Raw genomic sequence first — 115,343 nt, 5'->3', positions numbered from 1 at the left:
CTCTTATGAGGACACCACCGGGGCGACCGGTTTACTGCTCGCGGGTGGTGTTGAGTGGATGCAGGCCGGCAATGGGGTGTGGCACGACGCTACGCTAGCAAGTGAGTCCGCAATACAGGGATTCCAGCTCTGGGTGGCATTGCCGCCGCCGCTTGAAAACGCTCCCCCGATGAGTACCTACCTTGATCCGTCGCAAGTTCCACAAGTGGGCCCCGCGCGTTTGCTATTGGGACGTTACGGGGCAGCCCAAAGCCTGATTGAAGTGCCGAGTGAAATGAACTATCTCGCCGTGAGTTTAAAAGACGGTGAGCACTGGCATTACACCCCTCCATCCGGTCACAACATTGCTTGGCTCGCTGTGAGTTCTGGAAGTCTGGACGCAGGTGGGTTGATCAATGCCGGCGAATTAGCCGTGTTCGAAGAGTCAGAGCACCGCATCAACTTCATCGCGAAAGGCGATTGCTCTTTCGTGATGGGCTCGGCGGTAAAGCATCCGTACGACCTGGTAACAGGTAACTACTCGGTTCACACGAGCAAGGCAGCTCTGTCACAGGGCGAAACGGAAATACAGCGGATTGGCACACGGCTGCGGCAGCAAGGACGGCTCAACTAGCGCTGCTCAACCCGGCGTGAAAATCATCTCGACGACAACTATCCAACACCCCAAATCATACTGAGGCACGTCATGACAGCGAGCAATCTCAACCTTCTTTTGTCCCCCGCTCAAATCGCCAACCTACCCTTGAAAAATCATATGGTGATGGCGCCTCTGACGCGAAGCCGGGCGGGCCAAGGCGATGTTCCAACTTCCACAGTGGTCGAGTATTACCGTCAACGTGCAAGCGCCGGCCTCATCATTACTGAGGGTTCTCAGGTCTCGGCTCAAGGCAAAGGCTATATGAGAACACCGGGCATTTTCACCAACGAGCAAATCGCCGGCTGGAAACACGTGACCGACGCCGTGCATGCAGAAGGCGGACGGATATTTCTCCAGCTCTGGCACGTTGGGCGCCTGTCACACTCTCTAGTACAGATCGATAATCAGCTGCCGGTAGCCCCCTCAGCGATCAAGGCTGATGGCGAGATCTACACGCCTGAAGGATTGAAGCCTTACGAATCACCACGGGCTCTGAGTCTGCATGAAATTCCTGGCGTGATCGCGGATTTTCGCCAAGGTGCTGAAAACGCGAAGCGTGCAGGTTTTGACGGTGTGGAAATACATGGTGCGAACGGTTACTTGATCGATCAGTTCCTGCGCGATGGCACCAACACCCGAACCGATTCATACGGCGGCTCTGCAGAAAATCGCGCTCGGTTTCTTAAGGAGGTTGTGGAGTCGGTCATCGAAGTATTCGGTGCTAGCCGCGTGGGCGTTCGCCTGTCGCCGATTTTTAATTACTTCTCCATGAGCGACAGCGATCCCCAAGCGACATTCAACTATGCAGCAAAAATGCTCAGTCGCTACGGGCTAGCCTACATTCACGTAGTAGAAGTCGGTGCGGGTTCATTCGACTTCAGAGAACTAAAGCGTCGTTTCGCAGGCACCTACATCGCCAATGGCGGCTATGACGCGGAACGCGCAGAAACGTCGCTCAGAGAAGGAAATGCTGATCTGGTGTCCTTTGGCACTGCGTTCCTAGCCAACCCGGATCTGGTAGAGCGATTCGAACAGGGTGTCGCATTGAATGACGCAGACCCGACCACCTTCTATCAGGGTGAGGAGCGAGGTTATACGGATTACCCGACCATGGCCCAGATTCGATAACGATGAAGTGCTGCGGGAAGCGCAGTCGCTGCCAGCTGCCTCTCGCAGATCAATCGGGCCGGCAGGTAGCAATGCTGAGCCGGAGTAGGAGTCTGCGCCCTCTCCGGTAATCACCTGCAAATCTGCGGCAAGCCTGTCTTGACAAACAAACTGTGATCACATATCACTTAATGAGGTTTTCTTGTCTACGCACTCCGTAGCCACGAAAGAACTCATGAACAAAAATAAGACAGGACGCATTAGCTATGAACGTGATGAAGCGGCTGACACCCTATACCGGATTGAGAGTTTTGATTTCCGGTGGGGCAGCAGGCATTGGCGAATCGATCGCGGCTGCATATCTCGAAATTGGGGCAAGAGTCCATGTATGCGATGTAAGTGAGCAGGCGATCGCACAATTTCGTGAGCGCTATCCAGAGGCTTTGGCCACATTAGCTGACGTCTCCGACTCTGCTCAAATTAAGCGAGTCTTCGAGATACAACAGGATTGGGTGGATGGGCTGGATGTACTTATCAACAATGCAGGCATAGCAGGGCCGACCGGCGGAATCGACAAAATTAGCGATGCAGAATGGGAACAGACAATAGACATCAATCTCAATGCGCAGTATCGCTTCGCTCATCATGCTGTCCCCCTCCTAACGAAGTCAGAACACGCACACATCATTCATATTTCATCGGTCGCGGGGCGCTTAGGCTACGCTTGGCGGACTCCATACGCCGCGACCAAGTGGGCCATCGTTGGTCTTATGAAGTCATTGGCAGCCGAGTTGGGCGAAAAAGACATTCGAGTCAACGCACTGCTGCCAGGCATCGTCGAGGGGCCGCGCCAGGATCGCGTCATCAGTGATCGCGCCAAACAATTAGGCATTTCAGAGCCGGAGATGCGCCAACAAACATTGAAGAAAATCTCATTGCGCCGGATGACTCCACCCGAAGACGTGGCAGCAATGGCCTTATTTCTATGCTCTCCTGCTGCTAACAATGTGACAGGACAAGCGATCAGCATCGATGGCAATGTCGAGTATCTTTGATTAGTCAGACCTACACGTCTCGCCACCGACCTTGGTAGCGAGACGCTTGTTGTGCGTGTGCTAGAGAACTCATTTCTCCCCAATTCCGTCACTTTCAATACCGGCACATCCGTGATCACAGATGTCTCATTTTCCTATCCCGGCTGATCGAACCTGCCTATAATTCTCGCCATGAACCTATCCACACTCGTAACCCCCATGATCCGCCAGACTCTCAGTGCGGACGTTTATGCCCAGCTGCGTGATCTGCTGATAAGCGGACGCGTTATGCCTGGGGAAAAGCTCTCGCTCAGATCTATAGCGGACGCTCTTGGTGTTAGCGTCATGCCAGTGCGAGAGGCTGTTCACAGGTTGGTCGCTGAGCAAGCGCTTGAAATGGCGGCTAATCGATATATTCGCGTTCCTGTACTGACAGTCAGCCAATTCCGGGAAATCACCAGTATCCGGTTGAATCTGGAGGGGCAAGCGGCAGCTCGTGCTGCGGAGCTTGTTGATTCGCAGGCGCTGGCTGAGATTGAAAAGATACACGAGGCATTTTGCGCAGAGTTTGCAAAAGGCGCTCCCGATGAGTCACGGCTGATTACGCTGAACAAAGAATTGCATTTCGCAATTTATAATCAGGCGGACATGCCCATCCTGCTCCAGATAGTTGAGTCCCTGTGGCTGAGAATAGGGCCTATCATCAACTATGACCTACGATCTGGCACTGAGCGTGTGGTTCAGCGAGTGCAAGCCAGTCATCACGCAGCGATGGTTGATGCTTTAAAGAAGGGTGACTCGGTTGCCGCCTGTGAATCACTGCAAGATGACATCAAAAGTGCTGCCGAGTTTATCCTGAATACAGGGGCGCTGATCGTTGCCGATGCGCACAAGCCTGTCGAAGCTGATTAATTCCACCAACATGTTTTAAAAAGAGGCGCCTGGTATCAGGGCGCCTCTTTTTTTCGCTCGCTTGTTACATTTGAGCGCCGATCATCCAAGGTACTGTTTCTTCATTGCCGACGCCCAACGCCTCGCTTTTAGATTTTTCTCCAGAAGCCACTCGTATGAGCATGTCGAAAATCTCTTTACCCTTCGATTCAAGGGTGGCATCGCCATCCATGACATCCCCGCAGTTGATGTCCATATCATCCTTCATGCGAGTGTACATTTTGGTATTCGTCGCAAGCTTGATCGAAGGAGCAGGTTTGGCGCCAAAGCACGAGCCGCGTCCGGTGGTGAACGCAACGAGGTTTGCGCCGCTGGCGATTTGGCCAGTGGCTCCCATCGGGTCGTAGCCAGGCGCATCCATGAACACCAAGCCTCGGACTGTAATGGGCTCGGCGTAACGATAAACGCCCATGAGTGCTGAGGAGCCACTTTTGGCAACTGCGCCTAGAGACTTTTCGAGAATGGTCGTCAGGCCGCCGGCCTTGTTACCAGGCGTGGGGTTGTTATCAATACTGCCTTTTTCGCGGTCTGCGTAGCTCTCCCACCATTTGATAAGGTCGACGATACCCTGGCCGACTTCACGGGTTGCAGCGCGACGAGTCAGCAGGTGTTCAGCGCCGTAGATCTCCGGCGTTTCGCTAAGGATGGCAGTTCCACCTTGCGCTACGAGCATATCGACAGCCACACCGAGGGCGGGGTTGGCCGTGATGCCCGAGTATCCGTCTGAACCGCCGCACTGGAGCGCCACGGTCAGGTGCCGCGCCGAGACCGGCTCGCGTCGACACTCGTTGGCAACCGGCAGCATCGATTCCACGGCGGCAATGGCGGCATCCGCTGCGTTGCGGGTTCCGCCAACGTCTTGGATGACAACGGGAGCGATAAGCTTGCCGGTCTCGATACCCTGGGCCATGAACAGAGCGCCCATCTGATTGGCTTCACAGCCTAGGCCGATGACAACCACGCCAGCGAAGTTGGCGTGCTTGATGAACCCGCCTAGCGTGCGCCGCAGTTGGTTCACCCCCTCGCCATTGTGCTCTATGCAGCAACCGAAGCTGTGAGTGATCGGCACCACACCGTCCACGTTTGGGTAAGCATCCAGCACACCGTTTCGCGAGAAGTGTTCAACCACCATTTTGGTAACAGTGGAGGAGCAGTTCACAGTGCTCACTACACCAATGTAGTTTCGAGTTGCTACTCGCCCGTCAGCGCGGACGAAACCTTGGAATGTCACCGGAGAGGCAGCAGGCGACGCGACTTTGGCATCCTCGCCGAACGCGTAGTCTCGCTCGAACGTCGCCATCTCCAGATTGTGCGTATGCACGTAATCGCCTGGCTCAATGGGTTTAGTAGCAAAGCCAATGATCTGGCCATAACGCAGAACAGGATCACCTGGGTTTACGTGTGCAAGGGCGATTTTGTGCGCTGCGGGCACATCGGCGAGCACCACAATATTACCGAACTCCGTAACCACGGTTCCTTGAGGTATCGAAGCGCGTGCGATTGCAACATTATCGTCGGGATGTAGTTTAAGTGCCAGGGATGTACTCTTCATTTTGTCCTCGCATTATCAGTAATACACGGCGCTGCCTGGGGCAATACAATGTTGTCCCGCGTTTTTGTAGTAATCGTTTCTTGTGCCTGACGTAGCTTCAGACTCAGGAATGCCGCGAGCGTTAAAAGAGCCGCTACAATAATGAGCCCATTCTTCGTGCTCCCAGTAGTTTGTTCAACGAAGCCCAGAAGTGAAGGGCCGAAGAAACCACCAGTAATACCAAAGGTATTCACTAACGCCAGACCCGCCGCCATACCTGCTCCCGCCAGTCTTGAACTGGCAAAGAGGAATATCACAGGCTGAACAACGAAAAACATCGATGCCGTAAGAGTGAATCCTATTAGAGCTATCAATGGAGTGGTAAAGGCCGCGAGGGTCAATCCAGCGGACATCAGAAGCAGCCCACCGAACATTATTTTGCGTGAAATTTTCGGAGTAGTTGCATACTTTGGAAGAAACGCTGCCCCGAGTGCTGCTGCGATCCATGGGATTGAGTTTAACAATCCTATTTGTAACGATGACAAGCCTCCATACGTTCCAATGATGCCCGGCAAGAAGAAAATCACCGAATAGACACTAACTTGGTGGAGGAAGTAAACCGCGATCGCAAGCCAAATCTGAGGAATTTTAAGAACGCCCTTAAAAGAATGACCTACATTGCCGGAGGCGATTTCTTCATCATGTTCTTTCTTCAGAACTTGCTCTACTTCAGTGACTTGTTCCTTTGATAGCCAACTTGCCGTAGATGGGCCGTCCGGAAGCTTGCGCCAAATCACGACGGAAAATAGAACAGCTGGAATTCCCTCCAAGAAGAACAGCCACTGCCAGCCGTGCCAACCCCAGATTCCATCCATCTCTAACAGCAGCCCGCCAACCGGCCCGCTGATGATATTCGCGAGACAGACCCCGATTAGAAAATAGCCACTGGCTCGTGCCCTTTGCTCACGACCAAACCAATAGGTTAAATAGAGCATTACACCTGGGAACAATCCGGCTTCAGCTGCGCCCAGTAGCGCGCGGGCAATGTAAAACGTAGTCTCATCGGTAATGAAGGCCATACCGGCAGACAACAACCCCCAGGTGATCATGATCCTGGTGATCCAGAGTCGGGCCCCTACCCGGTGCATGATCAAGTTACTGGGTACCTCCATGAGTGCATAGGTAAGGAAGAAGAGCCCTGCACCAAAACCGTATGCGGCAGCGGAAATACCCAAGTCTACTGCCATGTGTGTTTTGGCAAGTGAAATGTTAGTTCTGTCTAGAAAGCTTATAACGTAAGCAAAGATTAACATCGGCATTAGTTTGCGAAACATTAAAGCGTTCAGCGACTGTCCCTTTTGTGTTTTTGTATGGGTCGTAGCTAACATGATTCATGTTCTCCTCACGAGGATAAATTGCTAAGGCGCGAGTGTTGTGACGCGACCATTAGTTATCAAAATATCCTCTAGATAGGCTTTACGGGGATGAATACCCGCGCTTAGAAATTGACGTTATCGCCACCTTTGAGCTTCAGGATTTCCCTGGCGTCAGCAGGTGTCGCCACTTCAAGTGAAAGCCCTTCGAGAATTTTGCGCATGCGCAATACTTGATCGGCGTTGCTTTTTGCCAGTTGACCTGGCCCGTCCCAAAGCGAGTCTTCAAGACCTACACGCACATGTCCTCCAAGCGTGGCTGATTGAGCACCAATGCTCATCTGCTGCTTTCCTGCAGGAAGAACCGACCACTGATAGTCATCTCCGAAGAGACGATCAGCTGTGCGCCGCATATGCAGGACGTCTTCGGGGTGACCGCCGATTCCGCCCAAAATGCCGAAAACCGATTGGATCAAAAACGGGGGTTTGATGAGGCCGCGATCAATGAAATGTGCAGCGGTGTAGAGATGCCCAATGTCATAGCATTCGATTTCAAAACGGGTACCGTTCTCACTGCATGACTCGAGGATGTGGGCTATGTCGGTAAATGTATTTTTGAAAATGCGGTCATGGCTGCCGGCGAGGTATGGTTCCTCCCAGGCGTGTTTGAACTCCTTAAACCGATTGAGCATTGGGTAAAGTCCCATGTTCATCGTGCCCATGTTCAGTGAGGCCACTTCCGGTTTGAACTGATGTGCTGGACGAAGTCGATCTTCAAGCGACATTGTCGGTGCGCCACCTGTAGTCAGGTTGATCACCACATCGCTAGCCTCTTTGATAGCCGGCAGAAACTGCTTAAACAGTTCCGGATCCTGAGAGGGGCTGCCATCAATTGGGTTACGAGCATGTAGGTGAACAATTGAGGCGCCAGCCTCAGCGGCACCAATCGCCGCTTCGGCAATTTGACCTGGTGTTACCGGCAGGTAACGGGACATGGAAGGTGTATGAATTGCGCCGGTGACCGCGCAAGTGATGATGACTTTACGAGCCATGGTGACCTCCTGGTTACTTTTATTTTGGTGTTCAGGATGAAGTGATGCCGTCAGGAATTTGGTGCTTGACGCTTGTGCGCAGCGAGAGCCATAAGGCGGCGGTCACGCCAGGCGGATCGCAACGCAATTCCTTCGAGTTCAAGTTTTTGGCGGCGCTCGTCATGTACTCGGGCGACTGCTGATTCCGACCAGTCAAAAGCATTTTCGGAATTGATCGTTTCGCGATTTTGCTGACCGTAGCGTTTGGCATAGTCAGATACGCCGGCAGGGGCGTTGAGATCGATAGTTTCGAAGGGGCCCATAAATGACCAGCGGAGGGCGAGTCCATCTTTGAGCACCCGATCAATATCCTCAGAGCTGGCAAAGCCTTCCTCATGCAATTTGAAGCATTCGTTGAGGACTGCTGCTTGGACTCGGTTCAACAAGAAGCCGTGGATCTCTCGGGATAGGACGACAGGGCTCTGCCCTGCTGCGGTGTAGATCTCATGCGCTCGAATCATCACTTCAGATTCTGTCCACGGCGCAGGGCAAAGCTCCACAAGAGGAACTAAATAAGGTGGGTTGGTAGGGTGTGCAACTACGCAGCGCCCCCGACCTGGTAGATCTTTAGTGAACTCGGAGGCCGGTAACCATGAAGTTGAACTAGCGAGAATCGCGGCCTTGGGCGCCAACGCATCCATTTGACTGAAGATATCGATTTTCGCCTCCACCGTTTCCCGAACGTTTTCCTGTACGAGCACCACGTCACGTAGCGCATCAGCCAAGTCGGGAACGCAAGTAATGCGTGCCAGCACGGTGAGGGGCGCGTCATTGAGAAGATCAAATTCTGCGAGCTCGTTAAGTCTCGCTTCGATGTAGGCATGGCTGTTCTGCATTGTCTGCAGATCCATGTCGTGTAGGCGTACCGAATGTCCTGCTCGAGCAAAAACAATCGCCCAAGCTCTCCCGATCAAGCCTGCGCCAACGATTGCAATGGGGCCACGGTCGGTCGCAGATGGAGTTGTACTTCGCATGATGTTCTCCAAATTTTGTATTTATGTTTAGGAGTAATCGTTTGAGCGGTTGGTGAACCATGCTGACGCTCAGATGTTCGCTCTGAGACAGATGCTATCCACTGTGATCACAGATCACAAGAAAATAATTTTGATTGTCTGACGATCGGCTATGGAAGGGATTCGAGGGTCGAGATAGCTCCCGCAACGGCCTGAGCCTCAGTGGGTCGGCGCGCTTCAGGTTTTTTGTGCGGGAATAGAAAAGGCTTCTTCGGGATTGAGCCTTCGCATTAAATAAACGCAGAAAAGCCCGCCTGCCGAGCGGGCTCCTCAATCACATCTTTCAGCCTGCGTGACCGTGACCCGCGTCACGAAGGAACGCGCGTACCGTGTCACAGAACTCCAATGGGTTTTCAGTCATTGGATAGTGGCCAGTACCTGCGAGCACGGCGATCTTACTGCCAGGAATTCGAGATGCTGTCTCCTCAACCTTCTCTTGGTACACCAACCAATCCGCGTCACCGCGCAGAAGTAAAACAGGCGCTTTGATCTTTCCAACTTGTTGCCGCTGATCAAAGTTCGCATAGCCTGTGAGGTCACCTTTCATCACCTGCGGCGTGGTGCGCGAGATCTGCCACACAACCTCCCTCGCACGATCTGGTGGAGTGCGATTGCCCGTCATCGAACGAGACCAGGCACCGATGATCTCTGGCCCATTCATGAGCAACATATCGAGGAAGAACTCGGAAACCGTCGGGGTAAAATCTGCCCCTTCAGCTGAAATGATCGCGCTGTACGCATCGGGCCGACGTGCCCCCAATTCCAACACCAGATTGCCACCCATCGAGCATCCCATGATGGCGGGTTTCTCAAGTCCCAAAGCCTCCATAAGGTGCTCATTGAACTCCGCATGGCGAGTGAGGCTGTGGAATGGGCCTGATTCGGGTAGCTCTGATTTGCTATGCCCGGGGGCGTCAATTGCAATGACGCGGAACTCATCTGAGAGGCCGTCCAATACGTGCCTGTACATCAGAGAATCTTGTGATGCTGCGTGGAAGCAAACGAGTGGACGCCCCTCCCCTGCTTCTTCGTAGTAAACGCGAATTCCATCCACGGTGATGTACCGTCCTACCGTCTCTTTCCCCGACGGCTTAGGCCCGGGAGAGTACGAGACTGGTGGGTTATTATTAGCTTTCCCTACACGCTTCATTGCGTCGAACGCGCGGGCCATCACATCTACGTACTGCCATGCAGCAACCACGTTGCCCTCAAGCTCAAGTTTTCCCAATCCAGGGGACAACGCTTCAAACCAGTCGATCTTTCCGTCAAGAACGCGCTGCCACTCATCATCAGCACCAGACACGATGATGTCAGCGCCCAACGGGCTTCCTTCCGGGTAAACCGCAACGACTTTACCGGCGAGAACCGCAAGCGTTGAAAAACCTGTGCTGTGCTTGAATTGAATGCGCCCATCAAAATAGCGAGCAGCGGCAGTCCAATCAGCATCACCGTTTAACTCGTCGGCGAATTGGCTCAACCATTTGGCATCTTTAATAAGGGTCATGACTTTCTCCTAGCTTTAGCAATCCCCAAGGGGATTTTCTTGTAAGTGCAGGTACGATCGGTTCGTTACAAACCCATGTTGCAAGAGGACTTCGATACCAGCGCCTTGTCGTACTTAAGGAACCAGCCGGTAGTTTCTCGGGTGAAGAAAATGGTGATGATGGCCGCCAGTACCATGAGACCGGAGATAAAGTAGAGCGCGTAGTTGTAGCCCGCAGCCTGCTCAAAGCCACCACCTGCGCCGATGAACATCCCGATCACGAATGGCCCAAAGCCACCGGCGTAAATACCGACGTTGACGATTGAGCCCGCCAGGCCAGTCGTGCCTTGCTTCGCAGAGTCAAACGCAATGGCATACAGCAACGTGTAGGGCGCGTTCATCGCGAACCCAGCAAACAACTGAATCGCGATAAGCCAAGTCAGGCTGACGGATGAGTATTTGAAGAGATACATGCCCACCGCAAGCCACGCGAAAACAAGCACTAGGCAAAGTTTTCGGCCTGCACGATCTGAAATCCATCCCCAAACGATCTGGCCGATACCACCGGTGATCGTGAAGAGCACCGAGTAAGCAGCTGCCTCTGCGAAGTTGTAATGGGCAACAAAGGCCAGGTACTGAGGTAGCCAGAAGCTGATGCCGAAGTAGCCAACGATTGCAAACATCGAGATAAGAGCGATAGCGGAGATGTTCGGATTTTTCATTGCCGACTTGAACGCGCCTTTGGGCACCTCCACCACACCTTGTACCGCTTCCATTGATGGAGGGGTCTCACCCACGGCTTGAGCGTGTTCAACAAAGGACTCGTAACGCTTCTTCGTACTGAACCACCAGTAGACCGAAAAGATGATGATCATCGGTACAGGGAAAAGCAGGAATGCCAAGCGCCAATTTTCCGGGCCGTAAGCGTGGAGTAGAGCACTGATCGCCAAGCCACCGATCAATGTGCCCCAAGGGTATCCGGTGTGATGAAGTCCTAGGGCGAAACCACGGCGTTCCTTCGACCACCACTCAGACAAGGAGGTGACTTCGATGGCTTCGCCAGCACCGCCAAATGCGTGAGACATCACTTGCAGCGCGACAAGCACTCCAAGCGAGCCAGTCAAGAAATTGAGGCCGGTCAGAAAGGTGAATAGCGTGTAAGCAATCACGATTGGCAGGTGGCGGTATTTTCGCATCCATCCCTGACCGCCTTTATCAGCCCAAATCATGCAAGGCACGGCTATCAAAGATGTAGCGATCGTGATGAACGCGGCAAGCAGCCCAGTCAGCTCAGCGCTTGTCTTGAACTCGCTGGTGATGGAGGGCAATACCATAAAGAACATCTGGCGGGAGTTGGCATCCATGGCATACACGAGCCACAAAAGAGCCATCGCACCCCAGGAGGCTGCACCTGCACCTTTTGGCACACGATTGACCGCAGGTAATGCTTCGATTTTGTCTTGAGCAAATCCCATGGGGATATCTCCGGGTATTTATTTTTATTCTCCGGCTGAGGATCGGTGTTTTGCACACATACGCCTCAACATCCGAGGTGATCCAGCACTTGTCGTACTGCTCACCATGGACAGAGGTTATGGCTCAATTTCAGGGCTGAATATAGCTGGCAAAGCACACCTGCTGTGACCGCCAGGAACAGGTCAGTGGCACAAAATGAGAGAGGTGCCAGCGAAGCATTTGGCTAAGTAATTACTGGGGAACAGGTCTCAAATTTTTGAGATCTCTGTTGGGCACAGAGCAAGAGGGAAAATTTTCAGAGTGGTGGAGTATTGGCTCCCTTGTGCTGGAGCCAAAGTTGCACGCTTGCGCGGAGGTAGAGTGAAAGTAAGCGCCGAGCCGTAGTGGCTATCAAACCGCTCCGGGCAGTCCTCTCACGATTTTCCATGGATGAGCAATCCATTTTTCCTGAAAAAACTCGATGAACACCCGGATGCGAGGACTCAAATGCTTACGGTCTGAATAAAGCAGGTAAATAGGCTCCAGGATCTCCGCTTTGTACTCGTCAAGCAGGAGCACCAGCGATCCGTCCTGAATGTCTTTTCCAATGTGGAAATCCGCAAGGCGGACTATACCCGCACCTGATTTGGCCATATCTCTCAGCAGCTCACCCTGGGTAAACGATCCTCGAGGTTTCACAGGGGTCGTCACACCCAGACCGTCCTGGATAAAGGCCCATTTGTTCCAAGGGCTGGCAAAACTGAAATTAAAGCATCGATGATTCATCAGGTCTTGTGGCTGCTGCGGTGTTCCATACTTTTCCAGGTAGTCAGGTGAGGCACACAGCAACCATTCACATTCGCCTATCTTCTTTGCGATTCTGGAAGAGCTCGGAAGAATCCCGCTATGGATGGCTATGTCCAATCCCTGCTCGAACTGGTCAACGAACTGAGCGCCTAACTGAATCTCGACATCAAGACCGGGATATGTGTCGAGGAATTCCGGCAACCAAGGCACGATCTGCTGCTTCGCAAAAGAGGTCATCGTGTGTATGCGAAGCGTGCCACTGACCCTTGAAGGAAGCCCTTCTGCCAGAGAATCAGCTTCACTCATCGCCTCAACCACAGCTTTCGCACTGCGCAGATAAGCAGCCCCCTCCTCCGTCAGAGTGAGGACTCGGGAACCCCTCTGGAAAAGTCGAACCCGAAGCCGATCCTCTAGCCGCGCTATCAATTTACTGATGGCCGACGGAGTCATCTCATGCGCCCTGGCGGCAGCAGAAAAACTTCCGCACTCTGTTGACCAGATGAAGGCTAGCATTTGGGAGTATTGATCCATTTCGGTACGCTCCTTACGCGACTGAATCTACCTGTTTATCTACACAAAAAAACGCGCCGTAGCGCGTTCTTTTTTGAACCCAAATCAGCGAATGAACTGCTCGATATAATCGTCCGGCAAGCCCAAATTTTTGTAATGGCTGCGGGCAGCTTCCAGTTTGGTGAAAACGTCTTCATAGCCAACCGCGACACCCTGTGGGTCGACGTAAGTGTAGCCACCCTGAACGTGGAACCAAGTAATCATTTCTTCGACATCTTCAGGGACGAACAGAGTGTGAGTCTCCCCTGGCGGCTCGAATGCAAAGGAGCCTTCATCAGCAACCCAATCGTGTTCGAGGTAGTACCAACGCCCCTTCAACACGATCGCATGCACTGCACCTGAGTGGCGGTGACGAGACAAAACCCCGCTCTGCCGCACTCGGAGCAAGTTGATGTAGTACCCACCGCTAACGCTCAGCAGCAGTGGTTTGAAAGATACTGACTTGGTGACAGGCACCCAGAGATTATCGTCTTCAAGCCAAGTGGTCATAACGCCTGGATGCACCATGTCTGGAGACATGAAAGGCACCTGCGGCAAAGCATAAGGAATGGCAAGTTCATCAGGTTTAACGGGCGTATTCATTATAATTTCTCTCAACGTGTGACTGGCGAGCGAGCCAGGATTTCAATCGCTGAGTGAGAGTAGGTGATGCTCTCGCACAGGAGAATACTCAGAAATTCACACCATCTGTGACCACTCGTCACAGCGCGTAAGACTCATCCCGTTGACGGCCGCGACTCATCTAAGCGCCTACTGCGGACGAGTTCAAGCGATTGACCCAGCAAATTTTTCATTGAGTGGATAGCGGCCACCAGTGGATCGCGCCCCATCAGAGGGGACACATTTTCCCCAATACCTTCACTACCATGCAGACCTGTTCATCTGAAAGCCGCTTACACAGTAGTAATCGGCTTGAAATAATGAGGTTTAGCAATGACTTCTCTCAGCCCTTCCCTTGAGCTCAGTCCCGAGCTTGCAGCTCATCCGGCCTATTCGCGAGTGTTTCAGCCCGAAGGCCTCACCTTCGGATACATCATGCCCTTGGAGGGCTATCCGAATTCACCGTTTCCCACGCTGCAGGATCATCAACGCCTTGCTCGCATCGCGGACGAGGCTGGATTCGCAAGTCTGTGGATGAGAGATGTGCCCTTCTATGACCCGAGCTTTGGTGATACTGGTCAAATGATCGACCCCTTCGTCTACCTTGGTTATTTGGCAGCCGTAACTAAAAAAATTGCTTTGGGAACGACAGGAATCGTTCTTCCACTGCGCGAGCCGTTGATCGTTGCTAAACAATCTGTGTCGGTTGACCAGCTCACCGGTGGACGATTCTTGTTAGGGCTCTCCAGCGGAGATCGCCCGATTGAATATCCAGCATTCGGGATTGATTTCGAAGCGAGAGAAGAACGATACCGGGAAGGCTTCGAGCTGATTAAGACAGTCACTGAAAACAGCTTCCCAAGCGTCTCAACCAAACTTTTCGGCCAGCTGGAAGGCTTGCTAGACATGGTACCCAAGCCAGTTGGCCCTCGACTCCCCATGATTGTCGTGGGCCGGGCCCGTCAGACGCTTGAGTGGATAGCCAATAATGCCGATGCATGGATTTGGCATCTGAGCGACTTCAATCGTTTGCCCGGCCTCATCCGCGAGTTCCGTTCTGCCAGTCAGACCGGCAATGCAAAACCATACGGCTACGCGACATTTTTCGATCTGGCGAAGGATCCGAACACACCGCTGGAACGCGGCTACAACGGAATAAGGATCGGGCGTAATGCTCTCGTGGAGCTCTGGAAACGGCAACAGGATGAAGGGGTTTCACACGTCGCACTGAATATCAAACCTCTGCAGCGACCAGCCGCTGATGTCCTGGAGGAGATGGCTGAGTATGTCCTGCCACACTTTCCCATAGGCCAACCTGCCTCGCAGGTGACCCAGTGACCGGCTCAAGTGATCGCACCGACATTAAGGGCGTTATAGCCACCTTTCTAGAAGCCTGGGAGAGCGGTAATTGGGAATCTGCTGGGGATATATTCACTGACAATTGCCAGTTGGTGACAAGCCACATGTCCGCTCATGAGGGTGGACGCAAGATTGTCAGAGCTTTCCAGCAAGACCGTGCCAAGGCTGATGGCTTTTCAGTGAAGGCAACCAATCACTATGTGGGAGGTGGAGAAACCGACGCCAATTTCAGTTTCTACGCCTATGGCCATATCAGCAAAGCCACAAAGTCGGCCAAGCTCGGATTTGGAATGACAGTCACGGGCTCTCTGAAAAAGACAGCAGGCACCTGGCACCTCGACAGCGTGCTGATTGCCTTGAATTGGGTAACCGGGGACTACTCGCTTGCAACTCACTGGCAGCTTCCACCAGGTGACGACGGATGGAGGATTGGCGATCCCGCTCCGACCATCGTGAGCGAACTGAACGCGCCATGGCTTGCTTTCCCAAGCTCAACGCCTTCGGTACCCAGCGAGGAGTGTATTGCTGAAACCTACGCTCGTTACTCATGGGCGCTGGATCAGGCTGACATGCAGCTACTTGCCCATTGCTTTGCCAACGACGCCGCTGGTGATTTCCAACCGATGGGCCTTATTGAAGGGCGCCACGCGATCATCGGCTCCTTCAAAGAATTTCGCAGGCCCTGGCCGTGGATGCAGCATTTCGCGGACGTGCTGGAGATCAAGTCCGACGAGGAAAAGGGTGTAGCGGAAATGATTGTCGGCAGAGTCATTCCTGGAAACTCACACACGCAAGATGGCACGCCTCTCTATGGCGCGCATTACCGAATGCGGCTTCGTCGCAAGCATGAGGGCTTCTGGCAACTGACCTGGAGCGAGTACCGCCCAGGCTGGTTCAATGCCAATGAAGCACCAAGAGTTTAGTCCCTTCCTGGAACCGCTCTAGGGCCGTGGCGCCGTACTATCTCGGACGACGAGTTCGATTTGTATGCGCTCGCGGCGTGCAAGTGGGCGCCCTTCGATCAGCGCAACGATGTTGTTGGCGCTGCTGATACCAATTTTCGAAGTCGGCACCCTGACGGTCGTCAGGGCTGGCACGCAGGCAGCCGCGAACTCGATATCATCGAACCCGCTGACTGATAGTTCTTTGGGGACGTCGATCCCATTGGAGCGCGCTTCCGCCAACGCTCCGATACAGGTAAGGTCAGTGCTGCAGACAATGGCCGTAGGCTTGGGGTTAAGCTCCATAGCAATCCGCAGCCCGGCGCGCCCTCCCTCAATCGTGAATGGCTGCTCAATAATCCGTTCACTTGAAAGCTCTATCCCTGACTCGAGTAGCTGAGCGGTGATTCCTTTCAGACGGTATTTTGCCCGTTCGTTGTTAGAAACAACTCCACTGATCATGGCGATACTTTGATGACCAAGGCTAAGCAGATGCTTGGCTATCAATCGACCACCCTCCTCATTGCTGAATCCCACGCAGTGATGGTCGTGAGCACCATCTAGTGACCACATGAGAATGAATGGGCATTGGGCGGCAGTTAGTGCTTCATAAATTTCAGGACTATGTTCAGTACCCACTAACAGTAGGCCTTCGACGCCCCGCTCAATCATGTTCCTTACGTTTACCAGTTCCTGCGCCTGGTCGTATTCATGGGAAGAAATGATTAGGTGATACCCAAGCTCCGTTAGCCTTAACTGGAGGGCCTGGACAGCTTCAGCGAACGCAGGGTTGTTAAACGTAGGAAAAACGGCTCCGATGCTGTGCGTGCGCCTGGATGCCAAAGCACGCGCGGCCCCGTCTCGCACGTACCCGAGCTCTTGAACAGCTGCTTGTACTTTGGCCAGCGTGGCAGGTTTCACTAAGTGCGGGACAGCCAATGCTCTTGAAGCACTCCCCATCGAGACGCCCGCCAATTCAGCCACATCCTTGAGCTTCGGTTTCTCGATTTTTTTCATTGGAGATTCAGCATCCTTGATCGTAGCGCGGAGACAGGACGATCAGAAGAACGCCCTCGATTTGCGCAGAGGATGATAAGCCAACAGCCTGCCGTTCGGGAGCCGTTAATTGGAGGGAAAAACCTGAGAACAGCGTTTCTGCTGCCCCCAGGCAAAGACACTTATTTAATGACGATCGGATTCACAGGAGCTCCGGTTCCGCCAACGACCTTTAGAGGGGCTGCGGTGTAGAGGAACGTCCACTGACCGTCCTCAGCGCAGTCCTCAGCGAGAGGATCAAGCTGAGCGATCTCAGTGAGAGTGATGCCCAAGTTCCTCATGAGTGCGTTGTGCAACGGCAACGCAACCCCTGACACGGGATCGACGGTAACTTCGTTAGCAATGGTGTCAGTGACAATGTTCGGAATTTCCATCTCCTGAAACCACTTCACCAGCTCAGGGCTGTAGGTCAGGCCTGGCTCGATAAAGTCCTTGTAGAACTCTTCCGGGTCGCGTTTATAAAACGAGCCGATCCATCCAGTGCGGATGATGAGAATGTCGCGCTTGTTGATAGAGACGCCTTGAGCCCGGGCCGCAGCCATTAAATCCTCATGGTTGAACGTTTCACCTGCATCCAGCACGTCTTTACCACGATGGCGCGCTATGTCGATCAGAATGCCTCGGCCAACAATGCCTTTTTCACCCAATGGAGCAACGCTCGCCTTGGCCAGGGAACCGATAGTGGTATCAGCGCTGTAGCCATTCCAAATCTGATCGTCGTACCAGACATGCCCAAGTGCGTCGTACTGAGTTGACCCTTGAAGATGAAAAAACATCACGTCGTCGGCGAACTCGTAAGAGCCCGGAAAATGTGGGCCTTTGCCACAGTTGTAGTGACCACGATCCATGATATTCATGCGTTTTGACTGGGAGCGACCAGGCCAGACCGGGTCACCAGCAGGATCTGCCATCCGCACCTGCAAAGTAAATGTCTTGCCTTGTTTGACCTCTTTGACCCCTTGGAGCACTTCGATACCTGTAAGGTAGTTGAGTGAGCCTACCTCATCATCCGGGCCCCACTTACCCCAGTTTTTAGGGGAGTCTTTGAGCAAGTCATGAATGTGCGGAACGATCTTGTCTGTCATTTTCTGAGCCTCTTTTATTCTTGGATTAGCTGTGCTGCATTTAGCGGTTAGTTGAAACGTTCAAATCGTTGTCCCAGCTCGTCGGCACGAGCTAGTCCTCGGATGAGTCGTTCAGCTGTAAGGGCTGGCGCCATATTTTTAGCGTACACCGCACCCAGTGTTGCCTGGACGACAATGTCCAATTCCTCAGACGTAAACGCAGAGGTCTGGCCAAGGCCGTCGAGGGTGACGGGAAGATTCACATCATTCAGAAGCTGAGCGACCTCTAGGATCTCTGAGTCTGGGCGCTCTTCGACGGACATCTGCACCAGCGTCCCGAATGCGACAAGCTCACCATGCAGCATGGAAGTAATCGCAGGAATTGCCGTAAGACCTCGCACAAGCGCATGAGCTAGCGACAAGCCGCCACTCTCGAACCCAACGCCACTGATAAGCACGGTTCCTTCAACAACCCGCTCGACATCATCATTAACCTCGTGCCGGCCTACTGCTTGGTAAGCGCTATACCCGTAGGTCATAAGCGTCTTAAACACTGCCTCTGTTAGCAGCAATGCAGTGTTCAACGCTGGAGTACCAAATGAGTTATTGCCTCCGGCAGACTGACATTGTTGCGCCTCAAACTTTTTACTGATGGCGTCGCCGATGCCTGCGGCGAAAAACCTTGCAGGCGCACGGACAATCACTTCGGTGTCCACGACGACTGCGGAGGGGTTCATGTTCAGGTACTCGACGCCAACGACCTTGTGCGCTTCGTCGTAAAGCACAATCAAACGGCTGGTTGGGGCGTCGCTGGAAGCAATGGTCGGGCATACGACGATGGGGACGTTAAGCTGAGCAGCCATCCCTTTAGCCGTGTCAATTGTCTTACCCCCGCCCAAAGCGATGATGGTGTCTGGCCTGTAATCTGCTGATCGCTCACAGAGAGACGCAATTGCAGCTTTAGTGCATTCACCAGGAAAAACGATACTGTTCGCCTCGAAGCCATGCTCTGACAATGCGTTCCCTACCTCAGGCCACAGATGCTTCGAGACGAACTCGTCGCACAAGACCAAAGGGCGCGATTGCCCCATATCGGAAAGGATTCTGCCAAGCTGCTTTAGTGCGCCTGGCCCTTGCTCGTATCGGCCAGGAAAACCCATTGTTCGAACCATGCCATCACCCGCTGCTGAAAAACTGTGAGATAAATCGTTACGCTGAATACGAGCCCGGATGGATCAGCGCATCAACCAGCCACCCGCCACATCCAAAACTTGGCCCGTGATGAAGTCGCTGTCGTTTGAAGTCAAAAAGCATGCTGCTTTAGCTACCTCAAGTGGCGTTCCAAGACGGCCCAACGGAGTCTCATCAACGACTGCCTGGTTCGCCTGCGCAGAAACGGTTTTAAGAAGCGGCGTTTCGATGCGTCCCGGAGCCAGTGCGTTTACAGTAATGCCATAGGGCCCGAGCTCGCCTGCCAGGTGACGGGTAAAACCGATAATCGCGGCTTTAGTAGCGCTGTAATGCGCCGCGACAATAGGCAAATAGGCGCTGCCGGCGACGGAAGACATGTTCACGATTCTTCCAAAGCCGCGCTCAACCATTCCCGGCGCGATTGCCCTAACCAGGTTGAACGAGCCAGTGAGGTTGATGCCGACGACCCTTTCCCATTCCAGAGGATCCATTTCCCAAATCGGTGCGGGTGCGCCCTGATGTTTGGGTGACACGCCTGCATTGTTGATCAAGGTGTCGATCGGGCCGAGCTGCTCACTAAGCTCAAGACAGGCTCGACTGCATTGAGCGAAATCTGATACGTCAGCTTTAGCCCAAGCCACCAAATGTCCGGCAGCACTGAGTTGCCGGGAAAGCTCGGAAACTGACTGTTCGTCGAAATCTACCAAGGCAACCCGCGCGCCCTCCTCGCAATACAGCCAGGCAAGTGAGGCACCGATGCCCCCTCCTGCCCCAGTAATGAGAACTGTGCGTCCTGAATGTCGAAGATTCGTCATGCCAAATTCCCCGCGCTGAAAAAACAGAAACAAGACGCGGTGATGCTCACACGCGTCCAATGCCGCACTGGCTGATCGAAAATTTCGGACTCATGTAGGCGGGTTCTTTTAGGAGATTTGCGTGGCGAAGCCAGTGCCCCCGTGCCGGAGCGGTCGGTGACTTTAGATAAGAGAGTGGCGAGGGCAGCCGGCGTGGTTGACCGAGCGAGGGCTAATGATGCAGTGATCATTATGATCTCCAGACTTGCCTAGGAAAACGGCAAATATGAATCGTTTCATTCACGCAGACTGTGGGCCTAAGCCAACAAAATCCGAGTTATTTTCACGACTCTATTTTTTGTATTTATTCTCGAAAGAGATATTTATGAAGCGCTTCATTTTTATTCGGATATTTCACCGCTGTCAAGCGGTCTGCATGGTCACTTCCACAGCGAGGAGCGCCAGTAGTTCCTACGAAACGCAGTCATGAGCATCTGCGCCAATCATATTGAGGATGTGGAAAACACCGGCGCACTAAGCCTCTGAGGCACTGGCTCCTTTGGCAAATGCATGGAATACAGGCGCAGTGCCCACGCCTGGAAATCGATGCTCAAGTGAAATGAATACGCGATGCATATGATAGGCATCGACTAGCCGCGCGGGCTTCGCTCACGGGTCAGGCAGAGTGAATGCCTTCCGCAGAATGCTGCTCCCACGGTGGGCATGGTGACCAAGCCTCCACGAGCTTATCGATGAAGAGTCGAATTTTTGGGGAGAGGTGCCGCTTGCTAGGGTAGATCACCCGAATAGGCTCTGCGGCCTCTGCATACCCAGCGAGCAATTGAACAAGCTTGCCGCTCCTCAAATCGTCGTTCACCACGTAGGAAGGAAGAGTCGCGATGCCCAGGCCAGCTACAGCTGACTGGTGTAATGACTCAGCACTGTCCATCTGTAGCCTTCCACCATGAGTAACGGACACAGAACTACCATTCACGCGAAAATTCCAAGGAAGCAATCTCCCACCGCTCACGAAATGCAGGCACTGGTGCTCGGATAAATCCTCCGGCGTTTTAGGCTCGGCATGCTCAGCCAAATATTTGGGGGAAGCGCAGGTAATCATTTGCTGATAGGCCACAGTGCGCGTTAACAACCGAGAATCTTCCTTCGGTGGGCCGATGCGCATGGCCAAATCAAATCCCTCATCGATCAGATCGACCAGCCTGTCAGAAAAGGTGATATCCACGCTCAGGGAGGGCCAATCCTTAAGGCAGCACTCAATGTGCTGAAGGACATGAAGTCTGCCCAGTGCAACCGGCAGACTCATCCGCAGTCGCCCACTGGGTGTCGAACGACGAAACGCAAGGGCATCCTCCACGTCGTCCAGATCCTGAAGAACGCTCACACAGCGCTCATACAGAACCTGGCCGTCATCCGTCATGCTTAAACTGCGCGTAGTGCGATTCAGTAAACGTACCTGTAAACGAGCCTCGAGCCTGACTATCGACTTCCCCACTGCAGAGCGCGTAAGGCCAAGCTGTTTTGCCGCCGCAGTGAAGCTTCCAGCGTTTACCGAGCTCACAAACGCGGCAATATCATTCAGGTTATGGAGTTCCATACGGCCTCGGTGGTCTCAACGTTCGGGCGGCTTAGCACCTGTTATGGGGAACCCTATTCCCCAATAGTAAGCATAGTATCTCAATTAGCTAATCCACTCCCAACGATCAATTGAGGTCATTATGAACACTAAAGTCCAAGCAGCCGTCCAAACCTGGGCCAATAGCCTTAGCGATCTGGTACCCGTTCTTAAGGGAATCGATACCACCACAAAAATGAGCGACATCCGCGACTCTTATGCAAAAATGCTCGCGCAAAATCCAGCGCCAGCTGGCGTTAAATTCGAAGCAGTCGACATGGGTGGCGTACCCGGCACACTGGTTACTCCGGACGAGATCAAAACCGACGCGGTCGTGATGTACATCCACGGCGGCGCCTACATTGTAGGACGTCCAGACGGCTACCACGGTATCGGCGGCAACTACGCGAAAATGCTCGGTGCTCGTGTATACATGCCGGACTACCGCCTCGCTCCTGAGCACAAGTTTCCAGCATCTATTGACGACACATTGCGCGCTTACGAATGGTTGCTTGAGCAGAAAATTCCGGCTAACAAAATCGCGTTCTCTGGCGAGTCGGCTGGGGGCGCAATGGTTGTCAGCGTCATGGTCGCGGCTAAATCGAAAGGGCTTCCATTGCCTGCGGTTGGCTCCTCCATCTCACCATGGGCGAACCTTGAACACACCGGTGCTTCCATGAGCAACCGTGAAGGTCTGGATCCTCTGAACTCCAAGCCTGTCTTGGACATCCTCGCCAGAGCATTCCTAGGCGACACATTGGCCAATCATCCTCTGGCCTCACCTGTGTTCGCGGACGTCACCGGTCTTCCACCAATCTTGGTGCAGATCGGCGAGAACGAGCTGATGTTGAGTGATGCAATGCGCCTTGCAACTCACCTGGCTGATAACCGAGTTCGCGTGAACCTGGAAGTATGGCCTGCGATGTTCCACGCCTGGCACTTCTACGCCACCATGCTGCCAGAAGGTCAGCAGGCTATGGAGAGTTCCGTTCGCTTCATCGAGGCTGGCTTGGCCGACGCTAACCGCTAAAACGCAGGACAACCGCGATAGCTTTGTGGCTGTCGCGGTTTTGCTCATTCCTGTTTCTATAAAAGCTTCATCAGGCTATTCAGAGAGCCTGAGCAAGCGCCCTGCCCAACCCCATAAATTTCACCAAACGCCCCTTCTTGGCAGGCCGTGTCCACTGAACTCAGAAGATGGTTTTTCCGATGACACCAGACCGCAGCACGATCAACCCAAGGGTCTATGCGCTGACCTTCACTGCATTTGTAATGCTCTCCTCTGAATTTATCGTCGCAGGTTTACTACCTGAAATTGCAACATCGCTGGCCATCACTATTGGCGCGGCGAGTGGGCTGGTGACAGCTTTTGCTTTAGGCATGGGCATCAGCGCGCCCATCATTGGTGTGCTAGCACACCGAGCCTCGAAACGATCCCTGCTCATCGCCGCGTGCGTGGCACTTGTTCTCGGGAATGGGATTTCCGCAGTCTTTAGCGACTACTACATCATCCTCATTGGTCGCGTACTAGGAGGAATCGGTGTTGCTGTTTTCTGGACAAACGCCGCTTTGGCCGCGAAGTCACTGTCGCAAGGCCGCAATGAAAGCATGGCGATTGGTAGAGTCTTGGTAGGAATCTCGATCGCATCGGTCGTAGGCGTCCCAGTCGGCAAACTCATCGCTGACGCCACCAATTGGCGGATGGCAATGTGGATGATGACAGCGCTGAGCAGTGTGGCTTTGCTAACCGTGTGGATTTGGGTGAGGCCTACAGAAGAGTCGCGGCAGAAAGAAAATCTGCGCGACACCCTCCGTGTAGCCTTCAAGCCTGACGTCTCAATGACCTTGGTCAGTTCATGCTTAATGTTTGCTGGCGTTGCTTCGGTATTCAACTTCTTGGCTACCTTCCTGGAAAAGGAGACCGGCTTCGTTGAGATGAACGTCACACTGATCCTATGTCTCTACGGAGTCGCAGACATTGCGAGCAATTTGATCCTATCCAAACGCGTGAAAGATGATCTTGAGCCACTGTTCAGACGGGTCTTGGTGACCATGGCCGTGGGCATGTGCGCCCTGTCAGTGTTTGGCAATCTCACATGGGCTGTCCCACTCGCCGTCATCATCGTTGCCAGCAGCCACGCTGGTGTCAGCCTGCTTATCGGAATAGACGTGCTAAAAAGGGCTGGGAACGCTGGTCAGTTGATCAACGCCATAAACGTATCAATGATAAATCTAGGCATCGGCATTGGTGCAGTCATCACTGGGTTGCTGGTAGATCGCGTGGGCGTTAGCTGCATAGGCTGGGTTGGCGCATGCTTCATTGCTCTGGCGCTGTGTACCCGATGGAAAATCGAACGCAGCCACCAACAGCATAGTGGCTGAGCCGTAAACGGATGCTTGAAAGTGCCTGAGCTTTAAGGAAGCGCCGGCCAATGCGGGACATGGCGCGTCGATACACAAGCTTCACGGGTTCAGCGGGCTGACTGCTGGAACTAACGCTCTGCTATCGCACTAATGAAAAGACACCCTGGGCCCTTTTGTACTCAAATCAAAATCACTCGGTCAGCCAGGACTCAACGATGGCGGATCCATGTTCTCTGCTCTAAGTTTTATACGCCCCACTCAATACGCGAATTCATGCCCCAGCTCACTTTCCATCCACTCTAAAAATCGTCTGACGCGCGGAAAGCTGGAGTGCGCTTTTGGGAACACAAGATGATGAGCGGCTACCGGCGCGCTGAGTGATTCGGGCGCGACCTCGACCAACGCGCCCGAGGCCAGGTACTTCTGTGCGAGCAGCGTACTTTCAAGTGCGAATCCAAGCCCGTGGCTGGCGGCTTCCAGTGACATGTAAGATCGATCAAAGCTCAACGCGTAAGGTCTTTCCGGTCGAGCCAAACCATGTTGGGCAAACCATTGGGGCCACTTGAGTAGCGTGGCTTCAGACAACACCAAATCACAATCCAGTAAATCCGAAGCAACCTGGATGGGTCGTTGCGCAAGCAATTTCGGTGAGGTCAGGACGGCGAATTTTTCATTTTGTACTGTACGAACCTCATAGCTTGGCCAGTTGGGCATGCCATGACGGATATCCACATCAATCTTGTCGCGGCTGAAGTGCAAAGACTCGTATGAGCATGACAGGTTGAGCTGAATATCGGGATTACTCGCGCGAAACGCCTCCAATCGCGGCATCAGCCAGAGCAGGCCGAAGCTAGGCGACGAATGCAGCCGAAGACAGTCGAGACTGACATCGCTGGCAGCACGCTCGGTCGCCACTGCAAGGCTGTGGAGGATCCCGGAGACTTCTTTCAGGTACTGCTCCCCCACCGGAGTCAGGGAGACACCACGTGCCGCTCGCACGAATAATTGCCTGCCAATCATCCCCTCAAGCTTGGCCAACTGATGACTAACTGTTGGCGCTGCCTCTGGATTGACCCAGTTGCCGACGCAAGACTGCCCCATCTCCAAACCTGCAAAAATCCAGCATAGACAATGATTCAGGAGGAGTCAGAATGGGGCAGTGAAATCTCGGCAACTGGGTCACCTCGGCATCGGCTCCGACAGGTTGCGGACTCGGACAAACGGCACAGTTCAGTTTCGGATGATTAGAGGCGACCATGGCGCAACGACAGATCTTGAGGGGCGGCACCTTGGACGAGGCTATCGACGCCCTCCTCGCTCAAATGATTAGCTTAGGACTGGAGCTCGCGCCTAAGGACGGCGGAGAAAACTAGGTCTATGAACATCAATCGATGAACAGCCGCATTCATTTCTGGAGCATTAAGCCAGCGTTGTTCGACCCATAAGCGATTCATGAACATCTGACATCGCCCACTTGTTAAATCATGTGCTAGGTTGTATGAGCTCGTAACTCACTGATTCGACGGCGTGCATCTATAGGACTCTATAGATCGCGGAAATCACCTGCATCGTTGCGTCTTCGATCGTTCCTTCATTACGGCATAACACCCAACCGTGATCTGCAATTGCTCGCTCGAATGCCTTGGTGCAAGCGACATGTTCTTCCAGCTTATGGATCACGGTACTGCTCAGCCCGCGCCGTCGTGCCGCGGCCCTCGCCCATGAAATATCAGGCTCGGTGACAATCCCGACATGCAGGTCTGGGACTCGCACGTTTCGATCAATGTTCAACTGCAGGATCTCTGCAAACGGAATTATCCGGCGAAACGCGGCATCAGACGGGTACCAGCGATCGATCAGGATGATGCTGTCTGGTGGTTGTTTAGCCAGCACATGCTGGGAAATCCAGGTACGGCTATCCGCAAAGCGTTCACAGACCCGCAGCTCCAACTCCCGGGAGGGACTTCTGACGAGCGTGTTAACCAGGGCCATTGTTCCCTCCCGGTAGGGATCGCTTTTTTTCTCGCAAAGTCGGATCACCTTTTTGTTGTCTGCCCTCAGTACTTTCGTAACGGCTTCCAACAGCGTGGTTTTACCGGTCCCCTTGGGTCCATCTAGAGAAACAAATAGCGGACGATTCATTATGTTGATACCGAAGTTGGCTTCTTCCCGCAGCACCGCTTCAAGCCCCTTATTGGCGCTCGTTATACAGGCAAATGACGGAAGGCAAGAAATAGAAAGCAGCTAGGGGTACACGCCAAGGTTACCCGGCCAATTATGACATCGCCCTTTGGTAAGTCGACGACGGGATTCACCTGAATCGGGAAATGGTTGCCGCAGCGAAGAACGACACCCACTTCGTCAATATGGGGATAGGACCTGACGGATTGTCCGCCGACAGCGCCTTGTCCCCTGTTTTTGCCCTATCTGATCTAAATCAATCCGACGCGGGGTCTTCACGCAGACATTAAACGCAGCAGTCGCCCCCTCACGTTCGAAGGGTGCAGAAACGCTCGTTTCGTGGAGATTCCCCATGGCTACGCATTTGCAAGGCACCCAACCGGTTGTCCCGCCTGTTGCCCAGTCGTCTGCGGGCAGCGTGCGAAAGGTAGAGCCCAAACGTTTGTCACTTAGCCTGCTGATTGCCCTGGTGGTCGGCTCGATGATCGGCAGCGGCATTTTCAGTCTGCCGCAAAACATGGCCGCCAGCGCAGGCGCAGGCGCCATTCTGATTGGTTGGTTGATCACCGGTGTCGGCATGCTGTCGTTGGCCCTGGTCTATCAGACCCTGTCCGACCGCCAGCCTGCCCTGGACAACGGCGTGTTTGCCTACGCCCGTGCACTCGGCGGTGACTACCTGAGTTTCAATTCCGCCTGGGGTTACTGGATCAGTGCGTGGATCGGCAACGTCAGTTACCTGGTGATCCTGTTTGCGGCACTGAGTTACTTCTTTCCGCTGTTTGGCGAAGGCAACAACAAAGCGGCCATCGCTGGTGCGTCCGTGGTGTTGTGGTCGCTGCACTGGATGATCCTCAGGGGCATGCGCACCGCTGCGCGGGCCAATGCGCTGACGACGGTGGCCAAGATCGTACCGTTGCTGCTGTTTATCGGCCTGGTGATCGCGGCGTTCCAGCGTGAGACGTTCAGTGTCGATTTCTGGGGCGCGTCCACCTTGGGCAGCACTCTCGATCAAGTCAAAAGCACCATGCTGGTCACCGTCTGGGTGTTCATCGGTATCGAGGGCGCCAACGTGTTTTCTGCTCGTGCGGCGGAGCGTGCCAACGTCGGGCGCGCCACGGTGATCGGTTTTGTCATCACCCTGGTGTTGCTGATAGCCGTGTCGTTGTTGTCCCTGGGCGTGCTCAAACAACCGGAACTCGCCGCCCTGAAAAATCCGTCGATGGCTGGCGTGCTGCAGGTCGTCGCGGGGCCTTGGGGCGCGGTGTTGATCAGCATCGGCCTGATTGTTTCAGTCGGCGGCGCCCTGCTCGCCTGGACCCTTCTGGCGGCCGAGTCAGTGTTCACGCCAGCCAAGGAAAAGGTCATGCCGGGGGCGCTTGCCGTGGAGAACACCCAAGGCGTGCCCGCCAACGCGCTGTGGCTCACCAACGGCTGCATTCAAGTGTTCCTGCTGTTGACGCTGTATTCGAGCGCCAGCTATCTCGCGCTGATCTCCCTGGCCACCTCGATGATCCTGCTGCCATACCTGTTCAGCGGCCTGTATGCATTGAAATTGACCTGGCAGGGTGAAACCTACGCCGGCCACCGCGCCGTGCAAATACGCGACATGGCCATTGCGACGGTCGCCACGGCGTATTGCCTGTGGTTGCTCTACGCCGCCGGGCCGAAATACATGTTGCTCAGCGCCCTCCTCTACGCGCCCGGTTCGTTGATCTACCTGGGCAGCATGAAGGCCCGCCAGGGCCAACCGTTGAGCGGTCCTGAAACGGGCTTGTTGATCATCATCTGGGCGGCCGCGGCCTATGCCGGCTGGATGCTGTGGACCGGAACGCTGACCTTGTAGGGCAGGCAGCCTTTCGTACCTTTGTTCTGTCTTGGCGGCCCGTGGACCATAGGCTCACGGCCCGTCGTCAACCTGAGAAGGAGTACCGAGAGATGAGCAATTCCGTTAAAAAAATGCCGGTCACGACCGAGCATAAATCCGACCAGCCTCCAGTGACATCAGACTTCTGGCGGCCGCTGGAGAAACTGCGGCAACAGGTTGACCACCTGTTCGACGACTTCAATCGCGGCTCTAGCCTGTCGCCCTTCGGCCGGGGACTGTTCGATGTAGAACCGTTCTGGCGTCGGGAACTGATCGGTCATGGCGCGCCCGCCGTGGACATCACCGAGAAAGACAAGAGCTACGAAATCACCGCTGAAGTCCCTGGCATGGATCAGAAAAATATCCAGGTCAAACTGTCCAACGGCAGCCTGATCATCAAGGGCGAGAAGCAGGAGGACAAGGAAGAAAAACGTAAGGGTTACCACCTTAGCGAGCGTCACTACGGATCCTTCGAGCGGGTGTTCAACCTGCCTAAAGGTATTGATGCCGATAAGATCGAGGCGAGTTTCAGTAAGGGTGTACTGAGCATCTCGTTGCCGAAAAAGCCCGAGGCCATGAAAGCGGATAAAGTCGTACCGATCAAAGGCGAGTAAATCCCAGGCAGCACTGCCCCTTGCCGGGACACTGGCAAGGGGTTTTTTTTGTCCGCCTGAAGCCTGCCATGCTGGTCACGCGCGGCCCCGGCGAACACCGCAGCAAGCCCGGCAATGTGCCGGGTGCTGCACCCCTTCCCTACTTGCGGCTTGCCTTTTCAAGCATACGGCTGGCGCGATCGTTGGCTTGATCCGCCGTGCTTTGCGCCTGACTGGCCGCGATCGCTGCCTGTTCCGCTTTCGAATACGCCTCATCAGCCCTGGCCTTTGCCGACAAGGCATTGCTTTGGGCGGAGTCCAGGCGCGCGTCCACTTCTTTTGTGTGCTTGTTGCTGCAACCGGCCGACACCGCCAGAAGGATGCTGAGCAATACAACGGATAAGCGCTTATTCATGGGGATACTCCTTGAGATTAACGGCAGGAAAGAGCCTGCTGCGGCTCAAAGTATCCGGCGCCCAAAGGACAAGGCTCTGACTTTTATCAAGAACCGCCTACTCAACGGCTCACCTCATCAGATCGCTAGAATGCTGCACGGTACCTGGTACAAGACGTGCTCGGTCGTGCTGCCCAACAGCTTCTCCAGGCCTTGATACTGGACCCTGCCCATCACGATCACATCCACTTGATGTCGGGTGGCGAACTCACTTAACACCGAGACGGGATTGCCCAGGATGAAGTGGTAACGATCCGCGGGAACGCCATAGCGTTGCGCCAGTTCCAGAAACCTGACTTTCTCGGTGCTCTGCAGATCCTCCATCAGGTCGGATAGTGCCAGGCCGCCCATGTCGGTCATGTAGAGCGCGGAGATATCGCAGGCATACAGCAAGTGCAGTTCGGCATCGCATTGCAACGCCAGGTTGGTGGCCTGCTCGACGATGCGATCATTCAGCTCGCTGTTGATCGATTGAACATCCGAGGCATCAACCGCCGCCACGACCAGGCGTGGCAAGGCATGGCCACCCCCGCCTACCAGGTACACCGGAACCGGGCACTCACGCAGCAACTGCCAGTCCAGAGGGGTGAAGAACGCGCGTTTCAAGGCGGATTCGCGCTGCACTTGTTTGATCAAAAGATCGGGCTTCATTTCCGTGACGTAATCGAGGATGTCTTGCTTGATGTCATCGGCCCAAGTCGCCTGCGCCGTTACATCAATCTCGAGCGCACGAAGATTGCCGGCCTGGCGGTTCAGCCAGTCGCGATGATCCTGAAGGTAGGCGGCATGGGCATTTTCCCGCACGTCGTCGTCAAGCAACGACAGGATGTCCAAAGGCTTTGTCAGCGCGACAATGTGCAGGCTAGCACCACTGGCCTTGGCCAGGGCGGCTGCATGGCTGATCGCCGGGGAGTCGCGCAGGGCAGGATTGATGATCAGTAATAAGCATGTGTATTGGCTCATGATTCGACTCCAGAGGGATTGAAAATCTGATCCACGTCAGGAAACCCACAGACAATTGTCCTCGGTTCAGCCTATCCAGTGGATCTCAGGTGCCTTGCGTGCGACGGGCACGGGCGCAGACAGTGGATGGCCCACGATAATCGGCGCCACCGGCGTCCATTCCACGGGCAAGCCCAGCATGTGCTTGCCCTCGGGTGTATTCAGAAAGCCCTGGGCGAAGCCGATCCAGCATGTGCCCAACCCCTCGGCGTAGGCCGCCAGCATCAGGTTTTGCGCGGCCAGGGCGCAGTCTTCGACCACCCATTGATCGGGGGCGTTACCCGAGATCAGCACCAGCGACGGCGCGTGGTAGAAGATCTGAAAGCTGTCATCGCTAAGCAACGATTGGAAGTGACTGGAGTGCGACCCCACGGGCGTCGTGGCAAGCAAGCGAGCCTTGGCTTCACGGGAAATCCGATCCAGCAGCGCCTGGTCACGAATCACGGTGAACGTCCAGGGTTGCTGGTTCATCGCGCTCGGCGCCTGCATGGCGGCGTCGATCAAACGGCAGAGGACTTTTTCATCGACCGCTGCCGGCGTGTAGTCACGTGTCGAGCGCCGGCCGGAAATGGCTTTGTTCACATTCATGGGGGTATGCCTTGATAGGAATACGTTCAGCTTCTCCGATGTGGCAGTGGCAACCTTGACTTTTATCAACTAAGTCCCAGCCATACAGATCAGTGGGCCATGGCACTGTTTGACATTAATCAACACGCCCGTCTCGCCCAGCACGCAGTGTGATCAAGCGGGTACTTGCCGCGCCTGACCCGACCGCCTGCACTGCGCTGGAGATTCCCATGTTCGCTAATCCACACACTGCCGCCCTGATCGCCGAGATGGATAAAGCGCCGCCTTCGGAGCATTGGCTGGAGAAATTGCGCGACGGCACGCCTGTGCTTATTCGCCCGCTGTCGGTGGAAGACCGCATGCGTCTGTTGGTGTTTTTTCGGCGCTTATCGCCCCTGTCGCTGCGATTTCGCTTTTTGGGGGCGGTCACTCGTGTCGACGAGCGCATCATCGATGCGCTGCTGAGCCTCTCCGCGGAGGTCAGCCGTGGCTATGTGGCACTGATCCACCATGAAGGCGAGTTGCAGGTCATCGGCGTCAGCCGCTATAAGCGTTTCGCGGATGAGCGCTGCGAGTGCGCGGTTGCCGTTGCCGAAGGCTGGCAACGCAAGGGGTTGGGGCGTTTATTGCTGGGGCATCTGATCGACACCGCAAGACGTGAGGGCTTGCGCACATTGTGTTCGACGAACCTGTCGACCGATTACCCGATCCATGGTTTGTACAAGCAACTGGGTTTCACATCGGTGTATCTGGGGCAGGATTTCGAACGCCTGGTTCATGAGCTGACACTCTGAACGGGGTCGCCAACATGCGGGGGCCTCGTCCAGGGTCAAGCCAGGACAGCCTGGTGGTTGCGTTTTGCACTGCCAAGGCTAAGAAGTGCAGGCGGCCTCCTTGTACAAGTATTGTTCAAACCAGTTGCCCGTGAGCCGCGCCACGTCCGCCAGGGCACCGGGTTCCTTGAAGAGGTGTGTTGCGCCCTTGACCACTTCCAGGCGTTGTGTGCAGTGCAATGTCTGGCTGGTCTGCGCATTCAGGCGCAGTATCATCGGGTCGTCTGCGCCCACCACTTGCAAGGTCGGGGCGTTGACCAGGGGCAATGCCTGGGCCGCCAGATCGGTGCGCCCTCCTCGACTGACGACTGCCCGCACAGTGGACGAGCGGGCGGCGGCAACCATTGCCGCCGCAGCGCCCGTACTGGCGCCGAACAGACCCACACGCAGCTTGCGTAATTCAGCGTCGCGGGCAGTGGCGTTTATGACCAGGGTCAGTCGATCGGCGAGCAGTGGGATATCGAAGCGCAGCACACCGGTCAGGTTATCCCAGCGTTGTTCTGTTCTCGTCAGCAGGTCCACCACCAACGTGCCCATGCCATGGCGCGCCAAATACTCGGCGATATAGTGGTTACGCGGGTTTGAATGCCCGCCGCCACTGGCGTGAACCAGGATGACCAGGCATTCGGTCCCTTGTGGCAATCGCAAATCCCCCGCCAGCTCGAAGCCGGCAAAGTTGAACTTTCTGTATTGCAGCTCGGAGCCTGACGCGCCAACAGGAGAAGCCATGAGGTGAATACCTTCGTCTAGCTGAAGTCTCTGCGGGCTACATTGCCTTTTTGCGACAGGGGGCCCTTGATAAAAATCAAGCCCTCGCCGATCCGCGCTCAAATCAGTCGTAGAGCCGACGGAGCACGCCAGGCAGCCACTGCGGCACATCGGTTGGGCCTAAACCGGCACCCAACTCGGCAGCGGCGACACCGTTCAACCACACCCCCGCCGCTGCCGCCGAAAACCCCGGCATGCCCTGGGCCAGCAACCGTTGGATAATTGCCTTCAATACCCCATCGGCGCCCTTCCCCGTCAAGGTCGACGGCCCAGGACAGTGGAGAATGGCCCGGCCATCAGGCGCGGCGATAACCGTGTCGCGGCCTTGTATCACCACTACGGCTGAGCGACGCCGGGCATCTGCGCGCATGCGGGTAAGCGTGTCGCCCATGCCCCCAGACTCGCGTGGCAACGAGGCCTCGTGAACGATCAGCACGCCGTGGCCCTGCAGTGCCCGCTCCTCAGTTCCGGCGCGCGGCAGCTCGGCCATCCACAACGCCGGATGGTTCTCGAATGCCTGGGGGGCGATGGCATCAAGTACTGCATCGGGGGTGCCAATGTCGGCGACGATGACCTCGCCGCACAGTGTCCGACCCGGAGACAGCAGATGCCCTGGCTTTTTACGAAAAAACGTCACCGTCACAGCCGCCGCTACGGCACCCAGGGCTTCACCGGTATCTCCCATCACGCCGCTGGGTGTATCGATCGCGATAATCGGCGCGTGGCCACGGCCGGCTGCGGCCAGGGTGTCGAGCACCGGCCCCTCCAGTGCGCGGCTCAGACCTGCGCCGAACAGCGCATCGACGATCAGGTGCGCCCCTTCCAGCACCGACGGGCTCAGGGCCTTGACCTCGCCCTGCCAGCGTTGTGCATGTTGCCTCGCTTCGCCTTTCAGAGCGGCGGGATCGCCCCACATGGCCAGGGTCACCGGCCAGCCAGCCTCGGCCAGCCGTTGGGCGGTGACAAAGCCGTCACCGCCGTTGTTTCCCGGCCCGCTGAGCACCACCAGCGGCCTGGGTGTCCAGCGGCGCGCGATTTCGCCTGCGACCGCCGCACCGGCATTGCTCATCAACGCGAATGACGACACACCGGCAACGACCGACAGCCGGTCAGCCTCCGCCATCTCGCGCACCGTCAACAAGACGTTCTGCCGCCAGCCCATCGCAACCGTACTCATGGGTATTCCTGTCCTCAATCGGCACTGAAATCAATCACCACCCGAGAGGGTACATCACCGTGTTCAAGGCGCTCGAACACTTGGTTGATCGCCGACAGTGGTTGCAACTCAATATCGGCCTTAACCTTGCCCTCAGCGGCAAATGCCAGCGCTTCGGCCATGTCCTGGCGATTGCCCACGAACGAGCCTCGCACGGTGATGCAGTTGGCAACCACGTCGAACAACGCCATAGGGAATTCGCCAGGTGGCAGGCCCACCAGTACGCAGGTGCCCAGTTTGCGCGTCATCGCCACCCCCTGCTTGAACGCGCCAAGCGAGGGCGCGGTAATCAGCACGCCATGGCCGCCCCCCTGGGTCGCGGCAATCACAGCGGCCACCGGGTCGGCGCTTTTGGCGTTCACAACGGCGTCTGCGCCCAGTTGAGTCGCATGGGCCAGCTTCCGGTCGTCGATGTCCACGGCGCACACCCGCAACCCCATGGCCTTGGCATACTGCACCGCCAGATGGCCCAAGCCGCCAACCCCGGAAATGACAATCCACTGGCCGGGCCGCACATCCGCTTCCTTGATGCCTTTGTAGGTCGTCACCCCCGCGCAAATAATCGGTGCCGCCTCGCACGGCGCCAGCCCGGCGGGGATGTGCGCGACATATTCAGGGTCGGCCAGGATGTACTCGGCAAAGCCGCCGTTGCGTGTGTAGCCACCAAACTCCGCCTTGGCGCAGACGGTCTCCCAGGCTTGCAGGCAGTATTCGCAATGACCGCAGGCCGAATAAAGCCACGGCACGCCGACGCGTTCGCCCTTCTGTACGGCAGTGACGCCTTCGCCCAATGCCACGACGATGCCGATGCCCTCGTGCCCAGGGGTAAACGGCAGCGCGGGCTTGAGCGGCCAATCGCCCTTCGCCGCATGCAGGTCGGTGTGGCACACCCCGCAGGCTTCCACTTTAATCAGGATCATCCCTGGCCCCGGTACCGGGATGTCTAGGTGACGCATCACCAAGGGTTGTCCAAACGCCTCGACCACGGCGGCCAACATTTTGTTGTTCATCACGCGTCCCTCTTGCAGATGGTGCTCGCTGGCCTGGCGAATGCCGGGTCAGTCCCGAAAAATCGTTAACCCAGCCCTCTGACGGCCTCGATCATTTTGACCAGGACAGCCTGCGCATCGCCGTACACCATGTTGCAGTTCTCTGCGTAAAACAGCGGGTTCTGGATACCGGCATAACCCTTGCCCTCCCCGCGCTTGACCACGTACACATGATGCGCCTTGTCGACATCCAGGATTGGCATGCCATAGATCGGTGAGGCTTTGTCCGTGCGCGCCGCCGGGTTGACCACGTCGTTGGCGCCGATCACCAGCACCATATCCGTGCTGGGGAAGTCGGTATTGATGTCGTCCAGCTGGAAAATCAGGTCGTAGGGCACGCCAGCCTCTGCCAGTAACACGTCCATCTGCCCCGGCATGCGCCCCGCCACCGGGTGCACCGCAAAGCGCACCAGCACGCCGTGCGCCTGCAATAACTTGACGAGTTCATAGAGCTTTTGCTGGCCCTGTGCGACGGCCAGGCCATAGCCCGGCACGATGATGACGGTATTGGCGTAACGCATGGCCACACCCGCATCGCTTGCGGCCGTCGGCTTGAGCTCACCGACGATCGCTGCACCTTTGCGTGTGGGCTGGTCGCCGAAACGCGCGAACAGCACGTGGGCCACCGAGCGGTTCATGGCTTTGGCCATCAGCAGGGTCAGCAGCACGCCAGCGGCGCCCACCAGCATGCCGGCAATCATCATGGCCGGGACCTGCAACACAAAACCTTCAAGGCCGACGGCCAGGCCGGTAAAGGCGTTATAGATGGAGATCACTACGGGCATATCGGCGCCGCCGATGGGCAACGTCATCAATACGCCGAACAGCAACGCACAGCCGAAGAACACCGCGATCAACCCCAGCAGTTGGCCTGATGCGCCGTCAGCAGCCTGCAGGGCGATCATCAACCAGGCCCCGGCACCGAGGGTCACCAGCATCAGCAGCGCGTTAATCAGTTGCAGGCCCTTCAGACGCAAGGGTTTGTTGAGGCGCCCGTCCAACTTGGCCCAGGCAATCAAGGAGCCCGATAACGACACCGCCCCGATCAACGCGCCCAACAAGGTGCCGGCCAATGCCGCCAGGTCGACGACCCGCCCGCCGAACAGCTCCATGGCGGCAATCGCGGCAGCAGCACCACCGCCCATGCCGTTGTACAACGCGACCATCTGCGGCATGGCGGTCATGGCCGCTTTACGCCCGCTCCACCAGGCGGCGCCACCGCCCAGCAACAAGGCCAACAGCGCCAGGCTGACGTTGACCGGCAGGTGCGGCCTTGCCGCCTCGCTCACGGTCAACACGTACAGAAAGCTGACGATGACCGCAGCGCCCATCCCCCAGCCGGCGACATGAATGCCCCCGGACGCGGTGACGGGCGAAGACATCCGCCACAACCCGAAAATCAACAAAAAAGCCGCGAGCACATACACCAGCCCTATCAGCCATTGCGACGTCATGATCAGCATGATCGAACCTCAGGCCTTCTCAGGCTTTCTGGTGGTGGAGTGATGGGCTTTACGCCGTTTGGGTTCTGGCGCGCTGGGCTGGAACATCGCGAGCATCCGGCCCGTCACGGCATACCCGCCCGCCGCATTCCCCGCGCCGAGCAGCACCGCGACAAACCCCGCCACCTGCTCGGGCACCGTTGCCGCATCGAGCAGCCCGATCAGGCCGCCGATCACCACGATGCCGTGGATGAAATTCGAGCCTGACATCAACGGCGTGTGCAGAATGGCCGGGACCCGGCCGATGATGACCCAGCCGGCAAACGCGGCGAGCATGAAGATATAAAGTCCGAGCAAACCGACGCTGTTCATGAAGTCGCCTCCAAGGCAGGCACAAGCTTGCCGGCGTGGGTGAGTGCCGTTTGCGCGAGGATCTGATCGTCCCAATCGATGCTGATGACATTGTTTTTCAAGATCAGCGCCAACAGGTTGAACTGGTTTTTCGCATACAACAGGCTGGCGTCCTGGCTCAAGGATGAGGGCAGGTTCAACGGCGCCAACAGCGTGACCTGGCCGATCATGACCGTCTGCCCAGGGACGCAGCCTTCGCAATTACCACCGCCTTCGGCGCCCAGGTCGACAATCACCGCGCCAGGTTTCATCCCCGCAAGCTGTGCGGCGCTGACCAGGCGCGGTGACGGCCGGCCTGGCACCGCCGCCGTCGTGATGACCAGGTCGGCCTGTTGAAGGTGCTCGGTGAGTACCTTCGCCACCCGATCTTTCTCTGCGTCGTTCAACTCCCGCGCATACCCGCCTTTGCCACGCGCATCGACCCCCACATCGACAAAAGTCGCGCCCAGGGACCTGGCCTGTTCGGCGGTTTCCGGGCGCACATCGTAGCCCTCGACCACCGCGCCCAGACGGTGCGCGGTGGCGATGGCTTCCAGCCCCGCCACCCCCAACCCCATGACCAACACCCGCGCAGGCCCGACAATGCCTGCGGCGGTGGTGACCTTCGGCAGGATACGAGACATGTGCACCGAGCCCAGTTGCACCGCGTAGTAACCGGACAAGGCCGATTGACTGGAGAGCGCATCCATCGACTGGGCCCGCGTGGTACGCGGCAGGCGTTCCATCGCAAAACACGTGACCTGGCGCTCCAGCAAACGTTGCACCAGGGCCGGGTTCTTCTGTGCATACACAAAACACAGGAGCACCGAGCCCGGTTTCATCTTGCCGACCACCTCCAGGGACGGCGGCTGCACGGCCAGTACCACATCGGCTTCGTGCAGCCAGTGTCCGTTACCAGACACAAACACCGTGTCCGGGTAAGCAGCGTCCGGCAAAAAACTGGCCTCGCCCGCCCCCGCTTGCATGTGCAGTTTTGCGCCCAAGGCACACAACTTCGCACACAGGGCCGGCACCAGCGCCACTCGCCGCTCGTGCGCGTGGGTTTCCTTCATCACAGCCACATTGACGTACATCGCGCGCTCCTTGGAAGGTGCCCGCGTCTGCACGGGCACTCGGGATGTGTACGGGATCAGGTGTCAGAGCGGCGCCTGAGCCTTCACGTAACGCACGAGTTTCTTGTTGACGAACTGCTGGATGCCCATGTCGCCCAGCTCGCGGCCGTAGCCGGAATCCTTGATGCCGCCGAAGGGCAGCTCGGCGTCGCTCCAACTGATGTTGTTGATAAACATCATGCCGGTCTCGATGCGACTTGCCACACGCCGCCCCCGCTCGACATCGCGGGTAAACACCGAGCCACCCAGGCCAAAATCGGAATCGTTGGCCAACGCGATTGCGGCCTCTTCGTCCTTGACCCGGAAAAACAGCGCCACTGGGCCGAAGAACTCGTCGCGGAAAGCCGGGTTCTCGGGGGCAATATCGGTCAGGATCGTCGGCGTCATGAACGCACCGGCGCGATCAATGCGCCCGCCCCCCCAGCACCACGCTGGCGCCGTGAGCCGTTGCCGTCTGGACCTGACCGAGCAATTGCAATAAGGCGGCCTCCGAGGACAGCGGGCCCAGGGTGGTGGTTTCCTCCATAGGGTCACCCGGCTTCAAGGCCGCAAGCCCAGCCTTGAATCCGTCCAGGAAGGCATCGGCCAATGACTCGACGACGATAAAGCGTTTGGCCGCGCAGCACGTCTGCCCGCAGTTATACATGCGCCCCCAAATCGCCCATTTGATCGCCAGGTCCAGGTCAGCGTCTTCCAGCACGATGAATGCATCGCTGCCCCCCAGCTCCATCGAGGAAGGTTTCAGGTTCTGCCCCGCCCACGCGGCCAGGCTGCGGCCAGCGGCAACGCTGCCGGTCAGGGCCACCCCACGCACACGTGGGTCATCCACCACCTGCCGGGATTGTTCATGGGAAATCAGCAGGTTGGTATAGAGCCCAGCGGGCGCACCCGCCTCGAGCAGGACCTGCTCGAAGGCGATTGCGCATTGAGGCACACAACCGGCATGTTTGATCACCAGCACGTTGCCTGCCATCAAGTGCGGACCTGCAACGCGAGCCAACTGATAGAACGGAAAGTTCCACGGTTCGACGCCAAACACCACGCCGATGGGGCTGCTCTCCATATGCGCTTCGCCCTGCGTCGGCTCAAGGGATTGCGGGGCCAGGAAGCGCTCGGCGTTATTGGCGTAATACGCCATGATATCGGCGCTGAACTTGACTTCACCCCTGGCCTCGTTAATGCGTTTACCCATTTCCAGGGTGATCTTACGGGCCAGTGCATCGCAGCGCTGATGCATCAATTCGCCGGCCTTCGCGATGATCGTCGCACGCTGGGCATACGTCTTGGTCTTCCACGTCGCGTAGCACTGCGCCGCCGTGGCCAATTTGTGCTCCAGCTGCTCCGTCGTAAGGGTATCGAATTGTGCGAGCAACTCGCCGTTGTATGGATTGATCGTCGTATAAGCCATAACGGTTGCCTTCCAATGAGAGTGAGTCATTCAACGCAATCGGACTGTATTCAGCCGCAGCGCCACTTCAAAACCAGGATTACGTTGGGCTTAATTCGGGCAGGTGACTAGCGTCGGAATCTACGCATGCCTCAGCGCTTCATGGCGTGCCGCCAGGTGCCCTGAAATTCGGAAAATACTTACATAGATCAATTAATACGCCTGGCAAACCGCCTAGGATTGCGCCGCTGGCCCTGGGAAATCACGTCTTGTCGGGAGGGAGAATCATGCAAGTGAACCAATCCATGTCGCATGGCGATGAGCGATTGCACAGAATTGATCAGATGAGCGACTCGGTCGTTCATGTAGTGGACGAGGATGCGGTGTTGCGCCGCCACCTGTGTGCGGCATTAACCTGCGAAGGTTATGGAGTACGGCAGTACGCAAGCGCTGACGAGTTTCTCGACAGCTACACCGGCGAGCCGCAGGGCTGCCTGATCATTGACACCTGCCTTCCTGGCACCCGCGCAATTGAGGTGGTTGGCTGTCTCAGGGCGCAGGGTGACGATCTGCCGATTCTCATGATCAGTGGCAACAGCCGGGTGGCCGATGTCGTTGCGGCGATGAAGGCCGGAGTGTGCGACTTCATTGAAAAGCCATTCGCTTATCGGCAACTGATGGCCAGCGTGGCAACAGCCTTGGCCGGTCAAACCGAAAACGAGGGCAACAAGGCGCTGCGCAGGGCCGCCATCGACCATATCAGTCACCTGACAGCGCGCCAGCGCCAGATCCTGGGGATGGTTCTGGATGGCCACCCCAGCAAAAATATCGCGGTGGACTTGGGCATCAGCCAGCGCACGGTGGAAAAGCACAGGGCGTCGATCATGAGCAGGACTCACGCCAGGTCGATTCCCGAACTGGCGCGCATTGCCCTGGCAGCCCGCGACGTCAGGCCGAATCGCTGCGCGTTTGGCTAGCGGGGGCAACCACCAGATTATCGACCACCTTGAGCACGCCGGCAGTGCCGGCGGCCGTCAAGCGCGCCATCTCGCGTTCAGGCAGCGAGCCGACAACGCCGTTCAACGTGACGTCCCCGCCCTCCACTCGCACATCGATACCATGGGCATCGATGATGGCCTTGCGTCGAAACGCGGACTCGATGTCGGTCTTGATGGTGTCTGCAGAGGCATGGGACTTGACGACGATGTCGTTACTGACCCCCTTGATGCCCTGCAAATACCGCATGGCATAGCCGGCTGTCTGGCGCTGATGGTCGGAGTCAACTTCGCCACTGAGTTCCAGCCAACCGTCCTTCACACTGACTTTGACACGGTGGTCTGCCAGTGAGGTGTTCGATTGCAACGCCGCAATCGCAGCCGACATAAGATCACTGTCGGTGCGCATATGGCTGGAGGGCAGCACGACATTGATGTCGTTGATCAGGTCCACCACGCCGGCGACATGGGCCACCGCCTGCTCGGTGTGCCAGCGCTCGGCATGACTGGCCACGTTACCGGAGAGCGTCACGATGCCGTCGGACACTTGAACCAGAATCTGGTCGGCTTTCAATGCCAGGTCCCAGTTCAGTTCTTCCATCACCCGCTGTCTAAGCGTTTCATCGGTATTCATAAAAACTCCATTTGAATTCCAAACGTCTCGATCGGCCAAAGCGTATCTGGTTGTGACACGCTCCAGCAGGTCGGAAAATACTTATCCTGAGGTCAATGGCCGCATGGCCTGCTTCAGCCCACCCAATCCGCCGGCTTGACGATCATCAAACTGCACGCGGTGTGGTTCAGCACGCTCTCGGCGGTGCTGCCGATCATCCGGTCGAGCCGCCGGTGATAGGTCGTACCCAGCACCACCATATCGAAGGCGTTACGCTGTGCGAACAGACTGACCACCTTATGCGGAATACCGGCCAGCACATGCTGGTGTGCCTTCTCGATGTCATAGCGTTCGGCGAGCGCCTCGAAGGCTTCCACCTGAGCATCGTTGACTGCTTCGCCCAAATGGCTGTCCAGGCTCTGGATAGGCACACTTGTCAGGGTATCCCCCACCACCGACCAGTTGCTCACATTCAGCAGGTGCAACTGGGCATCGCAGGCCCGCGCCAAGGTCGACGCCAGTTCGAGGATTCGCTCGTTGAGCCCATAGGTCAGGTCTTCAAGATGCGACAAGTCGATGGCCGCCAGCACCTTCAACGGCTTTGGGTGCCGGGCGTCGGTCACCAGGTGCAGGCAAGCCGGACACTCGCGTAACAACAGCCAATCCAACGGCCGATGGAAGGTACGTTCAAGGGCCGAAATATGCTGCACATCCTTGATCACCAAGTCGGGGTGGAAGTCGTTCACATACGCCAGCACCTGCGCCAGGCTCTGCTTGGCCCAGACCACCTCACTGGTTACCTGCAACCCCGCGCGCCGTTGAAAGCGTATTTGCTGCTCCAGCCAGTGGCGGTGAATCTGCAGGTAGCCCTCCCGGGCCTGTGAGATGGCGTCGTGGTCAAGCAGGCCAGCCAGCTCCAGGGGGGTTACATAATCAAATGCCACGATTTGCAACAACGCACCGGAGGCGAGGGCCAGTGCATGAGCCCGGTCAAAGGCCGGCGTGCGGGTCATCTCGGAGGGTGCAATCAATAGAATCCGTTTGAGTTCGAGCATCACGTACCTCGGCCTGGAATCGCTTAAGCGCATGACCGCTACCCGCTGTCTGTCAAGTGCGATGCCCCTTTTCAGCTAATCCAACTGATAAATCGTCGTGACAGTATCTGGCGCCATGCACGGCGAAGTCTGACTTTTGTCAACTTAAGACAGGTTTTCACGCAATCAGCGAATCGAACTCGGATCCCTCGACCCTTGTTGATGTAGCTCAATGAGCTTTAGTGGTGCGGGCGTAGGACCCACTGACCGGCCATTCGTGGCCGGTCATCCGAAATCGTTCACGGCCGTGCCAAGCCAGCCACAAAGGGTCATTCGTCGATTCTGGAAGCCTTAGCCGCCCAAGATTTGATGTACGTCAAGTCTTCGCGCCAGCGCTGAAGTTCAATAGAACTCGGAATCGGGGATGTCCAGAAAAGGCGCACGCGACGCAGTTTCCCGTTCGTTCATTGCTCAGGCGCAAGCCTGGATGGAGCGCACACATGACGGCCCAACTTCTGTATCCGGTCAGTAACTCGACGCTGCCTCATCTCATGCCTGAACCACGCGCTCAGCCTGGGGGCCCGGTCAAGACCAAGTGTTCCAACTGCAGTGTGTCGGCGCTGTGCCTGGCGATCGGCCTCGATGATCGCGAGATGGCCCACTTCGATAAGCTGGTCACTCAACGGCTCAAAGTCAAAAAAGGCGCGGCGCTGTACCGTGCCGGAGAGCCGCTGCGCTCGCTCTACGCGGTAAGAATCGGCTCATTCAAGACCGGTCTGGTGTCTGTCGATGGCCGCGAACAAGTCACCGGCTTTCAAATACCCGGAGATATGCTCGGTCTGGATGCCATCAGCGCCGACGTGCATGCCTGCACGGCGATTGCACTGGAGGACAGCGAGGTGTGCCCTATCCACTTCGCTCATTTGGAGAACCTGGCCCGGAACCTGCCGTCGCTGCAGCACAACTTAAGTCGCCTGCTGAGCCGTGAAATCGTACGGGATCACACTTTACTGATGCTGATGGGCAACATGAATTCGGATGAGCGCCTGATGGCCTTTCTGATGAACCTGTCGCAGCGTTTCAGCAACCGTGGGTATTCGGCCAGGCACTTTGTGTTGAAAATGCGTCGCGAGGAAATCGGTTCCTATCTGGGCTTGCGCCTGGAAACCATCTGCCGTGGCATTGCCCACCTGCGCGACCAGAAACTGGCGCACATCGTCGGCCGCAACGTCACGATCCAGGACCTGGACCGCCTCGAGCGGCTGGTCGCAGGGTGTGATCGTCCCCTCTAGCCTCGCCGTGTTATTCACCGACTTACCTACTCGTTGCGGCCGCTCGTGCTGACTCCCCGAGCGGCCGCAAGCGCAGCCCTTGTTCCATAAGGGCTGCGCCGGTTATTTTCTGCTCGCTTTGGTGAGCATGCGAATCGCCCGCTCATTGGCTTCGTCAGCCGTGCGTTGCGCCTGTGCGGCCAGCGCCGCCGCTTGATCGGCCTTCAGATAGGCTTCATCAGCGCGCAGACGCGCCGTGGAGGCGGTGTTTTCTGCCGCATCCAGACGCGCATCAAACTCCTTGGCGGCTTGATGACTGCAACCGGCAGACGTTGCCAGCGCGAGCGCCAGCAGTGAAACGGACAGGTAGTTGTTCATGGTTTTTCCCTCAAGTATTGGTTGTAAACAATAAGAAAAAATACGCGTCCAGTATCTGACGCCGGGCCTCTGTGCTGCTGACCTTTGTCAACAAATACGCAGGCGTGCGGCCCCTTCAGCTGTTGAGGCTGCTGCGCGGTTGCCGGATGGCCAAAATGCTGCCCGCTACCGAATACAGGGCCCGTTCGGTGTTGCTGCCGATCAGCCGTTCAAGCCCGACCCGATGCGCTGTGCCCATGACCACCACATCGGCCAGGAACTCTTCGACAAACGCCTGGATCACCGGCACCGGTTGCCCCATCACAAAGTGCCGCCGCTCCGGCGGAACGCCATAACGGTCGGCCAAGATGACGAATGACTGATGCAGGGACTCGTGCAGTTCTTCGGAAAAATCCAGGTTCCAACCGCCCATGCCCCTCGGTGCGTCGCCATTGAACGCCGGGGACAGGTCGTAGGCATGCAGCAGATGCAACGGCGCGTCGCATTGCAAGGCCAGGGCCAAGGCGTGCTGGATGATGGCGTCGTTCAGGCCGCTGATCTGTGTGTCGGGATCGAACGGGTCAACAGCGGCCACCACGCGATGGGGCAAGCCGTAACGGGCCTGGCTCACCAGGTGCAACGGTGTTGTGCACTCACGCAACAGCTGGCAGTCGAGCGGCGTGATGAACACGCGCTTGAGCATGGGTTCGGCGTTGACGTCCTTGATCACCAGGTCCGGATTCAAGTCGGCGATGGTGCGCAGGATGTCCAGCATGGGGTGGGTGGTGAATATCAGTTCAACCGTCACCCGCAGCCCGTTCCCGCCGTGGCGCTGAAGTTCTTCGGCCAGCCAATGGCGATATCGGCGCAGGTAGTCCTGGTAGGCCGCCTCGTCGACGCGCTGCTCCCACAAATGAATAATCGGTGCGGGCTCGATAAACGCCCGCACATGGAGGCTCGCGTCACACGCCTTGGCCAGCGCCACCGCGCGTAACAGCGCCGGGGAGTGATACAGCGTGCGGTCGGCAATCAACAGCAGACGTTGGTATTGACTCATTTCACACCTCTTCAAGGCCCGCTCGGGGCTACCGGCCGGCGTCAACCACGCGCAGGTTTGATTGCCCACATACTGCAAGGCGCATTGTGCAGCAGGCTTTCGGCGGTGGTGCCCAGCAGTTTGTTCAACCCGGCGTGCTGCACGGTGCCCATGACGATGACGTCGATCTGATGGTCATGCGCAAAGTTGCAGATATTCCACAGCGGCACCCCTTCGATAAAATGCCGTTGTTCGACGGCAATCCCCTGGCGTTCGGCCAAACTGGCGAATGCCTCATGCTGCGCTTCGTTCAGCGCCTCATAGAGCCCGGAAACCAGAGGTACAGCGCCATAGCCCATGTCTTTGGCATACACCGCCGCCCAGTCGTACACGTGCAGCAGATCCAGCTGTGCATTGCACTGGGAGGCCAGCTTGGCTGCCGCCTCGACAATCTGGTCATTGAACACCAGGTCCTGCTCCTCGCTGCGCAACACATCGACGATCGCCAACACCTTGCGGGGCAGCGGATGCCGTGCATCGGTGACCAAGTGCACCGGCACAGGGCAGTCGCGCAGCAGTTGCCAATCCAGGGGCGTGAAGAACACCCGTTTCAACGCCGGTACGTCCTCGGCATCCTTGATAATCAGGGCCAGCGACATCTCGTTGACGAAATGCAGGATTTCCTCATAGGGGTGATGCACCCACACCACCTCGCTGGTGACCTCCAGCCCGTGCTTGTTCATCGAGTCGGCCTGTGCGGTGAGCCAGTGTCGATGGGTGTCCAGGTACCCTTCCCGCGCACGGTCAATCTGGTCCGGCGCGAACAGGCCGGCGATGGCCAGGGCCTGCAAATAATTGAACGCCACGATGTGCAGCGGCAGTTGCATCGCATGTGCCAACGCAGCGGCACGCTCGAACGCCGGCGTACGGGTCATGGTGGGAGGGGCAATCAACAGTAAACGCGGAGTCTGCAACATGGGGCACCTCGGCACGTGGCCATCTCAATCCGTGAATTGGCCTTCAGATTGAGCCGTGCGCAGCGGCGGCCAGTTGATCTTTGTCAGCTTGAGCCGGCAAAAAGTTGACTTTCGTCAACAGGCCACCGGTGCCTTGCACCTAGCCTGAATCAAGGCCTGCAGCCTCACCTGCGCCGTCGGAGGGAACATGATCGAAGATGAGCAGCAACTGTTGATGCGGGCACTGGACGCGGCAACGAACCCGGTACTGATCACCGAGAGGACTGGTTGCATCGTGTGGATCAACAAAGCGTTTTGCCTGCTCAGCGGCTACTCCAAGCCGGAACTGGTCGGCAAGACCCCTCATTTGATGTCTTCGGGTCGCCAGACGACCACGTTTTACCGGGAATTATGGATGACCATCATGGCAGGCCTGACGTGGCAGGGCGAGATGGTCGAACGCCGCAAGGACGGCTCCAACTGCACGATCAACCAGGTCATCACGCCAGTGTTAGACCCCGAGGGGGTGGTGACGCATTTCATCGCCATCCTGCACAATTTTCAGGTGATGGATGAGGAGCGCGCGCGCATGCAGCAACTGGCGTTCCATGATGGGCTGACGGGATTGCCTAACCGCTGCCTGTTCCTGAGTTTGTTCAATCAGGCGATCAATCACGCCACCCGCCAGCAAAAGCCGCTGGCGTTGATGTTTATCGATCTGGATCGTTTCAAGGCGGTGAACGACACCCACGGCCATGCGTGCGGCGATAAATTGCTGGTGGCGGTGGCTGAACGCCTCAGCCAGTCGGTGCGCCGCTCCGACGTGGTCTGCCGCTTGAGCGGCGATGAGTTCGCGATTCTAGTGATCGGCATGGAGCAGGCGGCACAGGTTGAGGCGTTGGCCGAGAAGCTGATCGGGGCCGTCGACCAGCCCTTCATGATTGACGCCCAGCGCCTGCGCACGCACATCAGCGTCGGCATCAGCCGATTTCCCGGGGATGGCCAGAACGTCGAGCAACTGCTGGAGCAGGCGGACAATGCGATGTACCAGGCCAAACGACTCGGGGGCGGCACCTGCCGTTTCAGCTTGCTTAACCGGCCTGCCGATTGAATAACGGTCACCTCGTACCATGGCCCAGGGTATGTGTTACGCGCATACCTCATGCTCAAACGTCATAATCCTCTGTTTTGCGGCGTGTTAATCTGCTGCGACTATGAATAGGCATTGATCGTCAGTCGACAATGGCCCCAACCAGGAAAGATCATGCCAAAAAAGTCCCACTCAGCGCTTCGTCGCAATTTTCGTGAGCTGTTTGCAACGCCAACCTGCGTTGAAACCGCGTCGGTGTTCGACCCTATGTCGGCACGTATCGCCGCCGACCTGGGCTTCGAAGTCGGTATCCTGGGCGGCTCCGTGGCCTCGTTGCAGGTACTGGCAGCGCCCGACTTTGCGTTGATCACGCTGAGTGAGTTCGTTGAGCAGGCCACCCGCATTGGCCGCGTCGCCCAGTTGCCGTTCATTGCCGACGCCGACCACGGCTACGGCAACGCCCTGAACGTGATGCGTACCGTCGAAGAACTGGAGCGCGCCGGTGTGGCCGCGCTCACGATTGAAGACACGCTGCTGCCGGCGCAATTCGGGCGTAAGTCCACCGACCTGATTTCCATCGAGGAAGGCATCGGCAAGGTCCGCGCCGCCTTGGAGGCTCGAGTCGATCCTGAACTGTCGATCATCGCCCGCACCAACGCCGGTGTGTTGCCGACCGAAGCGGTTATCGAGCGCACCCTGGCCTATCAGAAGGCCGGTGCCGATGGGATTTGCATGGTCGGCGTCAGTGATTTCGAGCACCTGGAAAAAATCGCCGAACACCTCACGGTGCCGCTGATGCTGGTCACCTACGGCAACCCCAAGCTCCATGACGCTCAACGCCTGGCCAGCCTGGGCGTGCGCGTGGTGGTGGCCGGCCATGGCGCGTATTTTGCGGCGATCAAGGCCACCTACGACAGCCTGCGTGCCCAGCGCCAGTTGACCCACAGCACATCGAACCTCAGTGCTACCGAGCTGACCCATACCTACACGTTGCCAGAGAGTTACGTGGCGTGGGCTGAAGAGTTCATGGATGTAAAAGAGTAGCGTCATCAGCGGTGAACCCCGTCCTCCCCTCCCCTAAATACGTTCAACTACGCCGCCGACTGAAACACCGCCCACGAAAAAATCCGCCGCACTATCTGCGGCGGCAACCAAAGGATGGTGTCGAAGCAGAGCGGCTAAGACAGGCCCCACGCTACTCCCCTGCGCGATTAAAAATCGTGAAGCTTTATTAATCGAGTTTCATCCCCAGCAGGGCTGCAGGCCGCGCAAACTCTGACTGGAATCAACCTCGACAAACCCGTCGAAGACAATAAAAAACCGTAACGCCTCACTTTAAAACTCTGCCCATACAAGCGTGTACGCCTATCAAACAGTGCGGCGTTTCTGTGCGCGTTCATTATTCCGGGGAAGTTAATAACATGATTAAACAGTGGAGCCTGTTGGCGTTGGCGGTGTGCGCCAGTATCAGCCCCGTGGCGTTTGCCGAGTCCGTCACGGACCAGGCCGACTCCAAGGGCTTTATCGACGGCAGCAGCGTTACCGGCTTGTTGCGTAACTACTACATGGACCGCAATCGCGAGAGCGGCAAGGCCGACAACCGCGACTGGACGCAAGGGGCGATGCTCAACTATGCCTCTGGCTTCACCCAGGGCACCTTCGGTTTCGGCGTGGATGCCTATGCTTACGGCGGGCTGAAGCTGGACGCCACGCACCAGGACGCCGGCACCGGCAACCTGCCCACCGATCGCCATGGCGATCCCGAGAATGCCTATGGCTCCGTGGGCGCGGCGGTGAAAATCAAACTATCCAAGACCCAGTTGAAGTTCGGTGACATGCAGCCCACCGCGCCGGTCTTCGCTACCGGCGGCACCCGACTGCTGCCGCAGACCGCCACCGGTTTTGATCTCACCAGCAGTGAAATCGCGGGCCTGGACCTGGAAGCCGGCCACTTCACCAGCACCAACAGTGGCATGACCAGCAACCATGACCATGACATCTATGCCACCTACGCCAATGTGGCGGCCAACAGTGCGAGCTTTATCGGCGGCAAATACACCTTTACCCCGTCACTGAGCGCGACGCTGTATGCCGGCGAACTGGAAGACATCTGGCGCCAGTACTACACCAACCTGAACTACGTCATCGCCCTGCCCCATGAGCAATCGCTGGCCCTGGACGGCAACCTGTACCGCACCCTCGACACCGGCAGCGCCAAGGCCGGTGCGATCAACAACACCACCTACTCGGTGGCGGCGGCCTATTCGTTCTTGCAGGCGCACACGCTGACGCTGTCGTTCCAGAAGGTCCACGGCGATACGCCCTTTGACTACATCGGCACGGGCAACAACGGCGCAGGTGAAGGCGGCGATTCGGTGTTCCTGGCCAACTCGGTGCAGTGGGGTGACTTCAACGGCCCGGGCGAGCAGTCGTGGGGGATTCGTTATGACTTGAACATGGCCAGCTATGGCGTACCGGGGTTGAGTTTCATGACCCGTTACATCAACGGTTCGGACATCGACGGCACCCACACGCCGGTCAACAGCGCTTATGCCGGCGATTACGGTGCCGACGGCGCCCACCACGAGACGGACGTGGAGGCCAAATACGTGATCCAGAGCGGCCCGGCGAAAAACCTGTCATTGCGCGTGCGTGATGCCATCGTGTCGTCCAATGCTGACCAGCGCGATGGCGACTTGAATGAGCTGCGGGTGATCGTCGACTACCCGTTCACCTTGCTGTAAGGAGGCCGTGTGGAGAGGGAGCGGCTCCCTCTCCACGACTAAAACGCGATCAGCCAACCCAGCCGACGGCGGTTTTGGGGATGACTTCCGACTCGTCCAGTTTCGACGCAAACATACTCACGGCCTGCACCGCGTCACTGGTGCTGGTACGAATCTGCAGGATCACCGAACCCGCCTGGTCGGCCAGGTTCACGCCGCGTTGCGCGCCCTCCTGGGTGGAGCTCATGCTGGCCACCGCGTCGCGGGTTTCCGACAGGATCATGCCAATCATCTCGGCGATTTCCGCGGTAGAGCGGCTGGTACGTCCCGCCAACTGCCTGACCTCATCGGCTACCACGGCAAAACCACGCCCTTGGTCGCCCGCACGGGCAGCCTCGATGGCCGCGTTGAGGGCCAACAGGTTGGTCTGGTCGGCGATGCCTCGAATGGTATTGACGATGGCGGTAATTTGCTCGGAGCGCTCTCCCAATTGTCCGACCAGACGCGCCGATGCGCCGATGTTCTCGGCAATCCGGCGCATTTCAGCGGCAGTTTCATGAATCACCTGGGTGCCATGTTCGGCAAACCGCTCGGTTTCGGACGAGATATGGTAGGCCCGAGAGGCGCCGCGTGAATCTTCCTCGAACTTCTCCACGCGCTCAGTGATGTCGCTGGCAAACTTGACGATCTTGATCAGCGTGCCGTCGCCGTCGTAGACCGGGTTGTAACTGGCCTCCAGCCACGCGACGCGGCCATGCTTGCCAATACGTTTGAATTGCCCGGTGAAGAATTCACCGTTATTCAGGCGCCGCCAGAAGTCGGTGTACTCGCTGCTGTTGATCAGGCTGGGCTCGCAAAACAGGCGGTGATGTTTGCCTTTGATTTCGGCCAGCGTATAACCCATGACGTGCAGAAAGTTCTCGTTGGCGTCCAGTACCTGACCGGTCAAGTCGAACTCGATCACCGCCATTGCCCGGTCCACTGCGGCCAGTTTGCTGCGGGTGGCCGCCTCTTGCTCGACTTTGGCGGTGACATCCAAGGCGTACTTGACCACTTTCAGGACTTGACCACGCTCATCCAGCACCGGGTTGTAGCTTGCCTCCAGCCAGATGGTCTTGCCGTGGGCGTCCACGCGTTTGAAGGTGCCCGAGACGAACTTACCGGCCTTAAGCTCCCCCCAGAACTGACTGTAGGCCGGGCTGTTGGTCAGCGCCGGCAAGCAAAACTCACGGTGGGATTTGCCCGCCAACTGGTCACGGCTGTAACCCAGGGTTTTCAGGAAGTTGTCGTTGGCACGCAGCACCTTGCCGTTGAGGTCGAATTCGACCACTGCCATGGAGCGTTCCAGGGCGCTGATCAGTCCTTTGTACTCGGTGACTTCGGCCGTCCTGGCCGCCAGTTCTGTTTTGAGTGTTGTGTTGAACATGACGTACCCTCAGCCGTGCGGAAAATCTATCTCTAAACTCGCTATCGGCCGCGGAATACGGGACTTTACGTGGATTAGTTGTTTATTTTTTGACGTCAAGATGTTGTACGGGAAATGGAAGTTCCCGGTGTATCGGAGGCCCTCTCATTTGCCCCTGTTGCTATTTTCAAGGACCATGGCGCCTTCCTGTTACAACCGACAAGAGGCGCACTGATGACCAACCAAGACCTGTCCTACACCCCCGATCCGGATGCAGACTCGATTTCCTCAGATGTCGTCGGTTTCAACGGCATCCTGGTCTCCACCCAGATCCCGACCCGCGCCGACGGCAGCCTGGAACTGGGCGACATCACCCTGCAAAGCGAATGCACGCTGCAAGCGCTGAAAGTGGCGCTGGAAAAGGCCGGCAGCGCCATGGACCGGGTCATGCACCTGACCATTTATCTGACCGACATGGCCGACCGCGCCGCCTTCAATGAGGTCTACAAACGCTTCTTCGCCAAGCCCTGGCCCGTGCGCGCGGCGGTTGGCGTGGCGGCACTGGCGGTAGACGGCATGCGCGTGGAAGTCACGGCGATGGCCGCCAAGGCCTGAGTTGATGCCGGTCAGGCAATTCACGGCTACAATGCCCGCCTCAACCGTGACAAGCCTGACTAAAAAAACTATGTCCTTGCCCAAGCATCACCTGGAATTGCTCAGCCCTGCCCGCGATGTCGCCATCGCGCGCGAGGCCATCCTGCATGGCGCCGACGCCATCTACATCGGCGGCCCCAGCTTCGGCGCGCGCCATAACGCGTGCAACGAAGTGAGCGATATCGCTCAACTGGTGGAATTCGCCCGTCGTTACCACGCCCGCGTCTTCACCACCCTCAACACCATCCTGCATGACAACGAACTGGAACCCGCGCGCAAGCTGATCCATCAGCTCTATGACGCCGGTGTCGACGCGTTGATCGTGCAGGACCTGGGCGTGATGGAGCTGGATATTCCGCCCATCGAGCTGCACGCCAGTACCCAGACCGATATTCGCACCCTGGGCCGTGCCAAGTTCCTCGACCAGGCCGGGTTCTCGCAGCTGGTCCTGGCCCGCGAGCTGAACCTGCAGGAAATCAGCGCCATCGCCGGCGAGACCGATGCCGCCATCGAGTTCTTTATCCACGGTGCCCTGTGCGTGGCGTTCTCCGGGCAATGCAATATCTCCCACGCGCAAAATGGCCGCAGCGCCAACCGTGGCGACTGCTCCCAGGCCTGCCGCCTGCCGTACACCTTGAAAGACGACCAAGGCCGCGTCGTGGCCTTTGAAAAGCACCTGCTGTCGATGAAAGACAACAACCAGAGCGCCAACCTGCGCGCGCTGGTCGAAGCCGGCGTGCGTTCGTTCAAGATCGAAGGCCGCTACAAGGACATGGGCTATGTGAAGAACATCACGGCCTATTATCGCCAGCGTCTCGACGAGATTCTCGAAGACCGTCCGGACCTGGCCCGCGCATCCAGCGGCCGTACCGCGCATTTCTTCCTGCCCGACCCGGAAAAAACTTTCCACCGTGGCAGCACCGACTACTTTGTCAGCGACCGCAAGATCGACATCGGCGCCTTCGACACCCCGACGTTCACCGGTTTGCCGGTGGGGGTGGTGGAAAAGGCCGGCAAGCGTGACCTGCAGGTGGTCACCCATGAGCCGTTGTCCAACGGCGACGGCCTCAATGTGCTGGTCAAGCGCGAAGTGGTGGGTTTCCGCGCCAACATCGCCGAGCCCAAGGGCGAATTCGAGGAGGATGGCGAGAAGCGCTACCGCTACCGCGTCGAGCCGAATGAAATGCCGGCCGGCCTGCATCAGTTGCGCCCGAACCACCCGCTGAACCGCAACCTGGACCACAACTGGCAGCAGGCGTTGCTCAAGACCTCGGCCGAACGCCGTATCGGCCTGTCATGGGTCGCACGTTTGCGTGAAGAGCAGTTGGAAGTCACCGCCACCAGCGAAGAAGGCATCCGCGCCAGCGTCACCCTGCCCGGCCCGTTCGGCGTGGCCAACAAGCCGGAACAGGCGCTGGATACCCTGCGTGACCTGCTTGGCCAACTGGGTACCACCGAGTATCACGCCACCCGTATCGAACTGGATGCACCGCAGGCGTTCTTTATCCCCAACTCACAGCTCAAGGCATTGCGCCGCGAAGTGATCGAAGCGTTGACCGCCGCCCGTGTTGCCGCACACCCGCGTGGCGGGCGCAAGGCCGAGACCACGCCGCCGCCGGTGTACCCGGAAGCGCACCTGTCGTTCCTGGCCAACGTCTACAACCAGAAAGCCCGCGACTTCTACCACCGTCACGGCGTGAAGCTGATCGACGCGGCCTTTGAAGCCCATGAAGAAACCGGCGAAGTGCCGGTGATGATCACCAAGCACTGCCTGCGCTTCTCGTTCAACCTGTGCCCTAAACAGGCCAAGGGTGTGACGGGTGTGAAGACCAAGGTCGCGCCGATGCAGCTGATTCATGGCGACGAAGTGCTGACCCTGAAGTTCGACTGCAAACCCTGCGAAATGCACGTGGTGGGCAAGATCAAGGGGCATATCCTTGGGCTGCCGCAACCGGGCAGTGTCGTGGAGCATTTCAACCCGGAAAATCTCATCTATCAGGGCACGCACTGACCCTCTGGGAGCGGGGCCACCACCAGCCCCGCTGCAACCCTGCCGCTGCCAGCAGAATTGCCGCCACCCCCAGCCATTGCAGCCAGCCCAGGCGATGCCCGAAGGCAATCCAATCGACGAAGATCGCCGCAATTGGGTAGATAAACGACAGCGCGCCGGTAATGTCGGTCGGCAATTTCTGGATCGCGCCATACAGCAACACATACATCAAACCGGTGTGCACCACGCCGAGCGTCGCCAGCGCCGCCCAGGCGTTGGTGGTGACCGGCAAGCTATTCCAGGGCACCAGCGGCGCCAATAGCAACGCGCCCGTCGTCACCTGGATCAACGCCATCAAATGCGGCGGTACGTCCTTCAAACGCTTGATGATCAGTGCGGCAATCGCGTACAGGAATGCCGCGCCCAGCGCCAAGGCGATGCCTGTAAGGTAGTCGTCACCGGTGGGTTGATCACCATGGGCGGTGACAATCGCCAGCATCCCCAGGAACGCCACGCACAACCACGCCAGTTTCTGCACGGTGATCTTTTCCCCCAGGAACAGCGCCGCCAGCATCACCAACATGAACGGCTGCACGTTGTACACCGCCGTGCTGATGGCGATCGATGCATGGGAATAGGATTCGAACAGCAGCAACCAATTGCCGACAATCGCCACGCCACTGAGCATCGCCAGGCCGAGCTTGGCCCAACTGAGCAGGTCCAGGCGCAGGTAACCGAGCAGCGCGCACACCAGTAATAGGGTCAGCCCGCCGATCACGCAGCGCCAGAACACCACTTCGATGACCGACACGCCAGACACCAGCACAAACCAGCCGATGGTGCCCGAGATCAGCATGGCGGCAATCATTTCCCACGACCCGCGACGAATAGATGTGTCCACGATGGAGGCTCCTCAAGTGAGGCTCAATTATGGCAATCTGCTTGTGATCGGCTCCAGCGCCTAAAAAAGGTAAAACCCCGACATTACCTTTTCTTATTAGGCGGACACCATGATTGACACCATCGACCAGCAACTCATCGCCGCCTTGATGGACGACTCGCGACTATCCCTCAAGGCCCTGGCGGGCATCACCGGGCTGTCCTCGCCCAGCGTCGGCGAACGCCTGCGCCGCCTGGAAGAACGCGGCGTGCTGACCCACTACACCGTCGACATCGACCCCAAGCACTTCGGCTACCTGCTGCAAGCCATCGTGCGCATCCGCCCCCTACCCGGCAAACTGCAGGAAGTGGAGCGGCAGATCCAGTCGATCCCCGAGTTCACCGAATGCGACAAGGTCACCGGCGAAGACTGCTTTATCGCGCGCCTGCATGTACGCACCATGGACCATCTCGACAGCCTGCTGGACCGGATCAATGCGTATGCCGAAACCAACACCGCCATCGTCAAGAAAACCCCGGTAAAGCGACGCTTGCCGCCGCTGACCAACGACTGAACCGTAACAAACCGATTCCTGTGACGAGCGCGCCTGTTGTGGCGAGCGGGCTTCCTGTGGCGAGCGGGCTTGCCCCGCGTTGGGCTGCGAAGCAGCCCCTAAACCTGAGCACTCACTAGGCCTGGATAAACACGTTGACTTTATTGGGGCCGCTTCGCGCCCCAACGCGGGGCAAGCCCGCTCGCCACAGGAAGCCCGCTCGCCACAATAAGCCGTGCAATAAAAGGATACGCAACTCAACGCGGCTATTTCGCCTGCGCTGCTAGCGTGAAAACTTCTTATCCATGCGAAGGAGCAACGGATTGCCTCGTCAGCCAAACTCTCACCTGCTACGTCGTGGTCGCTATTCAGAAACCGGTCGAGCCTATCTGATCACTGCTGTCGTGCATCAACGCCATCCATTGTTTCGCGACTTTCGCCTGGGCCGCTTATTAGTCGCGGAATTCAAGAGAGTTCATGATTCAGGGCAGGTCAATTCGCTGGCGTGGGTGATCATGCCGGACCACTTTCATTGGTTGCTCGACCTCAATGGCCCGACGCTGCCTGATGTGATGCGCCAGACCAAATCGCGCAGCACCTTAAGCATCAACAACGCCCGTGGCAGTCGGGAGAAATTCTGGCAGCGTGGCTACCACGACCGGGCGGTACGGGCTGAAGACGATATTCGGAAAATGGCGCGCTATATCGTCGCCAACCCCTTGCGAGCAGGATTGGTGGAGCGCATTGGCGATTACCCACTGTGGGATGCTGTCTGGTTATGACCGTTTGTGGCGAGCGGGCTTCCTGTGGCGAGCGGGCTTGCCCCGCGTTGGGCTGCGAAGCAGCCCCAATAAAGGCACCGCGTTTATCCAGGCACAATGAGTGGTCAGGTTTAGGGGCCGCTTCGCGCCCCAACGCGGGGCAAGCCCGCTCGCCACAGGAAGCCTGCTCACCTCAACAGGCCCCTTGCCACAGGAGCCTAGTCGTGAAGGGCCTTTGCGGCAGGCAGCAAACTCTGAAACTTGCGATAACGCGCGTCCAACACCGGCTGTTGCGTCAGGTCAGGCTTGTATCGGGCTTTGACCGGCATCCCCGCCGCCAGCAACTCCGCACCCTGCCCCAGCGCCACAAACCCCAACTTCGCCGCGCCAATACACGCGCTCAATTCACTGCCGTGCAAAGTGAAGATTTCCCGCTGCAGGATATTCGCCAGCAACTGCGCCCAATACTCACTGCGTGCACCACCGCCCACCAGGGCACAGGCTCCCACATCGGCGCCGGTCGATTGCACCGCACGCAACGCATCGAGCAAACCGAAACCCACCCCTTCCATCACCGCGTAACCGAGCATCGCCGGTGTGCAGTCGTGGCCCAGGTTCATGAAGCCGCCGCGCAGTAGAGGATCATTATGAGGGGTGCGTTCGCCTGCGAGGTACGGCAAAAACAACGGCGTTTCCAAAGGCACTGGCTGGCCGATAGGCAGCTGCACCTGGACCTGATTCAACAACGTCTGCTCATCCGCCATACCCGTCAGCCGTGTGACCCAGCGCAAACAACTGGCGCCGGCGAGCATCGCGCCCATGGTGTACCAGCGGTTGGGCAGTGCATGGCAGAAGCTGTGTACCGCACTGGCGGGGTTGCCGGCCGCGTGATCGGTGATCGCAACAATCGCCGCGCTGGTGCCAAGGGTGATAAAGCCATCACCGGCGTTGATCGCGCCGATACCCACAGCGGCCACCGGATTGTCGCCGCCACCGCCGGCTATCACCACGTCAGACGACAAACCCACCCCAGTCGCGGTTAAAAAAGCGCTCGCCGCACCACCCTCCACCAACCTGGGCAGTTGCCCAGGGGCGAGGCCCGTAGCGCGAACCATCGGACTAAACCATTCCCGCCGCGCCACATCCAGCCACAACGTACCCGCCGCGTCGGACATCTCGCTGATGCGCTCACCGCTCAAACGCAAGCGCAGGTAATCCTTGGGCGACAGCACGCAATCAATCGCCTGGAACACCTCGGGTTCGTGCCGTTGCAGCCACAGTAGTTTCGGCGCGGTCAGCCCAGCCATGGGCAGGCTGCCGGTGACGTCGGCGAAGCCGGGGCCCAAGTGTTCGGCCTCGGCCACGGCACGGGAGTCGTCCCACAGGATCGCCGGGTACAACACGCGGTTATCCGCCCCCAGCAACACCGCGCCGTGCATCTGCCCCGACAGGCCGATACAGGCCACGCGTGTAAACGCCTCGTGTCCGCGCAGTTGCTCCAACGCCTGCACGCAGGCTTGCCACCAGTCTTGCGGCGCTTGTTCAGACCAGCCGCTGTGCCGGCGCGACACGCTCAAGCGCACGCCGGCATGGGCCAGCACCGCGCCCGTGGCGTCCATCAGGATGGCTTTGAGTTCCGATGTGCCCAGGTCAATGCCCAGGGAAACAGGACTGTTCATGCGTGTGTGATTCCAATCAATGACAGCCACAGGAGTTACGTAACTGCAGGGTCGGCGCGAGGCGCACGCTCTGGGGCGGTGCGTCGGGCGACGCCATACGTTGCAGCAACAGGTCAACCGCGCGGGCGCCGAGGGCCTTGACCGGCTGTGCGATCAGGCTCAGGCGCGGCACGAAAAAATCCGCCCAGTCAAAATCATCAAAGCCCACCAGGGCCATTTGTCTCGGCACGTCGAGCTGCGCGTCACGCAAGGCGTGCATCGCGCCGAGGGTCATGAGGTTATTGCCGGCCATGATCGCCGTGGGTGGCGAAGCCAGGCCCAGCAACTGCACCGTAGCCTGGCGCGCAGGCTCGGTGTTGGAGCCACCGTTGACCAGCAACTGCGGATCGAAGGCCAGCCCCGCCGCGTGCAACGCCGCGCGGTAACCCGCCACCCGCTCATCCGTGGTACTGAACCCCGTGCGCCCGGCAATAAAGCCGATGCGACGGTGCCCGTGCCCGACCAGGTGTTCAATCAGCGCCTGGGTGGCCTGGGCATTCTCCACTCCGACCTGATCAAACTGCTCACTCATCATGCGGTCCACCAGCACCGCTGGAATCTCGTTGGCGCGCAGGTACTCCAGGGCCATCGAACCGTTCGACGGCGCCAGCACAATACCGTCGACCCGCCGATGGTGCAGCGCCGTGACCACCCGCAGCTCCTGCTCCGGGTCGTCATGGGTATCGACAAACAGCATCATGTAACCGTGCTTGGCGCACTCGGTTTCAATCGCGTGCACCGTCTCGCTGAAGTAATGGTTGGACAGCGCCGAGATCGCCACGCCAATCGTGTTGGTACTCGACCGCGCCAGCGAGCGCGCCAGGGTGTTGGGGATATACCCCAGCGCCTGGATCGCCCGCTGTACCGCCAGCACCGTGGCCGGGCTGACCTTGCGGGTGCCGTTCAACACGTGTGACACGGTCGACGTCGACACCCCCGCCCTGCTTGCCACGTCATCCATGGTCACCACGACGCTGTTCCTCTCACACTATCAATGTTTACTCGACCAGCCGCTGTACGTACCGACGTTGTCGCGGGTGATCAATTTTGGCGTGAGCAGGGTAACCGCTTCGGCCGGGGCTTTGTCGTTGAGCAGGTCATTGCCGACATTCACCGCCGTCTGCGCCATGGTCCACGGGTCCTGGCTGGCGGATGCCTGGATCTGGGTATCGGTCTTCAGCGCGTTCTCGATGTCCGGCGCGCCGTCCACCGAGGTGATGATGATGCCGCTGCGTTTGAGCTGCTTGGCCGCCAGGTCGCTGCCGATGGCTTGCGGGTCGTTGATCGCAAACAGGCCGTCGATTTTCGGGAAGCGCGTGAGGTAACCCTGCATCACGTTCAGGCCGCCTTCGCGGGAGCCTTTGCCGTCCTGGTCGTCGGACAGCACCTTGATATCCGGCGCGCCGGCCAATGCGGCTTTACAGCCTTTGACGCGGTCGGTCACGGCGGTGACTTGCGGGCCGTTCTGGATAATCACGTTGCCCTTGCCGGAAAGCTTGTCCACCAGGTATTGGCAGGCCAGCTTGCCGGCTTCGACGTTGTCGGTCTGCACGGTGGCATTCACGCCCTTGGCGTCCACATCCACCGCGACCACGACGATGCCGGCATCGCGGGCTTTCTTGATTGCCGAGGCCATGGCCGAAGGGTCAACGGCGTTGATCAGGATCAGGTCGACCTTGGACGAGATAAAGTTGTCGATCTGCGAGAACTGCTTGCTCAAGTCATAGTCGGCGGACACCGAGGTGACCTTGACGTTGGGGTTCAGCTCCTTGGCCCGGGCCGTGGCGCCATCGGCCAGGGTCACGAAATACGGGTTGCCGAGCGAGCCCATGCTGATACCCAGGGCCTTGAGTTCGCGGGCCTCTACGGCTTGGGACATCAGGGCAGCCAAGGCGACGACGGGAAAGATGCGTTTAAGGTTCATGCGGGTCTCTCTTGTGATTGTTATGGGAGTGAAATCAGGTCCGCGCACCGGACTGGCGATAGCGATCCAGCGCGACCGCGCCGATGATCACAATGCCCTTGATGATGTATTGCCAGATGTCCGATACCCCCAGCAGCACCAGGCCGTTGGTGAGCACCGCGATGATCAGCGCACCGATCAGCGTGCCGCCGATGGTGCCGACGCCGCCGGTAAAACTGGTACCGCCGAGGATCACCGCGGCAATCGCATCCAGCTCATAGGATTGCCCCAGTTGCAGGCCGTTGGCGGCGAACAGGCGCGAGGCGCTCATCACCGCGCCCAGCCCGGCCAAGGCGCCGGACATGGCGTAGACGAACAGCAGCACCTTCCACACCTTGATCCCGGAGAGTCGCGCCGCTTCGGGGTTGCCACCCACCGAATAGATCTGCACGCCCATCACCGTGCGGCGCAGGATGAACCACGACAGCGCCACCACCGCCACGGCGATCACCACCAGCCAGGGCACGCCGAGGATCGAGTCGTTGCCGATAAAGGCAAACGGCAGGTCGGGGTTGAACACGGTCTTGTCATCGGCCAGCAAGCGCGCCAGGCCGCGCATGGCGGTGAGTGCGCCGAGGGTGACGATAAACGGCGGCAGGCGCATGAACGCAATCAACCCACCGTTGACTAGGCCCAGCAGCAGGCCGAAGCCAATACCGGCAGCAATCCCGAACATGCCGAACTGCGGCGACATCGATGCCTGCAACGCCACCACGGCCGACGCCGCCAGGATCGCCCCCACCGACAGGTCGATACCCGCCGTGAGGATCACAAAGGTCATGCCCGCCGCCAGCACCACATTGACCGAGGCCTGTTGGGTGATGATCGACAGGTTCTGCATGGTCAGGAAGTTCTCACTGGCCAGGGCGAAGCCCACCAGCAGCAATATCAGCACCGGCAACATGCCGACCGTGCGCATCAGTTCGCGGGCACGTTCTGCCTTGCCTGTTGTAGCAATCATCGAATCAGCCATGGGCAACCACCTGATCGCCACCGGTGGCGAGGTCAATAATACGTTCCTGGGAGATGACGTGACCGGAGGCCCCGCCGACTTCGGCCACCAACTGGCCTTCGCGCATGATCAGCACCCGGTCGCAGGTGCCGATGATTTCCGGCAGCTCGCTGGAGATCACCACGATGCCCACGCCGGCCTGCGCCAGTTGATTGATGATGCGGTAGATCTCGGATTTGGAGCCGATGTCCACGCCGCGTGTGGGTTCGTCGAGGATCAGCACATGGGGCTTGACCTCCAGCAGCCGCGCCAGCAAGACCTTCTGCTGGTTGCCGCCGGACAATGCGCCGACATTGACCTTGCCCGACGCCACGCGAATCGACAGTGACTTGATTGCTTCATTGGCACGTTTCAAGCCATGGCCACGGTCGAGCACACCGCCGGCGCGGGCATCCGGCACACAGGCGCAGACGTTGATGTTGTCGGCCACGCTCATGTCCAGGAACAGGCCCTGGGCCTTGCGGTCTTCGGTGAGGTAGACCACGCCGGCACGAATCGCATCCGCCGGGTTGCGCAGTTGGGTCACGGTCTTGCCCACCACTTCCAGGGTGCCGCTGGTGCGCGGGTCGGCGGCGAAGATCAGCCGCGCCAGCTCGGTGCGCCCTGCCCCGACCAGTCCGGCGATGCCCAGCACTTCGCCGGCATGCAGGTCAAAACTGCAATTGCGCACGCGCTTGCCATCGGCCATGTCACGCACGCGCATCACCACCGCACCAGGGTCGTAGGCGGCATGTTCCTTCTTGTAGAAGCCGGACAGATCGCGGCCGACCATCATTTTCACGAGGACTTCGGCCGACAGCGCCTCGCGGCTCAGCTCGCCGATGTATTGGCCGTCGCGCAGCACCGAGACACGGTCCGACAGTTCATAGATCTCGGCCATGCGATGACTGATGTAGATGATCGCCAGGCCCTGGCTGCGCAGCTGCTTGATCAGCGCAAACAGGCGGTCGGTCTCGCGGGACGATAACGGCGTGGTCGGTTCGTCCATCACCAGGATCCTGGCGTGGGCGTGCAAGGCGCGGGCGATTTCCACCAACTGGCGCTCGGCAATCGACAGGCTGCTGACCTGGGTGGCCGGAGTGAATTCGGCGCCCAGGCGTTGCAGGACTTCGACGCAGCCGGCTTGCATGCCCTTGCGGTCGATGGTCCAGCCACGGCGCAGTTCGCGGCCCAGGTAAATGTTCTCGGCCACGCTCAGGTTCGGGCACAGGCTCAATTCCTGGTAGATCACGGCGATGCCGAGGGCTTTGGCGGTGGCGGGTGTAAAGGTGGCGACGGGCTGGCCGGCCATGCGGATTTCACCGCCGGGATCGGCCTGGTAAGCGCCGGAGAGGATTTTCATCAGGGTCGATTTGCCGGCGCCATTCTCCCCCATCAAGGCGTGGATTTCGCCGGGGTAGACCTTCAGGCCGACATTCTTGAGCACGCGCAAACCGTTGAAGGTTTTGCTGATGCCCTGCATCTCAAGCAAGGGTTCAAGGCTCATCAATGAGCTCCTGGTTTTATTATTTTTGTCGTTCAGCCCTCTTTGATCAGAGCCGATTGCCACCGACTCTAATCAGATACATTTACTTACGCAAGCGCTTGCGTAGTCCGTTTGTCGCTAGAAGAAACGTTTCATCAAGCGCAAAAAATGCAATTTTTAGATTTCTAACGTTTTGGCAGCATGCGTACCAGGGTGTTGTCGCGTACCCAGTAATGGTGGAACAGCCCAGCGGCGGCATGCAGGCCGATCAACCAATAGCCGGCGCTGCCCAGCCACTCATGCCAGTGCTTGAATTGCTTGGCCAGGTCGGGGTCCACCGCCACCAGCGACGGCAAGGCAAACTCGAAATACGGCAAGGGCTTGCCTGCGGCGTTGAGCATCAGCCAGGCCAACAGCGGCGTCACGATCATCAAGCCATACAGGGCCAGGTGCATCAGGTGCGCCACGGCGGTCTGCCAGGCGGGTGGGCGTGGCAGGATCGCCGGGCTTGGCGCCAGGCGTCCCAGCAGGCGCAGCCAGACCAGCAGGAAAATGCCGATGCCGAACAGTGCGTGGCCGCCGAGGAAAACGCCCTTCAATGCATGGCCGCGAGGCAGCAGGCCTTTGATTTCAATGCAGGCGTACACGCCGACAAACAGCGCCAGCATCAGCCAGTGCAGGGTCATCGACAGCTTCGTGTAGCGCTGTGTCGCCAGATCTTCAATCATGGAAAGAGCCTTGTGCAGGTGGTGGCCGCAAGCAGCCGTGGGAAGACCGCGCCACGCTGCCCGCGAAGTCTTAAGGCAGTCTGAAGATCGGCAAAAATATCCTTTTGCCACCTTCAGACTTCGTTAAGAAATGCCTCCGATACTCCTCCCAACTTCACTGGGGAGGCGTAACGCCAATGCCCGATATCGATTGGAACATTCCCTTGCCGCTGCTGTTCGGCCCAGACGACAGTGCACCGATGTGCCTGTCCCGCGCCCTGCCCCAAGACCCGCAGCGGCCCGTCTTCGAGGCCTTCATCCAACAGCGTTTTCGTATTGCCCACGGCGCGGATATTCGCCACTTCATGCCACAGCTGTTTGGCGTCAGCCAGGCCAGCGGCGAGCTGTGCGCGGTTGCCGGTGTGCGCCTGGCGCGTGCCGAGCCGTTGTTCCTGGAGCGTTACCTGGACCACTCCATCGATCCGCTGATCAGTGCCGCCGCCGGACAAGCGGTGGAGCGCGGCGCCATCGCCGAAGTCGGCAACCTCGCCGCCAGCGACACCGGCAGTGCGCGCCTGAGCATCATCGCGATTACCTGGCTTCTCGCTATGGGTGGTCTGGAGTGGGTGGCATTCACCGGCAATATCGGCCTGGTCAACAGCTTCCACCGCCTAGGCTTGAAGCCCGTCACCCTGTGCGCGGCCGACCCGCAGCGCTTGGGCGATGAGCGCCATCACTGGGGCAGTTACTACGAAAGCCAACCGTGGGTGCATGTCGGCAATATCCGCGCCGGGTTCATCCATTTGCGCAACATGGGCCTGTTCTCACGCCTGGGGTTGCCCACCACCCTCGAGGACGCCAGCCATGTCGCCTGAAACCCGCCGCTTCCACGCCGTACTGCGCGGCCATGCCGAACGCAACGACGGCGCCATCGCCCTGTGGGGCGACAGCTTGAAAATGGATTACACCCAGATGTTCGCCGAAGTTGCGTATCGGCAGGAGCGCTTGCGCGACGAAGGCGTCAAGGTGGTCGCCCTGGCCCTGGACAATGGCATCGAGGCCATGCTGTGGGATTTGGCGGTGCTGTTCGAAGGCTTGACCTGCCTGACCCTGCCGCCATTCTTCAGCCCGGCCCAACGTGCTCATTGCCTGGAGCAAAGCCACGCCGAACGGGTGATCGCCGAGCCCCATCTGCAGGATGAGTTACTCGCCAACGGCTATCACCCGTCCGGTGAATTCTGGTGCCGCACCTTTGAAGGCCGCCCTTCGATACCCGCCGGCACCGCCAAGGTGACGTTCACCTCCGGCACCACCGGCGCGCCCAAAGGTGTGTGCCTGAGCGCCGACAGCCTGATGCGGGTGGCTCGCGAGTTGTACCAGGCCAGCCACAGCAGCGACCCACGCCACCACCTGGCGCTGTTGCCCATCGCGATCTTGCTGGAAAACCTCGGTTGCTACGCCGCGCTGTACGCCGGCGCCACCTTGAGTTTGCCCAGCCAGAAGAGCCTGGGCATCCAGGGCGCCAGCGCGGTGGACGCCGCACAATTGCTCGGCTGCCTGGCGGCCCGTCAGCCCCACAGCCTGATCCTGGTGCCGCAATTGCTGTTGATGCTGGTGATCGCCGCCGAACAAAAGGCCTTCAGCCCCCAAGGCCTGCGCTTTGCCGCCGTCGGCGGTGCGCGCGTTTCCAAGGCCTTGCTGCAACGTGCGCACCAGTTGGGGATGTCGGTGTACGAAGGTTACGGGCTGTCGGAATGCGCCTCGGTGGTGTGCCTCAATCGTCCCGAGGCACAACGCCCAGGCAGTGTGGGGCGACCGCTGCCCCACGTGGAAATCCGTCTGGCCGAAGACGGTGAGGTGCTGATCAAGGGCTCGACGTTGCTCGGCTATCTGGGCCAGCCCGACCAGCCCGAGCAATGGTGGCCCAGCGGCGATCTCGGCGCCTTTGACGAGGACGGTTTTCTCTACCTCAAGGGCCGCAAAAAGCATCAGTTCGTCACCAGTTACGGGCGCAACGTCAACCCGGATTGGGTCGAGGCCGAGCTGACCCAGGGCGGTGTGATCGCCCAGGCGTTCGTCTATGGCGAGGCCCTGCCGCACAACCACGCCCTGCTCTGGCCCCACCGCCCCGACTGCACCGACGCGCAACTGGCCGCCGCCGTGGCCGAGGCCAACAGCGGCCTGCCCGACTACGCCCAGGTGCATCGCTGGACGCGCCTGACACAACCCTTCACCGCCGCCAATGGCTTACTCACCGCCAATGGCCGGCCACGGCGCGACGCGATTGTCGCCCGTTATCAATCCCATTTTGCCCCTTCATTCAACGAGGAAACCTCATCGTGAATTTTTTCGACACGCTGCAAGAAGCCACCCAACACGAACGCCAGGCGCTGTTCAACCTGCCGATCATCCGCGACGCCCTGGAGGGCAAGGTCAGCCTGGACAGCTATCGCGCGTTCCTGGCCCAGGCCTACTATCACGTCCGCCATACCGTGCCGTTGATGATGGCCTGCGGTGCACGCCTGCCTTCGCGCCTGGAATGGCTGCGCAAGGCGGTCTGCGAGTACATCGAGGATGAATACGGCCACGAGCAGTGGATACTCGATGACATTGCTGCCTGTGGCGGCGACAAGGAGGCCGTGCGTGACGGGCGCCCCGGTTTGCCTATCGAGCTGATGGTCAGCTACCTCTACGACCTGATCGCCCGTGACAACCCGGTCGGCCTGTTCGGCATGGTCAATGTGCTGGAAGGCACCAGCATCGCCCTGGCCACCCACGCGGCCGGCAGCATCCGTGAGCGCCTGCAACTGCCGGAAACTGCATTCAGCTACCTGAGTTCCCATGGGGCCCTGGACATCGGCCACATGGAAACCTACCGGGGCTTGATGAACAGCCTGGACGACCCCGACGACCAGGCCGCCGTGATTCGCGCCTCCAAGGTCGTGTACGCGCTCTACACCGACATGTTCCGCAGCCTGCCGCGTATCGGGGAGACACCCCATGCGCCTGTCTGAAACGCGTGTGGTGCTGACCGGCGCCAGCGGTGGTATCGGCCAGGCGATCGCCACCGCCCTGTGTGCCAGTGGTGCGCGGGTGCTGGCCGTGGCCCGTCACCGCGCACCGCTGGAGGATTTGCTTGAGCGCTACCCGGAGCAACTCTGCTGGGTCGGTGCCGACCTGACCTTCCTCGCCGACCGCCGTAAGGTGCTGGCCGCCGCCGAAGCCATCGGCGGCATCAACCTGCTGATCAACGCCGCCGGCATCAATCACTTCGCCATGCTTGAGCAACTCGAAGACAACGACATCAACGGCATGCTGGCGCTCAACATTACCGCGCCGATCTGCCTGACCAGGTTGCTGCTGCCGCTGCTCAAGCAGGCACCGAGCGCCATGGTGGTGAATGTCGGTTCCACTTATGGCTCCATCGGGTACCCCGGCTATGCCACCTACTGCGCCAGCAAGTTTGCCTTGCGCGGGTTTTCCGAAGCGCTGCGTCGGGAGCTGGCCGACACCCGCGTCGGCGTGCTGTATGTGGCGCCGCGCGCGACCCGCACCCCAATGAACAGTCCGGCGGCGCAGGCCTTGAACGATGCACTCAAATCCAACGTCGACGACCCGCACACCGTGGCGTCCGCGGTGATCCAGGCCATCGCCAACGAGCGTCGCGATCTGTACCTGGGCTGGCCGGAGCGCTTCTTTGTGCGCCTCAACAGCCTGCTGCCGAACCTGATCGACCGCAGCTTACGTAAACAACTGCCGCTGGTACGCCGCTTGAGCGACAAACCTGAGAATAAGGACCCGAAGCCATGAAACAACTCTTTACCGCGCTGCTGCTCACCGCCCTGAGCCCCTTCACCTGGGCGATGGACGCCGTCGACCAACAACGCCTGAACGACATCCAGACACGCTGGGCGCACATCCAATACAACCTGCCCGAGGAACAGCGCCCCCAGGCCTTTGAAAAACTCGCCACCCAGGCCACGGCCTTCACCCACGACCGCCCCCAAGCCGCCGAAGCGTGGATCTGGTCCGGGATCGTCACCAGCAGTTGGGCCGGCGCCCAGGGCGGGCTCGGCGCGTTAAGCAAGGTCAAGGCCGCCAGGGTCGACCTGGAAAAAGCGCTGGCCCTGGACCCCAAGGCCCTGCAAGGTTCGGCCTATACCAGCCTGGCGGCCCTGTACGACCGCGTCCCGGGCTGGCCAATCGGCTTTGGTGATGCGGATAAGGCTGAACAGTTACTCAAACAGGCCTTGCAACTGAACCCTACGGGCATTGATAGTCTGTACTTCTGGGGTGACCATCTGTACCGGCAAAAACGCTATGGCGAAGCCCGTGATGCCCTGCAAAAAGCCCTGCAGGCCGCACCACGGCCGGGCCGGGAAACCGCCGATGCCGGACGGCGCAAAGAGATCGAAAGCGTGCTGGCCGACATCAACAAAAAACTCAACTGACAACACTCTACTGACAAGGAGTCTGCGTGCGCCTTTTACTGATCGAGGATGACGTGGCATTGGGCGAAGGCATTCACCAGGCGCTGGTGCGTGAGGGCTACACCGTCGACTGGCTGCAGGATGGCAGCAGTGCCTTGCATGCGCTGCTGAGCGAAACCTTTGACGCGGCGGTGCTCGACCTCGGCCTGCCCCGCATGGACGGTTTGGAGGTGCTGCGGCGCCTGCGTGACAGCGGCTCCAACCTGCCGGTGCTGATCCTCACCGCACGGGATGCCACCGAAGACCGCATCGCCGGGCTGGACGCCGGCGCCGACGATTACCTGATCAAGCCCTTCGACCTGGCCGAACTCAAGGCACGCCTGCGTGCCCTGCTGCGCCGCAGCGCCGGCCGGGCACGGGTCATGATCGAACACGCGGGCATCTGCCTGGACCCGAGCACGCAGCAGGTCAGTTACCACGGCGCACCGGTGCTGCTCACCCCCAAGGAGTATCAACTGCTGCACGAATTGCTGTCGCCGCCGGGCCGCGTGATGACCCGCGACCAACTGATGCAGCTGCTCTACGGCTGGAACGAAGAGGCCGAAAGTAACACCCTGGAAGTGCATATCCATCACTTGCGCAAGAAGTTCTCCAGCGAGCTGATCCGCACCGTACGCGGCGTGGGCTACCTGGTGGAGGAGCACCAGTGACCTCGATTCGGCGCCGCACCCTGAGCCTGATTATCGGCCTGCTGCTCACCGGGCTGCTGGTGATCAGCGTGCTCAACCTGCATGACAGCAATCACGAAATCGCCGAAGTCTACGATGCACAGTTGGCGCAGAACGCCCGCCTGCTCCAGGGCGTCATGAGCATGCCGCTGGCCAGCCAGGACCAAGCCGATCTGTATCGCGCCTTCAACAAAGCCTTGGGCAACGCCATGCCCAAGGTGGATGGGCACCCCTACGAAAGCAAGATCGCCTTCCAGGTGTGGAACCCACAGGGCGAGCTGCTGGTGTTTACCGCCAGCGCCCCTTCATTCGCCACGCCCCCCGCACAGCCGGGGTACAGCAATATCGACGACGTCAATGGCCACCAATGGCGTGGCTTCGTGCTCAAGGACAAGGACAACGGCCTGCGGATCTGGGTCGGCGAGCGTGATGACGTGCGCTCCGACCTGGTCCAGCGCATCGTGCGGCATACCCTGTGGCCGAACGTGCTGGGCAGCCTGATCCTCGCCGCCATGGTCTGGTTGGCCATCGGCTGGGGGCTCAAGCCCCTGGCCGATATGGCCGCCACTTTGCGTGCACGGCATTCCGGCTCACTGGAGCCGATGCAACTGACGCCCTTGCCCATGGAGCTGGAGCCGATGCAGGCGGCGTTGAACCGCCTGCTCGCGCAGATCCAGGAGATGCTCGGCCGCGAGCGGCGCTTTATCGCCGACGCCGCCCACGAAATGCGCACGCCCCTGGCGGTATTGCGGGTGCACGCGCAAAACCTGCTGGAAGCCGGCACCGAGACCGAACGGCGCGAGTCCCTGGCCTTCCTGATCAGCGGTGTCGACCGCACCAGCCGCCTGGTCAACCAATTGCTGACCATGGCACGCCTGGAACCCAGTGCCGGGCTACCAGCCGTGCAGGCTATCGACCTGGCGACCACGGTGCGTGAAACGCTGATTCAACTGACACCCTGGCTGCTGAGCAAAGGTCTTGAGCTGGTGTTCGATGTCGACGATGCCCAGTACCGCGTCACGACCGATGCCGGCGCGATCAATATCGCCCTGACCAACCTGGTGACCAACGCGGCGAACTTTTCCCCGGAGCACGGGGTGATCACGGTGGGGTTGCGCAAAACCGCCAACCGTTTCGCCCTGACCGTCGACGACCAGGGGCCTGGCATCGACGAAAATCAACGGGAGCGTCTGTTCGAGCGTTTCTACAGCCGTGGCAATGCCCAGGGCGCAGGCCTGGGCCTGACCATCGTGCAAACCATCGCCCAACGCCTGGGCGGCCAGGTACGCGTGGAAAACCTGGCGTCCGGCGGCCTGCGGGCGAGCCTGGACATTCCGCAGTGATCGGCCCTGCGGCTATCAAGGCGTAATCGCGACTTTCATCACCCCATCGCGCTGATCATTGGCACGTTTCAAGCCATGGCCACGGTCGAGCACACCACCGGCGAGGGCTCCGGCACACAGGCGCAGACGTTGACGCTGGGGTAGACCTTCAGGCCGACATTCTTGAGCACGCGTAAACCGTTGAAGGTTTTGCTGATGCCCTGCACCTCAAGCAAGGGTTCAAGGCTCATGGCTGAGCTCTTGGTTTTATTATTTTTGTGGTTGAGCGAGCCCGACTCTAATCCAGATACATTTTCATACGCAGCGCTTGCTTAGGCATTTTTGTCATTGAAGAAACGTTTCACCAAGCTGTTTAGTGAAATGTAGAGGGTCGCAGGATGGATTTGGTTACAACCCCATGCCCCGAGGGTAAGGGGCAAAGACAGACGATCTGACTAGAATGTGCGCCCCTCATTCACGCGGAAAAAATCGAAGACCATGCCCCTTTCCAGCGCCGTCGTTTATATCTGGTTTCCCGTATTTGCTGAGCACAGGAAAAACGTCGGCCACGCCGCCTTGTACATCGGCGACCCAAATATCGGAAAAAACATAGAGCGCAATTACTCCAAGTATGAAAATAGAGAGGCACGGCAGGCCGACAGGGAGGCGATCGAGCATTTCAATACCAACTACGTGAGTTGGTGGCCAGAAGAGAGTGGAGCGCAGTTGTTAGGCAAGCAGCCGCAAGGACGCAACCTGTTCCTGGAGTCAGACATAAGCGACGAAGGAAGCCCTCCCCATCTGGTCTATACCGTTTCCGGGCTGGACGTGGCGAACATGCGGGCCGAATGGTTCAAAATCAGGAACAAAACCAACGCCCACTTCGTTTTTTTCCGCAAAAACTGCTCCACCATCGTTTTGCGGATACTCAAGGCGGGCGGAGCCCTAAACAACTTACCCACTGCCAAGCACCTATGGTTTTCCAACAACCTTTACGTCACCCCGAAAAACATCGCGCAAATTTGCAACGAATTGCGCAATGCCAACCTGGCCGTTAAGACCCGAAACAGCCATTGCCCAGAAAAAGAATTCATATTCGGACTGCGCTGAGGTGCGTAAGCGCTGGCGCGGGTCGTTTATCTCTGCTAGGGCGATCAACTGACCAGCGCACCCAACCACATCGCGGCGGTCAGCAACACCTGCCCGGCGATCACATAGGCCGCAAATCGGCGGCCACCGCTGACCCAGGCCACCAGGCACTTGCTCAGCGAGTTGCAACTGATCGCCAGCAACACCGGGATCGGTGCGGCGTGGAGCGCGAGCTGGCCGCTGGTGACCAGGGCGGCAATCGATGCGGTGGTGGCGTGAGCGTCGGCGAAACCGCTCAGGGTGGCCGTTACCATCACCCCCACCTGGCCGAAGTAATAAAGCATCACGGACGATAGGAAGGTGATGCCGGTCAGGGTCAGAACCATGATCAGTGCCAGCTTGAGGTCGAACGCGCCTCCCACGCGGATGGCCTGGCCGGCCGGCGCCGGTGGCACGCGAAGCATGAGACATCCCCCATACAACGCAGTGGTGGCAAACCCGGCGAGTAATGGCCACATCATCTGCGACAGCAGCGCCGGCTCCACGGTACCGAGGATCAGTACGGCCTGGGCCACCGTGGCGATATTCGAGAGAATCGCCGCCGCTGCGAGCGTGCGCAGATGCTCCGGTTCCTTGGCGACAAGGTTGCCCATGGCGGCAATGGTCACCGTACTGGAAGCGAAGCCCGAGGCCACGGCGCCGATGACGTAACCATAGCGGGGCCCCAGCATACGTACCGCCACGTGCCCCACCGCCCCTACCGCCATCAACAGCACGGTCAAGGTGCAGATGGTGCGCAGGTTCACCCCGCCATAAGAGCCGATGAAACGATCCGGCGCCAGCGGCAGGACCACCAGCGCCACAATCAGCAATAGCAGGCCGTCGCGCATTTCTGCTTCGGTCAATTGGCTGCGGGCAAAGTTGTGCAGCTTGTCGCGATAGGCCAACAGGCCAACCATGACCACGCCGATTGCCGTGGCCAACTCGGGCCTGACCCCGCACAGGGCGCCCAGCACCAATACCGTGAGCAACGCGACTTCACTGGTGATTCCCGGGTCTTCGTCCTGGCTCTTCCAATAAGCGGTACTGACAATCATCGCCAGGCAACCGGCGACCAACCCGAGCAGCAGCGCACCGCCGACTTGCTGCGTGACGTAGCCCAGCAACGCCGTGATTGAATAGGTGCGTAAACCGGCAAAGGCACGACGCTCACCCTGCCCCTTGCTGCGCTCGCGCTCAAGCCCCACCAGCATGCCGATGCCCAGCGCGGCGGCGGCTCCGGCGATTCCAAGGGAAGCAGTCATCCGTACCTGCCGGCGCGGACCAATGCCGACGCTGCCTTCACGGGGTAATCGCGACTTTCATGACGCCGTCGCGCTGATGGGCGAACAGTTCATAGGCCGCCTCGATGTCGTCGAGCTGAAAACGGTGCGTCACCAGCGGCGACAAGTCCACCCGGCCACTGGCAACCACGGCCATCAAGCGGCGCATGCGTTCCTTGCCGCCGGGACACAGGGTCGACACGATGCTGTAGTCCCCCAGGCCGGCGCCAAACGCGTCATACGGGATATGCAGGTCACTGGAGTACACGCCCAGGCTGGACAAGCGTCCACCAGGGCGCAGCACGCGCAATGCCGATTCGAAGGTACCCTGGGTGCCCAGGGCTTCGATGGCCACATCCACCCCGCGCCCATCCGTCAGGCCCATGATCTGCTCGACCACATTGCCTTTCTTGAAATCAACGATATGGGTAGCCCCCAGGCCCCGGGCGACATTCATGCGTTCGCTGAGCCCGTCGACGCCAATGATCATCGAAGCGCCTTTAAGCCGTGCGCCCGCCACCGCGCAGAGGCCGATCGGCCCGAGGGCGAACACCGCCACCGTATCGCCAATGCTCACCTCGCCCCGCTCGGCGCCGGAAAAGCCGGTGGACATGATGTCCGGGCACATCAGTACCTGTTCATCACTCAAGCCATCGGGGATCGGGCACAGGTTGGCCAGCGCATCGGGAACCAGCACGTAGTCGGCCTGGCAGCCGTCAAGGGTATTGCCGAATTTCCAGCCTCCGGCTGCGCGAAAACCGTGGCGCGTATCGGGGCCGTCCTGGGAGCCGCAGCCACACAGGCAGGCAAAGCTCTGCCCGCTGGGGGTAATGGCCCCGGCAATCACCCGCTGCCCCTCGAAGAAACCGCGTACCTGGGAACCCAACCGCTCAATAATGCCCACCGGTTCATGGCCCACGGTCAGCCCCTTGGCCACCGGATACTCACCGCGCAGGATATGCACGTCGGTGCCGCAAATTGTCGTGGTGGTGATCCGCACCAGGGCGTCCAGCGGGCCGACTTCCGGGATGGGTTTGTCGTCGAGGACGATACGGTTTTTTTCAACGAAGACAGCTGCTCTCATGGTTGCCATGGTGTGACCTCCTGCGCCAGATGAATCCTGAATGCCCCCAGACTGCGCCGCGCAGACACCGTATAAGTTGATCATGATCAACTATCGCCGGATTGTTTGACGCGCCTGACCGAGCGTCGCTTGCCAGTCCCCGGTTCAAGGCAATTTGATGCAGGTCAACTCGGCCTCGGCGCCCGGGGCCATGATCAACAGCAGGTATCAACGCAGATGCTATCTGCTGCCAATGGTCACCCAAGGGAGAATCCCCATGTCTGCTCAAACCCGTTTCCTGCTGCTGGTCTCGCCGCTGATGGAACGCAGCCCGGCGTTCGACCGGGCGGCCGCCCTGGCAAAAGCCGAAGGCGCTGCCCTGCACATCCTGGCTTTCGATTATCTGGAAGGCCTGGCCACGGCCGGGCTGGTGAATGAGCAGGCGCTGGAACAGATGCGCCTTGGCTACGTGGAACGCCATCAGCAGTGGCTGGAAGCGCAGGCCGTGCCTTTGCGCAAACGGGGGCTGACGGTCACCACCGAAGTGGCCTGGGTGGAACGCCCGCTGCAAGAGCTGCTGGTTCGCCTGCGGGAAGAGCCGATGGCGGTGGTCATCAAGGCTCTGGAACATGAGTCCTTGCTGTCACGGCTGATGTTTACACCGCTGGACGTGCACTTGATACGCGAATGCCCGGTGCCGCTGCATTTTGTCAGCGCTGCGCAGCACGCCTTGCCGCGCAAGATCATCGCGGCCGTCGACCCGTTTCATCACGACCCGAGCTATGACGACCTCAACGACCGCATCCTGCACGAAGCCGTCAAGCTGGCCACGGCATGCGATGCGCAGGTAGACGTGCTTTATGCCCATGACCTGTCGGACCTGAGCGCCCAGGAGTACGGGTTGGGCAGCGGCGCCGGTTTCTTCTCCTCGACGGCCGCCAAGCGGCTGTTCGACGAACAGGGCCAGGCCTTCAACGAGCTGGCGGCGCGCAACGGCATCCCGCCGGCACAGCGTCATATGATCCTGGGCGACCCGGCGAAGGTGCTGTCCAGTTATGCCGATGCCTACAACGTCGATGTGATCGTCATGGGCCGGGTCGGTCATCGCGGCCTGTCGCGACTGCTGGGTAGTACAGCTGAATCGCTGTTGTACAAGATGCCATGCAGTGTATGGATGGTTAAACCGCAAATGCTGGATTGAAATATCATGGGTGGCCACCCTCGCTGCCGTAATTGCAGCGAGGCAGATACTTGAATGTAGTCAGTTATTTTCCCGTGCCAAACTTGCAGCTATCTTTTCCTGACATTTAGATGTCTAGTGAATGGATTATTAGGTGTGCAAGAGGCATTGGGCATGAAAGCAACACCTGTTCTTGTACAAGTCCAACATTTAAAAACAGCCTGTGCCAATTGCAGTGTTTTAGAATTGTGCTTGCCCATCGGCCTGACAGAATCCGAAGTGGTCCGCCTGGACACGCTGATTCCCCAACGGCTCAAAGTCAAAAAAGGCTCCTCGCTGTATCGCACCGCAGATCCCCTGCGCTCGCTGTACGCGGTGCGTACCGGTTTTTTCAAGACCTGCATAGTGTCCATGGACGGCCGCGAACAAGTCACCGGGTTTCAAATGTCCGGGGAAATGCTCGGCCTGGACGCTATCAGCGCCGACAAACATGCCTGCCATGCCATTGCCCTGGAAGACAGCGAAGTGTGCCCGCTTCACTTCAGTCAGCTGGAGCGATTGGCCAGTCAAATACCGTCGCTGCAACATAACTTGAATAAAATCATGAGCCGCGAAATTGTACGTGAGCACGGCATGTTATTGCAGATGGGCAATATGAACGCCGACGAACGACTGTCGGCATTTTTATTGAATATATCGTTACGCATGAGTACGCGTGGTTATTCACCGCGAACTTTTGTATTGCGCATGCGGCGCGAAGAGATCGGCTCATACTTGGGGCTGAGACTGGAAACGGTGTGCCGCAGTATTGCGCAGTTGCGCAAACAGGGCCTGGTGCACGTCAGTGGGCGCAACGTCGAGATCCTCGACATGCCGAAACTCAAGTCATTCATAGCCGGCTGCCATTGGCAGGGGCCCGAGTAACAGCGCTGCATCTGATCCAAATCAGCTTTGCCTGCCACCAATGGCGTACAACCGAGTCAACCGGGCGCTGCTTCACGCCCCACCTCGGAGGTTCACCATGCCAACCATCACAGAGCAAAACCGGCAAGCCGCAGGCGTCTACGCGGCAACTGCGCACGAACACTGGATCGACGAACTTAATGACGGTCGCCATGTGCTGGTGCGTCCGCTGACGGCCGAGGACCGGCAGCGTGAATACAATTTCATCAAGAGCTTGTCCCGTGAGTCGCGGCACGCGCGCTTCCTGGGCGAAATCAACGAGCCCGGCAAGCCCCTGATGGATCAATTGATGGATGTCGATAACCAGCAACGCCTGGCCTTCATCGCCCTGGTGCACGACAACGGCCAACTGATCGAGATCGGCGTGGCGCGCTATGCCGCGGCCACGGCGGATGAATGCGAATGCGCCGTCACCGTGGCCGATACCTGGCAGCACCTGGGCCTGGGGCGCATTTTGATGCAGCACCTGATGACCGCAGCGCGCGCCAATGGCTTCAGGCGCATGTACACCGTTGACAAGGCGACCAACGCCCCGCTGCGTGACCTGACCCATGCCCTGGGATTCCATAGCGTCATCGACCCGGATGACAGCACCCAGGTCATCAGCAGCGTCGCGCTCTAAGCGGCACTGCACGCTGACAGGGCGGTCCGCCGCCCTTTGCCGGCGTACATTCGTTTGAGTGTATTCGTACCGCGCCGTGGGCGGTATCTGCTATTGTCCGGGGACCTCATCTCCTCCTCATCGCGTCCACGCGATTTTCTGTGAGCATGCTCTGCGGCCCTGTCGTCGACACGGTCGGGCCTGATCTGCCTGGAAACACCGCCATGGACAAACCCGCTACTGGATCCCCGCCCGAAGCCCAATCGCGGGCCGAAAAAATCGTCGAATTCAAACGCCAGAAAACCCTGCTGAAAACCGGTGCCCTGCAAGACGCGATCTTCAACAGCGCCTACTTCTCCAGCATCGCTACCGATGAAAAAGGTGTGATCCAGATCTTCAATGTCGGCGCAGAACGCATGCTCGGGTATGCCGCCGACGACGTCCTCAACCGCATCACCCCCGCCGACATTTCCGACCCCGCCGAACTGATCACCCGCGCCGCCGCCCTCAGCCAGGAACTCGACACACCGATCACGCCAGGCTTCGAAGCCCTGGTGTTCAAGGCCTCCCGCGGCATCGAAGATATTTACGAGCTGACCTATATCCGCAAGGACGGCAGCCGCCTGTCGGCCATGGTCTCGGTGACGGCGCTGCGCAACCGGCATGACACCATCATCGGCTACCTGTTGATCGGCACCGACAACACCGCGCGCAAACAGGAAGAAGCCGAGCGCAAAGGCTTTGAGCGCGCGCTGGAGGAAAAGAACCTGGAGCTGGAACATGCCAGCCATATGAAGTCCGAATTCCTTGCCACCATGTCCCACGAACTGCGCACGCCACTGAATGCGGTGATCGGTTTTTCCGAAGCGTTGAAGGACGGGCTGGTGGGCGACATGAGCGAGATCCAGCGCGAGTACATCGGCGACATCTTCACCAGCGGCCAGCACTTGCTGTCGCTGATCAACGACATCCTCGACCTGTCCAAGGTCGAAGCCGGGATGATGGACCTGGAACTGGAGGCCGTGGAGCTCGCAGGGTTGCTTGCCAACAGCCTGTTGATCGTGCGCGAAAAAGCCGCGCTGCAACGCATCCAGTTGAAGCTCGAAAGCCAGGGCGACTTCGGCACGCTGGCGCTGGACCTGCGCAAGACCAAGCAGATCATCTACAACCTGCTGGCCAATGCGGTGAAGTTCAGCGAACACGGCAGTTCCGTGACCCTGGCGGTGCGCCAGGTGGCCCGCGAACAGGTCGGGCGCGTGCCAGGCGACTGGCCGATGCACGGGTTCGCCCTGCAACCCAGCGCTCACCAGCAGTTTCTCGAATTGAGCGTCAGCAACACCGGCATCGGTATCGCCGAGGACGACATGGGCAAGTTGTTCAAGGCCTTCAGCCAGATCGACAGCAGCCTGGCGCGCAAATTCGAAGGCACCGGGCTGGGCCTGGCGATGGTCAAGCAACTGGCCGATCTGCACGAGGGCAGTGTCGCGGTGGCCAGCCGTGAAGGCCTGGGCGCTCGGTTTGTGGTGTGGCTGCCGCTCCATCGGGCCACGGAGGCTGCATGGCCCACATCCTGATTGTCGAAGACAACGAGGCCAATATGCGCCTGGCCCGGCTGCTGCTGGTCAACGCCGGCCACACGGTGGTGTGGGCCGCCGACGCCGAAAGCGGCCTGACCCTGGCCCGTGAAGCCCAACCGGCGTTGATCCTGATGGACATCCAGCTGCCGGGCATGGATGGCCTCGCCGCTACCGCGCTACTCAAGCAGGACCCGCACACCGCACATATCCCGGTGATTGCCCTCACCGCGATGGCCATGAAGGAAGACCGTGAAAAGACCCGGTTGGCCGGTTGCGATGCCTACATCAGCAAGCCGTTGCGCTACAAAGAGCTGTACCAAGTGATCGACACGCTGCTGCAACACACCACCATCTCACCCCTCAGATGAGTCCTCTCCATGGCCAGCCAACCCGCAACGCTGTTGATCGTTGATGACGAACCCCAGGTTCGCAAGCTGCTGGAGACCCTGTTGCAACACGAGGGCTACCAGACCCTGAGTGCCGGCAGTGGCGAAGAAGCCTTGCAACTGGTGGCCAAGCAGCCACCTGACCTGATCCTGCTGGACATCATGATGCCGGGCATGGACGGCTATGAAGTGGCCAGCCAGCTCAAGGGCAACCTGGCCACGGCGAGCATTCCGATCATCATGCTGTCGGCCCTCAGTGAATCGAGCGCACGGGTGACCGGGCTGGAAACCGGCGCAGAGGAGTTCATCAGCAAACCGGTGGAGCGCGTGGAGTTATGGCTGCGGGTGCGTAACCTGCTGCGGCTCAAGGCCCATGGCGATCAGTTGATGCGCCATAGCCAGTTGCTTGAACAACAGTTGCAACAGCACACCAGCGATAACGCACGAATGAACGTGCACGACCTGGCCCGCCAGGACCTCGAACAGGCACTGCGCCAAGCGGTTGAGCGCGGTGAGTTCACCCTGCATTACCAACCCAAGGTGGAGCTGTCCAGCGGCGGGATCTGCGCCCTCGAAGCCCTGCTGCGCTGGGAGCGGCCCGGCTATGGCGCGGTATCCCCGGCGGTGTTCGTGCCCATCTTGGAGAGCCTGGGCCTGATCGTGATGGTGGGCCGTTGGGTGATCGACAGCGTGTGCCGACAGATTGCGGCGTGGCAGCGCAGTGAAATCGGAGCCATCGAGGTGTCGGTGAACGTCTCCGGCCATCAGTTGATCGAGGGCGACCTGATTGCCGATATCGCGCACATCCTCGAACAGACCGGGGTGCAATCGCACTGGCTGGAAGTGGAGCTGACCGAAGGCTCGCTGATGGAAAACACCCAGCACACCATCGCCAGCCTGCAGCGCCTGCGCGCCATGGGAGTAAAAATCTCCATCGATGACTTCGGCACCGGCTATTCAAGCCTGGCCTACTTGCGCCGCTTCCCCATCGATACGCTGAAGATCGACATTGCGTTCATCCGCGAAGTCACCAGCAACCCCCAGGATGCGGCGATCACCCGCACCATTATCGAATTGGCCCACAGCCTGAACCTGCGGGTGGTGGCCGAGGGCGTGGAAACCCAGGCGCAACTGGCGTTTTTGAAACAGGCCGGCTGTGATCAGATCCAGGGCTATCTGTTCAGCCGGCCGTTATCCGCAGCAGCGCTGGAGCGCTTGTTGTTGGAGCGGTGAGCGTCGGCGGGAGGTGCATACCTAATAAATGAGTTTTCATTCCAAGCGCCGTTCATGCCCGTAGCAGCTGCCGAGCCTTGGCGAGGCTGCGTTTGCGGTGTGTCAGGTGCGCCGCCGACGCAGCCTCGCCAAGCCTCGGCAGCTGCTACGGGGGGATCAATCGGGCTTTTCTGTATTGCCCACATCCGCTGCGTCGTCCAGCTCGTGGAGCGGCACTTGTGCATCATCCATCAGCGAGCCCGGATCTTCATTGCCCGGATCGTTGAGTTCTTCTTCCAGTTCTTTAGACATGACCGTTTCCTCTAACCACCTTGGGTATCGATATCGGCATCGGTTTCAGGCTTGGGCTCGCGCTCGGGCTTGAAGTCTGGACTGTAGTCGTTTTCCTTGGCCTTGGGGTCAGCGGCAGGTTTCGGGTCTTTGGGCGCATCGGCCGCCGTGCCTGGGGCCGGTTCGCCTCCGTCAATCGCCGGATCGTTACGGTCGCTGACTTGGGGATCGTTGTCTGTGCTCATGGGTCACCTCTGTTGAAAAACGCAACCTGCGTAAAGCTAAGGTCCCGCGCAGAGGCATGAAGTTCAAATTGCTTAAGAGCCTGGGTTATCGACCTGGATGTAAAACGCGTAGGCGGCAAGCAGCACCCAGAACACCATGAACAGCCACGGCGCGCGCATGGAGAACAGCAAGGATTTGCGGTAGCCCTTGTGTGACGACTCCATCTCGGAAAACAACGGCGACTCATCGTAGGCCATGCCCATCACCGGCTCGCTGCGTAGCAGTTCGCTCTGTTTGAAGTGCCAGTGATCAATGATGTCATAGGCCGCGCGGATGCCGGGCCAGGCGTTCAGGGAACTGAGAATCCCCAGCGCCGCAAGGAATGTCGGCACCACCAGGGTAAACAATTTGCCCCACTCGGGGTTGAGGTTGCCCATGCCGGAGACAAAGGCGATCACCAGGAACGACTGCGCCGTGAGGTAGGCGTCGGTGCGGTTGGCCAGGATCGAGGTTTCGTACTGGATTTCGCGACGGTAGAAGTCGAGGCGATCCTTGGGCGAGCCGAAGATCTTGGCGTTGTGCTCGCTGTGGTCGGTCAGGTTCGCTTCCGGGGTGTCGGGTGAAATGATTCTGGGCACATCCGTGCTCCGTGCTGGGCTGAGACCTATTAGAAGAATCGGGCTGGGGCGAAGTTCAAGTTTGTTCGCGCACCATCGCGGTGCGCAATCCGCGCCTTTATGGTGAGCAGCCTTGTCATCTCAGGCTGGTTTTTGTCGCGAACCCGCTCGCCACAAGGGCAAATCAGTGCTGTATGCCCATTCCGGCACACGCATTGCTTTATCCATTCATCTGCCCGAATACAGGAACATTCGTTACCCCCCGACCCAGAGCCGACCCCATAAGAAAGTAAGGACCAGGCCCGGTGGCACCATCAGCCACGGGCTCATAAAAAAATGCGTTTTTTAAAGCGGCAGTGCCACCCAAGGCTATCCTCGGCACTGACAAGGTACTGGAATGGCTCGATCTTTCTTTGACGAAATGAATGACGCAAACGGCGTGTGCCGTGCGCACTATCAGGACTTCTCCCGCTGGCTGGCCAACACGCCGCCGGAACTGCTGGCCCAGCGTCGCCGCGAAGCCGATTTGCTGTTCCATCGCGCCGGGATCACCTTCACCCTCTATGGCGACGAGCAAGACACCGAGCGCCTGATCCCCTTCGACATCATCCCCCGCAGCATCCCCGCCAGTGAATGGAGCGTGATCGAACGTGGCTGTATCCAGCGCGTCAATGCGCTGAACATGTTCCTCGCCGACATCTACCACGACCAGCGCATCATCAAGGCCGGGATCATTCCGGCGGACCAGGTGCTGGGCAACGAGGGTTATCAGAAGGCCATGGTCGGCCTCGACCTGCACCGCGATATTTATTCGCATATTTCCGGGGTGGACCTGGTACGCGACGGCGACGGCACCTACTACGTGCTTGAAGACAACCTGCGTACCCCCAGCGGCGTGAGCTACATGCTCGAAGACCGCAAGATGATGATGCGCCTGTTCCCCGAAGTGTTCGCCAAGCAACGCATCGCCCCGGTGGACCACTACCCCAACCTGCTGCTCAAGACCCTCAAAAGTTCCAGCCGCCTGGACAACCCCAATGTGGTGGTGCTGACGCCTGGGCGCTTCAACAGCGCGTTCTTTGAACATGCGTTCCTGGCGCGGGAAATGGGCGTGGAACTGGTGGAAGGTGCCGACCTGTTCGTGCACGACCTCAAGGTCTTCATGCGCACCACCGACGGTCCCAAGGCCGTGGACGTGATCTACCGGCGCATCGACGATGCATTCCTCGACCCGCAGGCGTTCAACCCCGACTCGATGCTCGGCGTGCCGGGGCTGGTCGCGGCCTACTGCGCCGGCAATGTGGTGCTGGCCAACGCCATCGGCACCGGCGTGGCCGACGATAAATCGATCTATCCCTATGTGCCGGCGATGATCAAGTTTTACCTGGATGAAGAGCCGATCCTGCAAAACGTGCCGACTTTCCAGTGTCGCAAGCCGGATGAACTGTCCCACGTGCTGGCCAACCTGGCCGAATTGGTGGTCAAGGAAACCCAAGGCTCCGGCGGCTACGGCATGCTGGTCGGCCCCGCGTCCACCGCCGCCGAGATCGAGGACTTCCGCCAACGCATCAAGGCCCGCCCCCATGCCTATATCGCCCAACCGACCCTGAGCCTGTCCACCTGCCCCACCTTTGTCGAAAACGGCATCGCCCCTCGGCATATCGACCTGCGACCCTTTGTGCTCTCGGGCAAGGAAACCCGCCTGGTGCCCGGCGGCCTGACGCGGGTGGCATTGCGTGAGGGCTCGTTGATCGTCAACTCGTCGCAAGGCGGCGGAACCAAGGACACCTGGGTGGTGGAGGGCTGAGTATGTTGAGTAGAACCGCCGCAGATCTGTATTGGATGTCACGCTACCTGGAACGCGCCGAGAACCTGGCGCGCATGCTCGAAGTCAGTTATTCGCTGTCGCTGATGCCCCAGTCCGGACGCAGCGATGGCCTCGACGAACTGGCCATGTCGCTGCTCAGCAGCGGCACCCTGGACAGTTACCTTGAGCGCCACCAAACCCTGGATGCCGAGCGCATGCTGCACTTCTTCGCCCTCGACGAAGAAAACCCGGCCAGCATCTACAACTGCCTGCGCGCCGCCCGGGGCAATGCCCATGCGGTGCGCGGGCGCATCACCGCCGACATGTGGGAAAACCTCAACGCCACCTGGCTGGAAATGCGCAGCATCGCCGCCGGCGGCCTGGCACGGCACGGCATCAGCCACTTCTGTGACTGGGTCAAGCAGCGCTCGCACCTGTTCCGCGGCGCGACCTCGGGCACCATCATGCGCAATGACGCCTATCGGTTTATACGCCTGGGCACGTTTGTTGAGCGTGCAGATAACACCTTGCGTCTGCTCGACGCCCGCTACGAGATGTTTGGTGAAGAGTCCGAAGAAGTCAGCGACCTGTCTGCACGCGGTTACTACCAGTGGAGCGCCCTGCTCCGCGCGTTGTCGTCGTTCGAGGCATATACCGAGCTGTATCCGAATGCGCTGAATGCGCGGTCGGTGTCTGAGTTGCTGTTGCTACGCAGTGATGTACCGCGTTCGTTGCATGCGTGTATCGAGGAGTTGAGCCATATCCTTGCGGACCTGCCGGGCAGTTATGGGCGCACGGCGCAGCGGTTGGCGGCGGAGTTTGAAGCGCGGCTAAGGTATACGGGGATTGATGAGATTCTGGAGGATGGGTTGCATAGTCGGTTGACGGAGTTTATTGAGACGGTGAGGGAGTTGGCGGGGGCGATACATAGCTCTTATTTGGAGGTGGTTTGAGAGGGATGGTTGTTTAACTGTCCATTCCCTTGAATCACCGTGCTCGTGTGGTGTTCTTCTGTCGGGGAGGTGAAAGGCCTTCCCGGCATGAGGAAAGGTGGCGGACTATATCTGAATTGACACTCGAGTCCGTCGCTGCCTACCCCTACGTTGTTGACCAACGGCAATCTCAGTACCTTTCCCCCGATGTCGTATTTCTCGCGCCCATCGCCCACACGCTCTACCTTTGATCCCTAATACGGAGAATGTTGCCAACTTAATATTGGTTTTTTTACCGGAAATACGAGCTCTCGTATCTACAAGAATATAAGAGGTATTTATCCTAATAACTATAAAGTCGCACTGAAATATGAAATACAACCCACATACGGACAAGGGTGCGATATCGTTAGGTACAGGTATTTAGTTGTGCGCATTTTTCGATTGCTCAAATACGCACACCTTCGCCAAAACAGACAATCACAGCTTAATTATTTTTATATTGTCAATAGAAAAAGATGTGACACCCCCAGCCGGGTAATTCATGATTTCAATCAGCAGGCGACGACTATTTGAGTCTACCTTTGGGGAAAAATCGAAAGAGTGAGTTGCCCAAGAACTGCCACCATTTAATTTAGTCCACTGATAGACCGTGGTACCTACAGTTCTTATCGAAACAAGACAGCCTTCGTTAGTAGTGCTAGCAAAGTCAAAAGTAATTCTATATGGGTGTGCCACGACTAAACGGCCATAGTCAAAATATTTTAATAAGCCACACGGATTCTGCCCCGTACCGGTACCACGCCAGTATATTGCGGGACCATCGCTAACAACTGTACCGTTACCAAAAATGTAGTTAGCCCAGTTATTTCTTCCATTGCTGAAGTCGGTACTGTCAACGGTTTCGAAGTTTTTAACTGGGTAGATCGTCGTTGGAAAGCTTACAGCTCCTGCCTCGCTGGCATTTGGATCATACGCCACTTTAAAATCAATCCACACCTCATTGCCGTGCGGGCAAGTATTCAGCCAAGCGATGGGAGCATCATATTGGAGCCCTGCGTCAGTATGATGCTGCTGTCCCGTCCAGACCACGTTTGGATTTGGACTCGCACCGCTACAGCGATATGTCAGCCAGATTTTCATACCTGAATACTGAAGGGGCCATTTTGCAATGGTCAATCTTGCGTTAGAGGGTAAGTTAGGCACATCCAACGTTCCGTTATGAGCAATATTATTAATCAACGGATACGGAAGGCTGGATCGGGGAATGGGTGTCACCGTCACCGTCAATATCGCCGAGGGCCGAACAACACCCGCACGGGTCACCTCATATTTGAGGGTAATGGTCTTGTTGGTATTTCCAATGTTCGCGGCAATTGCGTCCTTAGGGATATCAAACGTCACCACGCCAGCGGTCAGCCCAGGCTTGGCGGCAATGGCTGGCGAGCCTGCGCCCGCAGTCCCCACCATGATGATCTTGATGCTGTCGGTGGGGTCCATCGGCGAAAACCTGACTTCCACTGTACCGCCGTTTAAGGCACTCATCGGCGCAAGCGTCACCACTGCTCCAGAACCAGTTGCCTGGGTCAACTTGGGCGCCGGAAACTCAACTGGCAGTGTGTTAACGGTGTACTCCACTACTGGAAAAACAATGGCGTCAGCCTCCGTTATGCCAGCACGCAAAGCAGCTTTGAAATGCAGCGTCAATTTTTTGTTGTGCCCCAACTCTTTCAAGTATGACGCATAACCAATGGCATTCTGCCAATATTCCTGACTTAGCCAGGTAGAATTAGTTTGCTTGCTACCACCATTCCAAACCCGGAAATTATGCGCCGTACCATTCGCCTTGAAACCTCTTAATTCCATCCATACCTGTTTACCGGACGTAATAAAGGGCCAGGTACCGATTCGCAGTGTGCGGTTCGCCGTGCTGCTCGACAGATCCAGTACTTTAGTAGTTTGGTTTGCCTCATTAATTCGGATCAGCGTTTTTGCCAACTCACTGGCAGGTATTGGCGTCACCGTCACCGTCAATACCACCGAGGGCCGAACAACATCCCCACGGGTCACCTCATATTTGAGGGTAAACGTCTTGTTGGTATTTCCAATGTTCGCGGCAATCGCGTCCTTGGGAATTTCAAACGTCACCACGCCATTGGTCGACCCGGGCTTGGCTGCAATGACCGGCGAGCCAGCGCCCGCAGTCCCCGTCATCGTGATCTTGATGCTGTCGGTGGTGTGCATTAAAAAACGCACCTCTACCGTGGCGCCGTCCTGCGCACTCATTGATGCCAGGTTCACTGAAGTACCGGAACCCGTGGCCTGGATCAGCTTGGGAACAGGCAACTCATGCGGTATCTGTACCTGGTACACCCGGCGCAAGGACTCCTGAGGTCGTTCGTTACCACGGCCCACGCTGTAGAAGACCTCGATAGCACGTCCGTCAAAACGCTTGAGCTCAGTACCCGGCACGTCGAACGTCACCTGTCCGTCGGGTGCGATCTGGCCCACTAACCGAACTGCCGCATAATCGACAGTGCCGCCGACGTCGCTGGCGAGGATGGTCACTTGCACCCTGTCGGTGCTGGCCCAACTGGTCTGCGCCAGGAAGCGGATGGTAATCAGCGGCAAGCCTGAGTCCAGATCCCCTTCCAGGGCCTGATCCACTGTCGGTGCAGGCCATGTGACGATCTCGCCAATCACCGTGATGTAACGGTTATGCGAGCGCTTGTCAGGTAAGCCATCGCCTTTCAACTCGTAATACACCACGGCGCTGCCTTGGGCGATCGCGGTTACCAGGGCATTGTCGATATTAAAAAAATAGCCTTTGGCGCCTGCCACTTGCCGATCTTCAAAGTAGGAAACCGAACTGCCCTGGGCATTTACCCCGTTCCAGTACAGAAAAATATGGCTGTACACGCGAGCATCGTTGCTCCCGACAGTCATGCCGATTTGCACGTCCCGAGTGCCCAGTTTTTCGAGATCGATTTCGCGGTCGGTCTCAGGTGTCTGTACCCAAGGCGCATCCAGGCGGTCGGTCGCCAGGTAGACCGACACCAGCGAGGTGGTCGACCAGGGTGCCCAGGGATCGGGGTAATTGCCGGTCGGCCCGCGGACCTGGAACGCAACCGGCAGCAAATCGCTGTCCCCGGCTTCCTTGATCGCGTCCTCGTCCAGCATGCACTTGATGTCCCGGCCTACTTCACCGGGCTGGATCAACCGCTCAATTCGCACCGAGCCCCAAACCAGAATGAGCAGGTCATAGGCGGCCATGTTCAGCCAATGCCTGATAAGCACCTCCACGCCCTGCTTGGCCCGATCAGCGCTGACCCCGCCAAGCCTCACATCGTCCGGCAACTCAAACACCAAGCGTTGGTTTCCGGGTGCGGGGTTGGGGTCTTGTCCGCCCGGATGCTGCAGGTTTACCCGTAAACGCAAGGGTTTGGTTTGGGAATCGTCTTCGTCGCACCGAATAACCAGGACGTACACCGGACTGGCCCAGGGTTCGCGAATACTGTCGAAGGGCACGGTGAAGGGGATGCGGGTCAGGTTCTGGTCGCCCTCACGGATCAGGTTGAACGCAACCGGATTGCCAGGCCCCCAGAAAAGCTCGAAGAACGTTCCCTCGGGTGTGTTTGCGGGCCTGTCGATATGCACCACCAGCGGCCGCAAGGTATGCGACACCCCAATCCCCCCGTCGGCGTTCTCAACATCTCCCGCAATCGGCGGTTGCATCAGCGGAATGTCCACCGGCGGCAGATAGGAGAGCGGACGGGGACGGCGCGCGCGACGCTTGTCCATGCGGGTTTCCTCGGCTTCGCCATGCGCGTTGGGCATGAGCTTGAAGGAAATCAGACACCCAACCAGTGAATGTTGGCTACTGTCAGAATTAACAGGTAGCGACCAGTGGTAGCGCGATGGGCTTAATGTCGAGGTTGCACCGAAAATACATACCTGATCTGTACTGCCCCCCCATATTCACCGCACTTCGACACAGCGATACTCCTTACAAGCGGCGCAGCGTTATATTATCTATGCGAAAGTCGTTACCGCCTTCGCTATAGTCACCGCCACCAAGAGGTCCTGAATTAAAAATTGCAATAGGATATACACCGGCTTGAGAGTCGCGAATTTGGCCGCTAAACGTGTACCACCTACCCGTCCTTGGAACTCTAAGCCCGCCAAAGATAAGATAATAAGGAGGAGTTGATGTATAAAGCAGGTAAACACTTAACCACAGGTCTACATTTGAAACTTCTGGGGTAATGTTCATCACATCAAAGGAGAACTCGTACGTACGCCTCGCCTCAAATCTGAAGTTTTTTGTTAGAACGCAGCCATCATTCTTAGCATTAGGTGTCAAAAACTCAATATATCCGTTAATTACGTTCCCACTGCCCCCCCCTTCGCCAAGCGCCCAGCCGTCGGTAGTTCCATCTTCAAAGTCAGTGATTGAATCGCGCCACGAGCTTTGCACTGTATATTCCACCACGGGGAAAATAATGGCATTAGCCGCAGTTATGTCAGAGCCTAAAGCTGCTTTGAAATGCAGTTCCAGTTTCGTGTTATCCCCTAACTCTCTCAAGTATGACAAATAGCTAATAGCGTACTCCCACCACCCCCGACTTAGCCAGGTAGGGTTAGTTTGCGCGCCACCACCATTCCAAACCGGGAGGTTATGCGCCGTACCATTCGCCTTGAAACCTCTTAATTCCATCCATACCGGTTTACCGGACGTAATAAAGGGCCAGGTACCGACTCGCAGTGTACGGTTAGCTATAGTGGTCCATAGATCTAGCACCCTGCTAGCTGGGCCGGCCTCATTAATTCGGATCAGCGTCTTTGCCAACTCACTGGCAGGTATCGGCGTCACCGTCACCTTCAATACCACCGAGGGCCGAACAACATCCCCATTGGTCACCTCGTATTTGAGGGTAAACGTCTTGTTGGTATTGCCGATATTGGCTGCTATCGCTTCCTTGGGAATATCAAACGTCACCACGCCACTGGTCGACCCGGGCTTGGCGGCAATGACCGGCGAGCCAGCGCCCGCAGTCCCCGTCATCGTGATCTTGATGCTGTCAGTGGTGTACATCAAAAAACGCACCTCTACCGTGGCGCCGTCCTGCGCATTCATTGGTGCCAGGTTCACCAAAGTACCTGAACCCGTGGCCTGGATCAGCTTGGGAACAGGCAACTCATGCGGTATCTGTACCTGGTACACCCGGCGCAAGGACTCCTGAGGTCGTTCGTTGCCACGGGTCACGCTGTAGAACACCTCGATAGCACGTCCGTCAAAACGTTTGAGCTCAGTACCCGGCACGTCGAACGCCACTTGTCCGCCGGGTGCGATCTGGCCCACTAACCGACCTGCCGTATAATCGACAGTGCCGTCGACGTCGCTGGCGAGGATGGTCACTTGCACCCTGTCGGTGCTGGCCCAACTGGTCTGCGCCGGGAAGCGGATGGTAATCAGCGGCAAGCCTGGGTCCAGATCCCCCTCCATGGCCTGGTCCACTGTCGGTGCAGGCCATGTGATGATCTCGCCAATCACCGTGATGTAACGGTTATGCGAGCGCTTGTCAGGTAAGCCATCGCCTTTCAACTCGTAATACACCACGGCGCTGCCTTGGGCGATCGCGGTTACCAGGGCATTGTCGATATTAAAAAAATAGCCTTTGGCGCCTGCCACTTGCCGATCTTCAAAGTAGGAAACCGAACTGCCCTGGGCATTTACCCCGTTCCAGTACAGAAAAATATGGCTGTACACGCGAGCATCGGTGCTCCCGACAGTCATGCCGATTTGCACGTCCCGAGTGCCCAGTTTTTCGAGATCGATTTCGCGGTCGGTCTCAGGTGTCTGTACCCAAGGCGCATCCAGGCGGTCGGTCGCCAGGTAGACCGACACCAGCGAGGTGGTCGACCAGGGTGCCCAGGGATCGGGGTAATTGCCGGTCGGCCCGCGGACCTGGAACGCAACCGGCAGCAAATCGCTGTCCCCGGCTTCCTTGATCGCGTCCTCGTCCAGCATGCACTTGATGTCCCGGCCTACTTCACCGGGCTGGATCAACCGCTCAATTCGCACCGAGCCCCAAACCAGAATGAGCAGGTCATAGGCGGCCATGTTCAGCCAATGCCTGATAAGCACCTCCACGCCCTGCTTGGCCCGATCAGCGCTGACCCCGCCAAGCCTCACATCGTCCGGCAACTCAAACACCAGGCGTTGGTTTCCGGGTGCGGGGTTGGGGTCTTGTCCGCCCGGATGCTGCAGGTTTACCCGTAAACGCAAGGGTTTGGTTTGGGAATCGTCTTCGTCGCACCGAATAACCATGACGTACACCGGACCCGCCCAGGGTTCGCGAATACTGTCGAAGGGCACGGTGAAGGGGATGCGGGTCAGGTTCTGGTCACCTTCACGGATCAGGTTGAACGCAACCGGATTGCCAGGCCCCCAGAAAAGCTCGAAGAACGTTCCCTCGGGTGTGTTTGCGGGCCTGTCGATATGCACCACCAGCGGCCGCAAGGTATGCGACACCCCAATCCCCCCGTCGGCGTTCTCAACATCTCCCGCAATCGGCGGTTGCATCAGCGGAATGTCCACCGGCGGCAGATAGGAGAGCGGACTGGGACGGCGCGCGCGACGCTTGACCATGCGGGTTTCCTCGGCTTCGCCATGCGCGTTGGGCATGAGCTTGAAGGAAATCAGACACCCGGCCAGTGAATGTTGGCTACTGTCAGAATTAACAGGTAGCGACCAGTGGTAGCGCGATGGACTTAATGTCGAGGTGGCACCGAAAATACATGTGACCGTCTATCGCTACCTGTGAATTCTGACAGTAGCCAGCACGAAAACCTTGGTATTTGATACCGACTCAGACACCTAAACCTTTATCAGCGGTAAACGCCCACGTTCAAGGACTTGTTGAGGAGAAAAAGAGCATGAGCTCTGATGGCGCCAAGACCTCCCCAGGGCAGCCCAATCAGCTTCCTCGCCTGTCGATCCCAGGTATGACCAACAACGTCCATGGTTACGACGGAGGGATTCCCGCCTGGCTGATGAGATCCGGCCTGACGGTCCGAGTGGACAACAGTTGGTTTGCAAGTCGTGGCGATATCATCAGCATCGTCTTGATGCCTGACATGACGTTCTTGGCTTTCAAGCAGGTGCAGGCCGGAGAAGAACACAACAACAGCTATTTCTTTTCCATTCCACGAGAAAAACTGATGCAGGGAGAGCAACGCCTGGGTTACGTGGTGAACTATAAAGGCAGCGACGATGACTACGAGGCCTCCTACCCCCTGAGCGTGCTGGTAAAAACCGATCTGCCCGCGGGTGAAGATACGGATCAATTCGAACCGGGTCACTCGGAACTCAAGTACGCACTCTCGACCCTGGAGGTTTATCCGCCCGACGCGGCTAAAGGGGTCAGCGTAATTATCCAGCCTTACCCGAACATGCATCCCAGGGACCGCATCTACTTCCAATGTGGCAGCCTGACCATCGTTCAACAAGTGGCAGGCGTCGGCCAGGCAACCCTTATCGTCATTAATCACGCCCAGATTACTAAAGGCGGTGATAGTGATGGTTTACTGGTGGGGTTCTACATTGTCGACCTCGTCGGTAACGCCTCAACACCAAGGTCCAAGAGCACCAGAATATTGGTGGCACTTGACAGCGCACAACGTGATGGCCCGTTCATCCAGTCTGAAGATCAACCGGGTTATATCGACATCGAAAGGCTTTCAGGCGCCAATTTGAGGATTGGCATGTACTCCCCTGCGACCATCGGGCGAACGGGCGATTGGTATGTCATCACCTTCAAGGCCTACCCACCACTAGGGGGTGAGGTGGTGCATCGACGAATCGAAACGATCACCCGAGCCGGCACCGCGACTTATCACGAAGTGCCCTACAGCAAAGTCCGTGCTGCGGCCGGTGGTTGGGTGGAGATCAGCTATGAGTTGATCCGCGCAGACGATCTGGTCACCCAAATTTCGAAGAAGACCTTCGCTGAAGTCGTCGGGTCGGTCGTTCGACTGGAGGCACCTTATTTCGAAAAACACCCAGAAGACATTGCCATCATAGAAAAATCCATGGTCGTGAATATTCCCTGGTACGACTGGCGAAAACCTACGGACACCCTCACGTTGATCCTGCGTTACGTGAAGTCGCTCAACGAAATCATCCTCTTTAGCGTAACGAAACCGGTGGGGACGTTCTGGTCCGACGGGCAGCCGATTCAGTGGGCGCTCAACGGTACGGATATGGAACCGTTCGTGGGGTATGCCCCCGATCTGTATTTCGTGTACGAATCCGAGTCCGCCTCCATCAGGGCTCGCTCCGTGGATTTAAACGAGTCGCTGCGCCGTCGAGTGCAAATCCTGCAAGGTTCCTGATCGCTGGATTTGCACGCAGACCGCCTGTCGCAACCTGTCAATTATGACAGTAGTCAAGCCCTTGCTTAACGGTGTTTGATACCCCCAAGCGCAGGAACATTTCCTGTGAAGCGTGACAACTTTCTACCTGGAGAAAGCCATGCCTACCAAAAACAGCAAGCCGGCCCCCACCAAAAGAAAAAAGGCGTCCCCGATCAAACCCAAATTTCTTGACACGCTGAGGGTTCCTGGCATGTCCCCGGCGTTTGCGGGCTATGACGGTGGTGTGCCTCTCTGGCTGCTGACCAAAGGCCTGACCGTGACGGTAGATAAGAATTGGCTGGCCAGTCCCAGGGACAAAATCCAGGTGCTTGCGATAGTGGGGATGAAGGTCCTTGCGGAGAAAATCCTGGAGCCCGGAGAGGAAGAACGTAATAGCTTCTCTTTTGCTATTTCAGACAGTGACCTTCCCGACGGAGATCTGATACTGGGCTACAGGGTGTTTTATGGCGGCGGCTCGTCCAATGATCTCTCTTATCCGTTGACGCTGCTGGTCAAACGAACCCTCCCAGGCGGCGATGATCAAAGCCATGTTGACCCTGGTCATTCGGAATTGAACTTCTCAATATCCGATACAGAGATCCGGGAAATTCAGGCCGGGCGAGGCGTAACCCTAACCTTTGAGCCTTACCCGAATATGCATCGGTTGGATCGCATTGAATGCCAGGTTGGTAGCTTTTTTGCTCCCTCTCAGTTGGTGGCCGGTGTAGGCCTGACGACCGAGATAAAACTCAACCGCGATCAGATTATCTCGATCGGTAACGGCAGCAATCGCTTGGTGAGCTTCCAGGTAGTCGACACGGTGCGCAACGCATCCGTCCCCCGCTCACGCAATATCCCCGTGCTGGTAGACGTGGGCAGTGCCAATCTTGCCGCGCCTATCTTCGCGACGCAGAACTTTCCAGGTTTGATCGACCTTGAGTCGCTTAGCGGCGAGCCTTTGCATATGCAGTTATTTACGTATCCGTGGGAGGGCCCTGTCGGCTACACGTATTTTGTGACTTACCGGGGCTACCCGAAGCTAGGGGGCGTGGTATTGCATGAGCAATACATCCCGATAGAAGCGGCCGGCAGGCCCCATGACTTCTTCGTGCCCAATGACAAAGTGCGCGCCGTTGCCGGTGGCAAAGTGGAGATCAGTTTTATCTTGTTACAAGGGCGCGATGTCGTGGGTTACTCAAAAATTGCATCTGCCGCCGTTCAGGACGTGATCATCCGACTGTTGCCACCTTTTTTTGTGCGGTACCCCTCCCATGTCGTCAACCCTATCCCCACGGGTGGCGCCGCCGTCGAGATTCCCTGGTACGCATGGCGCAGGCCCACTGACAAGATCATGTTGCTCTTGCGTTACGTGATACCGGGTAGCCATGACCTCATCCTCTACGACGACCTGTTCACCGTAGGGCAGGTGCCTGAGGGGGTGCCGATCAGGCGTCTGATTCCACATGCAGCGCTCTTGAGGTTCAACCGCACCACCCCTGAACTCTATTACGTGTATGAACCCGAAAATATTCTGGCGCGCAGCACATCACTCAACGAATCGTTACGCCAGGAAGTACAGATTGGAGCACCGGGCGGCAGGTGATGAGCCTGCTGCGGTTTTTATGAGCAACACCGCCCTCCTGGAGGTCAGACCATGTCCCGTAAAACCCCAAAAAAACCGCGCGCGCCCCTCAATGATTACGACCTGGGCCCGGTCTTGATCAGCGGTGTCGAGCCCCCCCTTGAAGGGGATACGGAGTCTGACGGTGCACTTGGCGCCCGGCATGTCGAACATAACCTGGAGGTGCTGCTCCTGACGTTCCCGGAGATTGTTTTGGACACCGAGATCTACCTGATTTGGAACAATCCCGAAGCACCTGTGGACTATTTCATCATTCAACCAGAGAACCTCGGTAACCGGTTTTTCAGTCTGATGGTGGACAAAGAGCAGATCCTGCCGGAGTGGGCTGAAGTCTATTGCCTCATCAAACGCCCCAGCGGCAATCAGTCTAAAACCAAGCCGTTGAAGCTCAGGGTAAAACGTAATCGCCCCGGTTACCCTGACCCGAACGAGTTCACCGAGGGTAACCAAGGCCTGGTATTTTTTTTACCTCCCGACCTGGAAGCGGGCAGCCACGTGGATATGGCCAGGGCGGAACGGGGTGTAGTGCTCGAAATCCACCCTTGGGAAAACATGGCCGAGTGGGATACCTGCCGCATCGACTGGGGCGCGACTATCCTCGAGCACATTGTGAAGGCCAGTGAGGTGCGACGTTCATTTGAAATGCTCATTCCCCCCGAGATCATCAAGCAGAACCCCCACTATGTGAACATGCCGGTGGCCATGCAAATCAAGGATGTCGCCGGTAACTATCCTGCCGACCCCAATTCCAAATCGAACTGGTCGGAGATACAGCGAGTAGAAGTCAACCTCGGGCTCTTGCGGCCACGACCACCGTTCCTTAAGCAGGCCGGGGAAACTGTTGAACTTGACGAGTTGGGGAATGCGGCACAAATCGTCCAGATATTTATCGACAATGACTTTTTCGAGCCCAAAGATAAAATTGCTTTTGAATGGGAGGGCCGAGATATTCAAAACGTGCCTTTCTTTCATAGTGAGCAGAGAGATGTCAATATTACAAACTTCATCGAAGACTTCAATGTACCGAACGAAATGGTCAAAGCAATAGCCGGTGGTGTTGCGATCATGTACTACAACCTCTTCAAGGCCAGAGACAATAAATGGCTGCCCTCAAGAAAAGTACGTATCAGGGTTAATGGTGACGTCATTGAGTGGCCCGCGCCTAGCATCGTAGAAGCTCCAGGCGGAGAATTGAATCCCAATTCAAATGCCACAATGAAGTATCGTGCACAGGACGGTTGGACTTCGGCCACAAAAATTCGAATTGTGTGGGCTGCCCACTCGGTCAATTTTACTGAAGAGTTTTTCCTGGGGCCTATCCCGGGCAATAAGGAACTTTCATTTACTGTTCCGAGTGCGCAAGTAAGACGTTTTAATACCCTACCAGTTGATGTGTATTACGAACGTATCGACCTCCTGCCTCATCGCTCGTCACAGCGTCTATTTTTAATAGTAGGCCAGTATGCGAGAACATTGCCTCCAGTTGAGGTTGACGCGCGCTGGGGAAACTATCTGATCCCGGAGGATATTGGCACCCACATAACAGTGACTATCCCGCCTATTGACAGCCTCCAAAATGACGTAATAACACTGGATTGGGAAGGCAATAACGTGAGTACGCGCGTGCAGGTCACTGTGAGTCCCACCCAACAAGGAAAAGCCCTGCTCATACCAATCGAACGTCGCTTCGTCAGCGAAAACCTGAACGGGTCGGTCAGGATTAAGTACAGCTTGGCCAGGGCGGGCGTGCCCAGACGATTTTCACCATTTTTTGTATTATATATTCGCCCGGGACGCGACCATATTACTAACTTCGACAACAGCAACTTGAATGGCTGGGTGTCAGGCCCCGCCCTCAATAACGGCCGTGACATCCAGTTCAGGATTTATAACGGAAATACTGTATTCCATAACTGGACCAACACCAGCAGCAATAATAGCGGCGTGCTGTTCAGTCAGCGCTTCAGCAACATAATTCAGGGCCATCGGTACGAATTCAGCTTGAAAGCCAGAAGATTTTGGGGCACAAGCGAAATACCATCACTTTCACTCAGTTCAAATTACGGCCAACTTACCAACCCAACTTTAATTACTAACCTAGGGACCTGGCGGGAACTCAAAGGAACATTGACCGCCACTAGCTCTCAAATTGAACTTTTTATCAACAGCCATCAAGCATCACCTGTTGGCAACGACTACGAAATTGACGACATCCGCTTCAGGCGTATCTAACCCGAGCTTTGCCTTTCGTTGTCTTCCCCCGTTGATTTACAAAAAGGAGTCGCTGCCATGTCCGCAGTCATTACCAATAACCACCAACCCCCAGCGGAGTTGGGCGACCTTTACATCCCCAGGCTCCACCCGGCGGCGGCTGATGATGTCGGTGTAGACGGCAACCTGGGTCTCAGAAATATCGAAACGCCTCAGGTCGTCTACGTGAGGACCAGCGCGTACACGTCACCCGGTCAACTACTCGAACTGTTCAGCAACAACCCTATTCTTCCGGTCGCTCACACCTTTGTCATGGCCGCGGATACCCAGTGTGAATGGCTGCCAATTCTCCTTCCTGGCGCCAGTATCAAGCCTCAATGGCTAGACCCACTGGTGTGTCGGATTAATGGATCGGGCGCGTCTACCCTCCCCCTGCGCTTGCGAGTTGACCTTGACCGTCCGGGTGGCCGTGACCCCGACCCTTCCAGGCCGGGACACCAAGGGCTGGTCATCTATCTACCTGACGATGTGGTGGTTAACGGCGTCAGTGAAGCCAGGGCTCGCGAGAATATCGAAATCACGCTGATGCCCTACTCCCACGCGGCTCCAGGGGACCGAGTCCTGCTGTGCTGGGGGGATGAGCAGGAAACCCATTTACTCACCGAGGAAGACCTTAACCAGGAACTCATAATTGTGGTGCCTTACGCGAAAATCATGGCCGCCCGCGACGGCAGAGAACTGAATGTGAGGCTGCAGGTGCGTGGGCATACCGGGAACTCTACTGACCCGGCTGAACGCTGGTCTGCAGCCAGCAAGGTGTTGGTGTATGCACAACGCGATATTCTCAGAGAGCCTTACAGCGCAGAAGTTGACCCGCAAACCGGCGTCATTGACCTGGAGAAGTTGGCAGGTAGGCCGGTTATCGCATCGGTGTTTGCTTCAGCAGATTACTTCGAGACAAGAGACACTCTGGAGCTGTTTTTCAAGGCTACGGATGCTCAAGGAAACATTGTCCTGCACCGCGAACAACGCACAGTGGAAAGGATTAACGCGATCTATGACTTCCCGATCCCTCCTGCAGTTATGGCGGGGCTGGCCCAGGGACACGCCAAGTTGTATTACACGCTGCGCAAATACGTCGGTTCCACGACAATGCATTCACAGGCTGCTTATGTGAGTGTCAAAGGGGCATCGGTCCAGTGGCCAGCGCCTTATGTGATCGACACCATGCCCTTCGCGGAAATACGCCCCGTCCGAAAAGATGGACAAGCCTACGTGCCTTACCAGGCCAGCTGGCAACCAAGGGACCTGATCACATTGGTCTGGCTCTTGCCTGACCCAGACGGCACCGTGGAATACCGCTTCAGCCGCAGTGCAGGTGAACGTCCGGAACACGACGTCATTGAGTTCATACTGCCAGTGGCCCAAATCAAGCGATTTGAGGGCCGCCCTTCGCAACTCTATTACGAGGTCAACGGTACTGATGGGCGACTGATAGGTGAGTCTGCGCGCAAAAGCCTGCTATTGGGGAAACCTTGGGAGGCCATGGTCGCTCCGGTAGTCGACAAGGTTGTCGGCCATCACCTTGATCCGGACCTGGTACCGGATGGCGTTTGGGTCACCCTCCCTAACCCGCCGGTTGGTCAGCATGTTCGTTTGCATTGGTTCGGCCCAGGTAACCGCATTGTCATGCTGATGCATATTTCGAGGCCGGGTGACGCACGAATCAAAGTGCCGGGAAAATATGTATTGGATAACCTCAATCGCATCGTAAAAGTCTATTGGGAAGTCAACCATAACGGTGTTCCACAGCGCTATTCAGGCGTGGTGACGCTGATGATTGCTCGCCGAGGAATTTTCGGGTTCGAGGACATGCGGTAAAGATGATCTCTATGCCAACCGCCGGTCTGCCTGATTGATGTTCACCCCTTTACTGTGGAGGTTTCACGATGCCTCGTGCGCCTAAGACAAAACTCGGAGATACAGCCGACGATAGACAATCGGAGCTGTATCTCCAGAATCTGGGCATGCCTATCAAGGAAGATACCGAGCCTGACAGGTGTATCGGTCTGCGGCATGTCGAGCATGATCTCAAGCCGTTACTTTTTCCTAAGCAGAAGTTCGCACTCGAGACAGAGATATTCCTGTACTGGAACAGCCCGACACCAGAGGACTACCTGATTATCGACGACGGCAATGTGAATAACCCGGTGTATAGCTTGACCATGCGCAAAGAAAACGTTTTGCCGGAGTGGGCTACTGCGTACTGCACCATTGAGGAACCTGGCAAGGGCCCCGTCGACACCAACAGGATCAGGCTTCGGATCAAGCTGGACCGCCCCGGTAAAGAAGACCCGGACCACGCAACACCGGGCCATCAAGGGCTGGTGTTTTTTATCCCTGAAGACCTCGAAGCGGGTGCAGTGATTGACCTTAAGAGGGCCAGGCTTGGGGTCATTCTTGTTGTCCAGCCCTACGAAAACATGGCCGAATATGACACCGTCATATTTGCCTGGGGTAGAGTGCTTATCAGCCATGTGGTGACACCCAGGGAGGTCGGCAGAGGATTCGAAGTGATGATTACCGAGAACGTCATCCATGCTGCCGGCAGCAATCCTTTCCTGCCCATCGCAATGCAGGTCATGGACGCGGTGGGCAACTATCCGGTTTTCGATCCTGAATCAGATGAAAATTGGTCGCCGTTAAACTGGGTCAATGTAAACCTCGGCACCCGGCTGCTTGAGGCACCTTTCCTTGAGCAACCAGGAGAGGTTATCGACTTGAAACAGCTCGGGGATGGTCCGCAGAAGATCAAACTGTTTCTTGATCCAATGGTGTTCGATAAAGGCGATCGAGTACGCCTGGACTGGGACGGTCGAGACGCTGAGAATTTCCCAGCTCCCTACAGTGATGAGAAAACCGTCGAGCGCACCAATAGCTTTATGGAATTCGATATTCCGAATGAAAGAGTCAGGGCGCTGGGGGGTGGGGTCTCAATGCTGTCTTGCAGCCTTCATCGGGTAAAAACCGACGACGTGGTTGTTTCGATGCAGACTCGGGTGAGTGTACGCGGAGCTGCCAGTCCATGGCTCGCGCCCGTGGTCCAGGAGTCCGCAGCTGGCTATCTGGATCCGGCTGTTCCCAAGGCCACAGTGGTCATAGTTGCTCCCGACGGATGGGGGGCTTCGACCCAGATTCGCCTGGTGTGGGTGGGTGGCTCGGTGATCTACACCCAGGAGTACACGCTGGCAACGATCCCGGCAGATCGCGTCCTCGTATTCACGGTCGACGGCGAGCATATCAAGCGCTTCAACACCCTACTCACCGAGCTGTATTACGAACGCGCGGATCGGCCCTCAAGCCGTGAGTCGCTGCGCTTGCAATTGCAGGTAGGCAAGCCAGCCGCTGCACTGCCCCAGGCGCGGGTTGAAGGCACTCATACCGAGCAACAGGTGATGGCCATTCTGCCATTTACCGAAACTGAGCCCGGAGACACCGTGACATTACGCTGGATTGGCGACCAATCGAGAACCACAGTGCCGAACACCCTCGATTCGGAAACGGCCGGCCGGGAACTGTTCATTCCGATCGCCGTGGGTAACCTTAAGGAGGGGGAGATCGTACGGGTGTTTTACAGCCTTATACGACAGGGTCAACCCACCCGTTACTCGAAGCTGCTTGTGTGGGTAATGGGCGAATGACGACAGCGCGAAGTGCTGCGCCTGCTCGTTCTGGATCCAATGGCCACAGTTAGCCAGGAAATGCTGCTCAAGGTCAGGCACCCACTCGGGCATGTGCTAGAGCGTGTGAGTTTCAAACACCCCCACAGGATCGTGGTCGCCAATCATTGATGGCACGAATAACTCAATCAACGACCCACCAGCGCGGCAACAGATGTTGTACGCGCGCCTCCCCAAACCGATCATCCATCAACATCACCACCCCCCGGTCGTGCTCGCTGCGAATCACCCTCCCCGCCGCCTGCACGACCTTCTGAATGCCGGGGTACAGGTACGTGTAGTCGTACCCCGCGCCAAAAATCGCTGCCATGCGCAGTTTTATCTGCTCGTTGACCGGGTTGAGTTGCGGCAATCCCAAGGTGGCGATAAACGCGCCGATCAAGCGTGCGCCGGGCAGGTCGATGCCTTCACCAAACGCGCCGCCCAGTACGGCAAAGCCGATGCCTTGGCTGTCTTCGGTGAATTGGTCGAGAAATCCCTGGCGTTCGGCCTCGGCCATGCCGCGCGATTGCTGCCACAGCAGGATCCTGGGATGGGTCTCGGCCAGCAGTTGCGCCACTTGTTGCAGGTAATCAAAGCTTGAGAAAAACGCCAGGTAGTTGCCCGGCTGTTGCGCGAACTGGCGGGCGATCAGCTCGACAATCGGCGCCAGCGAGGCTTGGCGATGCACGAAGCGTGTGGAGATTTTATTGACGATGCGCACGTGCAGTTGTTCGGCCCTGAACGGCGATTCCACATCGACCCAGGCCGTGTCCGTCGGCAGGCCGAGCAGGTCGGCGTAATAGTGGCGTGGGCTCAATGTGGCGGAGAACAACACGCTGCTGCGGGCGGCGGTCAATCGGGGCCGAATGAACTCGGCGGGCACCACGTTACGCAGGCACAGGGTTGAGCTGCTGCGTTTACCGCCGAGCTGGCGTTTGCTGATGTCGAAGATGAAGTGTTCGTTGAACAGCTCGGCGACCTTGGCAAATTGCAGCGCTTCGAAGTAGAAGGCTTGCAGGTCGCCGCTGAGGGCTTCGGGATGCTCGTTGAAGTAATCGCCCAGGGCGCTGGTGCACAGACTCAGGGCCTGGAGCAGTTTGTCCGGCCGCGTGGCATAGGCCTGGTACGCCGCGATCTGGTCCTTGTGCAAGGCGTTCCACTCACGGTTGAGGCGCTGCAAGGGTTTTTTCAGCGGCTCGGGCGCGGTGTCGCGCAGGGTCTTGAGGCTGTACTGGTCGAGGCTGGCGCTGTACATCGAGCGAGCGCGTTCGACCAGGTTGTGGGCTTCATCCACCAGCGCGGCGGTGCGCCATTGGTTGAGCTGAGCCAGGCCGAAGAGCATGGCGCCGAAATCGAAATAGTAGTTGTAGTCGGCGACCACCAGGTCGGCCCAGCGCGCCATTTCCTGGCTCAGGTAATAGGGGCATACCCCGTGAGCGAGGGCGACATCGCGCAGGTTGCGCTGGTCGAGCAGGCGCACCTTGGACGCGGCAATGCGTGCGGCGGGCAAACGGTCATAGAAGCCCTTGGCCAACGGGCAGGAGTCGCCGTGGCAGGCTTTGTCCAGGTGTTCGCAGGCTTTGTCGCGCGCGACCAGTTCGAGTACGCGCAGGGGCAGATCGCTGCTGGCGTGCAGCACGTGGGCCGCATCAAGGGCGAGTTTGCGGCCTGGGGTCTTGGCGGTGAGGAAAAACACCTTGTCCAATTGCTGGGGCGCCAGGGCCTTGAGCAGCGGGAAGATCGTGCCGATGGTCTTGCCGATGCCGGTGGGTGCCTGGGCCATCAGGCAACGGCCGGTGCTGACGGCCTTGTACACCGACTCGGCCAACGCGCGTTGGCCAGGGCGGAAGTCGGCATGGGGGAACACCAGGGTTTGCGCCGCCGTGTTGCGCGCTTCGCGGTGTTGCATTTCCTGCCGGGCCCAACCGAGGAACAGCGCGCATTGCTGGTTGAAGAACCCTTCCAGCTCGGCCGCCTGGAAGCGCTGATTGAGCAGGATCTCGCCCTCGCCGACGATGTCGAAATACACCAGCGCCAAGTCAATTTCCGTCAGCCCGAGTTTCTGGCACATCAGCCAGCCGTAAACCTTGACCTGGGCCCAATGCAGTTGTCGGTGGTTGGCGGGCTGGGCATCTAGGTCGCCGCGATAGGTCTTCACTTCTTCCAGGCGATTGGTGTCCGGGTCGTAACCGTCTGCCCTGCCCCGTACCTTGAGTTGTTGGTATTCGCCCTCCAGGGCTACTTCGTTCTGGTAACGGGCGCTGCGTCGCGAGGCCACGGTGCGGTGGCCGATGATGCCTTCCTGGGCACTGGGAGACGGGGTGAAGCGCAGGTCCAGGTCACCGACCTTGGCCGTGAACTCGCACAGCGCCCGCACGGCTACGCTGTAGCTCAAGCGGGCTGCTCCGCCCAGCGCACGTAACAGACGGTAACCGGCATCTGGTACTCGCCACAGAACGCCAGCCAGCGCAGTTGGTTGTCTTGCAAGCGGTCGCCGGGGCCTTTGACTTCGATCATGCGGTAGGTTTTTTCGGCGGGCCAGAACTGGATCAGGTCCGGCATGCCGGCGCGGTTGGCGCGGATGTCCAGCAGCAGGCGTTCGAACCAGTAGCGCAGGTGTTCGGCGGGCAGGCAGTGCAACGCTTGTTCGAGCAGTTCTTCGCTGAGCAGGTTCCAGAAGACGAAGGGCGATTGGATCCCCCATTTTTCCACGTAGCGCTGGCGGATCGTGGCCTTGTAGCGCTCATCCTGCAGTTGCTCCAGGCACGCGGCGAACAGCGGCGCGCGGCGTTGGTGGAAGTCTTCGCTGTGCAGGTCCGCCGGCCCGCGCTGGAACGGGTGGAAAAACGCCCCTGGCAGTGGCGCGAAGATCACGTCCCAGCACAGCAGGCCAAACAGCGAATTGATCAGGCCGTTTTCGACGTAGTGCACCGGGGCATCCGGTTCGCTCAGGTGGGCCTGGACGCAGTACTCCACCGACATCAACGGTTCCGGCAGGGCAAGTTCCAGGTCCAGGCGCGTGACTTCACGGGGTTTGAGCGTGGGTAGCCGGGGTTCACCCAGCTTGCGTCGCAGGCGTGGCATGACGCGCAACAGGTGTTGCTGTTCGGCGGCGCTTTCCGGTGCCTGTTGCGCGGCGCTTGCCAGCGCCATGGCCTGGACGTAGTCCTCCTGGCGTTCCAGCACACGAATCAGTCGCGCGCGGGCGCCGGGGTAGGCGCAGGTGCGGTAGATCTGCTCCGCCAAGGCCAATTCGGCACTGCGCTCGCAATATTGACCGAGCTGGAACAACAGCTTGGCCCGGCGCTTTTCCAGCCAAGGGTTGTCGGTGGTCAGCATGGCGACTTTCGCCAGTACGTCCTGCAGCGCTTCACCGCTTTCAAAGGCTTGCTGGCATTGGTGCAGGAACAGCACGCCGTGCACGTCGTCACGGCTGCGCAAGCCCCGGGATTCGGCGCAGAACTGAACTTTTTCGTAGGTGTAGATGCCGAGGTCCGCCAGCACGAACTCCGACCAGTCCTGGTGCAGGTTGCCGAAGAACATCAGGCGCAAACGCTCACACAGGTCCATTACCGTGAGGCTGTACAGCGGCTCGGCAAGCTCGGGGCACCATTGGGCAAAGCTGCGGGTTTCTGTGAACTGCGCCGCCAAGCCCTCGAGCCAGTCGACCTTCCTGGCTTTGGGCTGGTCGATCCAGGGCTTGAAGGCACTGAGGAGTTCGCCTTTTTGCAGCAGGGCGAACAACGCGTCAAAGGCCAATGGGTGTTGATCATCGACCCAGCCCAATTCCCGTAGCGGCCCGATAGCCCCCCGGGTAGAACCGATCTCCGGGTAGCTGAGTTTGCCCGCACGAAAATGCACGCCCTTGCGCATCACCATCCGCACCAATAAGGCCTGGGACGCCTGTGGCAAGCTGTCGAATTGCTGAATGAAATGCTGTTCGTCAGGGTCAAGCAGATCCCCATAGCGTTGCCCCAGCCAATGCAGGACTTGACGGAAGTTATGCAGGTAATAGAGGGGATCGTCGAGGGGGTTGGGCATGGCGCGCGTCAGTCAAATACTGGTTATGCATACAGAGTGCCGTCACCCATGCTGTGTTGCAATCGGTAATAGATAAATGGCGCACGCAACTTTTTGTATAAAAGTGATCAGATGGGTGAGTCGATGGCGTAAAATTTATGGCCCGCAGCCTTGGCGCGGGACTTTTCAGGGTTAAAGGTAAGGGTTATGAACATGAAGAATTTGGGTCTGCCGCTGGTTGCACTCACTTTTCTGGTATTGGCCGGTTGCGCGACGCAAACCGTGGTGACGCTGCAAAATGGCACGCAGTATCTGACCAAGGACTCCCCAAAAACCAAAACCGCCGACGGGTTTTATGAGTTCACCGATATCGCCGGCAAGCGCATCCGAGTCAAAGCCGACGATGTAGCCACAGTGCGCAAAGAAGACTGATTTCCAGCGGCTGGCACTGATCCAAATGTGGGAGGGTTGCTACCGATAGCGGTATTCCAGTCAACATCTCATTGACTGAACCACCGCTATCGGGAGCAAGCCCCCTCCCACAGTTTTGAGCGCATTCCAACGCCACCGAGCGTCACCCTATCCGCGCCGACGGTGCGCACAGAAGACTGATTTCCAGCCGCCAACACTGTTCAAATGTGGGAGGGGGCTTGCCCCCGATGGCGGTATTCCAGTCGACATCTCATTGACTGAACCACCGCTATCGGGGGCAAGCCCCCTCCCACAGTTTTGAGCGCATTCCAACGCCACCGAGCGTCACCCTATCCGCGCCGACGGTGCGCACAGAAGACTGATTTCCAGCGGCCAGCACTGTTCAAATGTGGGAGGGGGCTTGCTCCCGATGGCGGTATTCCAGTCGACATCTCATTGACTGAACCACCGCTATCGGGAGCAAGCCCCTTCCCACAGTTTTGAGCGCATTTCAACGCCACCGAGCGTCACCCTATCCGAGTCGACGGTGCGCACAGAAGACTGATTTCCAGCGGCCAGCACTGATCAAATGTGGGAGGGGGCTTGCCCCCGATGGCGGTATTCCAGTCGACATCTCATTGACTGAACCACCGCTATCGGGAGCAAGCCCCCTCCCACAGTTTTGAGCGCATTCCAACGCCACCGAGCGTCACCCTATCCGCGTCGACGGTGCGCACAGAAGACTGATTTCCAGCGGCCAGCACTGTTCAAATGTGGGAGGGGGCTTGCTCCTCCCACAGGTTTAACCGATAACAATCCCCTCCCCCGACCATCCAACCACCCCGACCAACGTCACCGTATCCCCGCCAAAACTGATCACCGTATCCGCGCCTACCACCTTGGCGTGATCACGATAATCCGCACTCCCCTCTACATCCCTGAACACCAGCGTGTCCGTCGCTTGATAGCCGATAATCCGGTCCTGGCCAAACTGCCCGCTGAACATAAAGGTGTTATGCCCGCTGCTGTCGCGGATCGTGTCATTGCCCTTGCCTCCCTCGATAAAGTCCACGCCCTTGCCGCCCTGGATCAGGTCATCGCCATCGCTGCCAATGATGAAGGTATCGCCCTTGTGAGGTTCGGCATTGCGGTTGAGGTCTTGTACCCAGGTGGTGGCCCGGGCCGGGTCGGACAGGTTGGCGACGATAATCGTCGAGTCGCGACTCATTTGCTCATAGAAACCGGACTCGAGGATGCGCGTCATCCCGTCGCCATAACCGGTGGGCAAATGCGAGATCCAGGTCGGCAGGTTGGTGATGGAAAACGGCAGCACATTCCACAGCGTCGAGGCGTAGTGGTCGTTGAAGCTGACGATATTGTCGGTGGTCGATTCATGGGGTTTGTCATGCGCGCCCAACGACGACCAAGTGAAGGACGAGCCGTCCAGGGCACGAAATACCGGGTCGTTTTCATAACCGATATTGAGCACCTTGTCGCCGGCGCTCTGGGTCGGAGAGGCGTAGGCCACGTAGTTGGCGTCCTGGTAGAAACCTGCCCATTTGCCACTGCTCAAGTCGGCCATGCTGTTGACCGCCAGGCCGCCCAGGCTGTGGCCGCTGACCACCACATCGTGGCCGCTGAGGCCGTGGGCGCTGGCGTAGTCGGCGACGTTCTTGAGCAGGCCGCCAAAGGCTTCGCCGGCGTAGTTCTTCGCGTAATCCTTGGGGCCCAGCGCCGCGAGCAGATCGCTGACCAGGTCGCCAATGGAATCGCTGATCAGCGTGTCCCGAGGGCCTGAAGTGCCGCGAAAACCGATACCGATTTCCAGCAACTGGCCGGCGTCATCGTACTTGCCCAGCACCTCAACCTGGGCCGTGGTGTAGCCGGCCTTTTCGCCGAAGAACGTACCTCGGGCGTCGACCTTGCCGGCATAGCCCAGGGTGCTCGCGCTGATGGGCGTCCAACCCGCCTGTTGCACGGCCTCAAGGGCGGCTTTCTCCGAATCCGGGTTCCAGGGAATGCCAGGAATCACGCCCTGGGAATCCGTACTGCCCAGCAGCGCACCGACCAGCGTGGCCGGTAAGCCGAGCCCCAGGCCGTTGTGCTGGTAGCCCACGGCAAAGCCGTTATCCAGGTTATGGTAGGTATACAACGTGATCGCCATGGCATCGGCGAACAACGCTTTGGAGCCCTCGGCTCCGAGGTTTTTATAGTCAAACACACCCATGGTCTTGCCTCTCTATTGTTGGAATTGTCGAGAAAGCCAATTAATGCGGTGCTGGCCCGAACGCCTCATCCACCTTGGCCAGGTCGGTGTCGCGCAGGTTGCCGGCGTAGTAATGCAATTTGGTCCAGGCCATCAGGTAGTCGTAACGCGCCTGAGCCAGGTCGCGCCGCGTGCTGTAGAGCTGTTGCTCGGCGTTCAACGCATCGAGGTTGACCCGCTCGCCACCGAGGATGCTTTGTTTGGTCGACACCACCAGCGCCTCCGCCGAGGCCAGCGCCTTTTGATAGGCGCGCAGTTTGCTCACGCCGGACAGGCAGGCACTGAACTGCCGACGCAGTTCGATCAGGGTCTCGCGGGTCTTGCCTTCCAGTTCGTATTCCGCCTGTTCCATGGCACGGCTGGCCTGGCGGGTGGACGCGGAGATGCCGCCACCGGCATACAGCGGCAGGCTCACTTCCACGCCGATGGTGTTGGTGTCGTAGCGCTGGTTGTAGGTGTTGCCGCTGTCGGATTCCTGCTGGCGCGAGCTGGCATACGCGGTGACCTTGGGCAGATGCCCGGCGCGGTTGCGCTCCACTTCATAACGCGCCACTTCCAGGGCCTGGCGCTGGGACGCGAGCGTAGGGTTGTTGCTGATCGCGAGTGTATGCCAGGTGTCGTAGTTGGCCGGGGTCAGGGTAAATGCGGCAAAGCCCTGGTTGAGCGGCGCCAGGTCGTGGATGTTGACGCTTTGCACACCGATCAACGCGCCCAGTTCCCGTAACGAGGCGTCCTGTTCGTCCAGTGCCTCGATCTCTTCGGCGGTGGCCAGCTCATAGCGCGACTCAGCCTCGAGAATATCGGTGCGGGTGCCCTCGCCTTGCTGGAACAAGTGCCGGTTCTGCTGGAATTGCTGCTCGAAGGCCTTCTTCTTGGCGCGGGCGATGTCGATCTGGTCCTGGGCAAACAGCGCCTGGGTGTAGTAGCTCAGCACCCGCACCAGCAGGGCCTGGCTCTTGTCGCGAAAGCTTTCATCGGCGAACAGCGCCTGAGCCACACCTTTGCGGTAGTTGGCGTAAGCCTCGTAGTCAAACAAGGGCTGTTGCAGGCTGAAGGTCGAGCCGTAGCTGTTGTAGTTGCGGTCGTCGTGATAATTGCCGCCACGCCCGTCGGGCAAGGTGGCCTGGGAGTTGTTGCGGCCCTTGTTGTAGTTGTACGACAGCTTGGGCAGCAGGCCCGCGCGGCCGATGGTGCGGTTTTCCAGGCCGGCGTCGCGCTCCTTGATCGCGCCGAGAAACACCGGATCGTTGCGCAGGGCCTGCTCGTACACATCGAACGGGCCCATGGCGGCCTGGGCATTGACGCAGGTAAACAGCAAGGCGATGAACACCGCTTTCATGCTCATTCCTCGGTCAACGCGGAGCCGGCGCGGTCGAGCAGCGGCTTGAACAGGTAATTGAGCAACGAACGCTCGCCGGTGCGCACGAACATCTCGGCGGGCATGCCCGGCTTGATCACCAGGCCGTGGAGTTTCTCCAGCGCCGCCTCGCTGACGGTGGTGCGCAGCACGTAATACGGCGCGCCGGTTTTTTCATCGAGCATCTGGTCGGCGGAAATCAGACTGACCTCCCCCGGCACGCGCGGGGTGCGGCTCTGGTTGAAGGCGGTGAACAGAATATCGACCGGCAGGTGCGTGCCGACCTTGTCCACCAGGTGCACCGGCAAATGCCCCTCGACTTCCAGGCGCGTGCCCTGGGGCACGATTTCCAGCAGGGTTTCACCGGCACGCACCACGGCGCCCTCGGTGTGCACGCTTAGGTTGACCGCAATGCCCTCGGCCGGCGCGTTGATCTCGCTGTGTTGCAAGTCAAAGCCAGCCGATGTGAGTTGCTGTTCCAGGGTCAGGCTGCGCAATTGCGCGTCGGCCAATTGGCTGCGTACTTCCTTCTGATATTCCTCGCTGTGCTGCTGCAATTTCAGGCGCGATTCGAGGATGCCCTGCTCCACCCGGCCGCTTTCGCCGGTGTTCTGCGCCAGATCCTGTTGCACCTGGGACAGCTGGCGTTGGTACTCCATCAGCCGGTTGCGCGGGATATAACCGTTGTCGGCCAGGGGTTGCAGGTTGTTCAGTTGGTCGCGCAGGGACTGGGCCTGGGCGGTCAGGTCGCTGCGGGCGCGGCGCATGCCGTTGAGCTGCGCGGTCGCGCCCTCGATATTCGCGCGGATGCCTGCCTGCTCACGGGCAAAGGCTTCGCGACGGCTGCTGAACAATTGGCGCTGGCCTTCCAGGACCAACGCCGATGCCGGCTCGGGGCTGCTGCTCAGCTCGGCGGGAAAGGTGATGGCGGATTGATTGTCGCGCTCGCTCTGCCAACGCGCGACGCTGGCCCAGGCCATGCGGTACTGGGCTTGCAGGGACTGCACGTCCGCCTGGTGCTGGGTCTGGTCGAGACGGAACAGCGGCTGGCCTTGCTTCACCAGCTCACCCTCCTTCACCAGAATCCGACTGACCACGCCGGGGCTGAAGGTTTGCACCGCCTTGCGTTTGCCCGACACCACCACCGTGCCCTGCACCGGAATGCCTTGGTCCAGGGGCGCCAGGCTGGCCCAGAGGAAAAAGCCACCGGCACCGACCACGGTCAGCAGCCAGCCCATGCGCGCGAAGAACCGGGCGTCGCGCTCTTTGAAGCGTGGTTCAACAGTGATACTGCTCATGCGCCTGGATTCCTTCCGGCTTGATACTGACGGCTGAAACTCACACCGGGTTTATCCTTCGGTGCTTCCTGCTGGCCGGACAACGCCCGCAGCACGTCCTGGCTTGGCCCGAATGCCTGCAAACGCCCTTCGTTGAGCACCAGCAACTTATCGGCCTGGGCCAAGGCCGAAGAACGATGGGTCACCAGCACCACACTGCTGCCCTGCGCTTTCATCTGCACAATGGCGCTGGCCAGCGCGGCCTCGCCGACGGTGTCGAGGTTGGAGTTGGGCTCGTCCAGTACGATCAACCGCGGCCCGCCGTACAGCGCACGCGCCAGGGCCACCCGTTGTTTCTGGCCACCGGACAGGCCGCCACCGTTGTCGCCCAGGACCGTGTCATAACCGTGGGGCAAACGCAGGATCAGTTCATGCACGCCGGCTTGTTGCGCAGCCTGCACCACACGCTCGGGGTCGGCCTCGCGAAAGCGCGCGATGTTGTCGGCGATGCTGCCGCTGAACAGTTCGATGTCCTGGGGCAGATAGCCGATGTGCGGACCGAGGTCGTCGCGGTCCCAACGATGGATGTCCGCGCCATCCAGGCGCACGGTGCCGGCCAGGGTCGGCCATACGCCCACCAACACACGGGCCAGGGTGGATTTGCCGGAGCCCGAGGCCCCGAGCACGCCCAGCACTTCGCCGGCGCCGAGGTTGAAGCTGACCTGATGCAGGGTAGGCAGGCGCCGCCCGGGCGGGCCGGCACTGACCTGTTCGAAGCTGACCTCGCCCTTGGGTGCCGGCAATTTCATCTGCTCGACTTCCGGGGGGAACTCGCGCAGCAATTCGTCCAGCCGCTGATAGGCCAGCTTGGCCGAACTCCATTGCTTCCAGACCGCAATCAACTGGTCGATGGGGCTGAGTACGCGGCCCATCAGGATCGAGCCCGCGATCATCATCCCGGCGGTCATATCGCCCTTGATCACCAACAACGCACCCAGGCCCAGCACTAGGGATTGCAGGCACAGGCGCAAGGATTTGCTCAGGGAGGTGATCACCGAGCCGGTATCGCTGGCTTTGTTCTGCAAACCCAGGAACTGCGAATGCACGGCAAACCAGCGTTTGCGTAGCGCGCCAAGCATGCCCATGGCCTGGATGGTTTCGGCGTTGTGCAAATGGCTGGTGGCCAGCTGCGTCGATTGCTGCGAGAAACCACTGGCCTCGCCCAATGGCTTCTTCGTCAGGTATTCGTTGAGGCACGCAAGGCCGATCAACAGCAGCGCGCCGGCGGTGGCCAACACCCCGAGCCAGACGTTGAAGAGAAAAATCACAAACAGGTAGATGGGAAACCACGGCGCATCGAAGAACGCGAACAGCGCCGGCCCGGTGATGAATTGGCGGATATGGGTCAAGTCACCCAGGGATTGCCCGGCATGCCCCTGGCCGCGTTGCAGGTTGCGTTCGAACGCGGCCTTGTACACGCGCAAGTTGAAACGCCGCTCCAACTGGCTGCCGATGCGGATCACGATAAAACTGCGGATGACTTCCAGCAGGCCAATAAACGCAAAGAAGCCCACGACCATCAGGGTCAACATCACCAGGGTGGTTTCATTCTGCGAGGAGAGCACGCGGTCATACACTTGCAGCATGTAAATCGACGGCACCAGCATCAACAGGTTGATCAAGGCGGTAAAACAACCCACGCTGATCAAGATGCTCTTGTACTCACCCAGCGCCTTGAATAAAGGCGCCACGGTATGGGGTTTGACCATATCTTTTGCTCTTCCTTGAACCCAACTACGCGCAATAGTTGCCCCTGCCCCCTGATCAGGGGCGGCCAACTAATAAAATCGAGTTATCGCCTTATAACGGACAACTAAGGTGCTCGTTGCAATACCACTACCGCACCCGACGGTGTACGGCCTTGGTATTCACCTTCTTTCTGACGATTCAAATGGGTGATCCCGCTGCCTTCGGCATTGAACAGCCAGATACCGTCCGGGGTTGGCGACCACGTCAGGGGCTTGTCCCCCAGCCATTGCGCCACACAGGTCACATCGCCGCCCAGGGCATTGGCCTGCTCGAGCAGGTCCAGTGCACACACCTGATCCTGCTGGTGCAACTGCCAATGCCCGGCCAATTGGGCGCTGGTGGGTAAAACAAGACTGCTCGCCATTGCGTGGGCTCCTGCCGACACGAACATCACCTGCAACACGCAGGCGATCACATTGTAAAAACGCTGCATCTGTACGCCCCATCCTGGAGGCGCGGCGCCAAAGCGCCGCGCCCGTGCATCATGCCACGATGTCGCTGGCCGCTGCCTGGCCTACGGTGGTGACGAGGAAATCCGCCACGCCGTGCCCGGAAAAGTCGACTGCCAGGGTGCCCAGGTTGGTACCTGCCGCGTAGGACAACACCGCATCGCCGGCATGCCCGGTGAAGGCATTGACGAAGGTCAGCCCGGCACCTTTGGTGATGCCGCTGAGGTCGATCTTGTCGGAGCCCGAGGTGAAGTCAAAGATCTTGTCCGCCACCCCTGGCTTGGAGTCGGAACTGGCACCGAACACAAACGTGTCGTTGCCCGCGCCACCCCACAGTTGGTCCGCGCCGCCAGCGCCGTAGATGAGGTCGTTGCCGGCCCCGCCCTTGATGACGTTGGCTGCGTTGTTGCCGATGATCAGGTCGTTGCCCGCACCGCCGAACGCGTTCTCTACGGTCACGCCCTTGGCGATGGAGACGTTGCCCACCAGGCCGCCAACGTCGGAGAACGAGGCCTCATTGAGGTTAATTTTCTGGTTCTGGGTAAAACCGGAGAAGTCCAGGGTGTCATTGCCGCCACCGTCCCAGACCGAGAACACCAGTTTGTCGGCGTTGGACGTGGCGCTGAGGAAATCACGCCCGGTATTGGAGTTGAACCCGTAGGTGGTATCGCCGGCACGGGTGTTGTAGTTGGCGCCGTAGAGCTTCTGGATCGCGGCGATGTCGTCGATCAGCGGGCCGGACGCGTAGGCTTCGACCCCGCCTTTACTGAAGTTCTGGTGGGTGTTGCTCTCGCTCCAGTAGCTCATGAGGCTGTAGCCGCGCGTGTCCTGTCCATAGGTCGCGTCGTTGTAGGTCGGGGCGCCTTCGCCAGCGTTGTAGTCGCCAGGGTGGGCGAGGCCCAGGGTGTGGCCGATTTCGTGGGTCAGGGTCTGCCGGCCGTAGTTGTTCAGGTCCGGGGTCTTGTTCGGCGTGTAGCTGTTGTTGGTCAGGTACCACGAGGTGCCATCGTAGCCTGCACCGGTGCCGGGCAGGTAGGCGAAGGCAGCCGCGCCGTCCTGGCCGCTGCTGTAGTTGCCGAATGTCATGTGGCCGTCACCGCCGGTGGCTTTCTCGGTGAAGGTGACATTGGCCACGTCCGACCAGGATTGCATGGCCAGGGCGGCCTGTGCTTTCTGCTGGGCGTTGAACTGGCTGAAGCCCGAGATGCCATGTTTGTTCATGGTGCTCGAGGAGGCCGAGGTCAGGAAGGTGTAGGTCAGGTCGATCTTGCCGTTGCCGTCAAAGTCCCGGTACGCGGCGCCGTCGCGCAGCAGCTGGGTGGCTGCCTGGTCAACGGTGTAGGAGGGTTTGCCATTGATCGTGAGGTTGCCGCCACGGTCATACAGATGGCTGAAGCTATCGATTTGCGAGTAAGCGGTGCTGGCTTGCGCCGCCGACACGATAGCCTGGTCTTTTACTTTTGACATAAACGTACTTCCTTGTTTGCAAATGCATCAGTCTTGGGTCGATAGGAATCCCGTGGGCGAGATCGTCCTATCACTCGCCTCTTTTGAAGGCGTCACGAAACTGACACAACTTGAAATCTTTCGTCTACATCTTTTCCAGCATGAGAACTGACCAATAAACAGCGCTCACAAGTTTGGCTCCGTATTTGTTGGGTGGCGTTGCCTTTGTCCGACAAAAGACACTGGCCACTTATTTAAATATTAAATAGCGTTAATGCCGCTCAAGTTGAGCGACACACTTGATAATTGGATCCACAATATTGTCATGGTGTCATTCGCAACATTAAACAGCCACTATTTATATGAATATATCGGCGCTGCCCCCTATTATCGGGACACGCGCCAACCTGTGTTGTGCAATGCCTGTAACAACGTTTCGCCTTTCAAGCCCGGCACCTGTACGCCGTCGTCGGTCAGCATGTCTTCGCCTGCCAGGATCGCGTTGATGATCGCCTCCTCCACCGCCTCCGCTGCAGCGCTGAACAGCGGGGAAATATGATCGTTATTCACCATCTGCAAGGTGCTGCTCAACGGCAGGCCTTTGCGCGCGTAGTCTGCTGGGGGCAGATCCTGGTTGCCGGTGGCGAAGGCCAGGAACAGGTCGCCACTGGAGTCTTCGGTGCCGCCGCCAGTGCGTGCGATACCGATAGACGCGCGCTGTGCCAGGCGCTGGCATTGGTGTGGCAGCAAAGGCGCATCAGTGGCGATGATCACCACGATCGAACCCATGCCCGGCGTGCCCCGTTCGGCAAAGGGCGATGGGATGTCCATCAAGCGACGGCCCACCGGGTAACCGTCGACGCGCAGTTCCTGGCGCTTGCCATGGTTGGCCTGCACCAGCACGCCGACGGTCCAACCGCCCTGCTCGGCCGGCAAACGGCGCGAGGCGCTGCCGATACCGCCCTTGAATTCATGGCAGATCATTCCCGTACCACCGCCCACGGCGCCTTCTTGCACGGGGCCGCTTTCAGCGCTTTCCAGCGCTTGGCGCACATGCTCAGGCTTGACGTGCTGGCCCCAGATGTCGTTTAGCAGGCCGTCGTAGGTTTCCATCACCACCGGCATGCACCAGTACACCGCCGGGTCCGCCAGACGCTCGCGCTCCAGGGCGATCAGGGTGTCGCGCACGATGCCGATGCTGTGGGTGTTGGTGATGGCCAGCGGCGTAGTCAACAGGCCCGCCTCGCTGATCCATTCCAGGCCGGTGGCGTCGCCGTTGCCGTTAAGCACGTGATACCCGGCAAAGCACGGCTGCTGCCGCGCCTCCCCGGCACGCGGCTGGACCACGCTGACACCGGTGCGCACCTGCTTGTCATCGATACGCGTCTTGAGCGTACTGTGACCGACCCGAACCCCCGGAACGTCGGTGATGGCATTCAACTCGCCGGGTGTGCCCAACCCCAACGTGATGCCCAATTGACGTGCACGCATAACCACTCCTTACAATTTCTGAAAAACCGGACTCGACCGGCCGCTGATGCAATACAGAATCACCGACAGCGCCAGCAGGCCGATGATGATCATGATGTCGCGCACTGACGCCGCGTAGAGCAACGTCACCAGCAAGTAACCCGCGCCCAGTACCGCCAGCAGCGCCGGTAACGGCCACAGCGGCATGCGATAGGGATGCTCGCGGTCGCGCAGCAGCACGCGGCTCATCAATGCGCTCAACGCCACCACCAGGTACACCAATATGATCAGCAATACGCTGAACGAGGTGAGGTCGGCCAGGTTGGAGCTGAAGCTCAGCGCCGCCGACGGAATCGCCAGGAACAGCGTGGCCAGCCATGGCGAGTCCCAGCGCGGGTGGATGCGGGTGAACAGTTTGTTGATGGTCGGCGTCCACAGCGCATCGCGCCCGCTGCTGAACACCACGCGGCCGATCTGGATCACGATGGCGACAATCGCATTGAATACCGACAGGAAGATCCCGGCACTGACCAGGCGCGACAGGGTTTCATTACCATGGCTGGTGAGCAGGTAGCCGATGGGGTCCGGGCTGCTGATCATCGCACTCAGTGACGGCGCGCCGATCAGCAACGCTGTGATCGGCACCAACTCGATCACCACCACCAGGCCCAGGGACCACAGCACCGCCTTGTGCACGCCCTTGCCAGCGCATTTCATGTCTTCGGCCAGCAACACGGCTGGGCCGTAACCGTTGTAGGAAAACAGGCCAATGCCCACCGCGCCGATCACCAGGGCCCAGGGCGCCAGGTGCAACATACCGTTTTCGACGATCTGGGGTTGAAACAGCACGCTGGCCGGCTGCACCGGGTTACCGAAGCCGAGACACACGATCACCAGCAGCGCCGCGACTTCCAGCAGCAGGCAGGTCCCGGTGATCCAGGCGTTGAGCTTGATATTGAGGATGCCCAAGGCGTAGCTGCACACCACGATCACCAGGGCGACGGTTTGCGAATCGAATGTCGTCCCCAAGGCGTTGTTGAGATAGGTGGCGGCCCCCGTGGCCAAGACCGGCGGGATAAACAGCAGCATCACCAGCACGGTCAGGAACGTCGCGTAGCCAGCCATGCCGCCGAACACCCGTTTGGCATACACATACTCGCCACCGGCGCTGTTATGGGCGCGGCCCAGTTCGGCGTAGCAAAACGCGAACATCAGCGCGAGCAGCCCTGCCATCACGAACGCCAGGAACACGCCGCTGCCGGCCTGTTGGATGGCAAAGGGTGCGATCACGAAGACGGAACTGGCGGGGGTCACCGCTGAAACGGTGATGGCCACTACATCGAAGACGCTCAGGGTGGGTTTCAGCACGCCGTCGGGCGTGGGGGAAGTGCTCATATCGTTATCCTCTGTCGTTGTTCTTGGTGTGAGGCAGAAACGAAAAATGATGTTTTTTCGGGATATGTTTCCCGTTGAATAGTGACGACGTTATCGACCTGACGCCTGTCAGCCAATTCCCCTATTGGCGTACTCCCCTTGACGCCACTCAGCAAAAACCGAACCCTTGGCCAATCTTTTGAGGGTGGGAGCCAGTGACATGAGCCTGTTCAGGGAAATCGGCATGCATGCCGGGTTGGGGCGAACCCTGTCACAAATCGGCACCGAGCGATTCTGGAAGCAATTGGTGCTGTTGTTGCACCAGTGCCTGCCCTTCGATAACGCGCTGGCGATCTTCTATCCCGTGGAGGGCCCGCCCCAGGCCCTGGAAGAGTACGACGCCCAGCCGAGCAGTAAACCGGCGTCGATGCTGGCCTACCTCAATGGCCTGTATTTGCTCGATCCGTTCTTCCAGGCCTGTCGCGAAGGTTATGCCAGTGGCGTGTACCGGCTCGAGGAAGTGGCGCCGGACCATTTTCGCCAGAGCGAGTATTTCCTCAGCTACTTCCACGACAACGTGCTGGAAGACGAGCTGCAGTTGATCCTGCAATTGCCGGGCGCGGGGACGTTGTCGCTGTCACTGGGCATGCAGCGGCGTTTCAGCGTTGAGGAGACCGGAATGATGACGACCCTGGCGGCCTGGGTGCTGCCGTTGATGCAGCAGCATTGGCAACAAAGCACCCAGCGCGCGCCGGCCATGGACAGCCAGATCCGGGATGCGTTGAGCCAATTCGGTTGCGGCGTACTCTCGGAGCGCGAACTGGAAATCGCCCGCCTGGTGCTGCGCGGGTTCTCTTCCAAAGCCATGGCCGAGCGCCTGCATATCTCGCCGGACACGGTGAAGGTGCACCGTCGGCATCTGTACGCGAAGCTGGACATCTCGTCACAGCCGGAACTGTTTTCGTTGTTTATCCAGTCGTTGGGGCATGACCTGGAAAACCCCTGACATCGGCGGTGCGCCCAACGCAGCCTCGCTTGCGCTCGGCAGCTGCTACGGGAGCGTGAGATGGCGCTGTCGAGCCCTGGCGAGGCTGCGTGAGGCCCTCACAAACACCCAGCATCACGATGAATCGCCACGAGAACGTGGATGGTCAGTGACATCGGCGGTGTGCCCAACGCAGCCTCGCTTGCGCTCGGCAGCTGCTACGGGTGAGATGGCGCGTAGCAGCTGTCGAGCCCTGGCGAGGCTGCGTGAGGCCCTCACAAACACCCAGCATCACGATGAATCGCCGCGAGAATGTGGATGGTCAGTGACATCGGCGGTGTGCCCAACGCAGCCTCGCTTGCGCTCGGCAGCTGCTACGGGAGCGTGAGATGGCGCGTAGCTGTCGAGCCTTGGCGAGGCTGCGTGAGGCCCTCACAAACACCCAGCATCACGATGAATCGCCGCGAGAACGTGGATGGTCAGTGATATCGGCGGTGTGCCCAACGCAGCCTCGCTTGCGCTCGGCAGCTGCTACGGGTGAGATGGCGCGTAGCAGCTGCCGAGCCCTGGCGAGGCTGCGTGAGGTCCACACAAAAACCTTGCATCACGATGAATCGCCGCGAGT

Annotated in this window: 98 protein-coding genes and 5 pseudogenes (1 of these 103 running past the window's edge); 43 read left to right on the top strand and 60 right to left on the bottom strand. The window is 58.5% G+C overall.

What is annotated here, in order from left to right; all coding sequences use genetic code 11:
• From FIV39_RS10415 to FIV39_RS10400, 4 genes are all read left to right on the top strand, one after another.
• Positions 1-613, top strand: the 3' portion of a protein-coding gene (locus FIV39_RS10415) for a pirin family protein (protein WP_090404145.1). It extends 227 nt beyond the left edge of the window; 613 of the gene's 840 nt are visible here — the last part of the coding sequence; its start codon lies beyond the left edge, outside the window; its stop codon occupies positions 611-613.
• A gap of 72 nt (positions 614-685) precedes the next feature.
• Positions 686-1,765 carry an alkene reductase gene (locus tag FIV39_RS10410; protein WP_090404147.1) on the top strand — a complete coding sequence of 360 codons (1,080 nt, stop codon included), beginning with the start codon at positions 686-688 and terminating at the stop codon, positions 1,763-1,765.
• A gap of 245 nt (positions 1,766-2,010) precedes the next feature.
• Positions 2,011-2,799 (top strand): SDR family oxidoreductase, encoded by a 789-nt coding sequence (locus tag FIV39_RS10405; protein ID WP_038364716.1) that lies wholly within the window; start codon positions 2,011-2,013, stop codon positions 2,797-2,799.
• Positions 2,800-2,997: 198 nt separating this feature from the next.
• Positions 2,998-3,690, top strand: coding sequence for a GntR family transcriptional regulator (locus FIV39_RS10400; protein ID WP_224789372.1), 693 nt, complete (start codon positions 2,998-3,000; stop codon positions 3,688-3,690).
• Positions 3,691-3,754: 64 nt separating this feature from the next.
• On the opposite strand, the gene FIV39_RS10395 is transcribed toward FIV39_RS10400, so the two are convergent.
• The 8 genes from FIV39_RS10395 to FIV39_RS10360 form a co-directional block, all read right to left on the bottom strand.
• The gene (locus tag FIV39_RS10395) at positions 3,755-5,281 is read right to left on the bottom strand and encodes a UxaA family hydrolase (RefSeq protein WP_090404149.1); all 1,527 of its coding nucleotides are present in this window, start codon (positions 5,279-5,281) and stop codon (positions 3,755-3,757) included.
• Positions 5,278-6,648, bottom strand: coding sequence for an MFS transporter (locus tag FIV39_RS10390; protein WP_090404151.1), 1,371 nt, complete (start codon positions 6,646-6,648; stop codon positions 5,278-5,280). Before FIV39_RS10390 ends, FIV39_RS10395 begins: the two co-directional genes overlap by 4 nt.
• 110 nt (positions 6,649-6,758) lie before the next feature.
• Entirely contained in the window at positions 6,759-7,685 is a 927-nt protein-coding gene (locus FIV39_RS10385) for a BKACE family enzyme (protein ID WP_090404154.1), read from the bottom strand.
• Between the two features lie 50 nt (positions 7,686-7,735).
• Positions 7,736-8,698 (bottom strand): 3-hydroxyacyl-CoA dehydrogenase, encoded by a 963-nt coding sequence (locus tag FIV39_RS10380; RefSeq protein ID WP_090404156.1) that lies wholly within the window; start codon positions 8,696-8,698, stop codon positions 7,736-7,738.
• Positions 8,699-9,020: 322 nt separating this feature from the next.
• Positions 9,021-10,241, bottom strand: coding sequence for an alpha/beta fold hydrolase (locus tag FIV39_RS10375; protein WP_090404158.1), 1,221 nt, complete (start codon positions 10,239-10,241; stop codon positions 9,021-9,023).
• Positions 10,242-10,306: 65 nt separating this feature from the next.
• Complete coding sequence (locus FIV39_RS10370) at positions 10,307-11,695, bottom strand: MFS transporter (protein WP_007913177.1); 1,389 nt, start codon at positions 11,693-11,695, stop codon at positions 10,307-10,309.
• Positions 11,696-12,086: 391 nt separating this feature from the next.
• On the bottom strand, positions 12,087-13,013 hold the full coding sequence (locus FIV39_RS10365; protein WP_090404160.1) for a LysR family transcriptional regulator: 927 nt from the start codon (positions 13,011-13,013) through the stop codon (positions 12,087-12,089).
• A gap of 84 nt (positions 13,014-13,097) precedes the next feature.
• Complete coding sequence (locus tag FIV39_RS10360; protein WP_007913179.1) at positions 13,098-13,634, bottom strand: 2,4'-dihydroxyacetophenone dioxygenase family protein; 537 nt, start codon at positions 13,632-13,634, stop codon at positions 13,098-13,100.
• 351 nt (positions 13,635-13,985) lie between these two features.
• Between FIV39_RS10360 and FIV39_RS10355 the strand changes: the two genes are divergently transcribed.
• Both FIV39_RS10355 and FIV39_RS10350 read left to right on the top strand, forming a co-directional pair.
• Positions 13,986-14,990, top strand: coding sequence for an LLM class oxidoreductase (locus tag FIV39_RS10355; RefSeq protein ID WP_090404162.1), 1,005 nt, complete (start codon positions 13,986-13,988; stop codon positions 14,988-14,990).
• Complete coding sequence (locus FIV39_RS10350; RefSeq protein WP_090404164.1) at positions 14,987-15,934, top strand: nuclear transport factor 2 family protein; 948 nt, start codon at positions 14,987-14,989, stop codon at positions 15,932-15,934. Before FIV39_RS10355 ends, FIV39_RS10350 begins: the two co-directional genes overlap by 4 nt.
• Positions 15,935-15,952: 18 nt before the next feature.
• Here the strand turns inward: FIV39_RS10350 and FIV39_RS10345 are convergent, their stop codons facing one another.
• From FIV39_RS10345 to FIV39_RS10320, 5 genes are all read right to left on the bottom strand, one after another.
• Positions 15,953-16,969 (bottom strand): LacI family DNA-binding transcriptional regulator, encoded by a 1,017-nt coding sequence (locus FIV39_RS10345; RefSeq protein ID WP_090404166.1) that lies wholly within the window; start codon positions 16,967-16,969, stop codon positions 15,953-15,955.
• Positions 16,970-17,130: 161 nt separating this feature from the next.
• A complete protein-coding gene (locus tag FIV39_RS10340; RefSeq protein ID WP_090404167.1) occupies positions 17,131-18,093 on the bottom strand; it encodes a cyclase family protein in 963 nt (320 codons plus the stop codon).
• A gap of 47 nt (positions 18,094-18,140) precedes the next feature.
• Positions 18,141-19,244 carry a glycerol dehydrogenase gene (locus tag FIV39_RS10335; protein WP_090404169.1) on the bottom strand — a complete coding sequence of 368 codons (1,104 nt, stop codon included), beginning with the start codon at positions 19,242-19,244 and terminating at the stop codon, positions 18,141-18,143.
• Positions 19,245-19,307: 63 nt separating this feature from the next.
• Complete coding sequence (locus tag FIV39_RS10330) at positions 19,308-20,078, bottom strand: SDR family oxidoreductase (protein WP_090404171.1); 771 nt, start codon at positions 20,076-20,078, stop codon at positions 19,308-19,310.
• Positions 20,079-20,733: 655 nt separating this feature from the next.
• Complete coding sequence (locus FIV39_RS10320) at positions 20,734-21,672, bottom strand: LysR family transcriptional regulator (protein ID WP_090404175.1); 939 nt, start codon at positions 21,670-21,672, stop codon at positions 20,734-20,736.
• A gap of 121 nt (positions 21,673-21,793) precedes the next feature.
• Between FIV39_RS10320 and FIV39_RS10315 the strand changes: the two genes are divergently transcribed.
• Positions 21,794-22,720, top strand: a complete 927-nt coding sequence (locus FIV39_RS10315) for an alpha/beta hydrolase (protein ID WP_027620514.1) — start codon at positions 21,794-21,796, stop codon at positions 22,718-22,720.
• Positions 22,721-22,887: 167 nt separating this feature from the next.
• Positions 22,888-24,072: an MFS transporter gene (locus tag FIV39_RS10310; RefSeq protein WP_244176325.1), complete on the top strand. Its 1,185-nt coding sequence runs from the start codon at positions 22,888-22,890 to the stop codon at positions 24,070-24,072.
• 240 nt (positions 24,073-24,312) lie between these two features.
• Here FIV39_RS10310 and FIV39_RS10305 read toward each other — a convergent pair.
• The 3 genes and pseudogenes from FIV39_RS10305 to FIV39_RS32980 all read right to left on the bottom strand — a co-directional run.
• Positions 24,313-25,190, bottom strand: a pseudogene (locus tag FIV39_RS10305) (LysR substrate-binding domain-containing protein).
• Positions 25,191-25,587: 397 nt separating this feature from the next.
• The gene (locus tag FIV39_RS10300; RefSeq protein WP_090409975.1) at positions 25,588-26,196 is read right to left on the bottom strand and encodes a dTMP kinase; all 609 of its coding nucleotides are present in this window, start codon (positions 26,194-26,196) and stop codon (positions 25,588-25,590) included.
• Positions 26,191-26,330, bottom strand: a pseudogene (locus FIV39_RS32980) (LysR family transcriptional regulator); the annotation flags it as partial. The pseudogene FIV39_RS32980 and the gene FIV39_RS10300, both read right to left, overlap by 6 nt.
• Before the next feature lie 257 nt (positions 26,331-26,587).
• Between FIV39_RS32980 and arcD the strand changes: the two are divergent.
• Both arcD and FIV39_RS10290 read left to right on the top strand, forming a co-directional pair.
• Positions 26,588-28,078, top strand: a complete 1,491-nt coding sequence (gene arcD / locus FIV39_RS10295) for an arginine-ornithine antiporter (RefSeq protein ID WP_090404179.1) — start codon at positions 26,588-26,590, stop codon at positions 28,076-28,078.
• Between the two features lie 92 nt (positions 28,079-28,170).
• Positions 28,171-28,713, top strand: coding sequence for an Hsp20/alpha crystallin family protein (locus FIV39_RS10290; protein ID WP_090404181.1), 543 nt, complete (start codon positions 28,171-28,173; stop codon positions 28,711-28,713).
• A gap of 139 nt (positions 28,714-28,852) precedes the next feature.
• Here the strand turns inward: FIV39_RS10290 and FIV39_RS10285 are convergent, their stop codons facing one another.
• The 3 genes from FIV39_RS10285 to FIV39_RS10275 form a co-directional block, all read right to left on the bottom strand.
• Positions 28,853-29,107: an Lpp/OprI family alanine-zipper lipoprotein gene (locus FIV39_RS10285; RefSeq protein ID WP_090404183.1), complete on the bottom strand. Its 255-nt coding sequence runs from the start codon at positions 29,105-29,107 to the stop codon at positions 28,853-28,855.
• A gap of 117 nt (positions 29,108-29,224) precedes the next feature.
• The gene (locus FIV39_RS10280; RefSeq protein ID WP_090404186.1) at positions 29,225-30,109 is read right to left on the bottom strand and encodes a universal stress protein; all 885 of its coding nucleotides are present in this window, start codon (positions 30,107-30,109) and stop codon (positions 29,225-29,227) included.
• A gap of 66 nt (positions 30,110-30,175) precedes the next feature.
• A complete protein-coding gene (locus tag FIV39_RS10275; protein ID WP_090404188.1) occupies positions 30,176-30,736 on the bottom strand; it encodes a nitroreductase family protein in 561 nt (186 codons plus the stop codon).
• Between the two features lie 209 nt (positions 30,737-30,945).
• Between FIV39_RS10275 and FIV39_RS10270 the strand changes: the two genes are divergently transcribed.
• On the top strand, positions 30,946-31,509 hold the full coding sequence (locus FIV39_RS10270; RefSeq protein WP_090404190.1) for a GNAT family N-acetyltransferase: 564 nt from the start codon (positions 30,946-30,948) through the stop codon (positions 31,507-31,509).
• Between the two features lie 78 nt (positions 31,510-31,587).
• On the opposite strand, the gene FIV39_RS10265 is transcribed toward FIV39_RS10270, so the two are convergent.
• From FIV39_RS10265 to FIV39_RS10235, 8 genes are all read right to left on the bottom strand, one after another.
• Positions 31,588-32,277 (bottom strand): dienelactone hydrolase family protein, encoded by a 690-nt coding sequence (locus FIV39_RS10265; RefSeq protein ID WP_090404192.1) that lies wholly within the window; start codon positions 32,275-32,277, stop codon positions 31,588-31,590.
• A 103-nt stretch (positions 32,278-32,380) separates the two neighbouring features.
• Positions 32,381-33,493, bottom strand: coding sequence for an NAD(P)H-hydrate epimerase (locus FIV39_RS10260; RefSeq protein ID WP_090404194.1), 1,113 nt, complete (start codon positions 33,491-33,493; stop codon positions 32,381-32,383).
• A 14-nt stretch (positions 33,494-33,507) separates the two neighbouring features.
• Positions 33,508-34,542, bottom strand: a complete 1,035-nt coding sequence (gene adhP / locus FIV39_RS10255) for an alcohol dehydrogenase AdhP (RefSeq protein ID WP_090404196.1) — start codon at positions 34,540-34,542, stop codon at positions 33,508-33,510.
• A 65-nt stretch (positions 34,543-34,607) separates the two neighbouring features.
• Positions 34,608-36,044, bottom strand: coding sequence for an NAD(P)(+) transhydrogenase (Re/Si-specific) subunit beta (locus tag FIV39_RS10250; protein ID WP_090404198.1), 1,437 nt, complete (start codon positions 36,042-36,044; stop codon positions 34,608-34,610).
• Between the two features lie 9 nt (positions 36,045-36,053).
• Positions 36,054-36,395, bottom strand: a complete 342-nt coding sequence (locus FIV39_RS10245) for an NAD(P) transhydrogenase subunit alpha (RefSeq protein ID WP_090404200.1) — start codon at positions 36,393-36,395, stop codon at positions 36,054-36,056.
• Positions 36,392-37,507: an NAD(P) transhydrogenase subunit alpha gene (locus FIV39_RS10240; protein ID WP_146371510.1), complete on the bottom strand. Its 1,116-nt coding sequence runs from the start codon at positions 37,505-37,507 to the stop codon at positions 36,392-36,394. Before FIV39_RS10240 ends, FIV39_RS10245 begins: the two co-directional genes overlap by 4 nt.
• A gap of 63 nt (positions 37,508-37,570) precedes the next feature.
• Positions 37,571-37,933, bottom strand: a complete 363-nt coding sequence (locus tag FIV39_RS33355) for an aldehyde dehydrogenase family protein (protein WP_261384641.1) — start codon at positions 37,931-37,933, stop codon at positions 37,571-37,573.
• A gap of 16 nt (positions 37,934-37,949) precedes the next feature.
• Positions 37,950-38,954 carry an aldehyde dehydrogenase family protein gene (locus tag FIV39_RS10235; RefSeq protein ID WP_261384639.1) on the bottom strand — a complete coding sequence of 335 codons (1,005 nt, stop codon included), beginning with the start codon at positions 38,952-38,954 and terminating at the stop codon, positions 37,950-37,952.
• A gap of 266 nt (positions 38,955-39,220) precedes the next feature.
• Here FIV39_RS10235 and FIV39_RS10230 point away from each other — a divergent pair, with 266 nt between their 5' ends.
• Positions 39,221-39,910, top strand: a complete 690-nt coding sequence (locus FIV39_RS10230) for a response regulator transcription factor (protein WP_090404203.1) — start codon at positions 39,221-39,223, stop codon at positions 39,908-39,910.
• On the opposite strand, the gene FIV39_RS10225 is transcribed toward FIV39_RS10230, so the two are convergent.
• On the bottom strand, positions 39,882-40,562 hold the full coding sequence (locus FIV39_RS10225; RefSeq protein WP_090404205.1) for a BON domain-containing protein: 681 nt from the start codon (positions 40,560-40,562) through the stop codon (positions 39,882-39,884). The two genes, FIV39_RS10230 and FIV39_RS10225, sit on opposite strands and share 29 nt — an antisense overlap.
• A gap of 113 nt (positions 40,563-40,675) precedes the next feature.
• Positions 40,676-41,596, bottom strand: coding sequence for a universal stress protein (locus FIV39_RS10220; RefSeq protein ID WP_090404206.1), 921 nt, complete (start codon positions 41,594-41,596; stop codon positions 40,676-40,678).
• A gap of 530 nt (positions 41,597-42,126) precedes the next feature.
• On the opposite strand from FIV39_RS10220, the gene fnr reads away from it, so the two are divergent.
• Positions 42,127-42,867, top strand: coding sequence for a fumarate/nitrate reduction transcriptional regulator Fnr (gene fnr / locus FIV39_RS10215; RefSeq protein WP_090409977.1), 741 nt, complete (start codon positions 42,127-42,129; stop codon positions 42,865-42,867).
• 102 nt (positions 42,868-42,969) lie between these two features.
• Here the strand turns inward: fnr and FIV39_RS10210 are convergent, their stop codons facing one another.
• The 3 genes from FIV39_RS10210 to FIV39_RS10200 form a co-directional block, all read right to left on the bottom strand.
• Positions 42,970-43,224, bottom strand: a complete 255-nt coding sequence (locus FIV39_RS10210) for an Lpp/OprI family alanine-zipper lipoprotein (RefSeq protein ID WP_090404208.1) — start codon at positions 43,222-43,224, stop codon at positions 42,970-42,972.
• Between the two features lie 115 nt (positions 43,225-43,339).
• Positions 43,340-44,260, bottom strand: a complete 921-nt coding sequence (locus FIV39_RS10205) for a universal stress protein (RefSeq protein WP_090404210.1) — start codon at positions 44,258-44,260, stop codon at positions 43,340-43,342.
• Between the two features lie 41 nt (positions 44,261-44,301).
• Positions 44,302-45,216, bottom strand: coding sequence for a universal stress protein (locus FIV39_RS10200; RefSeq protein WP_090404212.1), 915 nt, complete (start codon positions 45,214-45,216; stop codon positions 44,302-44,304).
• A 187-nt stretch (positions 45,217-45,403) separates the two neighbouring features.
• Here FIV39_RS10200 and FIV39_RS10195 point away from each other — a divergent pair, with 187 nt between their 5' ends.
• From FIV39_RS10195 to FIV39_RS10185, 3 genes are all read left to right on the top strand, one after another.
• On the top strand, positions 45,404-46,306 hold the full coding sequence (locus FIV39_RS10195) for a GGDEF domain-containing protein (RefSeq protein WP_090404214.1): 903 nt from the start codon (positions 45,404-45,406) through the stop codon (positions 46,304-46,306).
• Positions 46,307-46,459: 153 nt separating this feature from the next.
• Positions 46,460-47,329, top strand: coding sequence for an isocitrate lyase/PEP mutase family protein (locus tag FIV39_RS10190; protein WP_090404216.1), 870 nt, complete (start codon positions 46,460-46,462; stop codon positions 47,327-47,329).
• A 377-nt stretch (positions 47,330-47,706) separates the two neighbouring features.
• On the top strand, positions 47,707-49,029 hold the full coding sequence (locus tag FIV39_RS10185; RefSeq protein ID WP_090404218.1) for an OprD family porin: 1,323 nt from the start codon (positions 47,707-47,709) through the stop codon (positions 49,027-49,029).
• Between the two features lie 49 nt (positions 49,030-49,078).
• Here FIV39_RS10185 and FIV39_RS33885 read toward each other — a convergent pair.
• Positions 49,079-49,555, bottom strand: a pseudogene (locus tag FIV39_RS33885) (methyl-accepting chemotaxis protein); the annotation flags it as partial.
• Between the two features lie 111 nt (positions 49,556-49,666).
• A pseudogene (locus FIV39_RS33880) lies at positions 49,667-50,434 on the bottom strand (PAS domain-containing protein); the annotation flags it as partial.
• Positions 50,435-50,647: 213 nt separating this feature from the next.
• On the opposite strand from FIV39_RS33880, the gene FIV39_RS10175 reads away from it, so the two are divergent.
• Both FIV39_RS10175 and FIV39_RS10170 read left to right on the top strand, forming a co-directional pair.
• Positions 50,648-51,028: a RidA family protein gene (locus FIV39_RS10175; RefSeq protein ID WP_090404222.1), complete on the top strand. Its 381-nt coding sequence runs from the start codon at positions 50,648-50,650 to the stop codon at positions 51,026-51,028.
• Between the two features lie 70 nt (positions 51,029-51,098).
• A complete protein-coding gene (locus FIV39_RS10170; protein ID WP_090404224.1) occupies positions 51,099-53,078 on the top strand; it encodes a peptidase U32 family protein in 1,980 nt (659 codons plus the stop codon).
• Here FIV39_RS10170 and FIV39_RS10165 read toward each other — a convergent pair.
• Positions 53,056-53,958, bottom strand: a complete 903-nt coding sequence (locus tag FIV39_RS10165; protein WP_090404226.1) for a DMT family transporter — start codon at positions 53,956-53,958, stop codon at positions 53,056-53,058. The two genes, FIV39_RS10170 and FIV39_RS10165, sit on opposite strands and share 23 nt — an antisense overlap.
• Positions 53,959-54,067: 109 nt before the next feature.
• On the opposite strand from FIV39_RS10165, the gene FIV39_RS10160 reads away from it, so the two are divergent.
• Complete coding sequence (locus FIV39_RS10160) at positions 54,068-54,511, top strand: Lrp/AsnC family transcriptional regulator (RefSeq protein WP_090404229.1); 444 nt, start codon at positions 54,068-54,070, stop codon at positions 54,509-54,511.
• 302 nt (positions 54,512-54,813) lie between these two features.
• A complete protein-coding gene (locus tag FIV39_RS10155) occupies positions 54,814-55,272 on the top strand; it encodes an REP-associated tyrosine transposase (RefSeq protein ID WP_090404231.1) in 459 nt (152 codons plus the stop codon).
• A gap of 197 nt (positions 55,273-55,469) precedes the next feature.
• On the opposite strand, the gene xylB is transcribed toward FIV39_RS10155, so the two are convergent.
• From xylB to FIV39_RS10120, 6 genes are all read right to left on the bottom strand, one after another.
• A complete protein-coding gene (xylB, locus tag FIV39_RS10145) occupies positions 55,470-56,930 on the bottom strand; it encodes a xylulokinase (protein ID WP_090404233.1) in 1,461 nt (486 codons plus the stop codon).
• Between the two features lie 16 nt (positions 56,931-56,946).
• A complete protein-coding gene (locus tag FIV39_RS10140) occupies positions 56,947-57,939 on the bottom strand; it encodes a LacI family DNA-binding transcriptional regulator (RefSeq protein WP_090404235.1) in 993 nt (330 codons plus the stop codon).
• A gap of 21 nt (positions 57,940-57,960) precedes the next feature.
• Positions 57,961-58,893 carry an ABC transporter substrate-binding protein gene (locus FIV39_RS10135; RefSeq protein ID WP_090404237.1) on the bottom strand — a complete coding sequence of 311 codons (933 nt, stop codon included), beginning with the start codon at positions 58,891-58,893 and terminating at the stop codon, positions 57,961-57,963.
• A 34-nt stretch (positions 58,894-58,927) separates the two neighbouring features.
• Entirely contained in the window at positions 58,928-59,905 is a 978-nt protein-coding gene (locus FIV39_RS10130) for an ABC transporter permease subunit (RefSeq protein WP_027605811.1), read from the bottom strand.
• Positions 59,898-61,430, bottom strand: coding sequence for a sugar ABC transporter ATP-binding protein (locus FIV39_RS10125; RefSeq protein WP_090404239.1), 1,533 nt, complete (start codon positions 61,428-61,430; stop codon positions 59,898-59,900). The genes FIV39_RS10130 and FIV39_RS10125 overlap by 8 nt, the downstream gene beginning before the upstream one ends.
• Positions 61,431-61,594: 164 nt before the next feature.
• Positions 61,595-62,137 carry a cytochrome b gene (locus tag FIV39_RS10120; RefSeq protein WP_090404242.1) on the bottom strand — a complete coding sequence of 181 codons (543 nt, stop codon included), beginning with the start codon at positions 62,135-62,137 and terminating at the stop codon, positions 61,595-61,597.
• Positions 62,138-62,313: 176 nt separating this feature from the next.
• Between FIV39_RS10120 and FIV39_RS10115 the strand changes: the two genes are divergently transcribed.
• Genes FIV39_RS10115 through FIV39_RS10085 form a run of 7 tightly spaced genes read left to right on the top strand, consistent with a single transcriptional unit; the run spans position 62,314 to position 68,617 of the window.
• Entirely contained in the window at positions 62,314-62,991 is a 678-nt protein-coding gene (locus tag FIV39_RS10115) for a thermostable hemolysin (RefSeq protein ID WP_090404244.1), read from the top strand.
• Positions 62,981-64,459 (top strand): AMP-binding protein, encoded by a 1,479-nt coding sequence (locus tag FIV39_RS10110; protein ID WP_090404246.1) that lies wholly within the window; start codon positions 62,981-62,983, stop codon positions 64,457-64,459. Before FIV39_RS10115 ends, FIV39_RS10110 begins: the two co-directional genes overlap by 11 nt.
• Positions 64,456-65,130, top strand: a complete 675-nt coding sequence (locus tag FIV39_RS10105) for a TenA family transcriptional regulator (RefSeq protein WP_090404248.1) — start codon at positions 64,456-64,458, stop codon at positions 65,128-65,130. The genes FIV39_RS10110 and FIV39_RS10105 overlap by 4 nt, the downstream gene beginning before the upstream one ends.
• Positions 65,117-65,926: an SDR family oxidoreductase gene (locus FIV39_RS10100; RefSeq protein WP_090404250.1), complete on the top strand. Its 810-nt coding sequence runs from the start codon at positions 65,117-65,119 to the stop codon at positions 65,924-65,926. Before FIV39_RS10105 ends, FIV39_RS10100 begins: the two co-directional genes overlap by 14 nt.
• On the top strand, positions 65,923-66,567 hold the full coding sequence (locus FIV39_RS10095; protein WP_090404252.1) for a tetratricopeptide repeat protein: 645 nt from the start codon (positions 65,923-65,925) through the stop codon (positions 66,565-66,567). The genes FIV39_RS10100 and FIV39_RS10095 overlap by 4 nt, the downstream gene beginning before the upstream one ends.
• A gap of 26 nt (positions 66,568-66,593) precedes the next feature.
• Positions 66,594-67,256 (top strand): response regulator, encoded by a 663-nt coding sequence (locus FIV39_RS10090; protein WP_090404258.1) that lies wholly within the window; start codon positions 66,594-66,596, stop codon positions 67,254-67,256.
• Positions 67,253-68,617 (top strand): sensor histidine kinase, encoded by a 1,365-nt coding sequence (locus FIV39_RS10085; protein ID WP_090404261.1) that lies wholly within the window; start codon positions 67,253-67,255, stop codon positions 68,615-68,617. The genes FIV39_RS10090 and FIV39_RS10085 overlap by 4 nt, the downstream gene beginning before the upstream one ends.
• Positions 68,618-68,685: 68 nt before the next feature.
• Here FIV39_RS10085 and FIV39_RS32975 read toward each other — a convergent pair whose 3' ends face one another.
• Positions 68,686-68,847 carry a hypothetical protein gene (locus tag FIV39_RS32975; protein ID WP_159440126.1) on the bottom strand — a complete coding sequence of 54 codons (162 nt, stop codon included), beginning with the start codon at positions 68,845-68,847 and terminating at the stop codon, positions 68,686-68,688.
• A gap of 247 nt (positions 68,848-69,094) precedes the next feature.
• On the opposite strand from FIV39_RS32975, the gene FIV39_RS10080 reads away from it, so the two are divergent.
• Positions 69,095-69,706, top strand: coding sequence for a hypothetical protein (locus tag FIV39_RS10080; protein WP_244176333.1), 612 nt, complete (start codon positions 69,095-69,097; stop codon positions 69,704-69,706).
• A gap of 44 nt (positions 69,707-69,750) precedes the next feature.
• On the opposite strand, the gene FIV39_RS10075 is transcribed toward FIV39_RS10080, so the two are convergent.
• On the bottom strand, positions 69,751-70,989 hold the full coding sequence (locus FIV39_RS10075) for an MgtC/SapB family protein (protein ID WP_090404262.1): 1,239 nt from the start codon (positions 70,987-70,989) through the stop codon (positions 69,751-69,753).
• A gap of 37 nt (positions 70,990-71,026) precedes the next feature.
• Entirely contained in the window at positions 71,027-72,100 is a 1,074-nt protein-coding gene (locus FIV39_RS10070) for an NAD(P)-dependent alcohol dehydrogenase (RefSeq protein WP_090404264.1), read from the bottom strand.
• Positions 72,101-72,347: 247 nt separating this feature from the next.
• Here FIV39_RS10070 and FIV39_RS10065 point away from each other — a divergent pair, with 247 nt between their 5' ends.
• The 6 genes from FIV39_RS10065 (at position 72,348) to FIV39_RS10040 (ending at position 78,010) form a co-directional block, all read left to right on the top strand.
• Positions 72,348-73,271: a universal stress protein gene (locus FIV39_RS10065; protein ID WP_090404266.1), complete on the top strand. Its 924-nt coding sequence runs from the start codon at positions 72,348-72,350 to the stop codon at positions 73,269-73,271.
• 153 nt (positions 73,272-73,424) lie between these two features.
• Positions 73,425-74,174, top strand: coding sequence for a helix-turn-helix domain-containing protein (locus tag FIV39_RS10060; protein ID WP_090404269.1), 750 nt, complete (start codon positions 73,425-73,427; stop codon positions 74,172-74,174).
• Positions 74,175-74,271: 97 nt separating this feature from the next.
• A complete protein-coding gene (locus FIV39_RS10055; protein ID WP_090404271.1) occupies positions 74,272-74,835 on the top strand; it encodes a GNAT family N-acetyltransferase in 564 nt (187 codons plus the stop codon).
• 203 nt (positions 74,836-75,038) lie between these two features.
• The gene (locus FIV39_RS10050) at positions 75,039-76,388 is read left to right on the top strand and encodes a sensor histidine kinase (RefSeq protein WP_090404274.1); all 1,350 of its coding nucleotides are present in this window, start codon (positions 75,039-75,041) and stop codon (positions 76,386-76,388) included.
• The gene (locus FIV39_RS10045) at positions 76,373-76,759 is read left to right on the top strand and encodes a response regulator (protein WP_090404276.1); all 387 of its coding nucleotides are present in this window, start codon (positions 76,373-76,375) and stop codon (positions 76,757-76,759) included. Before FIV39_RS10050 ends, FIV39_RS10045 begins: the two co-directional genes overlap by 16 nt.
• A 9-nt stretch (positions 76,760-76,768) precedes the next feature.
• Positions 76,769-78,010: an EAL domain-containing response regulator gene (locus FIV39_RS10040; RefSeq protein WP_090404284.1), complete on the top strand. Its 1,242-nt coding sequence runs from the start codon at positions 76,769-76,771 to the stop codon at positions 78,008-78,010.
• A gap of 156 nt (positions 78,011-78,166) precedes the next feature.
• On the opposite strand, the gene FIV39_RS33340 is transcribed toward FIV39_RS10040, so the two are convergent.
• The 3 genes from FIV39_RS33340 to FIV39_RS10030 form a co-directional block, all read right to left on the bottom strand.
• Positions 78,167-78,301, bottom strand: coding sequence for a hypothetical protein (locus tag FIV39_RS33340; RefSeq protein ID WP_261384637.1), 135 nt, complete (start codon positions 78,299-78,301; stop codon positions 78,167-78,169).
• 11 nt (positions 78,302-78,312) lie between these two features.
• Positions 78,313-78,525 (bottom strand): hypothetical protein, encoded by a 213-nt coding sequence (locus FIV39_RS10035; RefSeq protein ID WP_090404287.1) that lies wholly within the window; start codon positions 78,523-78,525, stop codon positions 78,313-78,315.
• A gap of 72 nt (positions 78,526-78,597) precedes the next feature.
• Positions 78,598-79,143, bottom strand: a complete 546-nt coding sequence (locus FIV39_RS10030; protein WP_090404289.1) for a hypothetical protein — start codon at positions 79,141-79,143, stop codon at positions 78,598-78,600.
• 376 nt (positions 79,144-79,519) lie between these two features.
• Here FIV39_RS10030 and FIV39_RS10025 point away from each other — a divergent pair, with 376 nt between their 5' ends.
• Both FIV39_RS10025 and FIV39_RS10020 read left to right on the top strand, forming a co-directional pair.
• Entirely contained in the window at positions 79,520-80,929 is a 1,410-nt protein-coding gene (locus tag FIV39_RS10025; protein ID WP_090404291.1) for a circularly permuted type 2 ATP-grasp protein, read from the top strand.
• 2 nt (positions 80,930-80,931) lie between these two features.
• Positions 80,932-81,882, top strand: coding sequence for an alpha-E domain-containing protein (locus FIV39_RS10020; protein ID WP_090404295.1), 951 nt, complete (start codon positions 80,932-80,934; stop codon positions 81,880-81,882).
• A gap of 459 nt (positions 81,883-82,341) precedes the next feature.
• Here FIV39_RS10020 and FIV39_RS10015 read toward each other — a convergent pair whose 3' ends face one another.
• Both FIV39_RS10015 and FIV39_RS10010 read right to left on the bottom strand, forming a co-directional pair.
• Positions 82,342-85,662: a hypothetical protein gene (locus FIV39_RS10015; RefSeq protein ID WP_090404298.1), complete on the bottom strand. Its 3,321-nt coding sequence runs from the start codon at positions 85,660-85,662 to the stop codon at positions 82,342-82,344.
• Positions 85,663-85,867: 205 nt separating this feature from the next.
• Positions 85,868-88,513, bottom strand: coding sequence for a carbohydrate binding domain-containing protein (locus FIV39_RS10010; RefSeq protein ID WP_090404301.1), 2,646 nt, complete (start codon positions 88,511-88,513; stop codon positions 85,868-85,870).
• A 287-nt stretch (positions 88,514-88,800) separates the two neighbouring features.
• Between FIV39_RS10010 and FIV39_RS10005 the strand changes: the two genes are divergently transcribed.
• The 5 genes from FIV39_RS10005 to FIV39_RS09985 all read left to right on the top strand — a co-directional run bounded on the left by FIV39_RS10005 (position 88,801) and on the right by FIV39_RS09985 (position 97,833).
• The gene (locus FIV39_RS10005) at positions 88,801-90,258 is read left to right on the top strand and encodes a hypothetical protein (RefSeq protein WP_090404304.1); all 1,458 of its coding nucleotides are present in this window, start codon (positions 88,801-88,803) and stop codon (positions 90,256-90,258) included.
• A 139-nt stretch (positions 90,259-90,397) separates the two neighbouring features.
• Positions 90,398-91,882: a hypothetical protein gene (locus tag FIV39_RS10000; protein ID WP_090404307.1), complete on the top strand. Its 1,485-nt coding sequence runs from the start codon at positions 90,398-90,400 to the stop codon at positions 91,880-91,882.
• Positions 91,883-91,933: 51 nt separating this feature from the next.
• Positions 91,934-94,153: a carbohydrate binding domain-containing protein gene (locus tag FIV39_RS09995; RefSeq protein WP_090404310.1), complete on the top strand. Its 2,220-nt coding sequence runs from the start codon at positions 91,934-91,936 to the stop codon at positions 94,151-94,153.
• 57 nt (positions 94,154-94,210) lie between these two features.
• On the top strand, positions 94,211-96,013 hold the full coding sequence (locus FIV39_RS09990; RefSeq protein ID WP_090404314.1) for a hypothetical protein: 1,803 nt from the start codon (positions 94,211-94,213) through the stop codon (positions 96,011-96,013).
• Between the two features lie 146 nt (positions 96,014-96,159).
• Positions 96,160-97,833 carry a hypothetical protein gene (locus FIV39_RS09985; protein ID WP_143513873.1) on the top strand — a complete coding sequence of 558 codons (1,674 nt, stop codon included), beginning with the start codon at positions 96,160-96,162 and terminating at the stop codon, positions 97,831-97,833.
• A 15-nt stretch (positions 97,834-97,848) separates the two neighbouring features.
• Here the strand turns inward: FIV39_RS09985 and FIV39_RS33335 are convergent.
• The 3 genes and pseudogenes from FIV39_RS33335 to FIV39_RS09970 form a co-directional block, all read right to left on the bottom strand.
• Positions 97,849-97,980, bottom strand: a pseudogene (locus tag FIV39_RS33335) (alpha/beta fold hydrolase); the annotation flags it as partial.
• Positions 97,981-97,996: 16 nt separating this feature from the next.
• On the bottom strand, positions 97,997-100,249 hold the full coding sequence (locus FIV39_RS09975) for an ATP-dependent DNA helicase (RefSeq protein WP_090404319.1): 2,253 nt from the start codon (positions 100,247-100,249) through the stop codon (positions 97,997-97,999).
• Positions 100,246-101,895, bottom strand: coding sequence for a VRR-NUC domain-containing protein (locus tag FIV39_RS09970; RefSeq protein ID WP_090404324.1), 1,650 nt, complete (start codon positions 101,893-101,895; stop codon positions 100,246-100,248). Before FIV39_RS09970 ends, FIV39_RS09975 begins: the two co-directional genes overlap by 4 nt.
• Positions 101,896-102,081: 186 nt before the next feature.
• Between FIV39_RS09970 and FIV39_RS09965 the strand changes: the two genes are divergently transcribed.
• Entirely contained in the window at positions 102,082-102,306 is a 225-nt protein-coding gene (locus tag FIV39_RS09965; protein WP_027605784.1) for a YgdI/YgdR family lipoprotein, read from the top strand.
• A 781-nt stretch (positions 102,307-103,087) separates the two neighbouring features.
• On the opposite strand, the gene FIV39_RS09960 is transcribed toward FIV39_RS09965, so the two are convergent.
• The 8 genes from FIV39_RS09960 to FIV39_RS09925 form a co-directional block, all read right to left on the bottom strand.
• A complete protein-coding gene (locus FIV39_RS09960) occupies positions 103,088-104,512 on the bottom strand; it encodes a polyurethane esterase (RefSeq protein WP_090404327.1) in 1,425 nt (474 codons plus the stop codon).
• Between the two features lie 40 nt (positions 104,513-104,552).
• On the bottom strand, positions 104,553-105,890 hold the full coding sequence (locus FIV39_RS09955; RefSeq protein WP_090404329.1) for a TolC family outer membrane protein: 1,338 nt from the start codon (positions 105,888-105,890) through the stop codon (positions 104,553-104,555).
• Between the two features lie 2 nt (positions 105,891-105,892).
• Positions 105,893-107,206 carry an HlyD family type I secretion periplasmic adaptor subunit gene (locus tag FIV39_RS09950; RefSeq protein WP_090404332.1) on the bottom strand — a complete coding sequence of 438 codons (1,314 nt, stop codon included), beginning with the start codon at positions 107,204-107,206 and terminating at the stop codon, positions 105,893-105,895.
• The gene (locus FIV39_RS09945) at positions 107,203-108,954 is read right to left on the bottom strand and encodes a type I secretion system permease/ATPase (RefSeq protein ID WP_090404334.1); all 1,752 of its coding nucleotides are present in this window, start codon (positions 108,952-108,954) and stop codon (positions 107,203-107,205) included. Before FIV39_RS09945 ends, FIV39_RS09950 begins: the two co-directional genes overlap by 4 nt.
• Positions 108,955-109,058: 104 nt before the next feature.
• The gene (locus tag FIV39_RS09940; RefSeq protein ID WP_090404337.1) at positions 109,059-109,427 is read right to left on the bottom strand and encodes an AprI/Inh family metalloprotease inhibitor; all 369 of its coding nucleotides are present in this window, start codon (positions 109,425-109,427) and stop codon (positions 109,059-109,061) included.
• Positions 109,428-109,476: 49 nt separating this feature from the next.
• On the bottom strand, positions 109,477-110,910 hold the full coding sequence (locus FIV39_RS09935) for a serralysin family metalloprotease (RefSeq protein ID WP_090404340.1): 1,434 nt from the start codon (positions 110,908-110,910) through the stop codon (positions 109,477-109,479).
• Between the two features lie 366 nt (positions 110,911-111,276).
• Complete coding sequence (locus tag FIV39_RS09930) at positions 111,277-112,380, bottom strand: DmpA family aminopeptidase (RefSeq protein WP_090404343.1); 1,104 nt, start codon at positions 112,378-112,380, stop codon at positions 111,277-111,279.
• A 9-nt stretch (positions 112,381-112,389) separates the two neighbouring features.
• Positions 112,390-113,754: an APC family permease gene (locus tag FIV39_RS09925; protein ID WP_090404346.1), complete on the bottom strand. Its 1,365-nt coding sequence runs from the start codon at positions 113,752-113,754 to the stop codon at positions 112,390-112,392.
• A gap of 199 nt (positions 113,755-113,953) precedes the next feature.
• Between FIV39_RS09925 and FIV39_RS09920 the strand changes: the two genes are divergently transcribed.
• Positions 113,954-114,739: a helix-turn-helix transcriptional regulator gene (locus FIV39_RS09920; protein ID WP_090404349.1), complete on the top strand. Its 786-nt coding sequence runs from the start codon at positions 113,954-113,956 to the stop codon at positions 114,737-114,739.
• The last annotated feature ends 604 nt before the right edge of the window (positions 114,740-115,343 follow it).

This window comes from Pseudomonas grimontii, from assembly GCF_007858185.1.
Classification (GTDB): Bacteria; Pseudomonadota; Gammaproteobacteria; order Pseudomonadales; family Pseudomonadaceae; genus Aquipseudomonas; species Aquipseudomonas grimontii.
This window is presented reverse-complemented; position numbering and strand designations above follow the sequence as displayed.

Bases quoted from the DNA above. Each gene is read 5' to 3' on its own strand.
- FIV39_RS10355 (WP_090404162.1), top strand. From the start codon at position 13,986: ATGACTTCTCTCAGCCCTTCCCTTGAGCTCAGTCCCGAGCTTGCAGCT.
- FIV39_RS10220 (WP_090404206.1), bottom strand. From the start codon at position 41,596: ATGCTCGAACTCAAACGGATTCTATTGATTGCACCCTCCGAGATGACC.
- FIV39_RS09950 (WP_090404332.1), bottom strand. From the start codon at position 107,206: ATGAGCAGTATCACTGTTGAACCACGCTTCAAAGAGCGCGACGCCCGG.
- FIV39_RS10020 (WP_090404295.1), top strand. From the start codon at position 80,932: ATGTTGAGTAGAACCGCCGCAGATCTGTATTGGATGTCACGCTACCTG.
- FIV39_RS10130 (WP_027605811.1), bottom strand. From the start codon at position 59,905: ATGGCTGATTCGATGATTGCTACAACAGGCAAGGCAGAACGTGCCCGC.
- FIV39_RS10050 (WP_090404274.1), top strand. From the start codon at position 75,039: ATGGACAAACCCGCTACTGGATCCCCGCCCGAAGCCCAATCGCGGGCC.
- FIV39_RS10360 (WP_007913179.1), bottom strand. From the start codon at position 13,634: ATGAATACGCCCGTTAAACCTGATGAACTTGCCATTCCTTATGCTTTG.
- FIV39_RS10375 (WP_090404158.1), bottom strand. From the start codon at position 10,241: ATGACCCTTATTAAAGATGCCAAATGGTTGAGCCAATTCGCCGACGAG.
- FIV39_RS10035 (WP_090404287.1), bottom strand. From the start codon at position 78,525: ATGAGCACAGACAACGATCCCCAAGTCAGCGACCGTAACGATCCGGCG.
- FIV39_RS10080 (WP_244176333.1), top strand. From the start codon at position 69,095: ATGCCCCTTTCCAGCGCCGTCGTTTATATCTGGTTTCCCGTATTTGCT.
- FIV39_RS10395 (WP_090404149.1), bottom strand. From the start codon at position 5,281: ATGAAGAGTACATCCCTGGCACTTAAACTACATCCCGACGATAATGTT.
- FIV39_RS10160 (WP_090404229.1), top strand. From the start codon at position 54,068: ATGATTGACACCATCGACCAGCAACTCATCGCCGCCTTGATGGACGAC.
- FIV39_RS10225 (WP_090404205.1), bottom strand. From the start codon at position 40,562: ATGAATACCGATGAAACGCTTAGACAGCGGGTGATGGAAGAACTGAAC.
- FIV39_RS10115 (WP_090404244.1), top strand. From the start codon at position 62,314: ATGCCCGATATCGATTGGAACATTCCCTTGCCGCTGCTGTTCGGCCCA.
- FIV39_RS10095 (WP_090404252.1), top strand. From the start codon at position 65,923: ATGAAACAACTCTTTACCGCGCTGCTGCTCACCGCCCTGAGCCCCTTC.
- FIV39_RS09920 (WP_090404349.1), top strand. From the start codon at position 113,954: ATGAGCCTGTTCAGGGAAATCGGCATGCATGCCGGGTTGGGGCGAACC.
- FIV39_RS10075 (WP_090404262.1), bottom strand. From the start codon at position 70,989: ATGACTGCTTCCCTTGGAATCGCCGGAGCCGCCGCCGCGCTGGGCATC.
- FIV39_RS09965 (WP_027605784.1), top strand. From the start codon at position 102,082: ATGAACATGAAGAATTTGGGTCTGCCGCTGGTTGCACTCACTTTTCTG.
- FIV39_RS10340 (WP_090404167.1), bottom strand. From the start codon at position 18,093: ATGACAGACAAGATCGTTCCGCACATTCATGACTTGCTCAAAGACTCC.
- FIV39_RS10250 (WP_090404198.1), bottom strand. From the start codon at position 36,044: ATGCTGATCATGACGTCGCAATGGCTGATAGGGCTGGTGTATGTGCTC.
- FIV39_RS09935 (WP_090404340.1), bottom strand. From the start codon at position 110,910: ATGTCAAAAGTAAAAGACCAGGCTATCGTGTCGGCGGCGCAAGCCAGC.
- FIV39_RS10070 (WP_090404264.1), bottom strand. From the start codon at position 72,100: ATGGCAACCATGAGAGCAGCTGTCTTCGTTGAAAAAAACCGTATCGTC.
- FIV39_RS33340 (WP_261384637.1), bottom strand. From the start codon at position 78,301: ATGTCTAAAGAACTGGAAGAAGAACTCAACGATCCGGGCAATGAAGAT.
- FIV39_RS09990 (WP_090404314.1), top strand. From the start codon at position 94,211: ATGTCCGCAGTCATTACCAATAACCACCAACCCCCAGCGGAGTTGGGC.
- FIV39_RS10260 (WP_090404194.1), bottom strand. From the start codon at position 33,493: ATGAGTACGGTTGCGATGGGCTGGCGGCAGAACGTCTTGTTGACGGTG.
- FIV39_RS10045 (WP_090404276.1), top strand. From the start codon at position 76,373: ATGGCCCACATCCTGATTGTCGAAGACAACGAGGCCAATATGCGCCTG.
- FIV39_RS09945 (WP_090404334.1), bottom strand. From the start codon at position 108,954: ATGGTCAAACCCCATACCGTGGCGCCTTTATTCAAGGCGCTGGGTGAG.
- FIV39_RS10065 (WP_090404266.1), top strand. From the start codon at position 72,348: ATGTCTGCTCAAACCCGTTTCCTGCTGCTGGTCTCGCCGCTGATGGAA.
- FIV39_RS10200 (WP_090404212.1), bottom strand. From the start codon at position 45,216: ATGTTGCAGACTCCGCGTTTACTGTTGATTGCCCCTCCCACCATGACC.
- FIV39_RS10280 (WP_090404186.1), bottom strand. From the start codon at position 30,109: ATGAGCCAATACACATGCTTATTACTGATCATCAATCCTGCCCTGCGC.
- FIV39_RS09955 (WP_090404329.1), bottom strand. From the start codon at position 105,890: ATGAAAGCGGTGTTCATCGCCTTGCTGTTTACCTGCGTCAATGCCCAG.
- FIV39_RS10300 (WP_090409975.1), bottom strand. From the start codon at position 26,196: ATGAATCGTCCGCTATTTGTTTCTCTAGATGGACCCAAGGGGACCGGT.
- FIV39_RS33355 (WP_261384641.1), bottom strand. From the start codon at position 37,933: ATGACGCCGACGATCCTGACCGATATTGCCCCCGAGAACCCGGCTTTC.
- FIV39_RS10205 (WP_090404210.1), bottom strand. From the start codon at position 44,260: ATGAGTCAATACCAACGTCTGCTGTTGATTGCCGACCGCACGCTGTAT.
- FIV39_RS09930 (WP_090404343.1), bottom strand. From the start codon at position 112,380: ATGCGTGCACGTCAATTGGGCATCACGTTGGGGTTGGGCACACCCGGC.
- FIV39_RS10275 (WP_090404188.1), bottom strand. From the start codon at position 30,736: ATGAATGTGAACAAAGCCATTTCCGGCCGGCGCTCGACACGTGACTAC.
- FIV39_RS10010 (WP_090404301.1), bottom strand. From the start codon at position 88,513: ATGGTCAAGCGTCGCGCGCGCCGTCCCAGTCCGCTCTCCTATCTGCCG.
- FIV39_RS10190 (WP_090404216.1), top strand. From the start codon at position 46,460: ATGCCAAAAAAGTCCCACTCAGCGCTTCGTCGCAATTTTCGTGAGCTG.
- FIV39_RS09960 (WP_090404327.1), bottom strand. From the start codon at position 104,512: ATGGGTGTGTTTGACTATAAAAACCTCGGAGCCGAGGGCTCCAAAGCG.
- FIV39_RS09925 (WP_090404346.1), bottom strand. From the start codon at position 113,754: ATGAGCACTTCCCCCACGCCCGACGGCGTGCTGAAACCCACCCTGAGC.
- FIV39_RS10170 (WP_090404224.1), top strand. From the start codon at position 51,099: ATGTCCTTGCCCAAGCATCACCTGGAATTGCTCAGCCCTGCCCGCGAT.
- FIV39_RS10390 (WP_090404151.1), bottom strand. From the start codon at position 6,648: ATGTTAGCTACGACCCATACAAAAACACAAAAGGGACAGTCGCTGAAC.
- FIV39_RS10330 (WP_090404171.1), bottom strand. From the start codon at position 20,078: ATGACGAATCTTCGACATTCAGGACGCACAGTTCTCATTACTGGGGCA.
- FIV39_RS10285 (WP_090404183.1), bottom strand. From the start codon at position 29,107: ATGAATAAGCGCTTATCCGTTGTATTGCTCAGCATCCTTCTGGCGGTG.
- FIV39_RS10230 (WP_090404203.1), top strand. From the start codon at position 39,221: ATGCAAGTGAACCAATCCATGTCGCATGGCGATGAGCGATTGCACAGA.
- FIV39_RS10265 (WP_090404192.1), bottom strand. From the start codon at position 32,277: ATGGCTTCTCCTGTTGGCGCGTCAGGCTCCGAGCTGCAATACAGAAAG.
- FIV39_RS10040 (WP_090404284.1), top strand. From the start codon at position 76,769: ATGGCCAGCCAACCCGCAACGCTGTTGATCGTTGATGACGAACCCCAG.
- FIV39_RS10385 (WP_090404154.1), bottom strand. From the start codon at position 7,685: ATGGCTCGTAAAGTCATCATCACTTGCGCGGTCACCGGCGCAATTCAT.
- FIV39_RS10195 (WP_090404214.1), top strand. From the start codon at position 45,404: ATGATCGAAGATGAGCAGCAACTGTTGATGCGGGCACTGGACGCGGCA.
- FIV39_RS10005 (WP_090404304.1), top strand. From the start codon at position 88,801: ATGAGCTCTGATGGCGCCAAGACCTCCCCAGGGCAGCCCAATCAGCTT.
- xylB (WP_090404233.1), bottom strand. From the start codon at position 56,930: ATGAACAGTCCTGTTTCCCTGGGCATTGACCTGGGCACATCGGAACTC.
- FIV39_RS09995 (WP_090404310.1), top strand. From the start codon at position 91,934: ATGTCCCGTAAAACCCCAAAAAAACCGCGCGCGCCCCTCAATGATTAC.
- fnr (WP_090409977.1), top strand. From the start codon at position 42,127: ATGCCTGAACCACGCGCTCAGCCTGGGGGCCCGGTCAAGACCAAGTGT.
- FIV39_RS10365 (WP_090404160.1), bottom strand. From the start codon at position 13,013: ATGGATCAATACTCCCAAATGCTAGCCTTCATCTGGTCAACAGAGTGC.
- FIV39_RS10410 (WP_090404147.1), top strand. From the start codon at position 686: ATGACAGCGAGCAATCTCAACCTTCTTTTGTCCCCCGCTCAAATCGCC.
- arcD (WP_090404179.1), top strand. From the start codon at position 26,588: ATGGCTACGCATTTGCAAGGCACCCAACCGGTTGTCCCGCCTGTTGCC.
- FIV39_RS10400 (WP_224789372.1), top strand. From the start codon at position 2,998: ATGATCCGCCAGACTCTCAGTGCGGACGTTTATGCCCAGCTGCGTGAT.
- FIV39_RS10025 (WP_090404291.1), top strand. From the start codon at position 79,520: ATGGCTCGATCTTTCTTTGACGAAATGAATGACGCAAACGGCGTGTGC.
- FIV39_RS10315 (WP_027620514.1), top strand. From the start codon at position 21,794: ATGAACACTAAAGTCCAAGCAGCCGTCCAAACCTGGGCCAATAGCCTT.
- FIV39_RS10000 (WP_090404307.1), top strand. From the start codon at position 90,398: ATGCCTACCAAAAACAGCAAGCCGGCCCCCACCAAAAGAAAAAAGGCG.
- FIV39_RS32975 (WP_159440126.1), bottom strand. From the start codon at position 68,847: ATGAGCCTTGAACCCTTGCTTGAGGTGCAGGGCATCAGCAAAACCTTC.
- FIV39_RS10240 (WP_146371510.1), bottom strand. From the start codon at position 37,507: ATGTACGTCAATGTGGCTGTGATGAAGGAAACCCACGCGCACGAGCGG.
- FIV39_RS10110 (WP_090404246.1), top strand. From the start codon at position 62,981: ATGTCGCCTGAAACCCGCCGCTTCCACGCCGTACTGCGCGGCCATGCC.
- FIV39_RS10100 (WP_090404250.1), top strand. From the start codon at position 65,117: ATGCGCCTGTCTGAAACGCGTGTGGTGCTGACCGGCGCCAGCGGTGGT.
- FIV39_RS10120 (WP_090404242.1), bottom strand. From the start codon at position 62,137: ATGATTGAAGATCTGGCGACACAGCGCTACACGAAGCTGTCGATGACC.
- adhP (WP_090404196.1), bottom strand. From the start codon at position 34,542: ATGAACAACAAAATGTTGGCCGCCGTGGTCGAGGCGTTTGGACAACCC.
- FIV39_RS10320 (WP_090404175.1), bottom strand. From the start codon at position 21,672: ATGGAACTCCATAACCTGAATGATATTGCCGCGTTTGTGAGCTCGGTA.
- FIV39_RS09985 (WP_143513873.1), top strand. From the start codon at position 96,160: ATGCCTATCAAGGAAGATACCGAGCCTGACAGGTGTATCGGTCTGCGG.
- FIV39_RS10245 (WP_090404200.1), bottom strand. From the start codon at position 36,395: ATGAACAGCGTCGGTTTGCTCGGACTTTATATCTTCATGCTCGCCGCG.
- FIV39_RS10235 (WP_261384639.1), bottom strand. From the start codon at position 38,954: ATGGCTTATACGACGATCAATCCATACAACGGCGAGTTGCTCGCACAA.
- FIV39_RS10405 (WP_038364716.1), top strand. From the start codon at position 2,011: ATGAACGTGATGAAGCGGCTGACACCCTATACCGGATTGAGAGTTTTG.
- FIV39_RS10310 (WP_244176325.1), top strand. From the start codon at position 22,888: ATGGTTTTTCCGATGACACCAGACCGCAGCACGATCAACCCAAGGGTC.
- FIV39_RS10370 (WP_007913177.1), bottom strand. From the start codon at position 11,695: ATGGGATTTGCTCAAGACAAAATCGAAGCATTACCTGCGGTCAATCGT.
- FIV39_RS10055 (WP_090404271.1), top strand. From the start codon at position 74,272: ATGCCAACCATCACAGAGCAAAACCGGCAAGCCGCAGGCGTCTACGCG.
- FIV39_RS10125 (WP_090404239.1), bottom strand. From the start codon at position 61,430: ATGAGCCTTGAACCCTTGCTTGAGATGCAGGGCATCAGCAAAACCTTC.
- FIV39_RS10270 (WP_090404190.1), top strand. From the start codon at position 30,946: ATGTTCGCTAATCCACACACTGCCGCCCTGATCGCCGAGATGGATAAA.
- FIV39_RS10135 (WP_090404237.1), bottom strand. From the start codon at position 58,893: ATGAACCTTAAACGCATCTTTCCCGTCGTCGCCTTGGCTGCCCTGATG.
- FIV39_RS09940 (WP_090404337.1), bottom strand. From the start codon at position 109,427: ATGCAGCGTTTTTACAATGTGATCGCCTGCGTGTTGCAGGTGATGTTC.
- FIV39_RS10060 (WP_090404269.1), top strand. From the start codon at position 73,425: ATGAAAGCAACACCTGTTCTTGTACAAGTCCAACATTTAAAAACAGCC.
- FIV39_RS10185 (WP_090404218.1), top strand. From the start codon at position 47,707: ATGATTAAACAGTGGAGCCTGTTGGCGTTGGCGGTGTGCGCCAGTATC.
- FIV39_RS10290 (WP_090404181.1), top strand. From the start codon at position 28,171: ATGAGCAATTCCGTTAAAAAAATGCCGGTCACGACCGAGCATAAATCC.
- FIV39_RS10380 (WP_090404156.1), bottom strand. From the start codon at position 8,698: ATGCGAAGTACAACTCCATCTGCGACCGACCGTGGCCCCATTGCAATC.
- FIV39_RS09970 (WP_090404324.1), bottom strand. From the start codon at position 101,895: ATGCCCAACCCCCTCGACGATCCCCTCTATTACCTGCATAACTTCCGT.
- FIV39_RS10175 (WP_090404222.1), top strand. From the start codon at position 50,648: ATGACCAACCAAGACCTGTCCTACACCCCCGATCCGGATGCAGACTCG.
- FIV39_RS10335 (WP_090404169.1), bottom strand. From the start codon at position 19,244: ATGGTTCGAACAATGGGTTTTCCTGGCCGATACGAGCAAGGGCCAGGC.
- FIV39_RS10015 (WP_090404298.1), bottom strand. From the start codon at position 85,662: ATGGACAAGCGTCGCGCGCGCCGTCCCCGTCCGCTCTCCTATCTGCCG.
- FIV39_RS10345 (WP_090404166.1), bottom strand. From the start codon at position 16,969: ATGAAAAAAATCGAGAAACCGAAGCTCAAGGATGTGGCTGAATTGGCG.
- FIV39_RS10210 (WP_090404208.1), bottom strand. From the start codon at position 43,224: ATGAACAACTACCTGTCCGTTTCACTGCTGGCGCTCGCGCTGGCAACG.